This is a genomic window from uncultured Cocleimonas sp. (assembly GCF_947495625.1).
GTDB lineage: Bacteria > Pseudomonadota > Gammaproteobacteria > Thiotrichales > Thiotrichaceae > Cocleimonas.
Genome location: NZ_CANLZW010000012.1, coordinates 1 through 115,343 on the forward strand (window position 1 = coordinate 1; position 115,343 = coordinate 115,343).

General features: G+C 39.6%; 97 protein-coding genes (1 of these 97 running past the window's edge). 38 read left to right on the plus strand and 59 right to left on the minus strand.

Annotated elements, in window-relative coordinates; all coding sequences use genetic code 11:
• The 3 genes from Q1A31_RS08330 to Q1A31_RS08340 form a co-directional block, all read left to right on the plus strand.
• Positions 1–4,818: Calx-beta domain-containing protein (locus tag Q1A31_RS08330; protein WP_299875083.1), on the plus strand; the 4,818-nt coding region annotated here is incomplete at its 5' end.
• 120 nt (positions 4,819–4,938) lie between these two features.
• Positions 4,939–8,529, plus strand: coding sequence for a hypothetical protein (locus Q1A31_RS08335; protein ID WP_299875085.1), 3,591 nt, complete (start codon positions 4,939–4,941; stop codon positions 8,527–8,529).
• Between the two features lie 432 nt (positions 8,530–8,961).
• Positions 8,962–9,156 carry a hypothetical protein gene (locus Q1A31_RS08340; protein WP_299875088.1) on the plus strand — a complete coding sequence of 65 codons (195 nt, stop codon included), beginning with the start codon at positions 8,962–8,964 and terminating at the stop codon, positions 9,154–9,156.
• 139 nt (positions 9,157–9,295) lie between these two features.
• On the opposite strand, the gene Q1A31_RS08345 is transcribed toward Q1A31_RS08340, so the two are convergent.
• Entirely contained in the window at positions 9,296–9,928 is a 633-nt protein-coding gene (locus tag Q1A31_RS08345) for a hypothetical protein (RefSeq protein WP_299875091.1), read from the minus strand.
• A gap of 98 nt (positions 9,929–10,026) precedes the next feature.
• Between Q1A31_RS08345 and Q1A31_RS08350 the strand changes: the two genes are divergently transcribed.
• Entirely contained in the window at positions 10,027–11,106 is a 1,080-nt protein-coding gene (locus tag Q1A31_RS08350; protein WP_299875094.1) for an Sfum_1244 family protein, read from the plus strand.
• Entirely contained in the window at positions 11,103–11,684 is a 582-nt protein-coding gene (locus Q1A31_RS08355) for a 2OG-Fe(II) oxygenase (RefSeq protein ID WP_299875097.1), read from the plus strand. Before Q1A31_RS08350 ends, Q1A31_RS08355 begins: the two co-directional genes overlap by 4 nt.
• A gap of 31 nt (positions 11,685–11,715) precedes the next feature.
• Here Q1A31_RS08355 and Q1A31_RS08360 read toward each other — a convergent pair whose 3' ends face one another.
• The 4 genes from Q1A31_RS08360 to Q1A31_RS08375 form a co-directional block, all read right to left on the minus strand.
• Positions 11,716–13,128, minus strand: coding sequence for a sigma-54 dependent transcriptional regulator (locus Q1A31_RS08360; RefSeq protein WP_299875100.1), 1,413 nt, complete (start codon positions 13,126–13,128; stop codon positions 11,716–11,718).
• 36 nt (positions 13,129–13,164) lie between these two features.
• Complete coding sequence (locus Q1A31_RS08365) at positions 13,165–13,557, minus strand: response regulator (protein ID WP_299875103.1); 393 nt, start codon at positions 13,555–13,557, stop codon at positions 13,165–13,167.
• Between the two features lie 94 nt (positions 13,558–13,651).
• Positions 13,652–15,568 carry an ATP-binding protein gene (locus Q1A31_RS08370; protein WP_299875106.1) on the minus strand — a complete coding sequence of 639 codons (1,917 nt, stop codon included), beginning with the start codon at positions 15,566–15,568 and terminating at the stop codon, positions 13,652–13,654.
• 533 nt (positions 15,569–16,101) lie between these two features.
• The gene (locus Q1A31_RS08375) at positions 16,102–16,425 is read right to left on the minus strand and encodes a hypothetical protein (protein WP_299875109.1); all 324 of its coding nucleotides are present in this window, start codon (positions 16,423–16,425) and stop codon (positions 16,102–16,104) included.
• A gap of 87 nt (positions 16,426–16,512) precedes the next feature.
• On the opposite strand from Q1A31_RS08375, the gene Q1A31_RS08380 reads away from it, so the two are divergent.
• The gene (locus tag Q1A31_RS08380; RefSeq protein ID WP_299875112.1) at positions 16,513–17,193 is read left to right on the plus strand and encodes a Fe2+-dependent dioxygenase; all 681 of its coding nucleotides are present in this window, start codon (positions 16,513–16,515) and stop codon (positions 17,191–17,193) included.
• 144 nt (positions 17,194–17,337) lie between these two features.
• Here Q1A31_RS08380 and Q1A31_RS08385 read toward each other — a convergent pair whose 3' ends face one another.
• A complete protein-coding gene (locus Q1A31_RS08385) occupies positions 17,338–17,529 on the minus strand; it encodes a hypothetical protein (RefSeq protein ID WP_299875115.1) in 192 nt (63 codons plus the stop codon).
• A 249-nt stretch (positions 17,530–17,778) separates the two neighbouring features.
• Between Q1A31_RS08385 and Q1A31_RS08390 the strand changes: the two genes are divergently transcribed.
• Positions 17,779–18,117, plus strand: a complete 339-nt coding sequence (locus Q1A31_RS08390) for a TusE/DsrC/DsvC family sulfur relay protein (protein WP_299875118.1) — start codon at positions 17,779–17,781, stop codon at positions 18,115–18,117.
• 79 nt (positions 18,118–18,196) lie between these two features.
• On the opposite strand, the gene Q1A31_RS08395 is transcribed toward Q1A31_RS08390, so the two are convergent.
• The 9 genes from Q1A31_RS08395 to Q1A31_RS08435 form a co-directional block, all read right to left on the minus strand.
• On the minus strand, positions 18,197–19,198 hold the full coding sequence (locus Q1A31_RS08395; protein WP_299875121.1) for a response regulator: 1,002 nt from the start codon (positions 19,196–19,198) through the stop codon (positions 18,197–18,199).
• Between the two features lie 113 nt (positions 19,199–19,311).
• Complete coding sequence (locus tag Q1A31_RS08400; RefSeq protein WP_299875124.1) at positions 19,312–24,591, minus strand: Hpt domain-containing protein; 5,280 nt, start codon at positions 24,589–24,591, stop codon at positions 19,312–19,314.
• Positions 24,592–24,615: 24 nt separating this feature from the next.
• Positions 24,616–26,463 carry a methyl-accepting chemotaxis protein gene (locus Q1A31_RS08405; RefSeq protein ID WP_299875127.1) on the minus strand — a complete coding sequence of 616 codons (1,848 nt, stop codon included), beginning with the start codon at positions 26,461–26,463 and terminating at the stop codon, positions 24,616–24,618.
• Positions 26,464–26,564: 101 nt separating this feature from the next.
• Positions 26,565–27,215, minus strand: a complete 651-nt coding sequence (locus Q1A31_RS08410) for a chemotaxis protein CheW (protein ID WP_299875130.1) — start codon at positions 27,213–27,215, stop codon at positions 26,565–26,567.
• 68 nt (positions 27,216–27,283) lie between these two features.
• Positions 27,284–27,649 (minus strand): PleD family two-component system response regulator, encoded by a 366-nt coding sequence (locus Q1A31_RS08415; protein WP_299875133.1) that lies wholly within the window; start codon positions 27,647–27,649, stop codon positions 27,284–27,286.
• A 482-nt stretch (positions 27,650–28,131) separates the two neighbouring features.
• Positions 28,132–28,512: a VOC family protein gene (locus Q1A31_RS08420; RefSeq protein WP_299875136.1), complete on the minus strand. Its 381-nt coding sequence runs from the start codon at positions 28,510–28,512 to the stop codon at positions 28,132–28,134.
• 255 nt (positions 28,513–28,767) lie between these two features.
• On the minus strand, positions 28,768–29,460 hold the full coding sequence (gene cas6, locus Q1A31_RS08425; protein ID WP_299875139.1) for a type I-MYXAN CRISPR-associated protein Cas6/Cmx6: 693 nt from the start codon (positions 29,458–29,460) through the stop codon (positions 28,768–28,770).
• 43 nt (positions 29,461–29,503) lie between these two features.
• On the minus strand, positions 29,504–29,701 hold the full coding sequence (locus tag Q1A31_RS08430; protein WP_299875142.1) for a hypothetical protein: 198 nt from the start codon (positions 29,699–29,701) through the stop codon (positions 29,504–29,506).
• A 37-nt stretch (positions 29,702–29,738) separates the two neighbouring features.
• Complete coding sequence (locus tag Q1A31_RS08435; RefSeq protein WP_299875146.1) at positions 29,739–30,698, minus strand: TauD/TfdA family dioxygenase; 960 nt, start codon at positions 30,696–30,698, stop codon at positions 29,739–29,741.
• Between the two features lie 314 nt (positions 30,699–31,012).
• Between Q1A31_RS08435 and dsrA the strand changes: the two genes are divergently transcribed.
• From dsrA to ald, 13 genes are all read left to right on the plus strand, one after another.
• Complete coding sequence (gene dsrA / locus Q1A31_RS08440; protein WP_299875149.1) at positions 31,013–32,275, plus strand: dissimilatory-type sulfite reductase subunit alpha; 1,263 nt, start codon at positions 31,013–31,015, stop codon at positions 32,273–32,275.
• Positions 32,276–32,376: 101 nt separating this feature from the next.
• The gene (gene dsrB, locus Q1A31_RS08445) at positions 32,377–33,453 is read left to right on the plus strand and encodes a dissimilatory-type sulfite reductase subunit beta (RefSeq protein ID WP_299875151.1); all 1,077 of its coding nucleotides are present in this window, start codon (positions 32,377–32,379) and stop codon (positions 33,451–33,453) included.
• A gap of 47 nt (positions 33,454–33,500) precedes the next feature.
• Positions 33,501–33,893 carry a sulfurtransferase complex subunit TusD gene (gene tusD / locus Q1A31_RS08450; protein WP_299875154.1) on the plus strand — a complete coding sequence of 131 codons (393 nt, stop codon included), beginning with the start codon at positions 33,501–33,503 and terminating at the stop codon, positions 33,891–33,893.
• Between the two features lie 5 nt (positions 33,894–33,898).
• Positions 33,899–34,303: a sulfurtransferase complex subunit TusC gene (gene tusC, locus Q1A31_RS08455; RefSeq protein ID WP_299875158.1), complete on the plus strand. Its 405-nt coding sequence runs from the start codon at positions 33,899–33,901 to the stop codon at positions 34,301–34,303.
• 22 nt (positions 34,304–34,325) lie between these two features.
• Positions 34,326–34,634 carry a sulfurtransferase complex subunit TusB gene (gene tusB / locus Q1A31_RS08460; RefSeq protein ID WP_299875161.1) on the plus strand — a complete coding sequence of 103 codons (309 nt, stop codon included), beginning with the start codon at positions 34,326–34,328 and terminating at the stop codon, positions 34,632–34,634.
• A 92-nt stretch (positions 34,635–34,726) separates the two neighbouring features.
• Positions 34,727–35,059 (plus strand): TusE/DsrC/DsvC family sulfur relay protein, encoded by a 333-nt coding sequence (locus tag Q1A31_RS08465; RefSeq protein ID WP_299875164.1) that lies wholly within the window; start codon positions 34,727–34,729, stop codon positions 35,057–35,059.
• A gap of 196 nt (positions 35,060–35,255) precedes the next feature.
• Positions 35,256–36,011: a respiratory nitrate reductase subunit gamma gene (locus tag Q1A31_RS08470; RefSeq protein ID WP_299875380.1), complete on the plus strand. Its 756-nt coding sequence runs from the start codon at positions 35,256–35,258 to the stop codon at positions 36,009–36,011.
• A 60-nt stretch (positions 36,012–36,071) separates the two neighbouring features.
• Positions 36,072–37,772, plus strand: a complete 1,701-nt coding sequence (gene dsrK, locus Q1A31_RS08475) for a sulfate reduction electron transfer complex DsrMKJOP subunit DsrK (RefSeq protein WP_299875166.1) — start codon at positions 36,072–36,074, stop codon at positions 37,770–37,772.
• 107 nt (positions 37,773–37,879) lie between these two features.
• The gene (locus Q1A31_RS08480) at positions 37,880–39,847 is read left to right on the plus strand and encodes an NAD(P)-binding protein (protein WP_299875169.1); all 1,968 of its coding nucleotides are present in this window, start codon (positions 37,880–37,882) and stop codon (positions 39,845–39,847) included.
• Positions 39,848–39,918: 71 nt separating this feature from the next.
• Complete coding sequence (locus Q1A31_RS08485; RefSeq protein WP_299875172.1) at positions 39,919–40,500, plus strand: hypothetical protein; 582 nt, start codon at positions 39,919–39,921, stop codon at positions 40,498–40,500.
• Positions 40,493–41,221: a sulfate reduction electron transfer complex DsrMKJOP subunit DsrO gene (dsrO, locus tag Q1A31_RS08490; RefSeq protein ID WP_299875175.1), complete on the plus strand. Its 729-nt coding sequence runs from the start codon at positions 40,493–40,495 to the stop codon at positions 41,219–41,221. The genes Q1A31_RS08485 and dsrO overlap by 8 nt, the downstream gene beginning before the upstream one ends.
• A gap of 4 nt (positions 41,222–41,225) precedes the next feature.
• Complete coding sequence (gene nrfD, locus Q1A31_RS08495) at positions 41,226–42,443, plus strand: NrfD/PsrC family molybdoenzyme membrane anchor subunit (RefSeq protein WP_299875178.1); 1,218 nt, start codon at positions 41,226–41,228, stop codon at positions 42,441–42,443.
• 341 nt (positions 42,444–42,784) lie between these two features.
• On the plus strand, positions 42,785–43,900 hold the full coding sequence (ald, locus tag Q1A31_RS08500) for an alanine dehydrogenase (protein WP_299875181.1): 1,116 nt from the start codon (positions 42,785–42,787) through the stop codon (positions 43,898–43,900).
• A gap of 103 nt (positions 43,901–44,003) precedes the next feature.
• Here the strand turns inward: ald and Q1A31_RS08505 are convergent, their stop codons facing one another.
• From Q1A31_RS08505 to Q1A31_RS08515, 3 genes are all read right to left on the minus strand, one after another.
• Positions 44,004–45,170, minus strand: a complete 1,167-nt coding sequence (locus Q1A31_RS08505; protein WP_299875184.1) for a sodium ion-translocating decarboxylase subunit beta — start codon at positions 45,168–45,170, stop codon at positions 44,004–44,006.
• Positions 45,171–45,179: 9 nt separating this feature from the next.
• On the minus strand, positions 45,180–46,994 hold the full coding sequence (gene oadA, locus Q1A31_RS08510) for a sodium-extruding oxaloacetate decarboxylase subunit alpha (protein WP_299875187.1): 1,815 nt from the start codon (positions 46,992–46,994) through the stop codon (positions 45,180–45,182).
• A gap of 105 nt (positions 46,995–47,099) precedes the next feature.
• Positions 47,100–47,351, minus strand: coding sequence for an OadG family protein (locus tag Q1A31_RS08515; protein ID WP_299875189.1), 252 nt, complete (start codon positions 47,349–47,351; stop codon positions 47,100–47,102).
• A 304-nt stretch (positions 47,352–47,655) separates the two neighbouring features.
• Between Q1A31_RS08515 and Q1A31_RS08520 the strand changes: the two genes are divergently transcribed.
• Positions 47,656–48,183, plus strand: a complete 528-nt coding sequence (locus Q1A31_RS08520; protein WP_299875192.1) for a YgjP-like metallopeptidase domain-containing protein — start codon at positions 47,656–47,658, stop codon at positions 48,181–48,183.
• 71 nt (positions 48,184–48,254) lie between these two features.
• Here the strand turns inward: Q1A31_RS08520 and ppc are convergent, their stop codons facing one another.
• The gene (gene ppc / locus Q1A31_RS08525; protein WP_299875195.1) at positions 48,255–51,116 is read right to left on the minus strand and encodes a phosphoenolpyruvate carboxylase; all 2,862 of its coding nucleotides are present in this window, start codon (positions 51,114–51,116) and stop codon (positions 48,255–48,257) included.
• 318 nt (positions 51,117–51,434) lie between these two features.
• Between ppc and pssA the strand changes: the two genes are divergently transcribed.
• The 4 genes from pssA (at position 51,435) to rimI (ending at position 55,510) form a co-directional block, all read left to right on the plus strand.
• A complete protein-coding gene (pssA, locus tag Q1A31_RS08530; protein ID WP_299875198.1) occupies positions 51,435–52,220 on the plus strand; it encodes a CDP-diacylglycerol--serine O-phosphatidyltransferase in 786 nt (261 codons plus the stop codon).
• 355 nt (positions 52,221–52,575) lie between these two features.
• Complete coding sequence (locus Q1A31_RS08535) at positions 52,576–54,135, plus strand: 2-isopropylmalate synthase (protein ID WP_299875201.1); 1,560 nt, start codon at positions 52,576–52,578, stop codon at positions 54,133–54,135.
• A gap of 21 nt (positions 54,136–54,156) precedes the next feature.
• Positions 54,157–55,020: a uracil-DNA glycosylase family protein gene (locus Q1A31_RS08540; protein ID WP_299875204.1), complete on the plus strand. Its 864-nt coding sequence runs from the start codon at positions 54,157–54,159 to the stop codon at positions 55,018–55,020.
• Between the two features lie 10 nt (positions 55,021–55,030).
• A complete protein-coding gene (gene rimI, locus Q1A31_RS08545) occupies positions 55,031–55,510 on the plus strand; it encodes a ribosomal protein S18-alanine N-acetyltransferase (RefSeq protein WP_299875207.1) in 480 nt (159 codons plus the stop codon).
• Positions 55,511–55,542: 32 nt separating this feature from the next.
• Here the strand turns inward: rimI and Q1A31_RS08550 are convergent, their stop codons facing one another.
• The 12 genes from Q1A31_RS08550 to zapE all read right to left on the minus strand — a co-directional run bounded on the left by Q1A31_RS08550 (position 55,543) and on the right by zapE (position 68,019).
• The gene (locus tag Q1A31_RS08550; protein WP_299875211.1) at positions 55,543–56,880 is read right to left on the minus strand and encodes a c-type cytochrome; all 1,338 of its coding nucleotides are present in this window, start codon (positions 56,878–56,880) and stop codon (positions 55,543–55,545) included.
• Positions 56,881–57,054: 174 nt separating this feature from the next.
• Positions 57,055–58,317: a TlpA disulfide reductase family protein gene (locus Q1A31_RS08555; protein WP_299875213.1), complete on the minus strand. Its 1,263-nt coding sequence runs from the start codon at positions 58,315–58,317 to the stop codon at positions 57,055–57,057.
• A gap of 68 nt (positions 58,318–58,385) precedes the next feature.
• The gene (locus Q1A31_RS08560) at positions 58,386–59,585 is read right to left on the minus strand and encodes an ABC transporter permease (RefSeq protein WP_299875216.1); all 1,200 of its coding nucleotides are present in this window, start codon (positions 59,583–59,585) and stop codon (positions 58,386–58,388) included.
• Positions 59,586–59,593: 8 nt separating this feature from the next.
• Positions 59,594–60,799 (minus strand): ABC transporter permease, encoded by a 1,206-nt coding sequence (locus Q1A31_RS08565; protein ID WP_299875219.1) that lies wholly within the window; start codon positions 60,797–60,799, stop codon positions 59,594–59,596.
• A complete protein-coding gene (locus tag Q1A31_RS08570) occupies positions 60,796–61,482 on the minus strand; it encodes an ABC transporter ATP-binding protein (protein ID WP_299875222.1) in 687 nt (228 codons plus the stop codon). The genes Q1A31_RS08565 and Q1A31_RS08570 overlap by 4 nt, the downstream gene beginning before the upstream one ends.
• Positions 61,475–62,659, minus strand: coding sequence for an efflux RND transporter periplasmic adaptor subunit (locus tag Q1A31_RS08575; protein ID WP_299875225.1), 1,185 nt, complete (start codon positions 62,657–62,659; stop codon positions 61,475–61,477). The genes Q1A31_RS08570 and Q1A31_RS08575 overlap by 8 nt, the downstream gene beginning before the upstream one ends.
• A 331-nt stretch (positions 62,660–62,990) precedes the next feature.
• On the minus strand, positions 62,991–63,239 hold the full coding sequence (locus Q1A31_RS08580; protein ID WP_299875228.1) for a succinate dehydrogenase assembly factor 2: 249 nt from the start codon (positions 63,237–63,239) through the stop codon (positions 62,991–62,993).
• Positions 63,240–63,263: 24 nt separating this feature from the next.
• On the minus strand, positions 63,264–64,010 hold the full coding sequence (locus Q1A31_RS08585; RefSeq protein ID WP_299875383.1) for a succinate dehydrogenase iron-sulfur subunit: 747 nt from the start codon (positions 64,008–64,010) through the stop codon (positions 63,264–63,266).
• 47 nt (positions 64,011–64,057) lie between these two features.
• Positions 64,058–65,866 (minus strand): succinate dehydrogenase flavoprotein subunit, encoded by a 1,809-nt coding sequence (gene sdhA / locus Q1A31_RS08590; RefSeq protein WP_366942996.1) that lies wholly within the window; start codon positions 65,864–65,866, stop codon positions 64,058–64,060.
• Positions 65,867–66,256, minus strand: a complete 390-nt coding sequence (gene sdhD / locus Q1A31_RS08595; RefSeq protein ID WP_299875230.1) for a succinate dehydrogenase, hydrophobic membrane anchor protein — start codon at positions 66,254–66,256, stop codon at positions 65,867–65,869.
• 11 nt (positions 66,257–66,267) lie between these two features.
• On the minus strand, positions 66,268–66,654 hold the full coding sequence (gene sdhC / locus Q1A31_RS08600; RefSeq protein ID WP_299875233.1) for a succinate dehydrogenase, cytochrome b556 subunit: 387 nt from the start codon (positions 66,652–66,654) through the stop codon (positions 66,268–66,270).
• Between the two features lie 189 nt (positions 66,655–66,843).
• Complete coding sequence (gene zapE, locus Q1A31_RS08605) at positions 66,844–68,019, minus strand: cell division protein ZapE (RefSeq protein ID WP_299875235.1); 1,176 nt, start codon at positions 68,017–68,019, stop codon at positions 66,844–66,846.
• 119 nt (positions 68,020–68,138) lie between these two features.
• Between zapE and Q1A31_RS08610 the strand changes: the two genes are divergently transcribed.
• Together Q1A31_RS08610 and Q1A31_RS08615 are read left to right on the plus strand one after the other, a co-directional pair.
• Positions 68,139–68,576 carry a protein YgfX gene (locus tag Q1A31_RS08610; RefSeq protein WP_299875239.1) on the plus strand — a complete coding sequence of 146 codons (438 nt, stop codon included), beginning with the start codon at positions 68,139–68,141 and terminating at the stop codon, positions 68,574–68,576.
• A 108-nt stretch (positions 68,577–68,684) separates the two neighbouring features.
• The gene (locus Q1A31_RS08615; RefSeq protein WP_299875241.1) at positions 68,685–69,026 is read left to right on the plus strand and encodes a metalloregulator ArsR/SmtB family transcription factor; all 342 of its coding nucleotides are present in this window, start codon (positions 68,685–68,687) and stop codon (positions 69,024–69,026) included.
• 96 nt (positions 69,027–69,122) lie between these two features.
• Here Q1A31_RS08615 and grxD read toward each other — a convergent pair whose 3' ends face one another.
• From grxD to Q1A31_RS08645, 6 genes are all read right to left on the minus strand, one after another.
• A complete protein-coding gene (grxD, locus tag Q1A31_RS08620) occupies positions 69,123–69,452 on the minus strand; it encodes a Grx4 family monothiol glutaredoxin (protein ID WP_299875389.1) in 330 nt (109 codons plus the stop codon).
• A gap of 288 nt (positions 69,453–69,740) precedes the next feature.
• The gene (locus Q1A31_RS08625) at positions 69,741–70,238 is read right to left on the minus strand and encodes a disulfide bond formation protein B (protein WP_299875244.1); all 498 of its coding nucleotides are present in this window, start codon (positions 70,236–70,238) and stop codon (positions 69,741–69,743) included.
• 104 nt (positions 70,239–70,342) lie between these two features.
• Complete coding sequence (gene pdxA, locus Q1A31_RS08630; RefSeq protein WP_299875246.1) at positions 70,343–71,335, minus strand: 4-hydroxythreonine-4-phosphate dehydrogenase PdxA; 993 nt, start codon at positions 71,333–71,335, stop codon at positions 70,343–70,345.
• Positions 71,336–71,418: 83 nt separating this feature from the next.
• Complete coding sequence (locus Q1A31_RS08635) at positions 71,419–72,717, minus strand: peptidylprolyl isomerase (protein WP_299875248.1); 1,299 nt, start codon at positions 72,715–72,717, stop codon at positions 71,419–71,421.
• Positions 72,704–74,935: an LPS-assembly protein LptD gene (locus tag Q1A31_RS08640; protein ID WP_299875250.1), complete on the minus strand. Its 2,232-nt coding sequence runs from the start codon at positions 74,933–74,935 to the stop codon at positions 72,704–72,706. Before Q1A31_RS08640 ends, Q1A31_RS08635 begins: the two co-directional genes overlap by 14 nt.
• Before the next feature lie 97 nt (positions 74,936–75,032).
• On the minus strand, positions 75,033–75,764 hold the full coding sequence (locus tag Q1A31_RS08645; RefSeq protein WP_299875253.1) for a metallophosphoesterase: 732 nt from the start codon (positions 75,762–75,764) through the stop codon (positions 75,033–75,035).
• A 274-nt stretch (positions 75,765–76,038) separates the two neighbouring features.
• Here Q1A31_RS08645 and Q1A31_RS08650 point away from each other — a divergent pair, with 274 nt between their 5' ends.
• A complete protein-coding gene (locus Q1A31_RS08650; RefSeq protein WP_299875255.1) occupies positions 76,039–76,746 on the plus strand; it encodes an ABC transporter permease in 708 nt (235 codons plus the stop codon).
• A 51-nt stretch (positions 76,747–76,797) separates the two neighbouring features.
• Here Q1A31_RS08650 and Q1A31_RS08655 read toward each other — a convergent pair whose 3' ends face one another.
• Both Q1A31_RS08655 and Q1A31_RS08660 read right to left on the minus strand, forming a co-directional pair.
• The gene (locus tag Q1A31_RS08655) at positions 76,798–78,216 is read right to left on the minus strand and encodes an oligosaccharide flippase family protein (RefSeq protein WP_299875258.1); all 1,419 of its coding nucleotides are present in this window, start codon (positions 78,214–78,216) and stop codon (positions 76,798–76,800) included.
• 6 nt (positions 78,217–78,222) lie between these two features.
• Positions 78,223–79,428, minus strand: coding sequence for an O-antigen ligase (locus Q1A31_RS08660; RefSeq protein ID WP_299875260.1), 1,206 nt, complete (start codon positions 79,426–79,428; stop codon positions 78,223–78,225).
• 318 nt (positions 79,429–79,746) lie between these two features.
• On the opposite strand from Q1A31_RS08660, the gene Q1A31_RS08665 reads away from it, so the two are divergent.
• From Q1A31_RS08665 to recQ, 3 genes are all read left to right on the plus strand, one after another.
• The gene (locus Q1A31_RS08665; protein WP_299875263.1) at positions 79,747–81,474 is read left to right on the plus strand and encodes a sulfatase-like hydrolase/transferase; all 1,728 of its coding nucleotides are present in this window, start codon (positions 79,747–79,749) and stop codon (positions 81,472–81,474) included.
• A gap of 121 nt (positions 81,475–81,595) precedes the next feature.
• A complete protein-coding gene (locus tag Q1A31_RS08670; protein ID WP_299875266.1) occupies positions 81,596–83,299 on the plus strand; it encodes a sulfatase-like hydrolase/transferase in 1,704 nt (567 codons plus the stop codon).
• 148 nt (positions 83,300–83,447) lie between these two features.
• The gene (recQ, locus tag Q1A31_RS08675) at positions 83,448–85,577 is read left to right on the plus strand and encodes a DNA helicase RecQ (RefSeq protein ID WP_299875268.1); all 2,130 of its coding nucleotides are present in this window, start codon (positions 83,448–83,450) and stop codon (positions 85,575–85,577) included.
• Positions 85,578–85,608: 31 nt separating this feature from the next.
• Here recQ and Q1A31_RS08680 read toward each other — a convergent pair whose 3' ends face one another.
• The 4 genes from Q1A31_RS08680 to ubiE all read right to left on the minus strand — a co-directional run bounded on the left by Q1A31_RS08680 (position 85,609) and on the right by ubiE (position 89,664).
• Positions 85,609–86,304, minus strand: a complete 696-nt coding sequence (locus Q1A31_RS08680) for a Crp/Fnr family transcriptional regulator (protein ID WP_299875271.1) — start codon at positions 86,302–86,304, stop codon at positions 85,609–85,611.
• A gap of 228 nt (positions 86,305–86,532) precedes the next feature.
• A complete protein-coding gene (gene ubiB, locus Q1A31_RS08685; RefSeq protein WP_299875273.1) occupies positions 86,533–88,188 on the minus strand; it encodes a ubiquinone biosynthesis regulatory protein kinase UbiB in 1,656 nt (551 codons plus the stop codon).
• Positions 88,189–88,196: 8 nt separating this feature from the next.
• A complete protein-coding gene (locus tag Q1A31_RS08690) occupies positions 88,197–88,853 on the minus strand; it encodes an SCP2 domain-containing protein (RefSeq protein ID WP_299875276.1) in 657 nt (218 codons plus the stop codon).
• Between the two features lie 52 nt (positions 88,854–88,905).
• Positions 88,906–89,664, minus strand: coding sequence for a bifunctional demethylmenaquinone methyltransferase/2-methoxy-6-polyprenyl-1,4-benzoquinol methylase UbiE (ubiE, locus tag Q1A31_RS08695; protein WP_299875279.1), 759 nt, complete (start codon positions 89,662–89,664; stop codon positions 88,906–88,908).
• Positions 89,665–89,956: 292 nt separating this feature from the next.
• On the opposite strand from ubiE, the gene Q1A31_RS08700 reads away from it, so the two are divergent.
• The gene (locus Q1A31_RS08700) at positions 89,957–90,604 is read left to right on the plus strand and encodes a hypothetical protein (protein ID WP_299875282.1); all 648 of its coding nucleotides are present in this window, start codon (positions 89,957–89,959) and stop codon (positions 90,602–90,604) included.
• Here the strand turns inward: Q1A31_RS08700 and Q1A31_RS08705 are convergent.
• The gene (locus Q1A31_RS08705; RefSeq protein WP_299875285.1) at positions 90,601–90,978 is read right to left on the minus strand and encodes an NGG1p interacting factor NIF3; all 378 of its coding nucleotides are present in this window, start codon (positions 90,976–90,978) and stop codon (positions 90,601–90,603) included. The genes Q1A31_RS08700 and Q1A31_RS08705 overlap by 4 nt on opposite strands.
• A 117-nt stretch (positions 90,979–91,095) precedes the next feature.
• Here Q1A31_RS08705 and lipA point away from each other — a divergent pair, with 117 nt between their 5' ends.
• Positions 91,096–92,043, plus strand: coding sequence for a lipoyl synthase (gene lipA, locus Q1A31_RS08710; protein ID WP_299875287.1), 948 nt, complete (start codon positions 91,096–91,098; stop codon positions 92,041–92,043).
• A gap of 102 nt (positions 92,044–92,145) precedes the next feature.
• Here the strand turns inward: lipA and yjgA are convergent, their stop codons facing one another.
• From yjgA to Q1A31_RS08730, 4 genes are all read right to left on the minus strand, one after another.
• Positions 92,146–92,679 (minus strand): ribosome biogenesis factor YjgA, encoded by a 534-nt coding sequence (gene yjgA / locus Q1A31_RS08715; protein ID WP_299875290.1) that lies wholly within the window; start codon positions 92,677–92,679, stop codon positions 92,146–92,148.
• A complete protein-coding gene (gene murI / locus Q1A31_RS08720) occupies positions 92,672–93,601 on the minus strand; it encodes a glutamate racemase (protein ID WP_299875293.1) in 930 nt (309 codons plus the stop codon). The genes yjgA and murI overlap by 8 nt, the downstream gene beginning before the upstream one ends.
• A gap of 41 nt (positions 93,602–93,642) precedes the next feature.
• The gene (locus Q1A31_RS08725; RefSeq protein WP_299875296.1) at positions 93,643–95,322 is read right to left on the minus strand and encodes a hypothetical protein; all 1,680 of its coding nucleotides are present in this window, start codon (positions 95,320–95,322) and stop codon (positions 93,643–93,645) included.
• A gap of 343 nt (positions 95,323–95,665) precedes the next feature.
• Entirely contained in the window at positions 95,666–96,793 is a 1,128-nt protein-coding gene (locus tag Q1A31_RS08730) for a sulfite oxidase (protein WP_299875300.1), read from the minus strand.
• Between the two features lie 333 nt (positions 96,794–97,126).
• On the opposite strand from Q1A31_RS08730, the gene Q1A31_RS08735 reads away from it, so the two are divergent.
• Positions 97,127–98,164 (plus strand): zinc-binding alcohol dehydrogenase family protein, encoded by a 1,038-nt coding sequence (locus Q1A31_RS08735; protein WP_299875304.1) that lies wholly within the window; start codon positions 97,127–97,129, stop codon positions 98,162–98,164.
• Between the two features lie 112 nt (positions 98,165–98,276).
• Here Q1A31_RS08735 and Q1A31_RS08740 read toward each other — a convergent pair whose 3' ends face one another.
• The 5 genes from Q1A31_RS08740 to Q1A31_RS08760 all read right to left on the minus strand — a co-directional run bounded on the left by Q1A31_RS08740 (position 98,277) and on the right by Q1A31_RS08760 (position 102,978).
• The gene (locus tag Q1A31_RS08740; protein ID WP_299875307.1) at positions 98,277–98,969 is read right to left on the minus strand and encodes an ABC transporter ATP-binding protein; all 693 of its coding nucleotides are present in this window, start codon (positions 98,967–98,969) and stop codon (positions 98,277–98,279) included.
• On the minus strand, positions 98,969–99,754 hold the full coding sequence (locus Q1A31_RS08745) for an ABC transporter ATP-binding protein (protein WP_299875310.1): 786 nt from the start codon (positions 99,752–99,754) through the stop codon (positions 98,969–98,971). Before Q1A31_RS08745 ends, Q1A31_RS08740 begins: the two co-directional genes overlap by 1 nt.
• A complete protein-coding gene (locus Q1A31_RS08750; RefSeq protein WP_299875313.1) occupies positions 99,747–100,742 on the minus strand; it encodes a branched-chain amino acid ABC transporter permease in 996 nt (331 codons plus the stop codon). The genes Q1A31_RS08745 and Q1A31_RS08750 overlap by 8 nt, the downstream gene beginning before the upstream one ends.
• Positions 100,735–101,667 (minus strand): branched-chain amino acid ABC transporter permease, encoded by a 933-nt coding sequence (locus Q1A31_RS08755; RefSeq protein ID WP_299875316.1) that lies wholly within the window; start codon positions 101,665–101,667, stop codon positions 100,735–100,737. The genes Q1A31_RS08750 and Q1A31_RS08755 overlap by 8 nt, the downstream gene beginning before the upstream one ends.
• 141 nt (positions 101,668–101,808) lie before the next feature.
• On the minus strand, positions 101,809–102,978 hold the full coding sequence (locus Q1A31_RS08760) for an ABC transporter substrate-binding protein (RefSeq protein ID WP_299875319.1): 1,170 nt from the start codon (positions 102,976–102,978) through the stop codon (positions 101,809–101,811).
• Positions 102,979–103,201: 223 nt separating this feature from the next.
• On the opposite strand from Q1A31_RS08760, the gene Q1A31_RS08765 reads away from it, so the two are divergent.
• Both Q1A31_RS08765 and Q1A31_RS08770 read left to right on the plus strand, forming a co-directional pair.
• On the plus strand, positions 103,202–104,704 hold the full coding sequence (locus Q1A31_RS08765) for a GTPase (protein ID WP_299875322.1): 1,503 nt from the start codon (positions 103,202–103,204) through the stop codon (positions 104,702–104,704).
• Positions 104,634–106,046: a GTP-binding protein gene (locus Q1A31_RS08770; RefSeq protein WP_299875325.1), complete on the plus strand. Its 1,413-nt coding sequence runs from the start codon at positions 104,634–104,636 to the stop codon at positions 106,044–106,046. Before Q1A31_RS08765 ends, Q1A31_RS08770 begins: the two co-directional genes overlap by 71 nt.
• Before the next feature lie 62 nt (positions 106,047–106,108).
• On the opposite strand, the gene Q1A31_RS08775 is transcribed toward Q1A31_RS08770, so the two are convergent.
• Positions 106,109–106,687: a helix-turn-helix domain-containing protein gene (locus tag Q1A31_RS08775; RefSeq protein WP_299875327.1), complete on the minus strand. Its 579-nt coding sequence runs from the start codon at positions 106,685–106,687 to the stop codon at positions 106,109–106,111.
• 166 nt (positions 106,688–106,853) lie between these two features.
• Here Q1A31_RS08775 and tdh point away from each other — a divergent pair, with 166 nt between their 5' ends.
• Positions 106,854–107,885: an L-threonine 3-dehydrogenase gene (gene tdh / locus Q1A31_RS08780; protein WP_299875330.1), complete on the plus strand. Its 1,032-nt coding sequence runs from the start codon at positions 106,854–106,856 to the stop codon at positions 107,883–107,885.
• Positions 107,885–109,075: a glycine C-acetyltransferase gene (locus tag Q1A31_RS08785; protein WP_299875332.1), complete on the plus strand. Its 1,191-nt coding sequence runs from the start codon at positions 107,885–107,887 to the stop codon at positions 109,073–109,075. The genes tdh and Q1A31_RS08785 overlap by 1 nt, the downstream gene beginning before the upstream one ends.
• Before the next feature lie 89 nt (positions 109,076–109,164).
• On the opposite strand, the gene Q1A31_RS08790 is transcribed toward Q1A31_RS08785, so the two are convergent.
• From Q1A31_RS08790 to Q1A31_RS08810, 5 genes are all read right to left on the minus strand, one after another.
• On the minus strand, positions 109,165–111,372 hold the full coding sequence (locus tag Q1A31_RS08790) for a tyrosine-protein kinase family protein (protein WP_299875335.1): 2,208 nt from the start codon (positions 111,370–111,372) through the stop codon (positions 109,165–109,167).
• Positions 111,373–111,558: 186 nt separating this feature from the next.
• Entirely contained in the window at positions 111,559–112,632 is a 1,074-nt protein-coding gene (locus tag Q1A31_RS08795) for an acyltransferase (RefSeq protein ID WP_299875338.1), read from the minus strand.
• Positions 112,633–112,656: 24 nt separating this feature from the next.
• Complete coding sequence (locus Q1A31_RS08800) at positions 112,657–114,042, minus strand: undecaprenyl-phosphate glucose phosphotransferase (RefSeq protein WP_299875341.1); 1,386 nt, start codon at positions 114,040–114,042, stop codon at positions 112,657–112,659.
• A gap of 144 nt (positions 114,043–114,186) precedes the next feature.
• Complete coding sequence (locus Q1A31_RS08805) at positions 114,187–115,023, minus strand: glycosyltransferase family 2 protein (protein WP_299875344.1); 837 nt, start codon at positions 115,021–115,023, stop codon at positions 114,187–114,189.
• On the minus strand, positions 115,023–115,343 hold the 3' end of the coding sequence (locus Q1A31_RS08810) for a glycosyltransferase family 2 protein (RefSeq protein WP_299875347.1). 612 nt of this gene lie beyond the right edge of the window; the window shows 321 of its 933 coding nt (coding positions 613–933); its start codon lies off the right edge, out of view; the stop codon is at positions 115,023–115,025. The genes Q1A31_RS08805 and Q1A31_RS08810 overlap by 1 nt, the downstream gene beginning before the upstream one ends.

Consider the following 115,343-nt stretch of genomic DNA (forward strand, 5'->3'; position numbering starts at 1 on the left):
ACCGTGACCGGTACAGTCACCAGTGGCAACACCAGTAACGCAAGTGATACAGGAACGGTAACGATTACGGATAACGATATAGTATCGATTACTATCGGTGACCTTATGGTTACAGAAGATGTAGGTACAGCTAATGTGCCAGTAACTTTAAGTACACCAAGTTCAGTCGATACAGTGATTGATATAGTGACTTCAACAGGTACAGCAGGTACGGACGATTACACTGTGACTACAACTACGGTCACGATCCCAGCGGGTCAAACTACAGTAAATGTTGTTATTCCAGTGACTGACGACAGTATTGATGAGCCGAATGAGACCTTTAGTGTTAACGGGACAGTGACCAGTGGAAACACCGCGAATACCGATCCGAGTGGTACGGTAACGATCACCGATAACGATGCGGCACCAACAGTAACGATCGGTGATGTATCTACGTCAGAAGATTCAGGAACAGTAACGGTCCCTGTGAGCATTGATATTGTGAGCTCAGTTGATACCGTGATTGATATCGTGACAGCGACCGGTGCAGCGGGTAGCACAGATTACACAGAGACTACGACCACAGTGACGATCCCAGCGGGTGAAACAACAGTTGATGTAACGATCCCGGTGATTGATGACAGTATTGATGAGCCGAGTGAAGACTTTAGTGTTAACGGTACAGTGACCAGTGGCAACACCGCGAATACCGATCCGAGTGGTACGGTAACGATCACCGATAACGATGCGGCACCAACAGTAACGATCGGTGATGTATCTACGTCAGAAGATTCAGGAACAGTAACGGTCCCTGTGAACATTGATATTGTGAGCTCAGTTGATACCGTGATTGATATCACAACCTCTACCGGTACAGCGGGTACGTCAGATTACACAGAGACGACAACAACAGTGACGATCCCAGCGGGTGAAACAACAGTTGATGTAACGATCCCGGTGATTGATGACAGTATTGATGAGCCGAGTGAAGACTTTAGTGTTAACGGTACAGTGACAAGTGGCAACACCGCGAATACCGATCCGAGTGGTACGGTAACGATCACCGATAACGATGCGGCACCAACAGTAACGATCGGTGATGTATCTACGTCAGAAGATTCAGGAACAGTAACGGTCCCTGTGAGCATTGATATTGTGAGCTCAGTTGATACCGTGATTGATATCACAACCTCTACCGGTACAGCGGGTACGTCAGATTACACAGAGACGACAACAACAGTGACGATCCCAGCGGGTCAGACAACGGTTGATGTGACGATCCCGGTAACAGACGACAGCATTGATGAGCCGAGTGAAGACTTTAGTGTTAACGGTACAGTGACCAGTGGCAACACCGCGAATACCGATCCAAGCGGTACGGTAACGATCACCGATAACGATGCTGCACCGACGGTAGCGATTGGAGATGTAACGACAGCAGAGGATTCTGTCACAGTGACAGTACCTGTAAGTATTGATGTGGTTAGCTCAGTTGATACCGTGATTGATATCGTGACAGCGACCGGTACAGCGGGTAGTGCAGATTACACAGAGACTACCACTACGGTTACGATCCCAGCGGGTGAAACAACGGTTAATGTAACGATCCCGGTGATTGATGACAGTATTGATGAGCCGAATGAGACCTTTAGTGTTAACGGGACAGTGACCAGTGGAAACACCGCGAATTCCGATCCGAGTGGTACGGTAACGATCACAGATAACGATGCTGCTCTTATTGTAGCTGAAAATGTTATTGCAGTAGATCCAGTGAACGGTGTAATAGGAGGTACGATCCCAGAGAACGTTCTGACTAACGATACTTTAAATGACTCTCCTATTGATCCAACTGAGGTGACCTTAGCACCGATCACAGAAGGTCCATTAAGTGTGAATGCAGATGGTACTGTGATTGTTGCTCCAAACACACCAGCGGGTTCTTATACTGTAACGTACCAGATCTGTGAAATTCTTAATCCAACAAACTGTGATTCAGCAACTGTCACGGTAACTGTTGAAGCAGCACCTATAGAAGCGAATGATGTATTAGCAGCATCACCAGTTGATGGCGTTAATGGCGGAAACATTGCTGAGAATGTATTGGCTAACGATACATTAAATGGTGTTCCAGTCACTCCAGAAAATGTAACTATACAGCCAGTAACTACAGGCCCATTAACTGTCAATGCTGATGGTACTGTATCTGTTGCAGCTGGAACTCCAGGCGGTACTTATACAGTGGAATACACCATTTGTGAGGTACTTAACCCTGACAATTGTGATACTGCAAGTGTGACAGTCACAGTTATTGTTAACTTACCACCAGTTGCTAAAGATGACAGTGTGGAAGAACAGCCTTTAGGTCAGTCAGTTACGATTAAAACTGTAGCTAATGATAACGACCCTGAAGGTGAATTAGATGTAACATCTGTTCGTATTCAGGACCTTTCTGGTAATCCTGTAACTACATTAATTGTTCCAAATGAAGGTACATGGACAGTTGATTCTGCTACTGGAGATATTACTTTTACTCCAGAACCAGGTTATTTGGGTGATCCAAAACCTGTTCAATATACAGTGAAAGATACTACTGGTCTTGAGTCTAATATCGCTACAGTGACTATTGATTATGAAGAGCCAGCCGCTATTGCAGGTACAGTGTGGTTAGATCGAGATAAAGACAACGAGATCGATCCAGACGAAGACCGTAAAACAGGTTGGACGCTAAAGATCAAAGATAAGGATGGTAACGTTATCGCCACTACGGTAACTGATGCTCAAGGTAATTACTCTGTTACGGGGTTAATTCCTGCTGAGTATACTGTTGAGTTCTTCAATACTAATGGTACGTTGATTACAACTAAGTCAACGGGTGATCTTGAGTCAGGTGAAACTTTAGACCTGCCATTACCAGTAGATCCTAGTGGTGTGGTGTATGACAGTACTACTCGTGAAGTTTTGGCTGGAGTTACTTTGCAACTTGTAAACTCACAGGGAACTCCTGTTGATGTAAGCTGTGTCGGTGAAGGTCAGCAAAGTCAGGTTACTACAGAAGATGGTATCTATGCTTTCGATGTCTATCCTAATGCGCATTCAAGTTGTCAAAATGGTGAAACATATACGATTAAGATAGTTTCATCGCCAGCTGGTTACTACACAGACAGCACCATCATTCCACCACAAATAGGTGTGTATGACAGTGATGCGAATGAAGCTAATTGTACGGTTGATGCGATCGCTAATAGTAATAGTTGTGAAGTGCAAGCTCAGCCTGATGCTCCTCAAGGTAATCAGGATACGACCTACTTTATGGACTTCTCATTAAGTTCTGGTGATAGCAATGTTATCTTTAATCACATTCCGCTTGATTCTCAGATAGCTCGTGTAACAGAACTTGATGATGACACCGTGTTGTTGAGTAAGTCAGCGAATAAGAAGCAGCTCAGTGTGGGAGATCAGCTTTACTACACGATACGAGCAGAAAATACGACTGAAGATGAAATCGATGTTGATGTTCGTGATGACTTACCGAAAGGCTTTAAGTTTGTATCAAGTGCTGCAAAGCTTACTAGAGCTGGTGCAGATAATAGCATTGGTACTGAAGACGATATCGTTACAAGAATCAAAGCGACTGGTACTGATCCAATTACTTTTGGTTCACTGACGCTAAAAGGAAAAGAGATTGTACAAATTGGTTATATCCTCAAAGTCGGAACGGCAGCGACGCAAGGAAATGCGGTGAATACAGTACAAGTATTTGCTTCTGGCTCTGAAGATGATATTGCTAGTAACATTGCTACTGCGACTGTTACCATCGTTGCTGATAGTGTGTTGGATCAATCTACCTTAATAGGTAAAGTATTCCATGACCGTGATGGTGACGGTTACCAAGACCCTGCGAATGTTACAGGACTTACAGTCAAGAGTGATTATTTCGGTTGGAACAGTTTACATCTGGGTGGTCTTAATGGACGAGTTAGCGTACTAGATGATCCAAGTAAATATCGCCAAGTGATTCGTATGCCTTACTCTAAGAAGAATGACTTCAAGGTAACTACTCAACAAGGAACAGTAATTACGATCGATAACCGTGGCCAGTTGAAGACAAGCCATACAGGCCAGAAGAAGAAAGGTCTGACTGCTCAGGATATCCGTGTTACTACTCGTAGAATACGAGGTATTCCGACACAGACTCCAGTGAAGGCTAAGCGTATTCCTGCTAAAGACACTGATGTGCTTGAAATCACAATCACAAATTACGGTATCAATGAAGAAGGTATCCCAGGTGTTCGTCTAGCAACGGTTGACGGTCTATTAATAGAAACCGATGGATACGGACGTTATCACCTACCGGATGTTGATGGTGGACGACGTGGTTGGGGTAAGAACTTTATTCTTAAGGTAGACAAATCATCATTACCGGTAGGCGCTAGATTTACCACAGAGAATCCAAGAGTGATACGTGTTACGAGTTCTGCACTGAGTAAAATTAACTTTGGTATTAAGTTGCCTGTGCAACAGGCACCACAAACTAAGGCAACTAAACAAGCTGTTCAAAAAAGTGCCTCAAAGGTGGGGGGTGTCTCTACAAATACAGTTGAAGTGATGTTGAAAAGTAATTTCTTCGAAACAAACAGCTCCACAGTATTAAAAGGTAATCAGAAAGTACTTGATGACATTGCAACTGCCGTTAAAAAGCATGGTAGTGCGTATGTTCAAATTATGGCAGATAAGGAAAATGCCACACTATCAAAGCTTCGTGCAAACAGTGTTAGAAAAGCTTTGCATAAACGATTAGGTAACTTAATGGGTCATGTGAAAGTAGAGTCTAAATAAGACACTGATCTCAAAGAGGCTATGAACATAGCTATAAATAAAAAGAAGAATCATAAAGACAAGGATGTCTGTTAATTCGAATTAATAAAAATAAGACCAACGAACAAAACAGGTTTAAAAATGAAAAAAAGACTGCCAATTCAGAAGAATCATAATTCTGTTATGACTGCTCGAAAATCACCGCTTTTTAATAAAGCGTTAATAGGTCTAGTTATGTGTAGCGCCTGTGTGCTTGCTCAGGCAACCGATAACAACATCACTACCAGTTCCTATTCAATCAAAGTCGTTAAAAAACAGGCTAGCGATACTGATGTTGCAGAATCTCAAAATGTGTCAGAACCAGTAATAAATAAAGAACAAGTAAGTTCTACACAAAGAACGATTCGTCTTAGAGATGGTGGTGTTATATGGGTCAGTAATGATCCCTCTACGTTAACCCCAATTCTTGATGTAAAAACAAGTAAAGATATCGAAGTTTCTGGAAGTCATTTTGAATCTCCTATTTCTTTTACATTAAATACAAATTATGCAGCCTTTATTAAGAATTGGGAATTGTCTATTTATAGAGCTAGTGATGAAGATGAACGTAAACCAATAACTACATTTACAGGCTCTAAATTATTAAATGGCCAGACTGTCAAATGGAATGGTTCTGTTATGAATGGAAAGCCATTAGCAGCAGGAGATGAATTAAAGTACATTTTAACGGTTAAGGATAAAGCCGGTCATATTGACACTACGAATGCTCGTAAAATGTACTTACAAGGACCTGGTAGAAACTTTGATAATGATAACGAAGTAAGCCTAAACCTCGAAAATAACCTCGATAGACAGACAATACCAATTTATGGATCTCGGGTACGCATCTCTGGTAATGATATTGTAGAAGGCAATCAAATTTCCATTGATGGTGAAAAAATTACTGTTTCAGAACAGCGTTTCGTTCTGGAAAGATTGTTACCTGAAGGCAGTCATTCATTTGATGTCAAAATATCAGATAAAAATAAACAAGCGTATAGCAAATCGTTAGATATAGATGTAAATAGTCGATATATGTTTATGGTGGGTTTAGCCGACGTTACAGTTGGTGAAGGCAAGGTATCTGGAAATCTAGAAACACTCAGTGATGGTGACAAATACCTTGATGGTGATATCTTTGTTGATGGTCGTTTAGCCTTCTACCTAAAAGGTAAAATCAAAGGTAAATATCTTATTACTGCCCAGATGGATACGGGGACCGATGAAATTGAAAACCTGTTTGATGATATCCATAAAAAAGACGCACAAAGTCTATTCCGAAGACTAGACCCGGATAAGTACTACCCGGTTTATGGTGATGACTCGACGATTATTGATGATACTAATAGTCAGGGAAAGATGTATGTGCGTGTTGATTGGGATAAATCTCGTGCAATATGGGGTAATTTTAATACAGATATGACAGGTACAGAGTTAAGCGCTTTTAATAGAAGTTTATATGGAGCCAAGCTTAATCATAAAAGTACTAAAATAACGAGTAATGGTGATCATAAAACCGACGTCACGATGTTTGCATCTGAAGCGCAGAGTGCCTTTAGACATAATCAATTTCTGGGGACTGGCGGCAGTCTCTATTATTTGAAAGATACTGATATTGTCGTTGGTTCAGAAAAAATATGGGTAGAGATACGAGACCGAAACAGTGAAAGAGCAATCAGCACTATTGTTATGGAAGAAGGTCGTGATTATGAAATTGATGATTTTCAAGGCCGTATCATTTTACATCGCCCTCTATTGCAAATTGCTGAACAAGCAAATCCATCATTAGTAAAAGATAACCCTTTAGATGGTGATCAAGTCTACTTGATGGTCGATTATGAATATGTACCTGATAATTTTGATAGTGATAAAGCTAGTTATGGTGGGCGTGGTAAGGTCTGGTTGAATGATCATTTTGCAGTAGGTGGAAGTTACGCCCATGAAAATCGGAATGATGATGATTACGATCTCCAAGGTATTGATATCACTCTTAAAAAGTCAAAAGGAACTTACCTTGTTGCAGAATATGCAGAAAGTAAATCTTTACAAACATCAGGTAATTTTAAATCTGATGATGGTGGTTTGAATTTTAATGATTTTATTTCAAGTGATAGTTTGGCGAATAAAACAGGTACAGCTTACAGCTTAGAGGCTCGAGCCAACCTTGAAGATTTTAGTAAAAAAACGGGTGTTTTAGGTGCCTGGTATAAACATCGCGATGCTGGTTTCTCTAGCGCTCGATTAGATCAGGGAATTGAAACTATCGATGCTGGATTAGAAGCAATCGTAGAAGTTAATGATGCGCTAAAACTTTCAGCAAGATCAACAATGTTAGATAAAAAAGGCACCAGTAAGGTTACTACAGCTAGTGTTCAGGGTGATTACGAATTAAATAAAAAAGTAACTCTGAGTGCAGAAGTTCGTCATATTAAAGAAGAAGATCTTAGTGAGAATGCTAATACAGTCCAATCAATAGACGGTGAAGGCACGCTCGCTGCTTTTAAGGTTGGTTACGATGTTAATAAAGATATTAACTTGTACGTAATCGCCCAAAGCACACTTAATAAAAGTGGCGCTTATACATCAAATGATTTATTCACCATTGGAACTAAGTCCAAATTAACTGAAAAGATAGATCTGAATGCTGAGTACAGCACAGGAGAACGTGGAGAAGCCGCGACACTGGGTGCAGATTATAAGCTGAGTAAGGATCATACGATTTATACAAACTATACTTTATCGTCAGACAGTACAGAAGATAAGCAAAATCTGTTCACTGTGGGTCAAAGAAAAACTATTAGTAATCGACTCAAAGTATTTACCGAACATCAATTTACTTACGAATCAGCCCAGACAGGCATAGGCCATACATTTGGTATTGATCATGATTATAATGACGATGTGACCTTAAGTGCTTCCGTGCAGACGGCACGTCTTGATAAGGAAGAGGGTGGAATTACAGATCGTGATGCATTCTCAGTAGGTCTCACTTATGAAAAGGGTAAAAGCACAGGAAGCTCGCGAATAGAATATCGCCGCGATAAGGGTACATCTGAACTCAGCCCGGAAGAGACCGATCAATGGGTAACAACTAACAGACTAAATTATCGTTTAAGTCCTTCATTACGTTTGCAAGGTAAACTTAATTACTCTGTTACTAATGATAAAGAAGGTAATACCAAGGATGCAAAGTTTATTGAAAGTGGCCTTGGGTTTGCTTATCGTCCTGTTAATAATGATCGCCTGAATATATTAGGTCGTCTAACCTATCTTTATGATTTACAACCTATTTCGCAAAGTACTAATACAGATGAAAAATCTTTAACCGCAAGTCTCGAAGGTAGCTATCAAATCGATCAGAAATGGCAAGTAGGCGGAAAAGTCGCACATAAGTTGGGTGAGCTTCGAACAGATAGAGATGCAGGTGACTGGGAGAAAAATGATGCAACATTAGTGGCAACAAGTGTGACTTATCACCTCAGCCATAAATGGGATGCAATGGCACAATACCATTGGCTGAATTCAGACGAATCACAGGATACTCAACATGGCGCGATGATATCGGTTGATCGCCATATAGGTAAAAATATGAAGATTGGAATAGGGTATAACTTTACTTCGTTTAATGATGATTTAAGAAATACGGATGGGGATGCTAAAGGATGGTTTATCAACCTGGTTGGTAAATTTTAAGTATAAATCGTTATCTCGTAGATATGTGCCCACAGTATGTGGGCATTTTTTATGGGTGTTTAATATATTTATTAGAAATTAATACTCCTTTCTAATTAAATAATATTACCATCACTTATAATTAAAATTCATATAGACTAGATTTTCGTTTGAGTCTACCTCATAAGCAACGTCAATAAAGTTAGAGTCGCTTATCAATCTATTCGGCTCGTTATTTTTCTTAAACTAAATAGAATTTATTCAGGACTAGGTTAATTTTTTGTTATAAGGGTTTTACCCCAATAGGGATATTCAGAAACACTAATATACGGGTATACTGTTCGAATCAATTTTCGACCAAGAAGTTTTTATTGTTAATATTAACGTTTATTAATCGTTCAAAAAGACTTTTTGCTTAACCTTATTTATAAAAAGATTTAAGAGGAATATCCAATGAATCAGGAATATTACGATGCAGTTGTTGCAATGGAAAAAGCAGGTGTGGATTCTGAGTATCTACAAGGCTGGCAGGGTGGGTACCTTGTAAATCCTGAGCGTGAAGAGCAACGCGTTACTGATGCATACGAAGCTGGTTATGCTGACGGTACTGAAAAGAATATGGATGGTTACAAAGAGTGGGTTAAGTAATTTCTTATTTGTAGCTATAAAGAAGACATAAAAAAAGCAGGCTTAGCCTGCTTTTTTTATGTCTGTAATTACTACTTGTAAACCCTATAAATTAAAAACACACCCCCACACTTCAAGGGTGTTTTTCTAATAATTTTTTTTAAGCCGGTTTATCTCTCAATAATACATGTCGAGAATCTAATGCTTCTCCACCCACATCTTTGATTTCATCTTCAACTAATCCTACAGATTTCACGGTCTTCTTAAACAGGGCGTAAAATTCTGGCATAAGTACTTGCTGGATATAATCTAATGCCCATTGTCTATCATTTGGGCCGAGTACGTCAGATATATTATTGCCAAATTCACGACCCATGGAAAAACCAGGTTGGTGTTTTTCTGTATCCCATTTTGTATCTGAATAGGATTCAAAACGCGCATTGAGTTTTTCTATAAAAGGAGTTCTGTAATCACCTGGACCACTGAAATCTCGCGCATTATCTTGTACATGATCAGATACTTTTTGTGCGTACATGCTGATTAGCGCAGCTCGATCTTCATCATTAATTGTTTCATGAACAATGCGATCTAGGGCTTGGATCATAAAAGCCATGACTTCTTCGATGACTTCAATACGTTGTACTTGCGAATCTACCTGAAAATTTTCATTCTCAATTTCTAATAGGGTTTGCATGCCGATTTTCCAGCTATTAAAAGCAAGAACACTCACTGCATCTTCAACCGATACTTCGCGTTCTTCTTTGCTCCACTTTGTTTTGATACGAATTCGCATATTGATTTCCAGTTGGTATATGGCGGAATTTATATGGGAATTATAGGTATCTCTTAAGGAAAAGCGAATACCTCTTTAAAACCTTGTATTATTCATTTATGGATAAGCAGTTAAAAGATGTTATTGATACGGTGCAACACAATTGTCACATAGCTGATGCAAGGCATGCGGGAGACTATACCTTGTGTGTGTATCTACTCAAAATGCGCGAAATGTATCGTTGGGAACAAAGTATAGATTTCAAGACCATGTTGACGACAGACGATGTAGGCGACTGGTTAACCAGTAGAGAAGGTGTTTGGGATGAGCTCGAAGAGCAAGAATATAAGAATCTGGAAATCGATGAGAAAACGTTTAAACCCTTTGAGAACGAATTAATCAACAGCACACTGGACGATAAAAAACTGGTATATAACGCTGGTTTAGGCATTCGTAGTCGCCCACATTTCTTTATTGCTGAACTCGAAAAATTCATACAACACGATGACTATACTATCTTTATTTCTAATAAAGAATTTGCGCGAGATATGGCTGCTCCACCTGCGATGGCACAGGGTAAAAATATCTTTGTTAGACGCGAATCTTTAAGACGTGTTATTTGGGAAATTCTGGATGATGCCAGAGTGGCAGGTTTAGATAATCCGCTCACTCGTGCCATGAGTTTCTATGACTTCGAAACGGATCCTGAAACGGCAATCAATCAAATGACCGAAGTTGAAATTGAGTATGTGATTGAACATGAAATTGGTGAAGTCAAAGCAGGTGAGTTATTAGGAAAATTAAACGTAGCTAATGATGGTGATCAAGTCTGGAATGAAATGCTGGATACGTATTCACAGACTCATGCAGAAATTATGCTAAGAGCAATTAGAGATCATATAGCTGATTCTATAACTACTTTACCCAAGCTTTTAGAAGACGTCAGTAAGGGGGAAAATATGGCCTCATTACATTTCTATTTCGGTAATCTAACAGCGATGAGGAAGCACTTGGCTCCAAAGTTAGTGGATGCTTATCAACAATGGAATGAGACCGGTAGTTTAGATCTGATTCAACAGAGTGCTGATCTCTCTAAAAATCATTGGTTGAAGTTATCCCAACAATTAATCGAGCAATTTCTGGCAGCTAAAGATTCGTCAACAATTGAAGAAATCATAACTGAAAATAAATTGATATGAGTGAAATAGTAGAAGTTAAGCCTGGTAGTTTTCTATTTGAAATCAAAGATGCATTGCCTGATTTTTTGTGTGACGACATGGTGGCTCGTTTTGAGAAAAACCAGGCTGATCAATATCAGGGTCGTGTGGGTTCTGCGATGACGGATAATACTCAGTTGAAAAAAACCACTGACTTAGTGGCTAGTGGCAAAGAACATTGGAAGGATGTCGATAAAAATCTATTTCGTTCATTGGCGATGGCGTTAAAGAGCTTTAAAGACAAGTATCCTTATTTCGCTGATATGAGCCGTTATAAAGATATGGGTTATAATTTACAGCGCTATGAGCCGGGCGAGTATTACCACTGGCATGTAGATGCGGATAATTTAGAGCTGGCATCACGTCAGTTGGTTGCACTGTGGTATTTAAATGATGTTGAACAGGGTGGAGAGACTGATTTTATACATCAGCAGGTTTCAATTACGCCAGAAAAAGGTAAGCTGGTTTTATTTCCGCCATTCTGGACTCATGAACATAGAGCAGCAGTTGTCGAAAAAGGCACAAAATATATAGCAACTACCTGGATTACATTTCGATAGATTCACTTAAAAAAAGTAACTTTTTAGACTGTTAAGAAGTCGTCGCGGGTTCTTCTCTACGAGATAAGCGCTTATTCAAAGCCTGACGTGTAATACCGAGAATAATGGATGCTTTTTTCTGATTATTATTGCTGCGTTTTAACGCTTCATCGATCAATTTGTTTGTAGCAGTTCTGATAGTCGGTAATTCCTTCATTGACCCAAAATCACTCCATGCTTCTTTGCTTTTAGAATTGCCTACGTTTGAAGAAGTTAACTCTAAATGCTTTTTGATGTGTTCTAAACTTAACTTTGTGCCGCTAGTGTGAATCGCTGCGTCATAGAGCAGCATCTCTAATTCACGAACATTGCCCAAAAATAAATGATTATTGAATAAATCGAATAATTCTAGCGGAATTTCAGGTGTCGGTTTTCCTAATTCTTCGCACGCGCGTTTTATAAAAAACTCTGTTAAAACAGGAATATCTTCACGTCTTTCTCTTAGAGGTGGGATTTTTATAGTGTGTATCTGTAGTCGAAAATATAAATCATTACGAAAATTCCCTTCTGTAATAAGAGATTCCAGATTTTGATGAGTAGCTGTAATGATTCGCGCTGTGTTTGTCTCCAAAATATCAGAACCTAAGGGATAGTATGTATTTTCCTGGATTAAACGCAGTAATTTAATTTGGGATTGAGATTTTAAATCTCCTATTTCATCAAGGAAGATAGCGCCGAATTTTGCTTTTTTGATTAGGCCTTCGCGATTTTTTAGTGCCCCTGTAAAAGCGCCTTTTTTATGTCCGAAAAGGCTGTCAGAGAAAGCGGTATCATCTAGCCCAGCTGCATTTACAGTTACCATTTGACCATTGCTATTTGATACTTTATGTACAGCATGCGCGAACAGCTCTTTGCCGGTTCCGGTTTCTCCTAAAATAAGTACAGGTCTATTTGATTGTGCAATAGCTTCAATATAATTAAACAGTTTTTTCATCTCGGCATTTTCAGTCAGAATATTTGAAAAATATTCATTCTTGGCTAGTTTGTTATCGAGAAGGCGTTGTTGTATTTCGAGAAGCTCTTGATTGTGTTTTTGCTCTTTGATGGAGTAATCAATCACATGAATTAAACGGTTGTGATCAAGTGGCTTGGTAAAGTAGTCAGATGCTCCCAGTTTGGTACATCTAATCGCGACATCAACGGTATCATCACCAGTAATCATAATGACAATGATTTCAGGGAAATCTTTTTTAATTTTTTGTAGTAATTCCAAGCCACAAATATTGGGCATATGCACATCTAGCAAAATAACATCAGGCTTGTTTTTGATAATTTCCGAAATGACTATCCCGGTATTAGTTATTACATTTTGATCGGTAAAACCTTTAGTTTTCAAAATGGTGGATAAGCCTAGTAATGTTTTCTCATCATCATCTATCAGCATTATTGATATATTTCTATTCACTCTTTGTTCCTTGGTTTTTATATCTCTACATTTTTCTTAAGCTTGTTTTTCTTCCGATTTATTGGCAGTTTTAGTTTCTTTTATTTGGCTTAACATATTTAAAAGTCTTACGTTATCTATAGGCTTTATGAAGTAATCAAGAGCACCTAGCTTTTTACACTCTTCAATCGTTCTTCTATGATCCATTGCAGAAATGATAATGATGCTCAGATCAGGATCTATCACTAAAAGAGGCGCTATTAAGTCTTTTCCAGATAAGTGAGGGATATTTAGATCTAGCAATATCACATCAAATTTATTGGTAGAGGTTGCCTCCAGGACTTCGCGACTATCAGTTAAGGTCGATATGTCAGCAAAACCTTTTGTTTTTAAGTAGGTAGAGGTACTCCGGGTTATCATTTCCTGGTCGTCTACTATTAATATTTTCATATCTATACTCGTTAGTTTTCTTCTTTTTAATTATTGTGTTTTTCTGTTACTTGTTCGTGATTCAATTATTATTTCTTTTATTTTCCTAATATGGTTAATTAATACCAAGTTGAACTTCCATGGGTTTTACATCCGTTGGAAATTCGATTGTAAATTCTGTTCCTTCTTCAAATTCGTGATTTATTTTGATTTCTGTATGATGTTGAGTCGCAATACTTTGGGAAATGGCTAAACCTAAGCCGGTTCCTCCGGTATCAAGTTTGGTCGAATAAAAAGCATCAAATATTCTATGTTGATCTTCAACGGCAATACCTGTTCCATAGTCTCTAACGCGAACAGTTATAAAACCTTCTTTGTTATTTGATGTATGGATTATTATTTTTTCAGAAGGATCTTTTATTGCTTCCAGGGCATTAATAATGAGGTTGATAAACACTTGAGAAACCCGTCGTTTGTAACACCAGATATCCGAAGGGGAAGCTTGTAGATCTAATTCAAAATGACGACAACGTTTGTTTATCTGAGTTCTTAAGGTATGTTTCACTTCTGCAATTAATTCATTTAAACAACAGCGAGTTATATCCTGACTATTATCCTGACGAACAAAGGATTTTAGATCGTTTATGATGCTGGTTATCTGGTCACTGCCATGGTGAATATCATCAATTAATTCAGGAATAATCTTCATCAATTCACTGACAGTCAAATTATTAAATGTAGTATCAGGATTGTTGGCAGCATAAGAATGTAGCTCAGGAATTATTGCGTTTAATGTCTCTTTTAGAACAACTGAATTCTGTTTAATTATATGGTTAGGATTATTTATTTCGTGAGTTACACCGGATAACATCGTACCAATAGAGGCCATTTTATTTTTTTGAATTAGTTGTAATTCATAATCCTGTTCTTTCTTTTTTAACTCACGTTCATTGCTAATATCATTGAAAACGATTTGTATTACTTCATAGTTTTCTTCTTTTATTAACATAAACATGGCTTTTACATACTTGTTGCCATGTTTCTTTGTGTTTATTTTTATTTCGTTAATGCTAACAGGCTCGAAGATATTATCTGTTAATAGCTGTTGTAAGTTTTTAGGTATTATTTCATTCGGAAAATGATCGTGTAGATCTTTAATGAAACTGGCATCTTTTTCATATTCAAGAATATGAAAGGCTTGTTTGTTAGCGTAGATAAACTCCCAGTCTTTATTAACAATGATAATACCTTGTAAAGAGCCTTCAACTAATGCCCTATAACGTTTTTCGCTAATTTCTACCTCTTCCCAAGAGGCTTTTACTTGTCCACAAAGCGAATTGAATGATTGAGTAAAAACATCTAGCTCATCATTAGTCGTGCCTTTATTTTTTGCTCTATCAAGCGTTAGCTCTTTTCTGTCTTCGAAAAAAGAAGGTGTTTGTAAGAAATCACTAATCGTTACCAGATGTCTGGCTACAAGTTTTTGAAAAACATACAGAATAAATAAGGCGACTAAAAAGGTCTTCACAAAATTTGAGGAGAGCACAATTAATAGCCGATTTTTAAGGTTGTTGTATACAAATTGGCTGTTTTGGGTGACTTCCAAAAGCCCAATCACATGCCTTTGATTATTTGTGGGAGATAATATTTTTTGCGTAAATACGCTTGTGTTTGCATCGCCTTTTTTAAAACCTATTTGGGAGTGTTTGAATAAAGTATCAGCCTGATTATCTGCCTTAATCCTGACTTCGGTTACGGTCGGTAAAGCGGTTATACCTTCGAGCAATGCATCAATTTGTTCTGTATTAATTGCCCAAACCGCATTTTCAATACTTTTTAAATAACTCTTACTGATTTGTTGGCGAATTTCACTTATCTGGCTTATATCTTTTTTGTATTCGATATACAGTTGAATACCTGAAAGGAACAAGGTCATGACTGAGCTAAATATCAATACGCGCAGTAAAAAAGCTCTACCGATTTTGGAAGAGTTGATAATAGGCCTAAAGTAACTAGGATTAGCTACGTTCATTAGAAAGATGGTCTATTTTTTAATAAAAGCTGAATCTGTAGCATTATTCGTTAATATTTTATTTGCTTGTTAATTACTTATAAAACAAGCAACTATTGTGCCAATAGAAACAGGTGACAGAAATGCCTATCTAGTTGGCTTTAACTAATGTATTTGAGAAATATTTAAGAGATATGCTTTTAGCAAGAGGGAGATTGAGACATAAGTCTCAATATGGAGACAAAAGTTTACAAAGTTATTCAGTCGGTCCTTAGTTTATCGAATTGGGAATTATAGATTGTGGTTTTAAATTTTCTAAGTGATTAAAAAAGTACCTAGATTTGTATATTTGTTAGCAACATTAAAAAACAAAAACGATCCGAATGAAGTGTGATTACAATATTGTATTTAGCGATTATCCGTGATTGAGAGAAAAGTGAAGCAAAATAAAATAATTTTGCAAAGACTAAATTCTATTTACGCTTTCGATTAACAAATACAAAATATCATTTAAAGTAGGGGGGTGACTTGTAAGTATAGTTAGAAATCTGAAATTATCTTGTTTCTAAATCGTACAGTGTCATGTCACCTTCCGTATTAAGGTGAAGCGCATAGGCGTTGGGAACACGCGATAGAATGTATCCAGCCATGAGTGTTCCTGTTTCTTTATTATTAGTCTCTAAAGCCGTTAGAATGCGATCTCCGACGATTTGGCAGCGTTGTGTTAAGTCAGGGTTTTCAATCCACGAACGACTCATTTGATAGCCTTGGTCCATGTCTTTATCGATCATGTCGAAATACTCTCTGGCATCAGTGATTATTTCATCAGGAACGTGAATGTCCTGCTCATGTTCATCAACAAAGATTTTAAGTATCATGGAGCGGCTTCCTTTAAAAGACGGTAGAGAGTACTAGAAAATAAAGGTAAAAAAAACTCTATTTAATATAAGGTAATAAAATAAATTATGTTATTAATTATTAAAGATGTTCTTAACGAAAATCAATTAAAAGTAATTTTAATGTTACTTAATAATGCTGATTTTGTGGATGGTAAATTATCAGCGGGTAAAGAAGCGGTAAAAGTAAAAAATAACGTTGAATTAGCACAACAAAGTCCATTGCATGATCAGTTGAATCAAATGGTTATGCCTTCATTACTGCAACATCCTGAGTATCAAGCGAGTGTCTTTCCTTTAAAAGTAGCAACCCCATTCTATGCCAGATACAAAGAAGGAATGGAATATGGGTTTCATGTTGACGACCCAGTGATGGGTTCTGCCTCTGGTTCTATGCAGAGCCGCTATCGATCTGATATATCCACGACAGTTTTTTTAAATGACGATTATGAAGGTGGAGAATTATTGATTAAAACTGCCTTTGGTGAACAGAAAATAAAGCTCTCTGCGGGTGATGCCGTTGTTTATCCCTCCAGCAGTTTGCATAAGGTGACAAAAGTTACTAAAGGTGAGCGCTTAGTTGCAGTTACGTGGGCACAGAGCATGGTTAAAGATAATACCCAGCGCGAATTGCTGTATGAATTAGGTCAGGCTAGAGAAACGCTTCTTGAGAAAAATCCGAATAGTGATGAAACTGCCAAGGTGAGTAATGTTTATGCGAATCTGGTGCGTCGATGGAGTGAGTTGTGACTAGGACTCAGGACGAAATTATAAAAAAGTGCCTTAAAGTAGGGGGGTGACCTGCTATATCAATTTTAAATAGTTAAATTTGAAACAGGCACAAAAAAGCCGCTGTTAAAGCGGCTCTTTCTAAAATTAACTATTTCTGAACGATTACTTCCAGAAATTTGCTTCTTCAGAAGCAAGGTCACGAACCTGGTTTGTCAGTTCCTGATAACGCTCACGATAAGCTTTCCACTCACCAACGTAATAATCTTCGGCATCAAACTCGCCGCTTTGCTCGTATTTAATGAATTTAGCCTGCATATCAAGCATCTCTTGGATGAGTTCTGATTTGTTGCTCATGTTCCGTCTCCAGATTTATTTTGGATGAATAATTATGGTTGATAAATATACCTGTAGCGGGCTTTTAGGGGTATACCCATTTAAGGATATTAGAATTGGTTAATGTTTATTTCCTTAGTATAGGAGGGGGTGACATTCTATTTGAGCTATGACATTGTATACCTATATTAGAGAATGCTGAACTAATTTTAGCAAGTGTTCTCATCTTGGGTTTAACTGTAAATTAACTGTAAAAAGAGGAAAAATTGCATGGCACTTGAAGTTAATGGCAATTCTATAGCAACTACTGAAGCAGGTTATTTAGTTGATTTAAATGACTGGAATGAAGATGTTTGTAAAGCACTAGCAGAAGGTGAAGGTATAGAGCTTACTGACAGACATATGGATGTGGTTGAATTCTTGCGTGATGAGTATATTAATAATGGTGGCAACCAGCCAATGGAACGTGCAATTACCAAGCACATGTCTGGTGTGTGGGGTGAAAAACTTAAGGGTAAAGATCTTTATAATCTATTCCCTGGCGCACCTAGTAAGCAGGGCTTAAAGGTTGCCGGTTTACCAGCGACAACTCGAAAAGGCGGTTATTAAATTCGTTTAGTAAATGCCTATTGTTTAAAGCTAAGATTAAACGATTATAGATTTATCAATTGCTTGATAGTTACTGCTATCAAGCAATTTCAGTTTTTTTAGTCTGAGAAAAATTATCAATCCACTTGGTGACTCTGTTCAGAGTTTCCTGAAGTTTGTCACTTTTAACAGGCTTAGTCAGATAAGTCGTTGCCCCTGCGATTACACCTTGTACTTCATCCAACGGTGATGTTTTACCACTGAGCATAATTATCGGCGTCTTTTTGTATTCAGCGATTGCTCGCATTTGTTTACAGGTTTCATAACCATCTATGCCAGGCATAATAATGTCGAGGAATATTAGATCGAATTGTCCTTCTTTTATTTTTTCTAATGCATCCTCTCCTGATTCAGCAAAGTCTGATGAGATACCTGCATCGCGTAATTCTAATTCCAGTTGTTTTCTTATCGATGCGCTGTCATCAATGACTAGTGCATGATGACCTTGTTTCTCTATTTGTTCTGAAATGTCATTTTCGGATTTGTCACTAGAGATTGTTTCTACTTCTTTTGTTATTCCATCATTTGCATTTGTATGACTAGAGGAATCTAGAATAGTCATGCTGTTATCGACGATGGTATCTACATTATTTTGCCTTGTTGTTTCATCGGCTAAAGTTTCAACAGACAAAGTTAAGCGTTTTTGTTTTACAGATTCAATCGCTTCACTAAGTGTATTCATTACTTTAGTGATGAGTAGAGGACGTTGTATTTGAGCTTCTAGGATTTCAGAAGTTGGACCATCACAGACCATGAAAAAGGTTCTTTTGATTTGCGTGTTGGATTCAACAGACGAATAAATGGATGAATGAATAGACGAATAATCATTCTGATTAATAACAATCAGTTCAGCTTCTTCAATGCTTGTTGTTTTATGAGCTTTCAATCCATGCGTGATATTAAAGGCAACAACACGATCGAAGATTGCTAGTTCTCTAGTTCCTAAACCAACATAGTGAATACCAATACTTTTCTCGTTATTAGCTTCCTTTACTTCGTTGGCTTCATCGTCTTTAGTTGTCTGGTTTATATCATTAGTCATATTGTTATCCATTTTATTATTCTAATTCAGTAATAAACTATTCAATTCAACTTCTGGCAATACTTACTAAAAAGTGCCTAAAAGTAGGGGGGTGTGTTTATTTATTCTTCTAATCAGTTAGTGGCATTTTGTTTTAGCCAGGTATCAATAGATTCGAGCAAGGTATCCGTAACGACTGGTTTAGTGAGGTAATCATCAACACCGGCTTTCTCCGCCAGATTTCTGTGTTTAGCGGTCGTTCGTGAGGTAATCATCACGACTGGCGTTTCCTTTTTATCGTTCCAGGCTCGGATTGCCTGGGTGAATTCCAGACCATTCATCCGCGGCATTTCTAAATCAGTAAATACCATATCGATGTTGTTATCATTCATCACTTGAAGTGCATCGAGACCATCTACCGCTGTGAGTACTTCGTAATCGGTTTGTTCTATTATCAAACTCAATGCTTTACGATTGCTTAAAGAATCATCGACGACGAGAATTTTCTTAATGACTTGAACTTTGCTCTCAGATTCTTTCGATTTAACCTTTTTGGTCTTTTTCAAATGAGCACTTTCATTTGCATGCTTAAGCACATTGACCAGATTAATTACCGGCGCTACGCCACCATCGTTTAGGTGACAGGCGCCGGTGATACCTTTACCCGAGTTAATCCAGGGTTCTAAGCTTTTAACGACCACTTCTCGAGAATAGATAATTTCTTCTATCTGAACTGCCTGCAACCGGCCTCCATCTTTAATCAAAAGCAGGGTGTGTGATTTACTATAATCAATTTCTTCAGTAGGCCAATTTAGCAGCTCTGACAAAGAATGAATGAGGAGTTGTTCATCGTTATGGTTTACGTAATATCTTCCCTGCTTTTCAATAACAAGATCTGGTGCTAAATACAGAATCTGATCGATATTTTCAGAGGCTATTGCGACTGGATTATTTGATGCATTTACCAGTAAGGTCGTATTAGTAATCAGTGTTAGCGGAATTCTGACATTAAAGCGGGTGCCTTGATTTTTTTCACTGTTGATCTGTAATTCGCCTTTCAGCCTTTCTACAGATGAATTGACAACATCCATGCCCACGCCACGACCTGATACTTCGCTCACGTTTTCCTGGGTACTAAAACCTGGGCGCAAGATCAGTTTTAGCGTTTCACTCGGAGAAAATTCCTGATCAGGGGTGATGATTGCTTTGTCGATAGCGCGTTGATAAATGAATTCAGGATCAATGCCTGCGCCGTCGTCTTTTAGCTGCATCAATATATGATTACCTTCGCGACTGAAATCTAATTGTAAAACACCCGTTTCATTTTTGTTGTTTGCGACTCGTTGTTCGGGCGTTTCGATGCCATGGTCTATGGCATTTCGTAATAAATGTAATAGAGGGTCTACAAGGCCGTTAAGAATATCTGTATCAATATTGATTTCGTTGCCCGTCACAAGCAGTTCTGCTTTCTTACCCGTCTTGCGACAGGTTTGTCTAACGATTCTTTCTAATCTAGGAATCAAGGTATTGATTGAAACCATGCGAGAACTGAGGATTACATTACTCAATTCTTTGTTTAATTTATCCAGAGATCGAAGGTCTTCCTGTATATCACTTAACTGTCTGGATAGATTTTTTTCTATGGTTTCACTATCAAGAATACTTTCTGTGAGCAGTCCTGCAACACTATGTAATTCATTATAGGTGTCCATTTCCAGTGTATCAAAATCACTTTCCTTAAGACTGGATAGCATCTTTTGTTGATCTTTGTCCTGCTTGTAAATCGTGTCGCTCAACTCATCAAGTATTTTATGAACGCGGGTATCTTGTGCCTGGATAGCCTTATTTGTTATCCCGGTTTGTTTAAGTTGGTCAGAAACTTTTGTTGAAGTTGTTACCAGCTCACCCGCTAGATTTAATAATTTATCAATGATATCTACAGGAACGCGTATATGCGTCTCAGAAACAGACAGATTTGTATCAACCACATTTGTTGAGGCGGTTATTGTCGTGACTGATGGAGTATTTAACGGAGAGATAGAGGGAGAAAGAGATAGGGAAAGAGATGAAGAAGGAGTCTCTGCTGTTTCTTCATTGTTAGAATCAGAAGAGCTTTCAATAAAGTCAGGAAGTTCTGGTTTGGTTAATTCCCATTCGTTATTAGTAAATTCATCATTAATTAAGTTGTTATCATCGTTATTTTCTAATTGTTCTGCAAATAGACTTAATTTCTCAAGTATTGGTGATAATTCATCTGGTGCTTTTTGTTTATTCTGAATTGTTTCAAACAAGCCTTCCAGGCAATCAGAAGTTTCGGCTAAAAAGTTGGCCGTATCTTCAGGTAGTTCATTATTTACGGAATAATCCAGAATGTCTTCGAGCTTATGGGTTAAATCAACCAGTGAAGTCAATCCAACGACACCACTAGCACCTTTGATGGTGTGGGCGATACGTGATGCTTTTTTATAGTCTTCTTTGTTTGCGCTTTTATTCGAAATTTTATGAAGTAATTCAGCTAATTCAGAGACTTGATCCGGGGTTTCCTGAAAGTAGGTAGATAGTAATTCGGGGTGTATATCACTATCCCAGCTGATTACTTCTTCGTTAGTGGTGCTTGGCTCTTGTATTTCCTGTGTATCAATTTTCTCCTGTTCTGTTGTGTTTAAATTATTTACCGTTTCTCTTTTACTGACATTTTCTACTTCATATACGTCTTCTGCTTTGGGGAGCTGGTTTGCCGTAATTTTGTTATTTTCTTCAGTGTTTTCTTCTATATTTTCATCTATCGAGTCTTGCTCTATGTTCTGGTTTATATCGCTCTCATCTATGAATGTTTCTTCATTTCGTAATGCTAATAGGACGTTTTGTAATTCGTTTATATCAAACGCTTCTGTCCATTCTTCTCGTATAATTTCGGAGGTTAGCGATGCAAGATTGGCCGGATCATCTGGTTCATTTAGACAAATTCCGAGATGCTCTAACCACGCCCAACATTCACCTGAGGTGATAAATTGTTCTGCGGTTTCGGTTTGATAGTCTGTAAATTTAGCCAGATTCGCTTGGCACCACTGGCTTAATTTTGATAGTTCAGGGTATCCAGAAATTTCAGCTAAGATATCAAAGCGGTCTAATTCAGAGGTGTAGCTTTCTATATTTTGGAAAACATCTTCTGAGCCTAGGGTTATACTCGTCAAGTTCATCACTATGTCATCAATTTCAACTGAAATTTCATTGATGCAATTTTCGTTTTCACTATCTTCCAGACTATTATCGTTTACTATTTTTTCTAAAGAATTAGGGATTTCATCCGGGAGTTTTATATCTTCTAACGTTTCATGACTTGATGTAAATATTTCATAGTTATTGGTTTCATCTTGAGAAACAGAGTTTTCTTCAGCGAATGCATTTTCATTTTTCAGAATCGCTTCTTCTAGTTCCTGTTCTGAATCTTCTGCCAAGCCGCCGAAGATTTCGTGTTCAAGGGAATCATTTAATGAATTTTGAGATTGTATAAAGTCCGGTAAGGCTGAAGGTGATATTGCTTCAAGTTCTTCGTTATCACTCTCCTGATTATTTTTATTATTGTCATCTCGATAATCTTCTAGATGATCAACATAATGTGTTAATTTATTGTAGATACTCAAAAATTCTTTGGGCTCTTTTTGCTTGCTTTGAACAGCCTCAAACAGTTTTTCTAAACATTCTCCAGATTCCGGTAATAACGCTAACAGTTCTTCCGGTAATTGATTCTCTACCGAAAAATCCAGAAGTGTTTCCAGTTTATGTGCGTACTCAGAAAGGATCGTGATACCTACGACAGCACTTCCACCTTTGATGGTATGCGCCATTCTAGCCGCTGTATATTTTTCTTCGTCGCTAGTGGTATTATAAAAAATGGCTGAAAGTAGGGGGGTGAGTTTAGTTATTTGCTCTGGCGTTTCTGCCAGATAAACGGATAACAGCTCAGGATGGATATCATCATGCCAGCATGTTTCCAACCCTGACGTTTCGTAGCTGCGGTCATGACTTATTTCATTGGAATCAACTGTAACTATATCAAGGTCATCATTGCTTTCTAATTCAGGCATGTCGAAAAAGGGAGTATCTAGATTATTATTGCCTTGTTGTAGCGGCAATGTCTCAAGCTCATTCATTTCGGAGCTATTGTCTCGCTCGAAATGCGGCAAATTATCATCAGTGTCCTGCTTTATTTCTAACAGAAGTGTTTCTAAGGCTTCGTCTTCAAAATGTTCTAGCCATTCTTCTCGTTTCAATTCATTCGTTAGTGTTGCTAAATGAGCCACTTCTTCTGGATTCGACATGCAGAGGTTAAGCAATTCTATCCAGGACCAACATTCGCCAGATTTTACAAAATGTTCGATAGCCCCATTTTGATTTTCTTTGAATAATCTTAAGTTACGTTGGCACCAGTTTGATGCATTTACAATACTTTGGTAATTTGAAATATCTGCAAGCTGTGAGAGGCGTGATAACTCTTTTATGTAGGCGTCAATATCATCCAACGGCTTGGTTGACATGGAGCTAGATGCAGAGAGCGTCATGACAATATCATCGACTTCCAGTGCAAAATCTGACTGTGTATTATCTGCCCGTGCATTATCAAATAATTCGGTGCTATCTACTTCCTGTTCTTCCTTTGAAAACCCGGTACTTTCATCATGATCTTGTAAATCTGTAAGACCTGTTTTATCTATTTCAATTAAAGATACTTTAAAGTCAGGGTGTTCTTTTAGTTCCTTGAGAATAGCATCGGTGCAGTAGTTATAGTTTTTGTTGAGAATGGATAGATCTACTTCTTCAAAGACATGTTTTTGCTGAAATTCTTCTTCTGGATTATTAGATGATTTTACTTCGTTATAGTCTTGTTCATGTTGAGGAGTAGAGGCTTGTTCTTCGGTTAATGAATTTGCTGATACTGTTGTCTCATCTTCTTTATTTCTATTTAGATTATCGTCTTGAGCTGCTTTGTTTCCCTCAATCCATATGGCTATACCTTTAAGCAGGGGAGCTGATGGTTTTATGGGCCATTGAGGAGAGGTCAAACTTTGGTGTAGTTGTGGGAGTAATACAGGATCATAATTGCGTAATACTGAAGCTAAGATATCGATCCAGCTGGTAAAACTATCTTCTGCAATTAATGTGGTGATTTGAGCTTGAGTCTCATCATTTAGCTCAAGATTTAGTCCCATCCAGTGAGATATTGCTCTTAGGGCGTTTGCATTCTGTTCCAGGGAAATATTATCAATACGTGCTAAGCCTTTGTCTATCGTTTGCAATGCCTGTATCAAATTGTTTTTTTCCAGCATGGAAAAAACAAGTGCAATATCTTCGAGCTCATCAGCAATTAAACTATTTGATTCGGCAATCTCTGTATTGTTAGTGATATCGGTCATTTTCATTCGCCCCTTAACTTAACCTTATACCTTGGTGTTATGGATAGTTTTTGCTGCATCGTCATCATCAATCTTGAAGACATTTACCGACTTCACTAGCTGTTGGGCATACTCTGCCATATTACGACTTAAGCCGGTTAATGACAGTAGTTCTTGTCCTGTTGATTGTGTTGATTTCAGAATACCTTCTGCTTTATGTTTTAGGCCTTCACTGATGCTTACCTGGTCTTTAGATGCGATTGCAATCTGGTCAACCGAATGAACTAATTCCGAGGTTGTTTCAAGTACTCTCTTCATTTGTTCTGCGGCATCTTCGGCTTTTGTTGATCCGTCGATAACTTGCTCGATGGTTTGGTCCATAGTTGCAATAGTGGTATTGGTTTCTTGCTGAATGTTTCTAACCAATGTAGAAATCTGGTTGGTTGATTCACGAGAACTTTCTGCGAGTCGCTGAATTTCCTCTGCTATAACCGAGAATCCACGGCCAGCATCACCCGCGGCAACGGCCTGCATACTGGCATTCAGTGCCAATACAGTCGTTCTTTCTGCGATGGTGTTGATGATGTCAATAACATGCGAGATTTCTTGAGATCTTTCACCCAATTGTTTGATGCGTTTACCCGTTTCCTGAACCGTTTCACGAATAACCGACATACCGTTTAGGGTATCTGATACCGATTCATGTGCTTTTTTGGTTGAGGCAGATGTATTGTCAGCCATGATATTGGTAGCAGCGGCAGATTCTGCAATTGAATCTAGGCGAAGTAACATCTTATTCATTTGGTTTGTGGTTTCGATCGCACGTTCCTGCTCTTTCATTGCCAGTTTATTTACCGACATTAAGTGAGTATTTACTTTTTGTGAGGTTTCATTAACCTCGGTAGCAACGTTGCGCACTTCAAATAGTGTTGCAGATGTTTCTTCTGCCAGTAAGTTGATCGCATCTGCAACCGGACCAGTTGCATCTTCTGTGACGTTTGCGCGGATAGTTAGGTTACGTTCACTCAATTCGGCAACGGCTTGGAGAAGACTGAATACAGATTGGTTTAATTCCTTATGCTCTGAGTCAATGGTGTTGAGCGTAATGGCACGATCATCTAGCAGCGAGTTAAACGCAGTACCCAGACTAAAATACTCATCCTTACCTTGAGTGGTAACGCGTGCTTCATATTCACCAGAAGCTAGACGATGTACAACATCGGTGAGGTTTTTAGTCGGGATAGTGATTGATTGCATGATTAAATTACCGAAGATGATCATAATCAATACTCCAGTGAAAAGTGCAATCAGTACGTTATTACGTGTTTGTGCTGCTCGTTCTAATGCCGCATTGCTGATGGATGATGTTGCGGCAAATTTCTCATCAATAATGGTGTTGATCTTATCTTCTACCGATTTAGCAAGAGGGAACATCTTGGTTTCAGCATAATTGTTTAATGCTGTTTGTTCGATTTCTCCATAACCTTCGCTGAAGAATTTCTTAATTGATACATAGGCGCCAATTAACTCATCTTGTGCTTCAAATAATGCTTTAACCTCAGGGGTTCTTTTTTCCTCATCCGATAACGCACCATTGAAAGATGCAAAGCTTGACTGAATGACCTGAATACCTTTTCTGGTTTTTGATTCACCTTCTGACCATGGAATAAAGCCCATGTTGATATTCGATAAAAGTTGGCTGTAATGTTGGTTGACGGTGTAGTTGACGTCGGATGAGGCTAAAACTGTTTTAAGGTTTTCGTCACCAGTTTTTAAAGCGCGATGATCCTGATCGATGCCATTTAAGGAGATAACCCCAATCACGAAGAATATGATTACTGGCAACATGATGAATACTAACATTCTCATGCCGATGGATAGTCTATTTAACATGGTTTTTCCTTAATTTTTTGTTGTTATCAGGCGCGCACTTCACGCATTTATTATTTTATTGTTGTGTTTATCTATCTAAAGTTGTCTAAATTTATTTGAATCTAGCCTAGCGCTTTAATCTGGTTTAATAATCTTTGGTGATCTATTTCTATAATCGATGAAGTATCACTTTGCATTGTTTGTATCGTATTGAGCATCCAGTCTGGTTTGTTTTTATCGATGCTACTTTTTTTGATGTTAGTGCTCATGTCCAGTTGCCTAGGTAATCTATCTATTTTTATCACAATGGGTGAATGAGCATTGTGTTCAAGCTTTAATAGATAGCTTTCTTGCAGGTTATTTTCTTCATGACTTTTTTCTTCCTGAATTTTTGTGCAGTTATCAGTTTCTGTTGTGGCAGAGTTTGTCTGTGACTTGATAAACTCATTGATATTGATGACGGGCATAATTACCCCTCTAATACTGACAATTCCCAAAAACCATTCTGGAGTAAATGGAACGTGGTTTATTGGCATATTTTTTAATGTTTCAGCCTTTAAATCTTTTTCAATAAGAAAATTATTTGACCCGCTTGAATAATAAAATTGCTTATCATCGATATCGCTATCAATTCTTCCGTTTTCGTTTGTATTAGTGCTCAGATTAATCGCTTTTTGAAGTGTTGCTGAAAATGATTCTTCGCTATCTTTGGCGAATATTTCTGCATTATTTACTTTCTTGAACGTCGTTGCTTCTTGCTCCAAAGTTATCATCTGAAAATTCCTGAGTTAAATGGTTGGCTTATTTTTTAAGTGACTGAATGGTGTTTTTTATGAATTTTTTATATAGATTCAAGCTTTTCCAGTACTTCGGAGTTTTCGTAAGGTTTAACGATGTAATCAGCTGCGCCTAATTGTCGTGCCCATTGTTTGTCGACAGGGTTCGATTTACTCGAGACCATAATAATGGGTGTATTGTTTGTTTCTGGATTCTTCTTAATAGTGCGACAGGCTTTATAGCCATCACCATCTTCCATAACAATGTCGAGCATGATGACATCGGGGGATAACGATTGACTTAATGAGATTGCCTGATTTCCTGAATTAGCGGTAATGGTTTTATAACCCGCAGATTCTAAAATTGATTTTAAATGTAACAGTTGAGTATCAGAATCATCAGCGATTAGTACAGTGCGAATTCCTGCCATTTGTTGCCCCTATTTATTGTTTATTTTTTAGAGAAAAGTTATGAGGTGGCTTTTGTGCTGCGCCATTCACGTTTTTATTTATACACTTTAGGTTCAAGTTTGGTAGTTTTGGCTGATGGGCGGTTGGAATACAGTGTTTACGATAAGGTGGGTTTTTGGGCTTAATAATAAGTATTTATTTTTAGGCTGTTTATTCGTATTTTTTGAGGATTTACGGATATTTATAATCGTATTTAGTTGTTAGGATATTGAAGGTTTTATGCTGTTTTATACTGATTTTAAAAATTATTTTTAGTGAATTTCTATATAACAAATTGATGCTGTCAAAGTTGATATTCTAGTTTAACAGTTGAGGGTTATTGCAGTTCTAAAGAACAACTAACAGAGATAAAAAAACCGCTAAAAGTAGGGGGTGACTTTAATTTTAAACTGTCTATATCGAAAGCTTTATTGGTGACATTAAGAGTTTCTCTGCATGCATATTATTCATCCGCTGCAAAATCTACGTGAATATGGTTACCGTCTGGATCCCATATATTGATTTGTACCAGTTTGAATGCCGATAAATCCACGCGGCGATACTCTATATCCATTGCCTTGAGTTTGTCTTCAAACTCATGAAGGCCAGAAGCTGAAAAAGCAAAATGCTCAAGTTTTAAATGTGCTTCAGAACCAATGCCCTCAGGCCCATCAATGCCAATTAAATGTACCATGACGATATCATTCGCGTACATCCATGCTCCTGGAAAAGGAAAGTTAGGTCGATCTCCAACCCGCATGCCCAATACCTCTATATACCAATTGATCATATTCTCAAGCTGAATCGTTCTCAGGTTTACATGATCGAGCTTTTCAATTTGCATTTTTTAACTCCGATTTAGGGCTTAGGGGTACTAAGTAACAATTATATTAGAGGGATAGTAACGGGTGTTCAAAGCTTTAAAGATTATGACAGTTGTAATAGAGATATTAGTACATTCGGGAAAAACAGTTTTGAAAGCGTTTTTAAGTGAAGGGCTTTATGACGTAGATATGAATATTGATGTTTCACATTAAAGTGAATAAGAGCGTTTTGAAATAAAAAAACAGGCTAAAAGTAGGGGGGTGTACTTTTATATTTATTCTGTAGGCTTCAGTGTCTTAATACTCTTGTGCGGAAGAAATATACCACAACCTAATTCTCTTGAACCACCCAGACCAAGTTGTTGAATTTTAATGGAAGTATCACTGTCTAAATCAGCTATCATCAGATGTTTGGTGTAAAGATCAGCATCAGGAATGGTGATGTTATGGCTTTTGCCACACAGCATTTTCTTTACTTTGAAGCCGGTTTTAGTCTTGATTTCCTTAGCCATTTTGCTGAGAAAAGTGTTTTCATCTTCATTGGGTTCGCATAACACATAGCGTGCGAATAATACGCCGGCGTTGGTGAATACTTTCTTTTTAGCTTTGCCCACTAGTAGATCATGACCGTTGATATTTAAAGTCTGGCCTACCATTTTGCTCGCTTCGTCATATTTTTCGAGAGGAATGCGTATCGTGAGTTTGGTTCTTTTTGAGGGATATAAAACGGCACCTTCTTCGTCATCTTCGGGGCGCATCCAGCCGTTATTGCTTTCAGCAACGTGGATTTGGTGAATGCCAGCGAAATCGTAGTCCGTCAACCAGGGGAGATGCTTGATAATTTCTCTAGACAGAGGCCATGCGTGATTCAAGGGAAGTGTTTTGCTTTGAATCGCAAATACCATATCTATCACGTCATCAGGTACTTGATAGGGTAATGTTTTGTCTTCGTCTTCTTCCCAGAACATGTTTAAGTCTCTTTTCTTGCGGGTTAACTAGTCTTTTGCGTGGCTAGCGCGCTGATTCAAATGCTAAATTTAACTGATCGTGCCAATCGCTAGGGCGATCATCAAACGCAGGTGGTTCGATATCTACTTGAAAATGAAGCTCGCCTGTTTCCACGGCGGTTTTTTGTATGCAGCTTTTGAGTTCTTTAAAACTGGATACGTTGTCTCCTTCTTTTAACAGGAGTTCACTGAGTGAAAGCATGGTTGTACCTTGTGTATATTATTGATAAAAAATGGTTTTATGTGTTATTTTCTGTGACTGCTAAGGGTAATTCATCATAAAAACGACCACGAAAGAGTAAACGTTTTTTTTCTGGATTATCAGAATCCACATAAGCAGTACGGCAATGCAGTACATTTCTACAAATAAGTCCTTCTCCTGCCTTTAAGGTATGTTTGATGATGTACTTTGAATTTGAGCTAGAACTCTGGCATGAGTCATCTTCAAACAATTTTTCTAAAAATGCCACTGCTTCTAATGTGGGGGAATCTTGTTTCCATTCAATATTTCTTTTGCGGGCAGAATAACGCATGTGCAACTGACCTTGAGAATTTAGTGAGAAAACTGGTCCCGTCTGTGCGGGTCTAATCACTTTTCCATCCAGTATATTGGCAGGAATAGTCAATACATCGGCTTGCATAAGGGCTCTAATATAATCTGGATTTTCATCGCGCAACAGAATATAGGCTATTTCGTGATCCATAAATTTTGATTCGCCTCCTTCAACTGCCGCTTGAGCGCAATGTAATAGCATCGAATTTATAGTGTTCTGCGGTAAATTATAATAACCATCAGTGTGCCAACTTAATCGTTTGGTGGAATAGGGAATGTATTCATGTTGTCCAGCATGGCTGGTTTGAGTTATTGAAGTCAGGCTATCGTTTCCTGCACAAATATTTCCGTCTAATTTATTCAGCCCAAGTTTGTTAGCGAGTGACAAAATGATGCGTTTGGTTTGATCAATATCGTAGCTTTGATGATCCTTGATTTGATAGACAGAAAGACTGTAATCGTCACATTGTTTTATGATGCTATTTAATTCTTTTTTAGAAGGCGATTTACCTTCTTCAATAATGCCGTAAAAGTGGGGGGGTGACATTTTATAGGCACTATCTACCCTTGCAAGTTTTGCATCTCGCCAGCGTAAATATTCTTCTTGATGGGCTTTACTATTGGCTAAACTAAAGGGTGAAGACATAATATTTACCGTTTTTGTAGCATTCAGAATATTATAAAATTTTCTTGCTATTTAAGCATATTCGAATATTCTGTAGTTCTTTTCTAGGTGTAGTCTGTATTAACGCAAATAATACCCAAAAAAACACCTACCCCCTAAGGGATAGGATAAATATTTGATAACCTCCCATGGGTGAGATTCTTATATTAGGGCTTAACAACTAGACTATATCCATATCGCAAATATACCAATTCTAAAGACGGTGTAATGCGGCTTAAATTTAGTAACAGAATGATTTGATGTTCTGTTAAGTGATTAATTAATTGGAGGCAATAATGGCTGATATCAAGAAGTATCCTACGCCGATGTTGGACGTTTTAGAAGATGGCCCTTGGCCGAGCTTCATTACTGGCATTAAGAACATGCGTGACAATCATCCTGATGAGCGCATCAATAATGTAACTAACGGCTTGTTAGGTCAGCTTGAACATTCTTACGAAACAAAGATGGGTTACTGGAAAGGTGGCACTATCTCTGTATTCGGATACGGCGGTGGCATTATTCCTCGCTTCTCAGAAGTTGGTGACAAGTTCCCTGAATCTAGAGAGTTCCACACATTGCGTGTTCAGCCAACTCCTGGTAACTACTATACAACTGACATGATGCGTAAACTTGCAGACAGTTGGGAGAAATGGGGTTCAGGCCTTCAGACTTTCCACGGTCAGACTGGTAACATCATGTTTATCGGTGCTGATAATGCTAGCTTCCAGCATTTCTTTGACGAGATCAACGACTACGGTTGGGATCTTGGTGGTGCGGGTCCATGTGTACGTACAGCGATGTCATGTGTTGGTGCGGCGCGTTGTGAGCAATCTTGTGCAAACGAGCATGCGGTTCACCGTCATCTAGTAAATAACTTTACAGATGATGTTCATCGTCCGGCGCTTCCTTACAAGTTTAAGTTTAAAGTTTCTGGTTGTCCTAACGATTGTCAAAATGCTATCGAGCGTGCTGACTTTGCCGTTATCGGTACCTGGAGAGATCACAAGAAGATAAATCAAGATCATTGGAAAGCATTTGTTGCTGACAAAGGTGTTGAGTATGTAATGGATAACGTTATTTCACGTTGTCATTCTAAGTCTCTTTCTTTAGGCGAAGATAATTCATTGATTGCGGATGAAAGCAACTGTGTTCGTTCTATGCATTGTATGAATGTTGTGCCTAAGGCTATCAGCCCTGGTGATGATAAAGGTGTAACCATTCTTTGTGGTGGTAAGCGTACGCTGAAGATCGGTGACTTGATGGGAACAGTACTTGTTCCATTCATGAAGCTAGAGACTGCAGAAGATTATGAGCAGATCGTTGAGCTTGCTGAAGAAATCATTGATTTCTGGGCAGAGAATGGTCTAGAACATGAGCGTACAGGTGAGATGATTGAGCGTATTGGCTTAGTTAACTTCCTGGAAGGTATTGGAGTAGATCCAGATCCAAACATGATTGCGCAACCACGCAACGTATCTTATGTACGTACCGATGGTTGGGATGAAGCTGCCGAAGAGTGGTTCAACCGCAAACGTGAAGAGAAAGCTGCTAGTTAATAGCTTTAAAAGCAAACTCTAACCTTTTATAAAAATTGAATGAATAATTGGCGAGATGCAGTGTGTGTCTCGTTTAATTAACAGATTTTAGGAGCAAAACCATGTCAAAACCAGAGATGCGTGAGCCGATTGAGTCAGGTTGTCCTGACGGCTTTCAATATATGCACCCGACTATGCGTCGTAACTTCGGCATGTGGGATTACCACGAAGATACACAGCCAGGTGTAATGGTTCATATCGCTAAGAATGGCGACAAACTATATACAGTAAAAGCGGGTACTCAACGTATTCTTGATGTATTCACTCTACGCGACCTTATGGATATCGCAGACGAGTATGCAGACGGGCATGTACGTTTCACTATTCGTAGTAATATCGAATTTTATACAGATCACGAAGACAAAGTTCAGCCGCTAGTAGATGCGTTGAAAGACAAAGGCTACGCAGTTGGTGGAACACGTAACTCGGTTGCATCGATCTCTCATACACAGGGTTGGTTACATTGTGATATTCCTGGTACTGATGCATCGGGCGTAGTTAAGTCGATGATGGATGAGTTATACGATGAATTCACAAACTGGAATATGCCTAACCGTGTTCATATCACGACTTCATGTTGTCAAATCAACTGTGGTGGTCAAGGTGATATCGCGATTAACGTACAGCACACTAAGCCACCTAAGATTGATCACTCTCTTGTTGGTAACGTTTGTGAGCGTCCATCGGTTGTTGCTCGTTGTCCTGTTGCTGCGATTCGTCCTGCAATGGTTGACGGTAAGCCTTCGCTGGAAGTTGATGAGAAGAAGTGTATTTGTTGTGGTGCTTGTTATCCTCCATGTCCTCCAATGCAGATCAATGACCATGAGTTTACTCAGCTTGCAATCTGGATCGGTGGTAATCACTCGAATGCTCGTGGTAAGCCAACATTCCAGCGTTTAGTTGCTGCTGGTATTCCAAATAATCCACCACGCTGGCCTGAAGCGACTGCAGTTGTTAAGAAGATTCTTGAGAGCTACAAAGAAGGTGCACGTGACTGGGAACGTATCAATGAGTGGGTTGAACGTATCGGATGGCCACGTTTCTTTGAAGTTACAGGCTTGCCTTTCACTAAGTACCATATTGATAACTGGCGCGGAGCGCGTGCGAATTTGAATTCGTCTACGCACATTCGTTTCTAAAACGCTTCTAAATCGTTTCTAAGATAGTTATTAATTAGGATTTATAGATGAAATTTACAATTATGGTTAACGAAGGTCCTTATCAGCATCAGTCTGCTGATTCGGCACTTCAGTTCGCTCGCGCTGTTTTGGCTCAAGGGCATGAAATATTTCGTGTTTTCTTTTATCACGATGGCGTAAATAACGGAACGCGCTTAAGTGTTCCGCCAGCAGATGATCGTTTAATTCAAAAAGAATGGTCAGAGCTTTCGAAAGAACATGATCTGGATTTGGTTATCTGTATAGCTGCAGCACAACGTCGCGGTATCATGGATGAAGCTGAAGCTAAGCGTCAGGGTCTGGATGCTGACAATATCATCGAAGGTTTCCGTATTTCTGGTTTAGGTCAATTGATCGAAGGCGGGATTGAAGCTGATCGCACTGTTGTATTTGGAGATTAAACGAGATGGCTACTAAGAAATTCATGTTTGTTAATCGCAAAGCACCTTACGGTACAGCTTATGCGTTAGAATCTTTAGAAGTGGTTTTGATATCTGCAGCTTTCGAGCAAGATGTATCACTCGCTTTTATTGATGATGGTGTTTATCAGATCACTAAAGGTCAAGATACTACAGGTATTGGGCAGAAGAACTTTTCTAATACTTACAAAGCCTTAGGAGACTATGAAGTTAATAAACTTTATGTTGAGAAAGAGTCTTTGGAAGAACGTGGTTTGACTCAAGATGACCTGATGGATCTTGTTTGGGAAGACGAAGATGATGATTGGGCAGAAAAGCCATCAATCATTATGGTAAGTCGTTCTGAAATGGCTGATGTTATGGCTGAACAAGAAGTTACTTTAAGTTTCTAGCACCTTAACGGAGAATATTGAAATGGCAATGTTACATATTGTAAATAAGTCACCGTTTGAAAAGGTGTCTTTTAGAAGTTGTTTAAATCATGCGAAAGCAGGTGACTCGATTTTGATGATCGAAGATGCAGCAGTTGGTGCAATCGACGGTACATCATTTTCTGAAAAGCTTAAAGCAGCAATGGCAGATAAAACTGTTTATGTTTTAGGTGGTGATCTTGCGGCGCGTGGTTTAAGTGAAGATCGTATGATTGATGGCATTAAGTCTGTTGATTATGCAGGTTTTGTCGACTTAACCGTAGAAAATGAGACGACACAAAGCTGGCTATAACCTGTTGCGCATAAGCTCAAGCTCTTAGCTTTGGTATATGCAATACGATTTTTAGCTGTTAATTATTAGTTTTTTAAAATAGGAGAGCTCACATGGCACTCGAAATAGATGGTCAATCAATTGAATTAGATGAAGAAGGTTATTTAGTTGACCTTAGTGCATGGACGCCTGAAATTGCTAAAGCATTAGCATCAGGTGAAGATGTAGAATTAACAGATGAGCACTGGGATATCATTAATTTCCTTCGTGAATATTACGAAGAGTACCAAATTGCTCCTGCAGTTCGTGTTCTAACTAAAGCTGTTGGTAAGCGTTTAGGTAAAGATAAGGGTAACTCAAAATACCTTTACTCTTTATTCCCATACGGTCCTGGTAAGCAAGCGTGTAAGTACGCTGGTCTTCCTAAGCCAACAGGTTGTGTATAAGCCCTGAGCTTATAACGTAATCTAAAGTTTTCGGGGAGTATAAGCCCCCCGAATTCTTTTTCTAAAACTCACCATTTTTTGGCCTTTTTTAAGTTCGATGGGTACTTGTGAGTTTTAGAAAGAGAAGTAAGAAGTAAATAACTAAGAATTACAATAAGTTATAGATTAAAAGAATTTTAGGAGCTACATAGTGCAAATGACCATTGGTGTTATTTATGCAGTATTATTTTGGGCTGCGACACTTGTTCTTGTACTAGGTGTTGCAAATAAAATCCGAATATACGCAAAAGTCCCAGCACCACTAAAAATACCTACAACACCGGCCCCAGTTACGCAGGGCGGAGTAGTGCTTCGAATGATGCAAGAAGTATTCTTATTCAAGAGTCTTTTTCGTTCGGATAAATTACTGTGGGCATTAGGTTTTCTGTTTCATTACACGATGCTTTTGATCGTGATCCGTCACTTCAGATATGTACAAGAACCAGTCTGGGGCTTCGTGCAATTCATGCAGCCTTTTGGAAAGTACGCTGGGTTCTTATTTATTATCGGTCTATTAGGGCTACTAGCGCGTCGTTTGCTTATTGATCGTGTACGTTACATAACTGCACCTTCTGATATTGCGATGTTGTTATTGTTAATCATGATAGGCGTTTCTGGCTTGTTTATGTCCTTTGTGAGCCACACTGATATCGTGATGGTTAAAGCATTTTTCAGAGGTCTTTTGCTTTTTGACTGGCAGCCGCTACCTACTGATGCAATCTTGCTTCTGCATTTGGGATTAGTTGCAATTTTGATGCTTATCTTCCCAATTAGTAAATTACTACATGCTCCAGGTATTTTCTTTAGTCCAACCCGTAATCAAATAGATAACCCACGTGAGAAAAGACATCTTGCTCCTTGGGCTGCTGAGTTGGAAAAACAAAACAAAATGTTTTTGGATGAGTTGGAGTGATGCTTATGTTTAATATGCTTACGCTGAATTTATTCTTGGAAAGAAGCACGGAGAAATATTGTGGCTGATTACGATGTTCCAGAAATAAGCGGCGAAGATGGCATCGTAGATGTCCCTAATCTTCAGCCTGATGCGATGAAGTCACATGGACCTTGGGTTTCTAAACCAGAATTCCAGGAAGCAATGCACTTTCCCACTGATTTCAATATGCCTGAAGATGTTTCGGATTATGGAAATACAGATACCCTTGTTGAAAACTGGAAAGAACGTGCTTTAGATAAAATGGCTGACCTAAAAGGTCGTTATCGCTCACTTCAAGTATTTTTAGATATCTGTGTTAAGTGTGGAGCTTGTACAGATAAATGTCATTACTATTTGGGATCGACTGATCCTAAGAATATGCCCGTCGCAAGACAAGACTTATTACGTAAGGTATATCGTCGTTACTTTACCTTTGCCGGTAAATTCTTTGGCAAAATGGGTATGCCTGGATTCGTTGGTGCGGCTGAACTAGACGAAGATGTAGTTAAAGATTGGTATAACTATTATCACCAATGCTCACAATGCCGTCGCTGTTCAGTATTCTGCCCATACGGCATTGATACCGCGGAAATATCAATGGCTGCGCGTGAAATTCTAGATCATATCGGTATGGGGCAAAAATACTGTACTGAGATCATGGGTAAGCTAAACAAGATTGGTAATAATCTTGGTCTGCCAGAAGCAGCATTGGCGGATACTCTGGAAGGCTTAGAAGAAGATATTTACGATGAAACCGGCGTAGATGTTAAGTTACCTTTAGATAAAAAAGGATCTGAAATTCTTCTAATTACACCTTCTGCAGACTTTTTTGCTGAACCACACGTTGATGGTTTGATGGGTTATGCAAAAGTTTTTCATGAGCTTGGACTCGATTGGACTTTAAGTTCTTATGCTTCTGAAGGTGCCAACTTTGGTATGTTCATAGGTAGCTATGAAAATATGCGTAAGGTTTCACTACGCATTCGTAAAGCAGCGCAAGATCTTGGTGTGAAACGCATTGTATTTGGTGAGTGTGGTCATGCATGGCGTGTCGCTTACAACTTCCTAAATACATTAGCTGGTCCATTCGATTTCCTTGATCAAAATTATCCAATTCCTCAGCACGTATTAGAAATTACTGAGCCAGCTTTGGCTGCGGGTAAACTAAAGATCGATAAATCCAAGAATGATGACAAAGTTCTTACATTTCATGACTCTTGTAATATCGCACGTGGTAGTCGTATGGGTCCAAAACCCGGCGGACAGTTTGATATCCCACGAAATGTTATCAGAGCAGTCTGTAATAATTTCGTAGATATGCCGGCAGATACTATCCACGACGCTACTTTCTGTTGTGGTGGCGGTGGCGGTATATTGACTGATGATTTGATGGATATACGCATTAAAGGTGCTCAGCCAAGAATGGAAGCATTGAAACATGTTACTGATAAACACCAAGTAACTCATATGGCTGCAATCTGTGCCATTTGTAAATCACAATTTACTAAAGTCATTCCTTACTACGGATTCAGTATGGATATGATCGTAAGTGTGCACCAGTTAGTGAGTAACGCAATTTTCTTAACTGGGCAACTTACAGAAGAAGAAATTGAAGCAAAAGAAGCAGCTGAAGAAGCAGAAAGAATTGCTGCGATGGAAGCTCGCAAAAAAGCTGCAGAAGAAAAGGCCGCTAAAGAAGCAGCTGAAAAAGATACAGATAAAACAAAGAAAGACGAATAGTAACTAACGATACATAACTATCGTTTATTTAAAGTCGAATAGACAAACAACGTTTTTAGAAATTAAATTGTCTAGAATTATCTAGATAGAGTAATGGAGATATAAGCATGGCAACTTCACCTGATGATAAAAAATTGGCAAAAGCCCACACGTTCAGACGTTATGATGATGATGATTATACGTGGGATAGTATGGGAGAATATATCTTCCAGGAAGATACCTCTTACAAATGCCCTACTTACATCCAGAAAACTCCACCATGTCAGGGTAGTTGCCCTTCAGGTGAAGACATTCGTGGTTGGTTACAAATCGTTCGTGGGATAGAAAAACCAACGGGTGATATGACGATGCAGGAATATGCATTCCGTCGTTCTACTGCGGCAAACCCGTTTCCATCAATGATGGGTAGAGTTTGTCCAGCACCTTGTGAAGAAGGTTGTAACCGTAACGACGTTGATGAATTTGTTGGAATTAACTCTGTAGAGCAATACATTGGTGATCAAGCGACAGCAGCAGGATTAACGTTTGATGATTCAGCAACACCGTCTGGCAAGAAAGTAGCCATTATTGGTGGTGGTGTAGCAGGCATGGCAGCAGCTTACCAGCTTCGTAAAATGGGTCATTACTCAACAATATTTGACGATCATGCACAATTAGGTGGAATGGCTCGTTATGGTATCCCTGGTTATCGTGTGCCACGTGACAGTATGGACGCGGAAATCGCACGTATTACCAATATGGACGGTGTTGAAGTAAAACTAAATACTCGTGTAGGTAAAGACGTTGAAGTTGCTGATCTTGAAAAAGAATACGACGCTATCCTTTGGGCACTTGGCTGTAAGAATGGTCGTGGTTTATTCGTAGATAACTGGGATCAAGTTCCAAATGCAGTCACAGCAGTTCATTTCTTAGAAGCCTTTAATCTTGGCGATATGAAATATACAGCTCCTAAGGTTGTATGTGTGGGTGGTGGTGATACATCTATCGATGTGGTTTCAGTATCTCGTCGTATCGGTTCACTTGCTGATTACAATGAGCATGCTGAAGATGTTGCAACGGGCAAAGTTAAGCATGATTCAGAACCAGCAAATAAAGTACCTGCTGAAGTAACATTAACCTCATTATTCCCATTAGACCAAATGACGGCTGCCGAGCACGAAGTTCAGGATGCTCTTATTGAAGGTGTAACAATCTTAACCGAAGTTATGCCATCAGAAATCGTAGTAGATGAAAATGGCAGAGCAATCGGTCTTAAAGTCGTTGAAGCTGTCATGGAAGGTAATATGCCTAAGCCAAAAGAGGGCGGTAAAGAAACATTGATCGAAGCTGATCTTATCGTTTCTGCAATCGGTCAGTTTGGCGACCTTGAAGGTGTAGAAGAGTACGGAAATGACCGTAATGCAATCGATGCTGACAACTTCTACCAGGTTCCTGGCAAAGAAGGTCATTTTGTAGCGGGTGATATTGTTCGTCCTCACCTACTTACAACGGCTATCGGTCAAGCTTCTATAGCTGCTGAGACTATCGATCATTACCTTGTTCACAACGAAGAGAAGCTAAGCAAGCGTCCAAAAGTTGATAAGCATCATTTTGACTTATTAGACAAGCTTAAGGAATTCAATCTTAGTCCTACCTCTTATGATGAAGGAAAAGAAGAAGATCTTCGTGGTACAGATACTGATGATTATGCAGTTCACAACTTTGATGATCGTTCAGAACATGAGATTGTAGCTTCAAGCGAACTGTTTTTAGGTCATTTCGAGAAAGTTGAACGTTATAAACGCACCGAAGATGTACCAAGTGAAAACGAAGTTTTAGGTCACTTTGCTGAACGTATGAATGCGCTTGAAGAACAGCAAGTCATTGATGAGGCAGAGCGTTGTATGAGTTGTGGTATGTGTTTTGAGTGTGATAACTGTGTTATCTACTGTCCACAAGATGCGGTATTCAGAGTTAAGAAAGACCAGTCAACAACAGGACGTTATGTAGATACTGACTACAACAAGTGTATTGGTTGTCATATTTGTGCTGATGTATGTCCTACTGGCTACATTGAAATGGGCTTAGGTGGTTAATTAACTGGGCTGGTCAATCAAAGTAACGACACCAATCCTTTAATAGGATTGGTGTGTTCCTCGAGAATTATATGTTGAGAATTCAATCCATATTTACACAGTTGGTTAGATCCTTCGTTGTATTATCGTTTTTGTCTGTATCGCTTCTAGGCTTAAGTGCTTGTGATAGTGAACCACCTGCTTTAATGAAAGCATCAAAGCAGTTTGATTCAGATGAAATTCGTGACAAGCACGTAGCTCATATGCGTAAGAACCATATGGATGAGCTTATGCATAAGCGTGATGAGACTGTCTATAACGGTATTCGCACAAAAAAATACAGCCTAAATGCGTGTATTAATTGTCATGTTCCTGAGCAACATAATGGCGAAGTTCTACGCCATACCAATCCTGAGCATTTTTGTTCAACCTGTCACGGATATGTAGCGGCTAAATTAGATTGCTTTCAGTGTCATGTTGATCACCCCGTTAATCAGCAAGCGACTGCTGAATCTGAATCATTGCCTAATCAAAACTATCATGGTGCCAATGTTGCTGTAGAAGTGAGTGCAAATAACAGCGACAAAATATCATTAGTTCAGAACAACGCTATGTCAGATCAGGACAATATTGAATCTGAAAAGAATAATAAAAAGGGAGCTATCAGTGAGTAAGATAAATTCATACCGCCGTAATTTTCTCTCAGGCCTTGCTGGAACAGCGGCAGCTGTCACAGTTGCACCAGGTATTTTCTTACGTGAAGTACAAGCAAAACCAGCTGATGAGCCCATCAGCGATAAAGTGCGTTGGGGAATGTTAATTGATGTAAACAAACTCACTGATGGTGGAGATGCTTGTATCGCAGCGTGTAAAAAAGAACACGGATGGGGCGATGAGGAACATTCTAACGATCTACAAGATGCTCAATGGATCCGTAAAGTAAAAGTCACTGAAAAGATGACGGGTAAAACAGTAAGTTTACCGGTTATGTGTCAGCACTGTGAAACAGCACCCTGTGTAGATGTTTGTCCTACTGGCGCATCGATGAAGCGGGCAGATGGTATCGTTCAGGTTAATAAACACATTTGTATAGGTTGTCGTTATTGCATGATGGCTTGCCCATACAAGGCTAGAAGCTTTGTTCATGAAACTTTGGTTGATCAACGTCCCGGTACTCCACGTGGAAAAGGCACTGTTGAATCATGCAATATGTGTGTCAATCGTGTCGATGAAGGCAAAAATCCAGCCTGTGTAGATGCAGCACCACAAGCGATGTTGTTTGGTGATTTGAATGACGAAAACAGTCAAATCAGTAAAGTATTAAAGCAGTATGGTGGGACGCAGATACGTGCAGACCTAGGATTGAATACTGGCGTACGCTACTGGGGTATATAAGACAATGGCAACAAATACCGTATTTAGTGAAATTAAAAATAGTGGCCTTGGATTTTGGGCTGTTTTGGGATTTTTTGGTTTGATGACATTAGTTGGTGCTGGTGCCTTCTATTATATGCATCACCACGGTCATCATGTGACCGGGATGAATAACCAAATTGTTTGGGGTATGCCTCATGTGTTTGCGATTTTCTTAATAGTCGCAGCGTCAGGTGCAGCTAACGTTGCAACTGTAGGCACAGTTTTCGGTAAGAAAATTTATCAGCCATTAGGTCGTTTATCTGCTTTTCTTGCTGCTGCATTACTTGTAGGCGGTTTGATCGTTTTATTGCTTGATTTAGGAAGCATAGGGCACGTCATTGAAATGGCCTACGGCTATATAAATTTCAAATCTATATTTGCCTGGAACATTATTCTTTATTCAGGGTTTATAGCTATTCTCGCTGTGTACCTATGGACTATGATGGATCGCAGTAAAGTTGCTAAAAAATTCTATAAACCAACTGGAACAATAAACATGTTCTGGCGTTTCATGCTTACTATGGGTACAGGTTCTATCTTTGGGTTTCTTGTAGCAAGGCAATATTACGATGCAGCTATTTTAGCGCCGCTATTTATTGTTGCTTCTTATGTCTATGGAACTGCAATATATACCTTGGTTTTGATGGCAACTTTTAAAATGACAGGTCGCGAACTAGGTGATGCAGTGCTCAATCGCTTACGTTACACCTTAGCCATATTTATTGCTTTGGTATTATTCCTTGAGCTAGTTAGACACCTGACAAATATTTATGCGACTGAGCATCATGGCGTTGAATCTTTTATTCTTAATGGTGGTCCGTTTTCGAATCTGTTCTGGTATGGGCAAATTGTCTTCGGAAGTTTAGTTCCCATGTTTTTGGTGTGGTGTACTTTCCTCAGAAATAATCGAACTGCATTAGTAGTAGCTGCAATCCTCGCGATTATGGGTGGTTTTGCGCAGATTTATGTGATTCTGATTGGTGGCCAATCATACCCTTTAGTTTTATTCCCTAATTCAGAGACCAGTAGTACATTCTCTGATGGAGTTTACAATGCCTATTCAGCAACATTACCAGAGTACTTATTAGGTATTGGTGGAGTAGGTTTGGCTTTATGTGTCCTCATAATCGGTATGAAAATATTCAGGTTACTGCCAACGACATTAGCCGATGCAAGTGTAGATCCGCATCACTCTTCTTAAGGTCTTTATCTAATCAAAACTAAGTTCTAGTTCTGATATTTAGCTCTGTTAAAAAAGCCTCTATGGATTAATTCATAGGGGCTTTTTTGTTGTCTTACATTCGAATAAAAAATGCCTTGCTCTGCTTAAATTCCAAAACCGTTTTTAAAAGATAAAAAAGAATTGTCATTCAAAGTAGGGGGGTGGCACTTAATTATTTAAAACCTTAATTTAGATGATGTCATTGTACTTTATACGTAAGGTACTGATTAATATTGAAATCAATACTATGATTAGATTTATATAATGTTTTATTTGGAGTTTAACTTTCTAGTATATAAATAATAAAAAGGAGATTTACTGTGTTAATAGGTGTACCAAAAGAAATAAAAAATCATGAGTACCGGGTTGGTATGACTCCAGAATCTGTTTCATCTGCTGTAGCGCATGGACATTCTGTGATGGTTCAGAGTGACGCAGGAATTGGGATTGGCGCAGATGATGCTACTTATTTAAAAGCAGGGGCTGATATCATTGCAGATGCTGCTGATATTTTCGCTGCAGCAGAAATGATTGTGAAAGTAAAAGAACCACAGGCTATTGAACGCGCAATGCTTCGTAAAAATCAAATTCTCTATACTTATTTACATTTAGCTCCCGACCCAGAACAAACCAAAGATTTAATTGCTTCTGGTGCACACTGTATCGCTTATGAAACGATTACTGACAATCATGGTGCATTGCCATTATTAAAGCCAATGAGTCAGGTGGCAGGGCGTTTATCCATTCAGGCAGGCGCTTATGCCTTAGAGAAAAGTCATGGTGGTTTAGGTGTTTTACTCGGAGGTGTACCCGGTGTTGCCCCTGCTAAGGTAGTTATTCTTGGTGGTGGTGTCGTGGGCTTTAATGCAGCGCAAATGGCTGTAGGTGTTCAAGCGGATGTCACAATCCTTGATACAAACCCAATGACAATAGAAAGCTTGAGTAATCATTTTGGCAATACCGCAAAAGTCATTCATTCAAATGCAGGCATTATGCGCGATTATGTTTTAGCTGCAGATTTGGTTATAGGTGCAGTATTAGTTGCTGGCGCTGCAGCGCCTAAATTAGTAACTAAAGATATGCTTAGTCAGATGAAAGATGGCGCGGTTTTGGTTGATGTTGCCATTGATCAAGGTGGTTGTTTTGAAACATCGCATGCGACGACTCATGCAGATCCGATCTATGAAATAGATGGAGTCGTTCATTATTGTGTAGCAAATATGCCAGGCGCTGTTCCAAGAACTTCTACGTACGCATTAAACAATGCAACCTTACCTCACTTACTCGCGATTGCAGATAAAGGCTGGAAAAAAGCGTTGACGGATGATCAGAATTTAAAAAATGGATTGAATGTCAGTGGAGGGAAAGTGACTTATGAAGCGGTAGCGGAAGAGTTAGGTTACGATTTCATTTCACCTGATTCTGTGATCAGTTAAAAAAAAGTGCCTTAAAGTAGGGGGGTGACATATCAACCAGAAGCCAGTGCTTGAGACTGACTTCTGATTAATAAAAGATAGTTTAAGGTGTTCTAATGACTAACTAGCTAACCATACTAATCATCACACCGGCTGCAATAGCAGAACCGATAACACCAGCAACATTTGGCCCCATTGCGTGCATTAATAGATGGTTATGTGGATTGGCTTCGAGTCCGACTTTATTAGATACACGAGCTGCCATAGGTACAGCAGATACACCGGCAGATCCAATCAAAGGGTTGATAGGATGCTCACTAAACTTATTCATGAGTTTGGCTAATAAAATACCTGAAGCAGTTCCGATACAGAATGCTATAGCGCCTAGAGCTAGAATACCCAGCGTTTCCCAGTTAAGGAACTTGTCTGCACTCATTTTTGATCCAACGCCCAAACCAAGGAAGATGGTAACGATATTGATTAATGAGTTCTGAGCAGTATCGCTCAAACGATCAACAACACCTGCTTCACGCATTAAGTTACCGAAACAGAACATACCTAGTAATGGAGCCGCACTAGGTAGAACCATGGCAACTAGCCCAAGTAATAATAGTGGGAATACAATTTTTTCTGTTTTAGTTACATGACGTAACTGAACCATTTGAATAGCGCGTTCTTTTTCAGTGGTTAATGCACGCATTATAGGTGGCTGAATAATGGGTACTAAAGCCATGTAAGAGTAGGCTGCAACAGCCACAGGACCGAGAATATCCGGAGCTAGTTTACTGGTTACAAAGATAGCTGTAGGGCCATCAGCGCCACCGATAATACCTATCGCTGCGGCATCATTAAGTGAAAAATCAAGGATGCCAAAGTAGCTTAAGCTCACTGCGCCAATGACAGTTGCGAAGATTCCAAATTGAGCCGCAGCACCTAATAATAAGGTTTTGGGATTAGCCAGAAGTGGACCGAAGTCAGTCATCGCACCCACACCCATGAAGATAATCAACGGGAACATACCCGAGGCGATACCTACATTATAAATGTAATACATCATGCCGCCAGGGCTGGTCATATGTCCTAAAGCATCATAAACTGGTGCTGCTTCAAAACCGCCACCTGGTACATTAACCAGTAGCGTACCGATCGCGATCGGAACTAGAAGTAACGGTTCAAACCCTTTTTTGATCGCAAGGTAGAGTAATATCAACGCGACAAGCATCATTGCCGCTTGACCGAAATGTAGTTGAGCGATTCCAGAATCGCCCCATAATTTTAACAGTGTTTCCATGCGTCAGTCCTAGGCCAGTGTTACTAATATGTCGCCGAGGGCTACATCGTCGCCTTCTTTAACCGTGACGTCTACCACGGTAGCGGACTTAGGTGCGATCACCGTAATTTCCATTTTCATAGCCTCGAGGATGATCATGACGTCACCTTCTTCAACGAGATCGCCTGGGCCTACTTGAACCTTGAATACATTGCCAGCCATAGGAGCCGGGAAGCCTTCACCCTCTGAAGAGGTTGGAGTTGTAGCCCCAGCCGATGTAGCTCCTGCGATTGATGCGCCTGAAGTAGGTACAACACCTGTGATATCGCCGCCATTACCCACGGTAACTACATGATCAGTGCCATCTACAGTTACTGTGTAAATTTCCTCACCACTGGCAGATGTAACTGTTGAGCCTTCATTTCCAGTTGGAATTGGCTCAAAGGCACTAGGATTATTTCTGTTTTCAAGGAACTTCAATCCAACTTGAGGGAACAACGCATAGGTTAATACGTCATCGATCAGGCCTTCACCTTCCGTTAGTTCGATGGACTTCTCTTTTGCAATTGCTACGAGCTCATCTTTAATCTTATCTAATTCAGACTCGAGTAAATCAGCAGGTCGACAGGTAATTAATTCATCTCCAGCCAGCGCCTGCTTTTGTAACTCTTCATTAACGTTTGAAGGAGTTGCGCCATATTCACCGCGTAGTACACCCGCAGCCTCACCGGTAAGCTTTTTATAACGTTCACCTGTTAATACATTTAGAACAGCCTGTGTACCAACGATTTGAGAAGTAGGTGTAACCAATGGAATATAACCAAGGTCCTTTCGTACTTTAGGAATTTCCGCTAATACTTCATCGAGCTTATCGCCAGCGCCTTGCTCTTTGAGTTGACCTTCCATATTGGTAAGCATTCCACCCGGAACTTGAGCCAGTAATATACGTGAATCTATGCCTTGTAAAGAACCTTCCCACTTCGCATATTTTTTACGAACTTCGCGGAAGTAAGCTGCAATTTCTTCAAGTAACACTAAATCCAGACCAGTTGCACGCTCGCTTTCTTCCATAATCGCTACCACTGATTCGGTAGGTGAATGACCGTAAGTCATCGACATGGATGATATAGAAGTGTCTACGCGATCAGCGCCCGCTTCAACACATTTGAGATTAGTAGCTGTTGATAAACCAGTGGTTGCATGACAATGCATGTGTATAGGTACAGAGACGATCTTTTTAAGCTCGGAAACGAGTTCAAAGCCAGTATATGGTTTGAGTAAACCCGCCATATCTTTAATACAGATTGAGTCACAACCAATGTCTTCAAGTCGGCGTGCCATATCTAGCCAGCCCTGCAGGTCGTGGACTGGGCTTACAGTATAAGACAGTGTTGCTTGTGCATGCTTGCCTACTTCTTTAACTGCTTTTAGTGAGGTTTCCATATTACGCGTATCGTTCATCGCATCAAAAACACGGAAAACATCCACGCCGTTTACAGCGGCACGTTCTACGAATTTGTTTACAACATCGTCGGCATAGTGACGGTAACCCAGAATGTTTTGAGCACGGAATAACATTTGCTGAGGAGTATTAGGCATTGCCGCTTTAAGCTGGCGTATACGATCCCATGGATCTTCACCAAGAAAACGGATACAAGAATCAAAAGTCGCTCCACCCCATGTTTCAACAGACCAGTAACCAACACTATCCAGCTTCTCAGCGATAGGTAGCATATCTGCGAGTCGCATTCTTGTGGCAAATAATGACTGATGTCCATCACGTAAAACAACATCGGTGATGTGCAGTTTCTCGGGCTTTTTGTCGGTATTTTTTTTCTGACTCATAATGCTCTAACTCAAAGTGCTCTAATTATTGTATTAAGGTTACTGTTATCTCACATCTATAAAGAGGAGATTATCTATTATGCAGTATCGTTATTTGCCGTTACGTTAATTACCTTTACGGTGTTGATCAACAGCCGCTTGTAGTATTTTTAAGGTGGCAGGAGCAATGCTGGCTCCACTTGCTGATTTGGGTCTCTTTCTTGGTGCAGGTGGCTCAATAATTTTTTCAGGAAACCAGCGCAATATAACTTTAGACATGGCTCCCGTCGCGAAAATAAGTATCGTGAGGAAAATAAATACTGTCCCCATGCCAAACAGCATCAGGTTAAGCCCTTGTTCTATTAAAGAGTTATCCATTTATGAAGTATTCTTGAATTAATAATTAAAAACTGAAAAACTTATTTCAGGAGGTGATGTCAATTTCTTACTAGAAGAAACCGCTAGCTAGTAGAATAAATTATTCATAAGCGAAGCCAATACAAATTAGCTTCACTCATTGGTTTTGTCAATCCAGATTCAATGTATCATTAAAATGCAATCTTAATTATTGAAAATACCAATCAATACAAAAACTGCCTATAGTAGGGGGTGTCATTTTAATTTCTTTCTGCTAGATTGCCGAAGCAATCCGTATATTCTCGATATCTTCCTTAAAATACTTATGACAACTCCACCAATACCCTCTCTAATAAAAAAATACCTTGGTAGTTATCCACCAACAGTTATACAACAAGTTCAGTCATTGGTCGATAATGATAAGCTCACTGAGTTTTTATTGCAGCGACATCCAGAGACGCATTGTATTTATAACGATAATGATTTGCGTGAATATGTATTGGCTTTAAAGAATCAGCATATGAAAAAATCATCACCGTTGAGTAAGGTGATTTATGACAGTAAAATTCATGTGGTGCACAACGCTTTGGGTTTACATAGCTATATCTCGCGAAAACAGGGTAGCAAGTTAAAGTCTAAAAACGAATTGCGCGTCAGTGCTGTGTTTAAGAAGTCCTCAGAAGCTTTGTTAAATATGATAGTGGTGCATGAGTTGGCTCACCTTAAAGAGAAAGAACATAACAAAGCTTTCTATCGGCTGTGTTTGCATATGCTGCCTGATTATCACCAACTCGAATTCGAGATGCGATTAATGTTGATCCAATTGGAGCAGGGTGGCTCGATTTATGATTAATGTTGCTTAACAGCATTTTCATAAATCAAAACACACCCCCCTACTTATAGGCGTTTTTTTACAGAACTATTTTATCCTGTGTTTCGCATACCCGCTGCAATTGCATTAATCGTGAGCAATAGCTCGTCAATCCAAGGTGATTCTTCTTCAGACTTGCTGATAAATTCACGGTGTCTTCCAAGTACCGTTATCTGGATATGATTTAACGGATCTAGATACGGTTCGCGACGCTCCAGTGAATATTGCAACAACGGTGTTTCTTGCAGAAGATTATCGATTTGTGCGATTGATAATAATTCCCTGACTGTCAGATAGTATTCAGCGGCAATTTTGTCATAGATAAAGGCTGATCGTTTTTTATCTTTCCACAGATTTGAATATTCCTTTGCAATATCCATTTGTGCTTTGAACAGCGACATTTGCACATTACTGAGCAATGCTTTGAAGAATGGCCATTTCTGATACATTTCTCTTAATAACAAATCGCCATGTTCTTTACGGAATGTTTCAAGAGCTGTTCCAATACCATACCAGGCAGGTAGAGTATGCCGTGATAGTGACCAGCCAAATACCCAGGGAATTGCGCGAATAGATGATTTAGAGCGATCTGTTTTACGGTGAGAAGGGCGTGATCCGATATTCATCTGCCCAATTTCGGTAACGGGTGTATTTTCGTAGAAATAATCCTGAAAACCTTCCGTGTTATCTGTTAAGTCCCGATAACTTTCCTCACCGGATATAGCGATGTCTGCCATTGCCTGAAGGTAATTATCTGCATATTTTCCATGCTTTTTGACGATAGATTGACTGGCTTTTAACAATCCTGTGATTCCTACGCCCAATTCGTAAACTGCGGTTTCGGTATTACCGTATTTGTTTGACAACACTTCACCTTGCTCGGTGAATTTGATTTGACCATGAACGGTATCAGGCGGTTGCGAAATTATCGCTTCATGAGTTGGGCCGCCGCCACGTCCTACAGTACCACCACGACCGTGGAACATTCGGCATTTAACGCCATAGGAATCTGTTAATGCGATAACTTGTTTCTGCGCATTGTATAAGTTCCATTGCGAAGCGAGTATGCCTCCGTCTTTACAGGAATCTGAATAACCCAGCATTACTTCCTGTAAATTCCCCGATACTTTAAGTAAATCCATATACACGGGATTTTCGAATAGATTGGTTAGCACTTCACTGATGTGACGTAAATCTTCAATGGTTTCGAATAGGGGTGAGATTTGAATATTGCAGAATGGTTTGCCGCGGGCATCAGTGCCAACTATGCCAGCCAGTCTAGCCAGGAACATCACTTCTAAAACATGGCTGGCAGTATGAGTCATTGAAATGACATATGTACCAAAAATGCTATCACCTGTTTCGGCTCGCATTTCCATCATCGTATCAAATAATTCTAATGCTTCGACAGATTCTGCAGACAGTGATTCCGGATTTGGTTTTGGTAAATTTACCCGCGATATTAAATTTGCCAGAGTTTCAATACGGTGTGTTTCAGATAATGTTTCGTAATCCTGATCCGGGGTAAATTGTTTGAGTACTTCGGTAACCGTTCGTGTATGCACTGTTGATTCCTGACGAAGGTCAAGTTTGTACAGGGTGAAACCACAGGTTTCTACTAAACGGATTAAATCTTTAAGTTCTCTGTTAGCAATATACTGATCGTTGTGACTGATAAGAGAGTCGCGAATTAAATATAGCTCATTGAGAAACTCAGTAACTTCTTTGTAGGCTCCTATAAGCGCACCAGAGGATATATCAGCTTTTACTCCAGTGATATGACTTCTAACTGTTAGAAAATTTGCATTTAACCTATGCGCGATATAATCAAGTTTTTGTCTATAGGGCTCATTTTCAAATAATTCTGTTTTTCGTTGAGAAATGTATTCTTTGAGTTCTGCCTCATCTGCTTTTAATGAAGTAGTAAATTCTGCACTAGGTGTTATGAACTCTATATTGTGAGATAAAATACTACGTAGTTTCAAGATCCGACAATGATATTCGTTGAGCGCTTCTTGCATATGCAAACGAATGGCATTCCTAGTGACAGCAGGGGTGACAAAAGGATTGCCATCTCTATCACCACCAATCCAGGAGCCAAACTTTAATAAGCTGGGTATGTTAATTTTTCCAGAGCCGTACACTTTACGCGTTGCTCGTTCAAAATAACGATAAACCATGGGTATTGCTTCAAACAGACTTGCCTGAAAATAAAATAGCCCGTATCGCACTTCATCTTCTACGGTAGGTTTATTTAACCTGACTTCTTTTGTGCGCCATAATAATTGAATTTGCGATTTAAGCTGGTTTTGCAATGAGCCTCGTTCTTCTGATGTGAGTTCGTCCCTGTTGAGTTGATCAATTATAAGAAAGATACGACGCTGTAATGTCATCATCGTTCTACGTCGTGCTTCAGTAGGGTGGGCCGTAAAAACCGGGGTGTAACGTAACTCATCGATGATTCTTTGCATATCTTCTGCAGAGATTCCAGATTCTGCTATTTCATCAACCGTTCTAAGGAACGATCCTTGCCAGAGTTTCCGATCGTCTTGTTTATATAATTTACGTCGCTCACGATGCAAATAATCTTCTTCAACAATATTGGAAAGTACATAAAAGGTATTAAAAGCACGTGTCACTTGTTTAAGTGTGTGTTCGTCAAGTGTTTCGATATACGCCATGAGATCCAAGCGTTTTTGCGGATCATCTTTATGACGCAAGCTGATATAGCCTGTTCTTAAGTATTCAACCGTATCAAAAATCGCTTCACCTTCTTGTTCTTTCAAAACCTCGCCAAGAAGATTGCCTACAATACGAACCTGTTTTTGCAGTGGTTCCATATTTGTTTCTGGCACTTCTATTCCATGGGAAAGTTGTTCATTTAAAGCTTCTTCATTGGGTCTATCTTTATTCATAAGGAATTTATACACCTTTAAATTTATTATTAAATGTTCAGTTGATCATGGCGCTGAGTAATGAAAATGCCACATATTGCCAATACTCATGGATAGTTAGTATACGTTTCATCTTATTATTTAGAATAGAAAGAATAAAAAAACATAAATAAATTATTCGGTTCAGCTTTTAGACAGCTAGTGTTCTGTAATATAGACGTCGCTAACAACAAGAAATCGCTTGAGCGATCACATTCAACGGGCCTTGTGCCCGTTTTTTTTCGCCTAAATTTTGTAAGATTTCTGTGACACCCTTCAAAACTATGTAAGAATGTGCCCATGAATGAAACAACTAAACCATCTCCTCGTAAAGGTATATATTTATTACCTAATTTGGTCACTACAGCGGCTTTATTTAGCGGATTCTTCGCCATTTTAGCTGCGATGAATGGCCAATTTGAAAAGGCCTGTATTGCGGTATTTGTTGCTATGATTCTAGACGGATTAGACGGCAGAGTCGCTCGTTGGACAAATACTTCTTCTGAATTTGGTGAGCAATACGATAGCTTATCTGATCTTGTTTCTTTTGGTTTAGCACCCGCATTGGTTATGTATCAATGGTCATTAATTTTTATGCGAGACACGAGTGTATCGTGGGGCAAGCTAGGCTGGATGGCTGCGTTTATCTATGTGGCATGCGCCGCATTAAGATTAGCGCGATTTAATTCTCAAATACATGAAGTCGATAAAAGACATTTTATTGGCTTACCAAGCCCGGCTTCGGCGGCCATTGTGGTTGGAATGGTATGGATGTTACATGATTTAGAATTTGAAGGTAAAGCGTTACAGATACCAGCATTAATCATGACCATTTTTGCAGGTTTGTTGATGGTAAGTAACGTTAAATACAACAGTTTCAAGGACTTTGATCTAAAAAGTAAAGTACCGCATCTAGCCATTTTGGTAATCATTTTAATCTTTGCTTTGGTGCAGGTCGCTCCACCGATAGTGCTATTCTTTGTGTTTTTTATCTATGCATTATCAGGGCCTTTCAACTGGTTGCAAACCAGAAGAAAAGCATTAAAGCGCTTATCTGAAGTCCAGAAGAAAAACACCAGTGATTAACATTCTTAGTTAGTTCATAAGCAAATTTATAAAAAATAATTTCATTTCTTGAATTTATGAAGAAAAAGAATATATTTAAACTATGAAGCAGCAACACAACATAGCCAAAACTATCAAAGTTGCCAAGGTTAAAGCCAAGGTAGCTACGAATAATCAAAATTCGGGTTTGTTTATGTCTGCAGCTTTTTTATCACTACTGCTACTCAGCTTGTTACTCCTCCTGCCTTTGGGCAGATGATCTTGCCTTTGCGAGGCCAAACGCTAATTTATTTAATTTTTTTGTAAGCTTTCTCTAGTACCTTCTTGTCTTTATAATTGCATCAATCATGCGTGCGGAGAATGGAGTAGATACCAAATGACAGATAATAGTAATTCGAGTGATCGTTTGATCATTTTTGATACAACTTTGCGCGATGGCGAGCAAAGTCCTGGGGCTTCCATGACTTTGGAAGAAAAAGTACGTATTGGCAAAATGCTAGAACAGATGCGTGTTGATGTTATCGAAGCAGGCTTTCCAATAGCAAGCCCTGGTGATTTTGAATCAGTAAAAGCAGTTGCAACAGCCGTAAAAGACAGTACAGTTTGTGGCCTAGCCAGATCACTTGATGCCGATATCGAGCGTGCAGGCGAAGCACTAAAACCAGCCAATTCTGGGCGAATTCATACCTTTATCGCAACATCTCCGATTCATATGAAAGAAAAACTTCGTATGCAGCCTGATGAGGTTTTAGTACAAGCTATTCGAGCGGTTAAAAAAGCTCGTCAATATACTGATAATGTTGAGTTTTCAGCAGAAGATGCGGGCAGAACAGAGTTCGATTTCTTATGCCGTGTAGTAGAAGCAGCTATAGATGCCGGTGCCACTACTATCAATATCCCAGATACAGTGGGTTACAATATCCCGCATCAATTTGGTGACATGATTCGTCGTTTAATCGAAGCAGTACCAAATTCTGATAAAGCGGTTATTTCAGTGCATTGTCATAACGATTTAGGCTTGGCAGTAAGTAACTCATTGTCTTCGGTGCTAAATGGAGCACGACAGGTTGAATGCACCATCAACGGTTTAGGTGAGAGAGCTGGTAACGCGTCTCTTGAGGAAATCGTCATGGCAATTCGTACACGTCACGATGTTTTTGATTGTCATACCAATATAGATACCTCATTTATAGTTCCTGCATCTCGTTTAGTTTCTTCGGTAACAGGTTTTCCTGTTCAGCCAAATAAAGCGATTGTGGGTAAAAATGCATTTGCACATGAGTCTGGTATTCATCAGGATGGTGTTCTTAAATCACGAGAAACCTATGAAATCATGCGTGCACAGGATGTGGGCTGGTCAGATAATAAAATCGTATTAGGAAAACACTCAGGACGTAGCGCTTTAAAATCTCGTTTAGAAGAGATTGGAATTATTCTTGATAACGAAGAAGCATTGAACGCTGCATTCTCACGGTTTAAAGACGTTGCAGATCGCAAGCATGAAATTTACGATGAAGATTTAAGAGCGATTGCATCAGAATCACAGGCGGCATTAGAGCATACTCGCTATCATTTGATTTCTTCCTGGGTTTGTTCGGAAACGGGTGAAACACCAAGAGCTAAAGTCGTACTCAACGTAGATGGTGAAGAAATGACTGGCGAGGCAGAAGGTGGTGGTTCGGTAGACGCTGTATTCTCTGCAATTAAAGCCATTGTTGGAGAACAGGGTACACTTGAATTATATTCTGTGAACAATATTACTAGTGGTACTGATGCTCAAGGCGAAGTTACGGTGAGATTAGAAAAAGCAGGCCGTCAGGTTTATGGTAATGGATCTGATCCGGATATCGTTATTGCATCGGCCTATTCTTATCTAGATGCGCTGAATAAGTTGGCCAGTGACGAAAGCCGGGCTCATCCTCAGCATAGCGTATAACTAAGTACTTTATAGACATCAATGACTAGTCCTGCACAATTACAATATCTTAATGCCATGGGAATCCCTGTTTGGGTTTCCCGTGAGCTTGTGATTGATGAAGCTCTTAAAATTGATGAAACTCAGTCTGAATATGTAAATACAAGTCCTAATAGATCCACAAGAGAAAAGTCAGGAACTCATTCTACAAATACTTCTGGTGTGTCAAACGCAGTAGATAATATTTTGCAGGAGCTGCAGCAGAAGGAAGAAGAGTCAAAAGTTACTAAAAGCTCTCCAGTAAATGAGTCTCCTTCTGAAGCCATCAGAAAAATCACAGAATCATTAGACACTGAGCCGAAAGTAACTAATCGAACACAAGTTAATATTCCTAATGTCTTCGCTAAAACCGAACATCATACTGTCTATGCAGAAGGAAATTTAGATGCGGACTGGATGGTTATTGGTCAGAACCCAGAATTTATAGAACATGAACAGGGACAACCTTTCACAAGAGAAGAAGGGGTTTTGCTTGAAAACATGGTTCGTGCATTGGGAATAAAAAGGCCACGTAATGATGCTTATCTAGTAAATGTTTTGAGAAACTCTCATCGTAATGATTCCGATGCCCAGACTTCTAAAATAGAACTCAATGCCATTCTTCAAGATTGTATTAAGCAAGTACAACCAAAAATTATCGTCATTGTCGGTCAGTTAGCAGCCCAAAATGTCTTACACAGTGACGAGCCTTTAGCTCGCTTAAGAGGGAAACCCTTTACCCTGCCAGATTCAAACACATATATTGTCGTTACTTATTATCCTAGTTACCTTTTGAATAAACCGGCAGATAAGCGCAAAGCATGGGAAGATTTAAAGCTGGCAATAAGTTTAGTCGCTGAAAGCTAATACTAATTACATGAAGTCACAGTCTACTCATCTGCAATATCTTCGACCAATGCAACACGAAGATTTAACAGAAGTAATGAAAGGCGAATTAGCGTCTTATCCTTATCCATGGACGTTAGGAAACTTCCAAGACTGTATCAATAATCAGGCTTACTCCTGTTGGGTGTTTCAACAGGGTAAACAACTCAATGGTCACCTTGTTATCTCTGCTGTGGTTAAGGAAGCACATATTTTGAATATCTGTGTGTATCCAGAATTACAAGGAAAAGGCTGGGGAAGAAAGTTACTGTCGGAAGCAGAAATAATTGCAGAAAAGAGAGAGGCTGAAACTGTTTTTCTAGAAGTAAGGCCTTCAAATAAAGCTGGCATCAATCTCTATCAAAGTGAAGGCTATAATGAAATTGGTTTAAGAAAGGGGTATTACCCAGCAGATAATGGTCGTGAAGATGCGGTTGTTATGGCTAAGACACTAGTGTTTAAATCTTTGTAAAAAATTAACTAAATCTATTTTTACTTGTCTTGTTATTGCGTGGCTTTCTTTAAAAAAGAAATTAGCGCTTTTCGTTGTTTATCATCTGCTACCTTTTGCAGTGGCATTTTAGTGCCAGGTACAATTTTTGCAGGGCCTTCTACAAATAGATCATCGATGGTTTTTTCGTCCCAGATAATGGGTGAATTTTTCAAGCTATCCGAATAACTATAGCCCTCAAGTGCCCCGGCTTTACGACCAAACACTTTATGCAGTGTTGGGCCTGCGCGGTTAGCGTCATCAGCATTCAAGGTATGACAAACACTGCATTTTCGCGCGAATTGTAATTCGCCCAAAGGTACGCCAGTTTTTACCTGAAAGCGTCTGGGTTTATGATCAACCCAGAGATTTTGATCTTCTTTATCGGTAATTTCCCAGTACTTTACTTCGTCATCAAGCGAACCGTAATACAGTGACTTCCCATCATCGTTAAACGCAAGGGCCCAGACAGGGCCAAGAATTGTAATAGTTTGTCCTTTAAGCTCCCAATTATTAATATCCCAAACTCTTATCACACCATCGTTACCCCCACTGGCGATAAGATTATGTTTGGAAGAAACTGCTAAACCTAATACGGGTTTTTCATGAGGGATCAATATCTTGCTGATTTTTTCTTTATCTAGATCAAAGATTTGAACATCGCCATTGGTCGTCCCAAAGATTAGCTGCTTTTGTTCAGGCAACCAGCGCATGATATTGATTGGCCAGCCATGCGAATGCAGTACCTTAATGAACTCACCTGAATCAGCATCCCATGAACGAATCTTGCCATCATACCCTGCAGAGTAGAGTGTTTTACTATCCGCAGAAATCAAAACGTTATTTACAGGATGGTTATGAACGAGAATTTTATGAATCAATTTCTGAGTATCTAAGTCCCATAAAATAATATTTCCATCCCAACTGGATGTCGCGGCATATTTAGCATCATTCGAAATATCGATAGAAACAACTTTAGCGAGATGTCCTTCTAATTGAGCTATCTCTTTGTTCTTTAACAAATCCCAGATAAACACATTGCCTTTGTCTCCGGAAGAAATCGCTTTCTCACCGGAAGGAAAATACTTAATTGCACTTACTGCGCCTTTATGAGCTATAAATCGGTGGTTTTGTTTGGGTTTTTCAGCATTTCCAGGATCAAGGTCCCACATCATAACAGCATAATCGAGGCTGCCAGAAAGTGCTGTTTTACCATCAGGGCTTATGGCAACAGTGTTTACTGGGCCTCCGTGACCTACTAAGTTTTTGATATTTTTAACAGCATCAGCCATTAGATTGCTGTGAGTCAGCAAGCTGATTAATAATGTGAAAATGAATAGAAAACGTTTCAAATGCTGGCTCTTTTTAATTCCTTATCAAGAATATAATATATAGGATAAAACAGCGAAAAAGCCAAATTGTAAGTTTTAAAGGGTGTAAATAGTCCTTAAATTTGTATAAATTTCTGAGGTCATTTTAAACAACCAAAAAAAAAGTGGCTTAAAGTAGGGGGGTGACCTATGACTCTAATTAAGCAGTGACTCTACCACCGACTCAATCTCAGTTTCTTGCCAATCCATTGCACCTGTTGCTGCGTAACTCAATTTTCCAGTTTTATCGACAATGAAGTTACTGGGGTACACATAGACTTTCCATGCTTCTGTTATTACTGAGTCGGAGTCCTTGAGAATGGGGAAGTTGATTCCCATTGATTTGGTAAAGCTATTTATGACTTCGTTTTCTTCACGCACATTGACTGCCAGTATTTCCAGATCATTCTGGTATTTTTCTTTTAGTTTTACCAGTGATGGCATTTCTTCTATGCAGGGGCGGCACCAGCTAGCCCAGAAGCTTACGACGACGATTTTATTGTGATAGTCATTCAGGTCATGCTGTTTACCTTTAAGGTCTTTTAAAACAAGAGAAGGAGTTGCTAGTGTCACTTTTTTTAATCTATTCAAGCGTTTTTTGGCTTTAACCATTTCGTAACTGCCAAGTGGCTTTAGTGGTGCGGTTTCTGCAAATTCAAGCATGCTCAGTGCATTGTTTATTTGTTTGGGAAACGCTTTTCTTGCTTCCACATCTAAAGGGTTTAGATCTTCTTTATCTCTGGCGTGAAAACCTCCAGAAACTCCTTTTAAGACGTGTGTGTAGACCTGGCTACCACCTAGCTCGAGTGCTTTGATTAGTTGAGGCAAAGGTACATAACGAGGTGATCTTTCTGCCTGGAATACATATAAAGGAAGGTTGCTGTGTTTTGCAATTTCCTGATACTCCACACTTTTTCCTATTTCGGGTGTTTGTGTCTGCAAGTAGGGAGCTATCAGAATAATGCCAGCAATGTTATTAGTATTTTCTGTCTGAAGTTGATGCGCAGCTGTCAATGTCATGCCTGCAGCTCTTTCGCTTGCAACGATAAATAGCTTCTCATTTAGCTTGTTGAATTTATCAGTGTAGTGTTTGATTAAGGCTTTGTAGTCTTGTTTAGGAATTTTTGATAATGCTGATCGGGAAGGTTCTAGAAAATAGCTGTCATGCCAGTCGGGCATAAGAATATGTAGATCATTCTGTTTGCTAATCGCTAAAACAGTTTTTTGTAATTCACCTGAAATTCCACGTTCTGAGGTTAACCAGAGCAGATGTTTTTTGCTTTTGTCAGAACCGTATTCTTCGATATTGATTTCTTGTTCTGACGGTAGCGTAATAGATTCTGCGTAAACGTTGGAGTAGCAGATTAAACTTAAGTTGAATATGCAGAAAAGGAAAAGGGTGCGATGGTTAAATTTCATTAACTCATATTAGTCTTTTTTATGTGAAATTTAAATACACCCCCCTACTTATAGCGGCTTTTTATCATTCATTCACTGCGTAACGCATCAACGGGCTCCATTACTGCAGCTCGTCTTGCTGGAACCAGACCAGCGATCATGCCCGTTACTATCGCAATAATTTCTGCCATGATGACATAATCCCATTGAATATTAATGGGTAGGGCGGGAATCACATAGTGCAGTAACCACGCAATGCCAAAACCCGACAGCATACCGAAAATCCCACCTAGACCGGATAGGACTGCAGCTTCAAACAGAAACAGTAAAGTCACCTGTCTGCGGGAAGCGCCAAGCGCGCGGAGTAAGCCAATCTCTTTAATTCGTTCGTTTACCGCAATGCTCATGATGGTGAAGATGCCGACACCACCCACAAGCAAAGAAATACTGCCAAGCCCTGCGACAACTGCGGTCAAAATCCCTAATATAGAGCCGAGTGTGCCGATAATATCGTCTTGTGATGTGATGGTGAAATCTTCACTACCGTGTCTTTCAATCAGCCGTTGTTTGATATTATTGATGATTTGCGCTTCATCGTATCCTTCGGTATAGCGCAGGTCGATCTCCATCAGGCTATCGCGGTTATACAATGAAAGCGCTCTGTATACGGGTATGTAGACAATATCGTCCATATCCAAGCCTAATACCTGGCCTTTCTTTTTCATTACGCCGATAACCCTGTAGCGTTCTCCTCCTATGCGGAGAAATTCACCCAGTGGTTTGGTGTAAGGAAACAGTTCTCTTCTTATGGTGTCGCCAATCACTACAAAATTACGCGCTTGTTCGGCAGGTTCATTGGGTAAAAAGCGTCCTTGCCCGACTTCCATAGCCCATGTGTCAGGTACTTCGTGATTAATACCTAAGACGCTCGTCCAACGCGTTCGATTGCCACGTTCTATCGGTAAGTTTCCCTGTATTGCCGGAACTGAAGTAATGATATTGGGGAGTCGATGCAAGCTTTCTGCATCTTCAATGGTTAATGGACGGACATTGCTTAAAATGGCGCCTGAAATGCCTGCTGTGGTGGTTTTACCGGGTGCAACCGATATTATATTTGCCCCAAACTGACTGAATTGACCCATCATATAATGTTGCGCGCCACCGCCTAATGCGGTTAACAGGACAACAGCAGCAATACCAACGGCAATACCAAGAGCCGTCAAATAGGTGCGCAAACGGCTGTATTTGAGACTAGATAATGCGAGTAATGAGTAGTCTGTGATACGCATTCTATTAACTATTTATCCGAAAGGGCTAACACGGGATTCAGTTTTGCCGCTTTACTGGCGGGTATGCTGCCAAATATCAGCCCCGTAATAATGGTAACGATGAGTGAAGCTGCAATTGCCCAAAGTGGCGTTTGCACGGGAAAATTTGGAATAAAGTAGGCAATCATTTTTGCACCGGCAAGGCCAATAAATACGCCAATAATTCCTCCGGCTATGGATAGCATTAAAGCTTCACTCAGAAATAGGGTGAGTACTTGACTTGTTGGGGCTCCCAGCGCTTTAAGTAAGCCTATCTCGGATTTTCTCTGGCTCACTGAAACCAGCATGACATTCATAATCAGTATTCCGGCAACAATCAGGCTAATAGCTGCGATACCCGCCAGCGCCCAGGTGAGTGTTTGCAAAACCCCATCAAACGTTTGTAATAAGGAATCCTGTCGTAGAATGGTGATGTCCTCATCACCATCGTGGCGTTGTTTGATCGTTCTTAGAATATCTGCTTCGGCTTTATCCAGTGATTCTTTGCCGCGTGCTTTAACAATCATGCGACTGAGTGAAGCTTTATTAAAAAGAATTTCAGCGCTTGCAACAGGGATGATGGCGGTATCGCTTAAATCCATGCCAACGGATTGGCCTTTAGAACTGAGTTCGCCAATCACCCGAAAACGGCGTTCTCCAATCCTTAACCATTCACCTATGGCTTTTTTATTATCAAATAGCTCCTTTTTAAGTTTGTTTCCAATAACACAGATTGATGCCGCATTTCTTGGATCATCATCGGGTAAGAAATGTCCTGCAGCCATCGGTAAATCAAGCGCAGCTTTGAGATCGCTACTGCTACCGAAAATGACAACTTCTCGTTCTCTGGATGCGAAGGATACGGGCGCAGCGCCTAAAATAACCGGAGCGACATAGGCAATAGCACGGCTTCGTTTTAGTGATAGCGCATCATCGATAGTTAAATCTTTAGGGGACGTGCCTAAAAGGGGAGGTAGACCGCCGGTTGTTTCTCTTTTACCCGGAAGAATGAAAAGTAGCTCTGAGCCTAGGGTTTCAAATTGGGCTGAGACATATTTACGTGCACCTTCACCTAAGGAAGTCAAAATGATAACTGACGCTACGCCAATAGACATTGCAAGTAATATCAGCAGTGTACGCGTTGGGTTCGCTGTTAGTGCGATTTTACCAAAGCCTAATGTATCCAGAATTCTCATATTGGTTTTTCAGATGTCACATCTTCTATGATCTTTCCATCAAGCATTTTGATTTTGCGGGTAGCACGTTCCCCCAATTCCAGATCATGCGTGACTACGATTAAGGTAATGCCAGATGCGTTTAATTCTTCCAGTATTTTGATAACGTCATTGCCGGAGTGGGTATCAAGATTGCCAGTTGGTTCATCGGCCAATAATAAAGGGGGTTTGAGTATCATGGCGCGTGCAATTGCCACGCGTTGTTGTTGCCCGCCAGATAACTGTTTGGGTAAATGATTGGCACGATCAGCTAGTCCAATATTTGCTAATGCATCTTTTACTTTGGTGTGGCGTTCTTTCGGCGCCATGCCCATCAGCATTAGAGGGAGTTCGAGGTTACCCGCTGCAGTCAGGCGAGGTATCAGATGAAAAGATTGAAAGATAAAACCAACGTTTTCCCGTCTAAAAGTCGCTCTTTTTTCTTCGGATAAGGTCGTGAGCTCCTTACCTTCAAATTGATAACTGCCTGAGTTTGGCATGTCTAACAGGCCTAGCATATTCAGCAAGGTTGATTTGCCCGATCCGGATGCGCCCATAATGCTTATATAATCACCACGCGAGATATCCAGCGTGACTTTATCTAGCGCATGTACGGTTTCATCTCCGACCTTAAAAAAACGGCAGATATCCTGGAGTTTAATCATTCTTGCTATCTGTCTTATTGCTTTTTTTCGCTGATTTTTCGTTTACAACTTTGACCAAGACACCTTCCTTAACACCAGTTGTGCCGACAGATGTGACTAATTGATCTCCCGTTTTTAATCCTTCTGTTATTTCTGTAAAGCTCCAGTTACTGAGTCCTTTTTTAACGGTAATTTTTTCTAAAATTTTGCTCTCTGGGTTAAACAGTAATACGTGGGAATCATCAACTAATGTCTCACTAGGGATGCGCAACACGTCTTTATTGGTTTGTAGAATGATGTCTGCGTCAGCGCTATAACCGACTAATAAATCATCAAGCTGGGTTTTATCTTGAAAACTTAATTCGATTTCGACTGTTCGTGCCTGTTTCTCAGTATCTGTTACATAAGAGCCAATGCGAGAAACATTTGCCTTAAATATTTGGCCGCGCCATGCATCTAATGTAATTCGGGCAGGCAAGCCGATTTTGATTTTGGGCGCATCTACCTCATCGACGGGAACACTGACCAGAAAACAACCTGGCTCTATGAGGTCAATCACCGGCGGTGTCTGAATACCAATCGGGGAGGGTGTTACATATTCATTAAGCTCACCGTTAATTTTTGCGATAACGCCGTCAAAGGGTGCATATAAAACAGTGCGTTTTAATTGTTCCTGAGCGACAAGCAGGCTGGCTTTAACAGAATCGATATTGGCTTTAGCTGCCTTACAAGAGGCTTTATTGACTAAATATTCGGTATATTTTAGATCGTATTCTTCCTGCGAAATTGATCTGGAGCGCAGTAAGCGTAACTCACGATCTGCCGTGCGTTGCGCCATGTCTGCCTGTAAACAGGTGGCTTCAGCGGTATCTTCACTGGCGATGATATTCTTTTTGATATGCTCTACTTCAGCTTGCAAATCCAGACTCCAGATTTTCAAAAGCATAGCGTCTTTTTTAACAAAATCACCTTCGGCGTAGGGTAATTCGCTAATTTGACCGCCAGTTGAAGGGGATAATTTGGCTCTGCGGCAGGCTTTTATAGTACCTGCACGAGTATTAGCCACGGTTGCTTCGACGTCACCTTTTTCTACAGCAACAACTGAAACGGGAATAATATCAGGGTGGGTTTGCTTCCAGTACCAGCCGTAAATGCCTGCGCCGATCAATAAGGGAATAACAATGTAAGAAACTCGCATTAGAAATCCTTCCATTAAAGTATGTGAGTGATTATCACACGGCTCATTATCAGGGGAATTGATTTATAGCGTGTTTTCTAAAAGTATATTGTAAATGTAAAGAGAATTAATATGTATGTGATTAATATCACACAATAAAATTAAAGCTAGTGTATTGAGAAGTGTTTAGTGACACCCCCCTACTTATACGTGTTTTTTAATTCTAAAATAATGAAAAGCACTCCCTGAAAATGCCGTCTTTGAACTTCAATGCTGTCTTATTGTGTTCGACTATCGACTAGTAACTTTCTTTAAAAAGTGCCTAAAAGGTAGGGGGTGTCATTATTTTTTGCTATTTGAATAAATCTCTTAGTTTTAACATTATGCGATTGTGTAATTCGTTATCTGTGGTGTGATAATCCATCAGGAGTGATAACAGAATAGGGTCTTCTATATCCAGCAGTTCTCTAAATCCGCGTTGGATTTCTTCATCCGCTGTTGGATAGTGGTTTTCCAGAAATTCGCAGAAAACCACATCGAGTTCTTTAACGCCACGCCGGCAATGCCAGCGTAGCTTTGAATACTCGGGTGTATCTTTCATCAGTCGACTTTAGACTTAATAAGTCTAAGACTTACGCTTAACCATTAGGCGTTTGATTTCTGCAATTGACTTAGCAGGATTCAAGCCTTTCGGGCAAGAGTCAGTACAACTCATGATTGTGTGACAACGGTAGAGTTTGAATGTGTCTTCTAACTCATCCAGACGTTCACCGGTGTTCTCATCACGTGAATCAGCAATCCAGCGATATGAGTTCAATAGTGCAGCAGGACCTAAGTAACGGTCACTATTCCACCAGTAACTTGGGCAACTGGTTGAACAACAGGCACATAGAATACATTCGTAGAGACCATCTAGCTTTTCACGGTCTTCTTTAGATTGTAATCTTTCTCTATCGGGTGGAACCGCTGCGTCAGTACTCATCCAGGGTTTAACCGATGCGTATTGCGCGTAGAAGTTAGTCAAGTCAGAAACTAGATCTTTGATCACAGGTTGATGTGGAAGTGGGTAGATCTTCACGTCACCTTCGATATCATCGATAGCTTTGGTACACGCTAGTGTGTTTCTGCCGTCGATATTCATTGAACAAGAACCACAGATGCCTTCACGACAAGAGCGACGAAGTGCTACTGTTGAGTCCATTTCGTCTTTGATTTTTAATAAACCATCAAGAACCATTGGACCACAGTTATCCATATCTACTTCATACGTATCTGTATGGGGATTTTCGCCAGTATCTGGGTCATATCTGTAAACGATAAACTTTCTAATGTTAGTTGCACCGGCAGGAGCTTTAACTGTTTTACCAGTCATAACAATAGAATTAGCAGGTAATTTAAATTCAGCCATGTGTAAGTATCCTAGTAAACGCGTTTCTTTGGTGGAATAACATCGATGTCATCGCTAAGTGTGTACATGTGCACAGGTCTGTAATCGAATTTGACCTTGCCAGCCTCATCTACCCAGGCCAATGTATGCTTCATCCACTCGTCGTCATTACGATCAGGGAAGTCTTCACGTGCATGACCGCCACGACTTTCTTTACGATTCAATGCACCTTCGATAGTGACCATCGCTTGTGTTAAGAGGTTTTCTAATTCGAGTGTTTCGAGTAAATCAGTATTCCACTTTAAGCCACGGTCGTTGATGCCAACATCAGCGAAAGAATCGAAGATTTGCTTCATCTTCTTTGTTCCTTCTTCCATCGTCTCACCAGTACGGAAAACTGCTGCGTACTGTTGCATAGTGCGCTGCATTTCGCCGCGGATGCTTGCCGTTGAAGTTGAACCTGAAGCATTACGAGTTTTATCGAAACGAGCCAGAATATTATCGATAATACCTTCAGTCAAAGGCTGGTGAGGTTTATCTTTTTCAACAAGTTCTTTGGCGCGTAACGCCGCTGCACGACCAAATACGATGATGTCTAATAGTGAGTTAGAACCCAAACGGTTTGCACCGTGTACTGATACACAAGCTGCTTCACCGATAGCCATTAAACCTGGTACAACAGTATCGGGGTTATCGCCTTCCAGAGTAACAACTTCACCGTGATAGTTAGTTGGTATACCGCCCATATTGTAGTGAACTGTTGGAAGTACCGGAATAGGGTCTTTAGTCACATCAACACCGGCGAAGATACGTGCACTTTCTGCAATACCTGGAAGACGCTCATCGATAACTTCAGGACCTAAATGCTGAAGGTTAAGGAAGATATGATCTTTATCTGGACCTACACCACGACCTGCATTAATTTCCATCGTCATTGAACGTGATACAACATCGCGAGATGCTAAATCTTTTGCGTTTGGCGCGTAGCGCTCCATGAAACGCTCATCTTCAGAGTTAGTTAGGTATCCACCTTCACCACGAACACCTTCAGTGATTAATACACCTGCGCCATATACGCCTGTTGGGTGGAACTGAACGAACTCCATATCCTGAAGTGGTAAACCAGCACGTAACACCATGCCGCCGCCATCACCTGTACAAGTATGGGCAGATGTCGCAGAAAAGAATGCACGACCATAGCCGCCAGTTGCTAAAACAACCTGATGACCACGGAAACAGTGTAACTCACCTGTGGTTAAATCCCATGCCATTACGCCTTTACAAACACCATCTTCCATAATCAAGTCAGTAGCAAAGTACTCGATAAAGAATTCAGCTTTGTGTTTTAAAGACTGTTGGTAAAGTGTGTGAAGAATGGCGTGACCTGTACGGTCAGCTGCAGCACAAGTACGTTCTGCAACCCCTTCGCCGAAGTGAGTCGTCATTCCACCGAATGGACGTTGATAGATTTTACCTTCTGCAGTACGTGAAAATGGAACACCGTAGTGCTCAAGCTCAATTACTGCTGGAACCGCTTCACGACACATATATTCGATTGCGTCCTGGTCGCCTAACCAGTCAGAACCTTTAACTGTGTCATACATATGCCATTGCCAGCTATCTTCACCCATATTGGCAAGTGCTGCAGACATACCACCCTGAGCGGCAGTTGTGTGGCTTCTAGTAGGGAACACCTTGGTGATACATGCTGTGCTTAAACCGGCAGCTGCCATACCTAAAGTAGCACGTAAACCTGCACCACCCGCACCTACGATAACAACATCGTATTCGTGGTTAATCACTTTATAATTTGAAATATCTTTGTTATCTGGAGTTGACACTTATACACCCCCCAAGGTGATTTTAATGATCGAGTAAACACCGACGATCATTAAGAAATAGCTTAAAAATTTAACAACCAGGATGCCAGCAAGTCGCTTAGCATGATCTGATACGTAATCTTCGATGATTACCTGTATACCAAGATGAGCATGTTGCAGTGAAACAATCACTAGAGTTATCATCATGATTGCGTTAAATGGTGATCTTAACCATGTAATAACCGTTTCATAGGTTGCTTCTGGCAGAAATGCCAGGCTAATGCATAACCAGATTACTAGAGGTACAAGTGCTAAAGCGGTAAGGCGCTGTACCCAAAAGTGTTCTGTAGAACCATGTCCGTCTGCGCCAAGGCCTTTAACTTTGGCCAGAGGAGATCTTAAATCTTTCATTTATATATCCTCTATACCAATGCGGCAATTAGCCATGTGAGAAGGGTCAGCACAACGCTTGCAATAAGAACGGCAACACCTGATTTACGAGCATTTTCTAAATCAAGTCCTTTTCCGATGTCCCAAAATAAATGGCGAACACCGTTACAAGCGTGATAATAAAGGGCAAAAGTAAATCCAAAGATTATCAATTGACCAAAGAAGCCAGATAAAAAAGAATGCATGCTTGCCCAACTTTCAGGCCCAGACGCTGCAGAGGCTAGTACAGCAATCATTAGGATTAAGCCTAAAAATAGTGCTCCACCAGTGCCTCGATGTAAGATAGATAACTTAGCTGTAATAGGTAATTTATATACCTGTAAGTGTGGCGACATTGGTCGCGGATCATCCCAAGACATTTTTTTTCCTTTGGTTTAAATAATCGGTTTTTTAAATGTAATCGATCTAGTATAGAACAAATGTTTCGTTTTTATGAATTTAGCAATTGAATCCATATTATAGGTATTGCCCATACTTTAAGATTTATACTTCTTAATATCAGTTTCGTTAGTATTGATTTCAAACTGGTAATGAATAAATTATATCTCTTACAATTCTTTATCATCAGTAAGCTTACTACTATTAATGTATTTCTGAGTTTGCATTTCGTTGATTCTGCTAACGGCTCTGACAAATTCAAACTTTAGTTTTTCAGCGGTATATAATGATTCTGGCTCTTTTTCTGCTGATACAACAATATTGACTCGCATATCGTAGAAAGTATCGATCATATTGATGAAGCGTCTAGCGGCGTCATCCAGGTCATATCCCATTACGGGAATATTGGAAATCAGAATGCTCTTAAAATAAGACGCTATTTCAGTGTAATCTTCCGTTGAACGCGGTGCATTACACAGATCATCGAATTCGAACCAGACAACGTCTGGGCTGAATTTTTTGACCGGAATAAGACGACCGTTGATAATTATGTCTTTTCTGTCTTCGTATAACTCTATACCAGAAAGTTGATGGAAGTGCTTTTCGAGAACTTCTTCTGAGCCTTTTCCATTGATGAAATAATAGATGCCTATTTCTTTAAAGGCTTTCGAGCGGTAATCATAATCGCCGCCCATTTCTACCATTTTGGTATTTTCTTTGAGTAGTTCTATCGCTGGTAAGAATCTATCTCTCTGTAAGCCATTCTTGTAAAGGCTGTCAGGGTGAAAATTTGATGTGGTGATTAAAATTAAGCCTTCATCAAAAAGATATTGAAAAAATCGACCTAGAATCATTGCGTCAGTTATATCAATTACATGAAGCTCATCAAGACACAGTACTCGGGTTCTTCTGGCAAAGCTTTTTGCAACTTGCTCTAGCGGGTCAGGGATACTGTCCAAGGTTCCCATTTCATCATGCACAATCTGCATAAAGCGATGAAAATGTAAGCGCATTTTATTTTCAATAGGGAGCTGCTCATAAAAGAAATCCACTAAATGTGTTTTTCCTCTTCCTACTCCACCCCAAAGGTATAGACCTTTGATTTTATTTAGTATGGGGGTTTTCTTTGATTTAGAGAAAAAGCTGGCGAGGGTTTTCTTGGGTTTTATTGGTGCGGGTGTATTGACTAATTTATCGTAAATAATTTGAAGTTCGTGAATAACTTCTTCCTGATCTGGGTCAACTCTGATTTCGCCATCTTTGATACTTTTACGATATCCTTGCATGAGGATATTATCTTTTTCTGCTAAAGAGTATTCAGGAGCGTGTTGGCCTGATTGACTCATAATCGTTTCTCCAAGAGAGGCATGTTTCGAGTAGGGGCGGATGATATACTATCTGGGTAGTGTTTATTGGATTATAGATCAATGCTTTATATTGAAAAAACATATCAAAAGTACCTTCTATGATTAATAAAACATCTAATAGAAACCTGTCATTGGCTGTTCATGCCTCACTACAAAAGTGGTTATTAGTCTTAATTCCGCATTTATTTGCCGTTATCGTAGTTTTTAGTTTAGTCCAAGTATCTCTTTTATTATCGATTATCCTTACTTTTGCTATTGGATATTCGGCTTACTATTTCCTGCGCCTACATATTTGGCAGGGTTCTACTAAATCGGTAAAATTGATTTATCGGGATTCAAGGACTAATTGGTATTTAAGGGATTCTGCTAACAATGAAAAAAGCGTGAATTTATTGCCGGATAGTTTCAATTCAAATTACCTGGTGATTTTAAATTTTTCTGATAACCAGAAGGTTAAATATAGCGTTCTTATTACCCCTGATAGTGTCCCAGAAGATATGTTTAGGCAGCTCAAAGTGGCTCTAAGGACTCAGTAAGCTATTAATAATAAATATAATCACATATTTTTAATGTATAAACTGGTAGACAATTAAAATCCTGTATATTAAAATATCAAATTATACTAATATAGCGGAGTTAGTATTATGACAATCTATAATAATACTGGGGCTGAGCATAGCTCTGGCAAAGATTCATGCAAGTTTCTTCATGGCTTACTTGCAGGTAGTAATTTAGAGGACGCCTCTCGTTCTTTAAAAGCAATATCACATCCTTTGAGACTTAATATTCTATGTGTTTTGGGTAAAGGTGAAGTAAGTGTTCAGGATATTTTAAAGACTGTGGGTACAACGCAGAGTAATGTATCTCAGCACTTATGTTTATTGAGAGATAAAGGCATTGTGTCATCCAGAAAGGATGCTAATCGTGTTTATTACTCGATTAAAGATGAAACAGTTATGAAAATCTTAGGTAATTCTAATCAGTGATTTTCATTAGAAAATCTAGTTATAAATTTTGAATCATAAAAAAGGGAACATATTGTTCCCTTTTTTATGATTTTTGCTCAAAGCTTTCTCAGCAATTTAAGCTTCTTTAGAACCTGCTTTCGCTTCTTTGATCATGGTTTGTAATTCACCTTTCTCAAACATTTCAAGCGTAATGTCACAACCACCAATTAATTCACCTTTGATGTATACCTGAGGGAATGTTGGCCATTCAGCATAACGTGGCAGGTTTTGAAATATTTCTGGATCTGTTAGAACGTTTACATAAGCAAACTCTTCTCCACATCCCATTAAAGCCTGTGCAGTTCTGCTAGAGAATCCACATTGAGGTAATTGTGGGGTGCCTTTCATGAAAACGATAACTTCGTTTCCTTCAACAGCCTCTTTGATTCGATCCATTACATCTATTTCTTCCATTGTGTTCTCTCTAATTAGTGTGTGGTTAATGGGGTTATTATGGGGCAGTAAATTGGTTTTTCAAATAACCATTTAAACTTGATAGAATTTTTTTCATTGAGTTACATTAAAATTTGCCTCGCACGGCATAAATTCTATTTACGTATTTAAAAACAAAAAAGAGCCGGGATTTATTGAGACAAAAGCATTGCTATATAATGCTTACCCAAAGGGAAGGCTCAGCTCCATAAAAATCACTTAAAAGTAGGGGGGTGACCTAAAAAGTCTAATCAAGAGCCATTATCTACCTTTAAAAATCAACTTCAGGCTATAAATCAAAAATAAAGAAAAAACGATTAGACTAAGTTCAGGAATACTCAAACCAAACATTGTCCAGGATACTTCTGCGCATTCGCCAGAACCATGGAAGACTTTCTGTATTACATCAACGGCAGGCAGGTTATTCATCCAGAATTCTAATCCAGGCCCACATTCCGGAATTTTATCAGGAGGTAAATGTTGCAACCAGGTATGCCTTCCGGATACTCCCAGTCCTGCGATACTGACCAATGCGATTAATAATCCATAGACTCTACGCCCCCAGGCTTTCGGCCCTTGGAGAAATGCAAAAAAGAATACCACAGCCATCACAATAACTATGACTCGCTCAACGATGCATAAAGGGCAGGGGTCTAAGTCCATGTAATATTGGAAAAATAATGCAATCGCAAGCATGCCAAGGCTGATTATTAAACCAAATAACATTGATGGGCGAATTGAGTGGTGGTTAGTTTCCATTTTTATTATTAGCCTTTGAAATCTGTTTTATTTGGTGAAGTTAATATTTTAGATGAGGTTTTCTCTGACATCTTTTGATAGCTTAAGTTTAATTTGTGAAGTTATTAATTAGATGCGCTTTTTTGCGACAGTGAAATTGCAGCATTAATTGCGGCAACCATACTGCCTGAAGATGCTTTTCCTGTTCCTGCCAGATCTATAGCTGTGCCGTGATCAACTGAAGTTCTTATTATGGGTAACCCCAGAGTAATGTTAATTGCGTGTCCAAAACCGACGTGCTTTAAAACAGGTAAACCTTGATCGTGGAACATCGCCAATACTGCGTCTGCAGTATCAAGGTACTTAGGCGTAAATAAAGTGTCTGCGGGTAGTGGGCCTGAAAGATTCATTCCCTGCTCTTTTAATGTATTTATCACAGGTTCAATAGTGTCGATTTCTTCCATGCCTAAATGTCCATCTTCTCCGGCATGAGGGTTTAAACCGCATATTAGAATGTGAGGATTCGCAATGCCAAATTTATGGATGAGGTCATGATTTAAAATAGAAATGACCTTGGTTAAAGATTCTTTAGTGATAGCAGCGCTTACATCTTTTAAGGGTAAGTGAGTGGTAGCCAACGCAACTCGTAAATCATCTGCAGCCAACATCATCACAGGAAGTTCTGCATGTGTGAGTTCTGCTAAAAATTCAGTATGTCCGGTAAATGGAACACCAGATTCGTTGATGATTCCTTTGTGTAAAGGGGGAGTAACCATCGCATCAAATTCGTTAGATAAACATCCCTTAGTAGCAATTGTCAAAGTATCTAGAACGTAGGAAGCATTTTCCTTGTTTAGATTGCCAGCTGAAACGGGTGCAGCACAGGGGGTGTCAATAATCTTGATAACCCCTTTTTTATTTTCTTCTCTCGGTAAAGCAGGATCATAGTCTGTAAAAGATACAGCTATACCTAACTGGTCAGATCGTTGTTGCATCATTTTCTTATCAGCAATCACAATTAACTCTGCCGGAAAAAAAGTATCAGCAAGTTGAATAATTAGATCTGGACCAATTCCACTGGGTTCTCCAGAGGTGATTGCTAAACGAGGAATATTCATGACAATAGTTTGCTTTGGTAATTGGCTTTATATAGTTATCAATAAAAATATAGTATCGGTTGAAACTTATAACTTCATGAAAACTATAATTTTAAGCGATATTCGACAAATGCCTGGTCACGTAGACTTTTTAACCAGTTCTTAAAGCCTTCTTCCTGTTTTTTATCGCTGATAAGTGTTTGAGCTTGAGTCTTTAGTGCATCTCTTGTCTGGTCGCTCACCTTTCGCTCTAAGACCTCAATAATGTGCCAGCCGAATTTAGTTTGGATGGGCTGGCTCAATGTATTAAGGGGTAAAGAGTTGACTGCTTGTGCAAAAGGCGGAACAAAAATAGCAGGGTTTGCCATAGGCATTTCTCCGCCTTTTTCTGCACTACCTTTGTCAGCAGAGTTTTCTTTAGCTAATTTGTTAAAATTTTCGCCTGCAAGGATACGGTTACGTAATTGAATGGCTTTAAATCTTCCTTTTGGCGTATCAGCAGAAATTAATATATGGCGTACACGAGCCTGTTTGGTTTCAGTACGTTTTCCACCTTTTTGTTCAACTAGCTTTAGAATATGAAAACCTCTCTCATCTCTAAGCACTTGTGAAAGTTCGCCTTCACCAATAAGACTCAAACTGCGCATATAAGCTGGACTTAATGTATTCGATTGCTTCCAGCCAAGATCTTTACTCGTTGCACCCATTTTAGTAAGGGTAGCCTTTGGTATTGCTGCTTTTGATAGTAATTGCTTTCTGAGTTGTTGAGCACGTGTGTAATTTGCATTAAATTGCTTTACAGACTGGCCCTTTTTATTAGGGATAAATATATCAATAATATGGTATTGAACATCTTTATTTAAAGAAAAGCTTTCAGCCTGAATCAAGTCATCAACTTCAGATTCAGTAATGCTTTTATTACTACTTTGCTGTCTTTTTCTTAGAGTATTCATGTAAAGTCGGTCACGAATATCTTCACGGAAATCTTTGTAGTTAAAACCTTCATTGATTAAGGCTACTCGAAACTGCTGAAGATCGAGTTTGTTTTGTGCAGCTAAGGTTTGCATCGCTTCGTCAACAGCAGCATCATCAATCTTTATACCGACTGCCTTAGCTCTTTGAACCTGAATTTTATCCAGTATCAGTTTTTCGATTGCTTCTTTAATTAAAGCTTGTTCTGATAATTCCTGCTTACTCGAACGCTTCGCTTTTATTGCTGCTGCTCTGACTTCGCTAACCATAATGACATCGTTATTTACGATAGCTGCGATGCTATCCAGAGTCTGATCTGCTGCGAAACTAGCGTTGGCAAATAAAACACAGCCAACAACGAGTAATCTATTGAGTAAAGAATTGAGCAATAATTTATTAGATGATCTTAAAAGTTTGTTAAAAATCGTCATATCCGTATATTTTTTCCTTAATTTGGCTTGTAGCGCTTCTACCAATATTTCCTAATCCTTTAAGTTCGAATTCAAGAAAAACAGGGTTATCGTAGGTTATATTATCTGATGTAAGATAACGTTTCACTACTAGTCTGGTTTTCCAGCAACAATCTTGATATTCAACTCCCACAAGTGCTTCTAGATTTCGATTATTTTTTAAGTCTTGATCAACACTGCCTACCATCGACCATTTGTCATTAATAGGTAATGAGCCAGACATGCTTAATTGATCCAGTTCAGTATCCAGTTTACGTAAGCTGATATTTGCAATACGCTTTTTTTCGTCCTGATAGTTTAAGCGAAGATAATAACTGGAAACACTTTTATCTTCATTATTCAAACTCGCTGTAGCTGAAACTCTGAAATTGTCATTCAATCTACCACTTAATTCCAGTACTAGGTCAGAGCGTGTTCCTGTTGAAATAGTTCCCTCGGGAAGGGTAACTTTTCGATCACTAAAGTTAAATACCTGGCCAATGCTAGCTTTGAAAAGCTCCCTGCCTAAATCTCTATTCTGTATTCTGGAGGTAACGGCAAAAGTAAGCTTACTATTATCAGCAATACGGTCTTTACCGGTAAATCTGTTTTCTAGAAATAGTTGATTACTCTCAGAAAAATTAGTCAGAGCCGTATCAAAAATAGGAATATCACTTTGATCTTTGTAGGGTGTATAGGTATAGAAAACACGAGGCTCTAAAGTTTGCGTATATTTATTGTTCTTAAGATGTCGGTCAAAGAAAAGCCCTGCATCGAGAGTAACAGTGGGCAATGTACGGTCAATACTTGATTTGGTATAAGTGTCTTCATCTGAGGAAGAGACATCTAATGAATAGATTGTATGTTCGAGGCTAAGCTTAGGCTTAAAATACCAGGAATCATCTCCCCATTTTTTAGAAGCAGTAAACTTAATATCTGCTCGGGCTCCATTGGTTTCATCAGCTTTATCGAAATAGACCAGTTCTGAGTCTAACCCTACTTTTAAATCATTTGGCCCACTTTTAGGCGTATAACTAAGTTTTAATTCGGGTAATTTTGAATAGGGATCATCATCACTGTCCAAAACTTGATAGTCTTCAACAGCAACACTCGCGCTCCACGGCTTGTTTATATTTAATACTTCTAAGCGTCTTTCTAGAGCAGGGCGGGTACTGGTTTCAAGAGACGAAGAAAAATCATCGAAAAAGTCAGCGTCTGAAACACCTTCTGCCTTTAGGTTTAAACGAGTTTGTTTGTTAAATTTGGTTTGATGGTCGATCTTAAAATAATAACGCTGTTGGTCATCATATGATGCATCTTCAGGTATGAAGTCGTATTCAAGTGTTCCCTTATTCAGTTTGCTTAAATAACGAAATTCACTATCTATTTGCACCCCGGTATTATTGATGGTCGTTAGTCTTAATGTGGCATCATAATTGGGTGCCAAATTAAAATAATAGGGAAGTGATATACCTTCGTTTGATTGTAATTTAACGCTAGGTGTAAGAAAGCCTGATAGCCTCTGGTCATTCATCGGAAACCTGAGCCATGGGAAATAAAATACAGGGACTTTACCTACATTAAAGGTAACGTTTTTCGCATTTCCTATCTGGGTTTTATTATCTAAAACAATGTCTGAAGATGCTAAATGCCAACTATCTAGATTTGCTGGGCAACTAGTGAAGGTGGCATCTTGTAATTTTAGTCGATTTTCATCGATCTTTTTTATTTCAGAGCTTTTGCCTCTTAGCCCACTTTGGCCCACCGAATAAGTTGCATCTTTAATGGTGCCTGTTTTACTTTTTAGATTGTATTCAATCTCAGGGCTTTTAAGTTCGTAGTTAGAATCAGTAAGTACTACATTGCCTTTAGCAATAACTTGTTCAGTATCCCGATTAATTTTTGCCTGATCTGCTTTAAAAATAGTGGTGTTTTGTTGGATGATGATGTCGCCATCAAGCGTTGATACCCCTTGTTTTCTGATTTTTCCAGTATCAGCTTCCAGGTATATTGCATCCTTGACAGGTTTATCGGTAATACCTTGTTGAGTGGATTTTAAATCTAAAGCAATGGGGCTTGTTGAGGGCGCTACTACACACGACGCATATTCTTCTGCGATGATTTGTTTGGCATGGGTTGCCGAAAATGAGGCAATAAATCCAGTGCAGAGAATTGTTTTGAAGGAGGCAGAAAATTTCACGAGCCGATTATACGTTTGAATGTGTTTTATTTGCTACTACTTCGTAGAATATGATAAAAATTAAGCCTTTATAAATGTAAAAACTCAAACCAAATTTCTAATCGAGTGATTCTGGATATTCGAATACATTAAGCTCTGGATGTATTTGCAATAGCGTTAAATGACCCAGGTTTTCTTCTTTGACATAAGAAGCACCTGTATCTATGTAATATAAGTTACTGATTTTCATGGGTTTAGGTATAGGTGTATGCCCCATTACAACAAGGTCGATACCTTCTACGCGATCCGTCTCTCCCGTTAACTGGATGTATTTATAACGATTGCGGGACCACATCAGGTAGTCTCTAGTTTCATTATCGACATGTATATCATGAACCAGTTTTTGCCAGGATATGCCGACAGGAATATCTGCGTGGACAATGCCAATTTTACCAATGTTAGTGGCTATTTCTATAGCAACGGGTAGCTCCTTTATTCGATCCCGGATCTCAAATTGAGTATCTATATCGATATCTTGCCACCATTCACCACCATTATTTTCAATCCAGCTACGATAGGTTGTCTTTTTATGTTTTGCTTCTAACAGCATCATTTCATGGTTTCCTTTGATAGAAAAAAACCATGGCTTATCTAGAAACTCCAGAATTCGATAGGATTCTGGGCCTCTGTCTATTAGATCTCCTACAGAAAACACTCGATCAGTTTCTGGATTGAAATTAAGTTTTTCTAATTGAGACTCTAAAAGAGAAAACATTCCATGCAGATCGCCTACTACATAGTCTTTACCGTGCAGGTTTTCTCTGAAATATTTAAATGGGAAGAAAGGCATCACTTATCTTTAAAAAATAATAGGATCTAATGATAGCTATTAAATGGCTATCTTAAGACAGGTTAATATTGCAAAGGGTTATATGAAATTATACTTAAAGATGAGGAGTAGGGTAAAAATAGTGACAAAGAGTAGTTTATCGTATGTCGATATATACTAATTGTAAAATAGAGCGTATGTATGGATTAGATACGTTATTTAATAACCTTGTAAGAAAAATTAACACACCCCCCTACTTATAGGCCATTTTTTATAATTTTAGGTACGATCATAGATGACAATATCTACTATTCCTGTTTCTTCATTGTTGCTGGTATTAATACCTTTAGTTGTCGTTTTAATCATTCAATTTTCATGGTCTTTAAATTATAAAGAAGGTATCTACGCGGCATTAAGAATGCTTGGTCAATTAATTATCGTTGGCTATCTCTTGGGTTATATTTTTAATGCAGACAGTTACTGGATCATTCTATTAATTTTGTTGGGTATGATAATGCTTTCCGGCTGGATTGCATTAAGGACGGTTAAAGAGCAACGCATACAACAATACGGTTATGTCTTGATCGCTTTATTGACTGGCGGTGCTACTACCTTGGCGTTAGTCACTCAAGTGGTCTTAGAGTTTACGCCTTGGTATAAACCGCAATATATGATTCCTTTAGGCGGTATGATTTTCTCTAATTGTATCAATAGTATAAGTTTGGCTGCTGATCGTTATTCTGAAGAGAAAAATCGTGGTACAAGCAACATTGAATCAAGAAATAAAGCCTATGCAAATGCCATGATTCCAGCGACTAATTCTTTATTTGCTGTAGGGATTGTGTCTTTGCCAGGTATGATGACGGGACAGATTTTATCGGGAGTCGATCCATTGATCGCTGTACGTTATCAGATAATGGTGATGGCAATGATTTATGGTTCAGAAGGAATCTCTAGCGCGGTTTATCTGTGGCTATTGAGCCGCTCAAGAAAGTTAAGTTAAACAGCTTGGTTATTACTAATCACTTTTACAAGCTATTTAATGAGTCAATCTTTAGCTCGTCAATCTATCCTTAATCATTGATCTGATATCAAGGATATTAAACAACAGCATCATCATAAAATAGCTGATAGCTCCAATGGATAATTGAATTAATAACCATACCCAGCCATTTTTATCTTTTAACCAATACAGGCATAAACACATTACTAATGTTGCTATAACGATTTTAAACGTTTCGATAGCAGGGAAGGGTAGTGAGAAGTACTTACGACCAAAATAAGCGCTGAGGATACTGCCAACAGCAAATGATGAAATGGTGGCAATTGCTGCCCCATGAATACCCATAATTGGTATGAGCCAATAGTTTAAGCCAATATTGATAATGGCGATAGCGACAGCAATCTTCACGCTTGCTATGGTTTTATGCCCAAGCTGAAAAGCTAAATCAAAGTAGAAAACCTGCAAGCCCAGAAGAAAAATTGCCGTGGTAATCCAGGGCAAAAGGAAGATAACAGACGCTTGATAATCGGCATCTATCAATAAATGTACAAGATTAGGTCCAACAAGGTTAAGCCCAATGACCGCGGGAATGGAAACGCCTAATAACAAGATCACATAATGTCTAAAATAATCCGTTGCCGCTTTAACGCCTTCGTTATCCAATAGTTTGATAATGACAGGATAAGCGGCGATATTAATCGCAGACATAATCATCAAAATGGAGTTACCGGATAAGTCATATCCGACTGCGTAGAGCCCAGCCTGATCTTTACCTTGAATACCAGCCAACATAAAACGATCAGTTACTTTGGTGATTTCTTCAACTAAAGCAGCTGCCGCTAAAGGTATGCCGTATGTTAATAAGCGTTTTAACAACGCTTTGTTAAAATCCGCTTTTTTATATGGCAGCCACAATCTTTTAAAAACAAATAATGCTGGGATGGATGTGCCCAGCGCTATACCAAAAATGACTCCCGTAGCACCATAGCCCATGTACGAAAATAATCCGCCCAAAGTTAGCGAACAAATGGAATAGACGATGGTTAAAAAAGCATAACTAGCGGGTTCTATTTTAGCGCTGAACAAGTTTTGTGTGATGGTAAACAGAGCAAGTGCTATCAATAATGAAAACGACGCTATCACCCAAAGAGATTCAGTTTTCCCCCAGAAAAATGCAACAGCAACTAAAGCGAAAACTAAGACGAAAGATGATATTCGCAATAAACTCGTAGACAGCGTATTGATGAATTGTGATTCACTGTATTCCTGATTAGACCAATAGCGCAAAGTCCCTGAGCTAAGCCAGTTAAATACAACGTTATGGATGAAAACTGTGCCAGTAAATATCAACGTATAAACCCCGTATTCACTCGGTGTCAGCAAATGGGTATATAAACTTAAAGCAGCAAATGCCATTAAGCCCGGGATTAATTTTGCGAGTATATAAATACCGCTATGACGAAATAACATCTATTGTTAGGCTCGCTTACTTTCTAAATGAGCATGTATTGCAAGCATGGTAAGAGCAAACCATGTTTCTTTGTGAAAATGTGTGTGCTGTGTTATTTGACTCACCAGTATTATCATTAGCAAGGAAATGAGAAAAGCCTTTTCGGGTAGAGGTGTGTGCAAGGAATAGTAAATAATACTGAATATCATCATCAAATAAATACTTAAGCCGATGATCCCGTTTTCTGTAAGGATATGAATATAGGTATTATGTGCACTATCGTATTCTACATGTTTAGTACTTAGAACATAACCCAGACTTCCGATACCATTTCCAACCAAAGGAGCTTGTTTCCACTGTTCAATCGAAGCTGCCCAAATAACAGTTCGGTTGTTTAAAGTTCCGCTAGATATTGATTCTCCAGAGGAAAGGATTCGATCGATTGACATCTTAGGGGTAAAAGTAAGAACAGCTATAATTGATATTGCAAATAAAACTACAAATGTACTCTTGATCCTGAAAGAAGAATTTCGATAAGTAAAAAGCCAATATGCAATACCAATGATTGCAACAATAGAAGCTGTTCGAGTACCAGTAAGAAATACTGCGAACATAATTGTTGGTATGGCTAAAATATTGATTATTTTAAATATTTTGCTTTTAAATTGTGTTGCCAGGTAAGCTGCCATAGGCAGGGCCAACGTAAGCATTATGGATTGACCATCAATATCTAAAGTAGGTATTGCATAGCGCTGATAATATATTGACTGTATTCCATTTAAATAATTGTAAATAATAATTCCAGAGCCAACAAGGTTGCCTAAGACATAGCTTTGATACATCTGTAACATTTTGAATTTAGTATCAAGAATCAGAGTTATCAGATAGGCGATTATCAATAGCTGTGTAGTGGTAGTTAATAATTTTTTACCCCAAACTAAATCAGGCGACCACATTAGACTCAACATTAGCCATGCACCAAACAGTGCAACGAAAAGATGGAATATATTAAGTTTAGAGCGAGTACCGTGGGTGATTAGTGCTAACCCAGTAAAGCCAATCGCAACGAAACCAAAAATACGGGTTAATCCATCCCATACAGCATTGCCCCATGGAATTGAAAAAATAAAAAACATGGCAAGGAATAGAGCAGCATTGTTTATTATGCTTCTTCGGATTTCTGTTTGTCCTATAGATTCATTTGAAAATTGAACATGCTCAAAATTTTTCATTATTTTAATTTCTGATTATTTAACAATGAGTTTAGTTCCAATATCAACAAGGTGTAAATACAAAACTGATAAGAAGAGCGTGTTTTCTGAGAAAAGGTGAAACGATTAATTATCTCCATTAATCGAGAATATAAGTGCGACTATTCCTATTTGGTTGTGATACAAAATTACTCAGGCATAATTGATAGATCAGTAGCAATTAATTCTCATATTAAATTTGAATTTTTTATATATTGTTAAATATAAGATGAAGTAAAAACTAAATAAAGATGAGATAAGCTCATCGTAAAATAAAATAATTTTTATAGAAAATACTTAATGATTAATAAAATATCAAATAATAAAAACAGATGGGCAAAACAACTCAATATTAGCGTTTACATATTGTTAATACTCGCAGGTCTTTCTTTCCTTCAATCTATTAATTCTCCTTTCGATTTTATTAATGAAGCAAAATATTTATCTCAGCCCTATGATTTAAAGGGCTTTATGAAAAGTGGAATTTATATTGGTGTTTATATTGCATCTTTAATAGCAGTTGCATTGGCAATTTTTACAAGAAATAAAACGGTATTTATTTTTCTAATTTCATTGATATCGGTGGCATACGCTATCGATTTGTTTATTCAATTTGTTGGAAGTAATGAGAAAGGCTTATCAATCGCTACTTTTTCTCTAGGGATGACTGAGAAGACTAGGGCTAATGATATGTTGTTATTTAAACAACAGCTCATAGAAGCTGCCGCGGTGATTGCCGGATTTGTATTTTTTGCGATTCTTTCACGTAATGTTTTCTTTAAAAAGTTTCGGGTTAATACCTTTCTCAGTTTGGGTATTTTTATCTTTATGTCCGCAATTACTTTGTTTGTCGTGTTGAAAATTTTTTCTGTGGTTGCTCAGGCTTTTCCTGCACCAATTAAGGCGATGGCAATTGCATCTGAATACTATTTAGAAAATAAAGCTGAAGAGCCAAGGGTATTATCTGATGCAGTAATCCCTACACAGAACCCTGAGTATAAAACTATTGTCTGGATCATTGATGAATCAATTGGGGGGCAATATTTATCAGTCAATGGGTATGAGAAAGACACAACCCCCTATTTAAAAGAACTTGAGAAGAGCGCAAATAATAATTTTCAAAATTATGGCATCGTGCCTTCTATCGCAAATTGTTCAGCATCAACTAATTTGATGTTACGAATTGGCTTGAATAGTCATCAAGCAGGGGATTTTAAAGAGAATCTGAAAACACTTCCTACTATTTTTCAATATGCTAAACGTGCGGGCTACAAAACTCATTTAATTGATGCTCAAGTCGCACCTGGGCAGTTACAAAATCATCTATCGGTATATGATAAATCTGATATTGATAACTTTGTAACCTTCAGCCGTAAGCATATTCCTAACACTCGTGATCAAAAGGTTTTGGAAAGCCTTACAGGAATTTTAGATAATAAAGATAACACCGCTGCTAAACTTAATTTCATAGTGGTTGTTAAACTCGGAGCACATTGGCCTTATCCCCTGAGTTATCCGATAGATCAGGAGTTTTTTAAACCTGCAACTCGTGAAAGTTATACCGCCATGATTGGTGTAAATAAGGAGCTGATTCTGAATGCTTACTACAATAGTATTCGTTTTTCAGTAGACAAATTCCTCAAGGAACTCACTGAAAATAGAAATCTGGATGACAAAGTCATTATCTACACCGCTGATCACGGGCAAACATTGTTCTACAACGATGATCCATTAACACATTGTCATTCAGGCAGGAAAATACCTATTGATGAATTTAAAGTGCCGTTGATGGTTTTTGCTAATGGTGCACGTGAAAGTTTTAAAAAACCGATTGAAAAAATAAGTGCGCAAGAACAAATGTTCCCAACTACATTAAGGTTGATGGGATTTCCGGAAAATATCTATAACCCATATGGGCCGACTTTAGGTACAGGGGTTAACGCTGATTCAATCCAATCATTTATTATGCTTTCCGGTAAAAAAATTAACATAAAAACAGGCGGAAAGTGGGGGGGTGTCACTGAGTAATAGGTAATATAAATTATGCTTGGATCGCTATGCTTTGCGTAGTAATGCATATTTTACGGTTACATATATTTGTTAGTGACTAGTTTGAATTAATGAAAATTTTAAAAGTGAAAATAAAAAAATGATCTTAAAAATATTATTATTATTGGTGTTTATATTTTTAACTAATCAAGGTTTTAAATTTAGGCTAGATTACTTAATAGAAACCAATAATGTTACTACTATAATTGTGTTCTCTATTTTATGGGTGTTTTCCATATTTGTTTTATTGCTTGTTACCTTTCAACAAAATTTACTAATAAGGATATTTTGGGCACTAATAATTGCCGCCACAACTGCGGTTTCTTATGGTTTTTATGCAGCTGGAGGTTCGGAACTTGAGGTTTTAGATGTATTGGAACTGTGGCAAGCAAGACATGAGACCGGTAGAGCGTTTGAGCATTTTCAGCACGCGGTGATAAAAGCAGCAATAGTCGCTTTTTTCGGTTTCGTCATCATTGCTTATCCTCCACCAAAAATAGAAGGGAAATTAAAAAAACTTCTTACAGTATTCGCCTGGCTGCCCATCATTCCAGTAATGATGTTCGTTACCTTAATATTTATAAAGTCAGATAAAGCAGTTGCAGGATTACCCCAGCAATTATCACCCATTTCTATAGCAACAGCAGTCGGTTACAAATTATCAGTACAAGAGATTCCAGATAGAAAAACGGTTGATGAAAAACCAAAATATGCTGCAAAAGTTAAGCATCTTGTGTATCTGGTTGACGAGAGTATTAACCCTGATTACATCTACACCAGTCCGGGTAAGTTGTTACAAAGCTTTACCCAGAATCAGGATAAGATCGCTAATTTCGGAACTGCAGTTTCCGGTAGTAATTGTTCTGCGAGATCCAATGCAATTCTACGTTTAGGGGCAACACGAGATAACTTGATCGAATCTGTTCGAACCAGTCCCACGATTTGGCAGTATGCGAAAAAAGCAGGATTCAGGACGGTATATATAGATTCTCAGGCTTCTGAAAAAACTGTGACAAAGCCTAACGATTTTCAAAATTATATGACTTCTGAAGAAGCTAAGTTAATTGATAAATTCTATAAAGTTAAAAATATTGAAGGGCCAGACTTAGATTATCGCTTGCTTGAAATTATGGAAGAAGAACTTAAAAGTGATAAGCCCACCTTCATCTATGCGAATAAAAACGGTGCACATTTTCCGTACGATGATAACTACCCGGATTCAGCTGCAATTTATCAGCCAGTACCTTCAGGTGAAGAATCAAGAGGGCTTGATGGTTTACTAGATCTGTATGAAAGTGGCTCTATGGAGCCGGTTATAAATACTTATAAAAACTCAATTTACTGGACCGTAGATAAATTTTTCGAAAAGTTATTCAAGGAAGTAGATTTAAGCGATACAGCCATTATCTATACCTCGGATCATGGGCAATACTTTGAGCCATCAAGTACCACACATTGTACATCTGGTGAAGACGCTCCAGCTACCGAAGGTCTGGTGCCTTTGATGGTTATTACAGATAAAAAACCATTACTGCTTAAATTTGAAGAATCTGCAGTCACTAACTATAACGTTACAGACCAGTTTTCACTATTTCCTACTGTTCTCGACTTATTGGGCTATTCAGAAGATGTTCAAAATCAATACGGGCCTGATTTGTTAGATCCGCCTACGGGTAAAGTTTCGGCATTCAATACTGGAGATATTCTAGGTATCATTTCAAAAGATACTATTTGGCGAGAAGTGAGCAAAGAAGAGCGAATCAAGCTGGTACCAAATGCGCCGATTAAGCCTCTAGCAAATTAAGTAATTTTAAGCAGAGCTAATAAAAAGTGCCAGATGATCTAAAGCAGTTCAAATAACTGAGTTTAATGTTTATAAAAACGAAACGAAAAACTCACTAAAAGTAGGGGGGTGTGTTTTAATAACACTCAAATACTAAGCTTCTTTGATAATGACAAATACTCTAGAAAACGCCCAATCTATCCTTCAAAAAACCTTTGGTTACAGTGAGTTTCGGCACAATCAACAGCAAATTGTTCAGCAGCTAATTGATGGTGGTGATGCCTTTGTATTGATGCCAACAGGTGGCGGTAAGTCCTTATGTTATCAAATTCCTTCTTTGACACGCGAAGGTGTTGGTATCATCGTTTCACCATTGATTGCATTAATGCAGGATCAGGTCGATACCCTAAACCAGTTAGGTATTCGAGCCGCTTATTTGAATTCTACCTTGAGCGCAGAAGAAGCCCGAGATGTTCAACAGGCTTTGTTTAATGGCGAGTTAGATATGCTCTACGTTGCTCCTGAACGCTTACTGGGAGAACACACCTTGCAGATGCTAGAGCGATGCAAGATTTCTTTATTTGCGATAGACGAGGCGCACTGTGTATCGCAATGGGGTCATGATTTCAGACCCGAATATCAGCGTCTTTCGGTTTTACCTCAACGCTTTCCTAATGTGCCGCGAATTGCATTAACCGCTACTGCTGACAAACGTACCCGCCATGAAATCATTCAACAGCTCAATCTAGGTGATGCAGGCGTCTACACCAACAGCTTTGATCGACCGAATATTAATTACACAATTTCAGAAGCTCAAAACGGACGAGATAAATTATGGAAGTTTATCAAGGAAAATCATCCAAACGACGCAGGTATTGTGTATTGTTTGTCGCGTAAAAAAGTAGAATCTACCGCTGAATGGCTAACTAAACAAGGTGTTACTGCTTTGCCTTATCATGCTGGTTTAGGTGCAAATATCCGTGCCCATAATCAGCAACGATTCTTGCGTGAAGAAGGCATCATTATCGTTGCGACGATTGCCTTTGGAATGGGAATTGATAAACCTAATGTGCGATTTGTCGCCCACCTAAGTTTGCCCAAAAACATTGAAGCATATTATCAGGAAACCGGTCGTGCGGGACGTGATGGTGATCCTGCCAATGCCTGGATGAGTTACGGTTTGCAAGATGTGATTACCTTGCGTCAAATGATGCAAGACAGCGTTGGTAATGAAGATTATAAGCGAATAACCCAGCAAAAGCTCGATTCCATGCTGGGCCTTTGCGAGTTAGCAAGTTGTCGTCGGCAAACCATTCTTGGATACTTCGATGAAGAATTACCTGAACCTTGCGGTAATTGTGATAACTGTTTAAATCCACCTGAAACTTGGGATGCCACTGAAGATGCACAGAAAGCATTATCGACCGTTTACCGAACCGGACAACGTTTTGGTGTTTCCTATGTGACTGATATTCTGTTGGGTAAAACTGACGATCGTATTGCGCAAAATCAACACGATAAAGTTACCACCTGGGGCATTGGCGCGCACCTGAAGCAAATAGAATGGCGCAGCTTATATCGCCAATTAATTGCTCAAGGTTACTTGACGATCAATATGGAAAAATTTGGCGCGCTTGAACTAACGGAAGCGGCTCGTCCATTACTTCGTGGGGAGATAGCGTTATTCGCTCGTAAGGTTAAGAAAGCAGAGAAAGTCACCACCAAGAAAGGCAAAGCAAAAGCCGACTTACGCAGTATGGACGAGCCTTTATTCGAAGCAATGCGTGTACTTCGAACCTCACTGGCAGACGAACAGGGTGTGCCACCTTATGTGATTTTCAGTGATGCCAGTCTTATTGAGATGGCTCGTCAACGACCACAAGATGCCAATGCTTTTAAGTTTATTAGTGGTGTGGGTGAAATGAAATTAGAACGGTATGGCCAGCAGTTTATGCAGGTGATCAAAGATAATCCCTTGCCTAAAATGTTCAGAAATAATTTTTCAGATACTATCAATGAAACGCTCACACTGCATAACGATGGTTTGAGTGTTCAAGAAATATCTGAAAAACGTGATTTGAGTTCATCCACTATTTATTCGCATTTAGCGGATGTTATCGAAGCGGGAATGCTCAAGTCCTGGGATGTTCTGGAAATTGATGATGAAGATATTGCGACCATCGAACGAACCGCGGAGTTTTTAAATACCAAGGCAGAGGGCGCTTTAAAGCCCTTGTTTGAAGAGCTTGATGGCGAATGGAACTACGGTGTACTGCGTTGTGTTGTTAGCGGTATTTAATTTTAACTTAAATACAGACGCTTAATCTTTATTACCATTGCGATGGTAATCGTTTCAGAATGCTCACCTGCTTTCTTTCTACAGAAATATAGCCGCCTTCTTTAAGGTCTTTAAATATCCTGCTGATCATTTCTCGAGATGAGCCTATCATTTCAGCAAAGTCCTGATGCGTCAGTTTTTGTGTAATGAGAACGCCATCTGCATTTTCTTCAGCCTGCTTGTACAAGGTTTCAATCAATCGTCCATAGATATCTCTGGAAGTGAGTGAGCAAATGGTTTGATCCATTGTTCTGATGCGACTTGTTAGTGATTTAAACAAGGGCCAACAAGCTGTTGGATGGGTATCTATAAAGTCTTTAAACTTGACGTGGTCTAAATTGAGAACAGTTGAATCTTCAAGTGTATAAACGGTTGCAGAACGTGGAGCGTCATCAAGTAGGCTTAATTCACCGAAGAAATCACCATTGTTCAAGAAGGTAAATATAGTCTGATTGCCTTCTTCATCGGTCGCAAATACTTTTAATCGACCATAAACAATGACAAATAAACTACGGCTCAAGTCTCCTTGGTTAATGACGATAGTATTCTTTTTATACTTAATTTCTTTCATTATGCCAGCAAGCTCAGTGAGCTCTGACATATCCATTCCTTTGAAAAACTCTATATTTTCTAACTGCTTGGCGCGATTAGTTAATAATAGGTTAGTATCATTTAAGTTACTACTCATTGATTCCCTTGTATCACTTGTGCGTTTGTTTAATATATTTAGTTTTATTTATTCCAGCTATATATCTATGACCTAGCTAGATTATCCTAACTTACATTAACTATAGTGAAATTTTATTAATTATTCTTTAAATTGTGACCTTTTTAACAAAATATCATTAAATATCAAGATATAGTTAAGTGTTTGATTAATAAAACTAACTAAAAACCACCTAAAAGTAGGAGGGTGTCATTTTCTTATTATTCCTATTATAAGAAGCGTGATACCAATCAATCCAAGTCCCCAGGTGATTGGTGAAGCATTTGAGGAAACCAGCAGTAATGGTGAGCTTGACAGTACTGCACTCACTACTAATACACCGCCACTAATTGTTAGCGTAGTTCTTTGATTGGCTTTTTTGATTTCTTCACGAAGCGCTTGCAATTGGACTGATTCGGTTTCTGTGTTGCTATTTTTATCGTGAATCTGACGAATGACTTCATTAATCATCACCGGCATATGCGGTAATTGCTCAATGAATTTGGGTAAATTATCCTTAGCCCCATTGAATAATGATCGAATCCCGGATTGTTCATCCATCCAGCGCTGTATAAAAGGTTTAGCCGTTACCCATAAATCAAGATCGGGATATAACTCACGTCCCATGCCTTCAATATTTAATAATGTTTTTTGAAGTAAAACCAATTGTGGTTGTACTTCCATATTAAAACGTCGCGCAGTCTGGAACAGTCTCAGCAATAGTTTGCCGTATGAAATATCCTTGATAGGCAATTGGAAAATCGGCTCACAGACGGTGCGAATAGCTGCTTCAAATTCACTGGCTTTCGTATGAGATGGTACCCAGCCAGATTCAATATGGACTTCTGCTACACGTTTATAATCGCGGTTAAAAAAGGCGTGTAAGTTTTCTGCCAGATAACGTTGATCCTGTGCTTCCAAAGATCCCATAATGCCAAAGTCTACGCCGATAAAGGTAGGATCTTTAGGATTGCTGATATCGATGAAGATATTTCCAGGATGCATATCTGCATGGAAAAAATTATGCGTTAACGCTTGGGTAAAGAAGATATCAACAGCCCGTTCGCCGAGTACCTTCATGTCGACACCATTGGCGTGTAGTTGCTTGATATCTCCGGCAGGAACACCATAGATGCGCTCCATAACCATTACATTTTCAGTACAGTAATCCCAATACACATCAGGTACATAAAGATCTTTGGTGCCAGAATGATTACGTCTTAACTGACTGGCATTAGCGGCTTCACGACCTAAATCTAGCTCGTCAAAGATTACCTTTTCATAGTCCTGTACCACTTCCACAGTTCGTAAACGTTTGCCGACGGCACTGAATCGATTCACCATTTTTGCGATAAACAACATCAGGTCTATATCGTGACGAATGGTTTTTTCTATACCGGGTCGAACGACTTTGACAATCGCTTCCTTACCATCTTTTAATGTAGCAGTATGAACCTGTGCAATGGATGCTGAAGCGAGTGGTGTTTCATCGAATGCTTCAAACAGTTCGTTTACCGGTTTGCCTAAAGACTTTTCAATAATTTCACGGGCTAATTTGCCTGAAAAAGGTGGAACATTATCTTGAAGCTTAGCAAGCTCATCGGCCAAATCATCCGGCAACATATCGCGCCTAGTTGAGAGTACCTGTCCAAATTTGACGAATACGGGTCCAAGATCTTCTAACGCTTTTCTGATGCGTTCTCCGCGAGGAGCACGCTCTTCTTTTTTCCAGTTCCATGGAGAAATGTGATAAATAAAACGTAAAGGACGGAAGGCAGGAATCGCGTAGATTAACTCATCGAGATTGTGACGAATCAGGACACGATTAATGATAAATAGCCGATAGAGCTGAGAGAAAAGATTCATTTTTATTGTTATGCTTCTTTAGAGTTGGTTTTATTGGTTTTATTTAAATCAGATATCAGGTTTGAAATTCTCGCATCAAGTCTATCAACGCCCATTCTCAAATCATCCACCTGATCCATATAGTATTTAACCTCTGCATCAGCGGGTGATAGTTTAGCTTCTTCATTAATATATTCTGCGGTATTCATTTTCATTGCTTCGTTGGTTTCATTCAACCAGCGACTTGCTCCTCGGATAAACTGGCCTGCTTGATGGGCAACAATATCTCCGACTAGTCTGGATAAGTGTTCTTCCCAATCAATGTCAATCTCTCTGAGAACAGCGCTAAATTTTTCAGCAATGCGCATATCTCCATCTATCTCAACATCGGACTTGAGTAATGTTTCTCCAGAGTTCTCGGCAGTACTCAAACGAATCAATGCCATAGGTGAACCGTGAATCGTGGCATCGACCATTCCGCCTTCTTTTTCTTCGGGGTAATTCCCAAGAACGCTAATGCCAGAAACAGCAGGAAGGAAGTATAGATTCAGCTCGAGCCCCGTTATGTGAAAACGAATGATTTTTCCTTCTAAGGGCTTCAGTTTCTCCAAAGACTCGCCATCAAGTTTCATCCAGGTATTTATGGCTGTCTCGATGGCTGATAGAAAGGGTATGGGAAGTTTCATTGAGCGTATTCTTCAATAAGAAATAATGGTATTAGCGATGACTACAGATAACTTAAAATTTATAACCTGTATGTAACGCAACAACTCCGCCTGTCATATTGTGATATGAGGTACGTTCAAAGCCTGCTTCGTCCATCATGCCTTTTAAAGTTTCCTGATCGGGATGCATACGGATGGATTCTGCAAGGTAGCGATAACTGTCTTCATCATTCGCTACGACTTTACCAATGAGTGGTAATAATTTAAAAGAGTACTGATCGTAAATAGTACTCAGACCAGGCACGACAGGTTTTGAAAACTCGAGAATCATTAACTTTCCACCCGGTTTCAATACACGATACATAGATTTTAATGCTGCATCTTTATCCGTCACATTTCGTAAGCCAAAGGCGATGGTGATCAGGTCGTATTTATTGTCTGCAAATGGTAAACATTCAGCATTGGCCTGTACGTATTCGATATTGCCTGCAATGCCCATATTGGTTAATCGCTGACGGCCATTTTCAAGCATTGAACCGTTAATGTCCGAGAGTGTAACTAAGCCATTAGGGCCTACTATACGGGTGAATTTTGCCGTTAAGTCCCCAGTGCCTCCAGCAAGATCGAGTATGGTGTCACCTTTCTTTGCTCCGGAGTGTTCGATGGTATATCGCTTCCATAAACGATGTACACCAGCCGACATTAAATCATTCATTACGTCGTACTTATCTGCGACAGAGTGGAATACGTCAGCTACTTTGCTCGCTTTATCGGATACTGGTACTTGCTCATAGCCGAAGTGCGTAGTCTCTTGAACATCTTGTTTAGACATTATTTGATACCTGGTTTTTACGTAAAACGGTTCTTATTTCTTTCATTTATTAAAAGATATAGGGTGTTTAAATATTAATCAAAACAGTGTTTTAGTAAATAAGTTAATAAATTTGTGAGCTATGATATCAATAATATTACAGGCGTACCTTGATATTTTATTCTCAGAAGCGAGTTAATGAACTATTTAGTAGCAACTTCGCCACTAAATGTTATCAAGATTTAAAAACTTTCTAAAATGGATATTTTTGAAAGTTTAAAGCAAGTTACAAAATAGTATGGAGACTATCTCAATGAAAATTGTATCAATCAAACGATTGGTTTTATTACTAATCCTTAGTTTTGGAAGTGTTTTGACACTACCTGCGTATGCATGGCCAGATACTGACGAAATGAATATGTGCGGTGCCGCGGCTAAAAATGTACGTGCTTACGGTGGTCAATTTCGAGGTTGGGCAGCTCATGACAATTATATAGCGCAACGCGGAAAAGGGTATTACTACCGCACTAATTGTCCTGAGTCAAAAGCAACAAAGAACTACAAAGGCAAGAACTGGACGCCTGGTTCGAAGATGCGCGTTAAACCCAAAATGTATAAAAAGCGTATGCACAAAAAACATAGAATGCATAAGAAACACCACGCTCACAATCCTAATCACAAGAACCATGCAGATTGTATTCGCGTTGATGCTATGAATAATAGCGCTACTTTTATTAAAAAAGCGAATCGCGGGTTACAAGCAAATCGCTTACAAACAGTCGACGCTAACTTTTACCGTCAGGCTCAAGCTGTGTTGAATAAGACTAAAGTGAAGCGCGTGGCTAAAGTCCATAGAAAAGCGCATAACCCAAATCATAAAAATCATGCAGATTGCATTCGTGTTGATGGTATGAATGGATCAAATAGCAGTGCAGTAAGAGTTATTCGAAGAATCCGTTAAAACGTTTCTAGCTTAATTACTGAAAAAGCAGGCACCTCATAAGGGTGGCTGCTTTTTAATGTCTGAACTACTGATTTAAGGTATTCACGGGTACAAACCATTTCAACCTTAAATTCTTCTATTCTTTCAAGCGCATTAACCTCACCGATATGGGGTTTACTTCCACGCAGTGGTTTAAACTGACCTTGCCCTAACGTTTGCCATGCGCATTCCTGATAATTTCCAATATTTCCCCCACCAGCATCAAACATGGCTTGTTTGACAGTTTCGCAATTTTTAACTGGAACATAGAAGCTTATTTGAAATAAATCAGTTATTGATTGAGAAGGTCTATTAAGTCTTTCTTTATTGGAGTCTTGGTATTGTTTAGACATGGCGATATAATCCTCTATTACTTAATGGATAGCACAATTACGATTTGTAATTTGTGTAAGACTAAAATGAGCTTGTGGCTATAAGCAGCTAAAGGCTAAGAAGAGTTTAGGACGAATATGAGTGTGAAGAAAGCAGAACAGGGTGTGAAACTACGTGGTGCCGAAAAAGTAGCGCGAATCCCGATAAAAGTCATACCAAGTAAAGAAATCAAACGTAAACCTTCATGGATACGTGCCAAAGCACCTACAACGCCTGAAGTAAAACGCTTAAAAAAGATACTGCGTGAGCAGAAACTAAATACGGTTTGCGAAGAAGCAGCATGCCCTAATTTGGGTGAGTGCTTCACTAAAGGCACAGCAACTTTCATGATTATGGGTGATATCTGTACACGTCGTTGTCCGTTTTGTGATGTCGGTCATGGTCGTCCAGAACCTTTAAACGTTGATGAGCCAGCAAGTCTGGCTGAAACCATACAAGCGATGGCACTTCGTTATGTTGTTATAACCTCAGTAGATCGCGATGATTTGCGTGATGGCGGAGCACAACATTTTGTTGATTGCATAAATGCAGTTCGCGAAAGCAACCCAGACATTCAAATAGAAATCCTAACGCCTGATTTTAGAGGGCGCATGGATATTGCTCTAGAAATCATGACTAAATCTCCACCCGATGTATTCAACCATAATTTAGAAACTGTTCCTCGCCTGTATAAACAATCGCGCCCTGGTTCTGATTATCAATGGTCTCTGGATTTAATCAAAAAATTCAAAGTAATGCATCCTGGTATACCGACTAAATCAGGTCTGATGCTAGGGCTTGGTGAAGAAATTGATGAAGTCAAAGCCGTGATGCAGGATTTACGCGATCACAATTGCGACATGTTGACCCTTGGCCAATACCTGCAACCAAGTCTCGATCACTTGCCTGTAGAAAGATTCGTAACCCCAGATGAGTTTAAAGAGCTTGAAGTGGTAGGTTACGAGATGGGATTCTCGCATGTCGCAAGTGGTCCAATGGTGCGATCATCTTATTTTGCTGATGAGCAGGCAGCTGGTGTCATTTAGCTGCAAATAGAATGCAAAAAAGCCCTATAAGTAGGGGGTGTAGTTAAATGACACCCCCCTACTTATAGGGCTTTTTTTGTGCAAGAATGAAATTAAACAGAATTAATGGTTCTCTTGAAGTTCTTTCAAGTACTGGAACAATAAGCGTGACGACTTAGGCGGTTTATTCTGCTGAGCTTCTTTGCTGGCGTTTCTGACGAGTTGACGGATTTGTTGCCTATCCGCATCGATTTCAGTCACTAACTGTTCAATTAGATCATTATCACCATTAATCAATTGATCCCGCCAGCTTTCAAGCTGATGAAAGTCCTCAACTTCTTTTTGTTGCGGCAATGCTAATTGCTTTAGTTCTAGTTGAATAGTATCGACGTCTTCTTCGTGCATAATGCTGGAGATAAAACGAAAATGCCTTTGTAGGGCGGCTTTCTTCATTTTTTTACCAGAAACCACTGCATCGTACATGCGTTCTGACAGCGTTATCTCTTCCAGTTTGTTTTGTGCAAGATCCACAAGTTCGCGTCCAAGATCATGCAAGACCTTCATGTCGCGTTTTAGCTGGGTCTTATTCGGGCGAATTTTGTAAGGCTCGCCAGTATGCGGGTTTATATCTTCAAGTTGGTGTGAATTATCAGTCATGGTTGTATTCTAGCGCAGGAAGGGCTTTTATGGCTATGGGATTGATAGATTTCTGTGAACTGCGTTGCCATAAATACTTCATGCTTTTAAGGGTGATTGGGTTTGTACTGCTGTTATAAAAGCTGATTTTACCCAAATGGTTCTGTTTTTCGCCAAAAGGATCAGTCTTTCGATCTACGATTCTTTCCAGATTATACTGTTTCAAAACACGTTGTAATTGCAATGCCACCGGTTTACCTGTTTCTAGAATCATTATATTTCTATTATTGAGATTATTATTCTTGGTAATGTTGCTTTGTGGACTATGACTATCGTTAATAATGTCTCGGATGGCATCGATTAAGAAAGGGTAATGTGTACAGCCGAGAATTAAAGCATCAACACCCTCTGTAAGTAGGGGGGTGATGTAGTGTTTCAATAAAGTTTTTGTCTTATCGGACTCAAGTTCACATGCTTCTACTTGTTCTACCAAGCCTTGGCATGCTTGGGCTAGCACGCGTTTTCCCTCCGCATATTGTTCAGTTAAGCCTAACAGTCGTTCACTGTTTATTGTACGTTGAGTCGCTAGAACCCCGATAATACCATTTCTGCTTAGTTTGCTTGCAGGCTTGATAGCTGGTTCTAAACCAATCATAGGAACATCAAGTTTTTCTCTTAAAAGATCAATAGCTTCAGCCGTCGCAGTATTGCAGGCAACAACAATGGCTTTTACACCCTGATCTAAAAGGAATTCTGCAACTTCAAGAGAGCGATCTCGGACATATTCTGCACTGTTATCGCCATAAGGCGCGTGGGCGGAATCGCCAACATAGATTAGATTTTCATGGGGAAGAAGTTGGTGGATTTCCCGAAGTACGGAAAGTCCACCAAGTCCTGAATCAAAAACACCTATTGGGCAAGGATCACCCAAACTGAAAGACATTTTACTGATTATTAATCATTATAAATGATAGCTAAGCGATCTTAACGACCACGAATATAATTAATCATTGCATTATATTTTGGTGATGTAGTTCCTGCTTTTTCTAGCATTGGGAAGTAATTACGATCATCTATAGCTGCAATACCATTAAAATGCATTAGCATGCCGCCGCCAGCTCGATTCCAGGCTCTAAGGTATTTAGTGTAGGCATTACCCATCTGTGGGTTTTTATTAGCATTGGCAAATAGGCTAAAAATACGTGGATCTTTGATTCGGTGTTGACCATCAACACGCAGTAAATGCTGTCCACCTTCGTAAGCGAGCAATTGCACACCGTATTTTTTGGTAATTGCTACATTTTTAACCACACGGTCTTGTATGGCATTTTCAATTGCGCCACCTGGGTAATTATCTTTTGCGAGTCCGCCATTCATGATCTCTCTGAATAGCTGTCCCATACCTGCATTGCCTTGTGCTGCCCAGCGCTTAACCAGTGGACGATTTTCGATACGTGCAATGTAATCACCAAAATATGGTGCAACCGCATACGCATCGAATGACTTGTAGCAATTGCCACCAGCAAGAGGGCAGGTCATTAATTCTTCCGCCATTTTTGGTGCCGAACCATAAGCCGAAACAACACAAACAGCACGGTTGCCTAACACTTGCTTGAAGATACGACACATTTCACGACTACGTTTAGCGTTGTAGTTAAGTGCTAAGAATAAACGACGAGTGCCAACATTTTTGATGTCTAGCTTGCCGCGAGGCCATAATTTTAAAGCTTTGCGCGTCGCATCATGCGTCGCTGGATACATTGAATTCCATATCTCATTAGAATTTTCTACATACACTTTATGTCTACCGTTTAAGCGTGCTTTTACGGTTTGTGCAAACTTGCGATAGAAATCATCCGAGGCTAAATGTGGCATTGAAAACCAAGGGTCAGCCTGACTTTGGTTCGCTAGATCAACCATTGTTTCAACAGGCATGCCGGCATTGTGATTGTAAAATGCAGATTGTGGAGTAGCGCGTTGATGCCATTCTGCCAGCTTGGTTAACTTGGTGTTCTGCCAAGGCATGAAGCGAATAGAATTAAAGTTACGTGATGTCTTTAAGTATTCTGGGTTGAAAGTCTGACGGGTATAAATGCCCGCATACTTCTGCGGAATTACTTTGATGTTGCGAATGTAATTACGTGGATTGATACGGGTAATATGTAAACGTAGATTACGTTTAGCCGAACGTAAATTGAAGTCGATGCGGCCCGGAATTTGACGAGTTACTTCTACATCGCCATGTACTTTAATGTCTGCATCACCTTCGTAGGTCACGAAATGTCTGCCGACAGGGAAATTGTCTGGCATATCCCATATTGCATTAATCGATGTATAAACAGGGCGTTCGCCACGCGCAGGTAAACGGGTTGGCCAACCGTTTCTGTCAACAGGGACTTGATCAGACTCTTTGGTATTAAAAGATGATTTCTTTGTACAGCCAGGATCGATAGGGCGATTTTGCTGCCAGTTAAATTCACACGATGTTATCCAGCCGCGTGATATTTTGAAGATGTCGATGAAAGGGTTTGATGAAGCTAAATGATGTAAGCCACTGGTGTTATAACCAAGGCGATTACCAGGAGCAGCTTGTGTGGCGGTTGATAATGACAGAACGAGCGATGCCAAAAGTGTACTGCTAAGCAGCTTGATAGATAACTTCATATTTATTCTTTATTCCTATGATTTTCTGGCAAATAAATCAAAACTGCCTAGAGTTTTTTTGCCTTATATTCGAACTGTAAAAGCGCTCAAGCGTGATACGCTTGCTACTTCTTTGACAGACCCCTTTTGAATAGTTCAGGCGATTTTAACCTTTCCTTGAGTGGCTTGCACGAATATATGTAAGTTTATGAATTACTTCTGGTTAATCGTTAGTTTACTTTGTAAACAAGCAAAAAAGTGCCCGTAAGTGGGGAGGTGGCTTTTCTAGGCTCACCAAGAGCCAAGAAATTCCATCGTAGATCCCAGAATAAATAACGTTCTTTAATCCCCAGCAACAATAGATTTAAACATTGCTTAAATCATCTTCAACCCAGACTTCAGTGATCTGAACACAATTATTCCCAAACCCTGAATTATCCCAGGGAGGCTCAAGCGGTTGGGTGTCGCCATTGGCATCTGTGGCTCGGCACTTAAGTTGATGGTATCCCGTTTCTGCTTGCCAGTTAAATTCCCAGCGGCTCCAGGCATATTTTTCATTAGCGGGAAATAATTCAGCTTCGAACCAATCCTCGTCAATTCCAACTTCTACTTTTGTGATGGGTGTGCCAAAGCCAGACCATGCACGACCTTGCAAAAGTGTTTCGCCTGCTTCTAATAATCGTTTGCGCGTATACCAGTCTGGTTTTCCCGGCGGTACCATTAATGACTTTACTCGAATGGCTGAAACTGGTGTGCCTTTGTCATCCTTATCTTTTCGATAAACATAGGTTCCAACTTGCTGATAACCTTGAAATTCATAGTCTATGGCTTCGATGCGGTTTAACCATTTCACGCTTGCCATGCCGTACCAGCCTGGCACTACTAATCGTAATGGAAAACCGTGTTGTGGCGGCAACGGTTGGCCGTTAATTTCCCATGCCAGCATTATGTCTGGGTTATTTGCCATTTCGATACTCAGTGCGCGTGAAAAATCATGCTGTACGCCAGAGTCAACGCCTTCATCGGCGCCACTAAATACCCATTGTATTGCTTCGGTTTTAACATCTGCGGTTTTTAAAACATCGATCAGGCGTGTGCCTTTCCACTCTGCTGTGCCAACAGCTTCATACGTCCATGGCATGCTTGGCCAATGTGGCTTTAATAAGGCTCGACCATTACCTGCGCATTCCAGTGTTACTTGCTGAGTGATTTGTGGGAGTGACTTGAGGTAATCCATATCCAGCGTCATCGGATTATTGACCAATCCGCCAATTTCTAAAGACCATTGTTTTTCATCCTGAACATAAGGGATATCAAAATGACTGAGTAAATAATGCATGCCGATAGGGGTAACATCATGGCGTAAGGTTTCTAACGCGATACCTGAGTTACGATTTGCTAATAGCACTTCAAAATGATTGAAGTCTGTTTCTGAGTGTTTCTTGCTTTCCGGATTCAGAATAGGGTTAACAGTTGGATCTTTTTTTTGCATGGCTTTGGTCCGTTTTATCATCACAATCTAATTCTGCAACAATCTATTACAATAAAATTTCTTACAGCAAGAAGTATATGAATGATCTGCCGAGAAAACATATACAAAACATATATCAAACATAGATTATCAAAAATATGTTGATTATGTTTCTCTGTTAACACTCTTTATGAAAAACAATAAAATATCAATACTATACTTCTCAAATAAATTACAGAGTTGTCATTTCCCTGTGTTTGTTTAAACAAGTAAATGAAATGAGCAAACCTAACTTTACAAAGCAAAGCAAAGCAAAGCAAAGCAAAACGAAACAGCATAGCAAAGGAATAAAAAATGAAAGCAGTCGGATATTTAAAGTCGTTACCTATTGATCAAGCAGACTCATTAATGGATATCGAGATAGAAACTCCTGTAGCAACCGGTCGAGATATCTTAGTAAAAGTAGCAGCGGTTTCAGTAAACCCTGTTGATACTAAAGTAAGAATGCGAGCAGAAGCAGAAGGTGATCAACATAAGATTCTCGGTTGGGATGCAGTAGGAGAAGTCGTCGCTGTCGGTGAAGATACAGAGTTATTTAAAGTTGGTGATCAAGTTTGGTATGCGGGAGATATTACGCGCCAGGGTTCAAATTCTGAATTTCAATTGGTTGATGAGCGCATCGTCGGTACAAAACCATCATCACTGTCGAATGAAGAAGCAGCGGCAATGCCTTTAACCGCTATTACGGCTTATGAATTGTTATTTGCCCGTTTAGATTTTACGCCAGGTCAAACAGATGCAGATGCGGAGGCAGGCTCACCTAAACCAACTATCCTGATTATGGGCGCTGCAGGCGGCGTGGGTTCTATTTTAACGCAACTTGCAAAAAAGCTAACCAATGCAACAGTGATCGGTACGGCATCACGTCCAGAAAGCGAGCAATGGGTTCGTGATCTGGGAGCTGATCATGTAATCAATCATCACCAGCCTTTAGTTGCCCAATTAAATGATCTTGGTATTATTAATGTGACGCATGTTATCAGCCTTAATCATACAGAACAGCATTTTCCACAGTTGGTAGAAGCGTTGGCACCACAAGGCAAATTAGCACTTATCGATGATCCAGAAAACGGGCTTGATATAACGTTGCTTAAAGTTAAATCTTTATCTTTGCACTGGGAATTGATGTACACCCGTTCAATGTTCAACACATGGGATATGCAAAAACAGCATGATTTGTTGAATCAGATTTCTCAGTTGATTGATGACGGTGTGATCAAAACAACCTTAGGCGAGAACTATGGCACAATAAATGCAGAAAATTTGAAGCGCGCGCATGCTCATATCGAAACGAATCAAGCGGTTGGTAAAGTGGTACTTGAAGGTTTTTAAATAGGACCAAGCTTTTGACGTTTATAAAAGGGTGAATTGAGACTATCTATTCACCCTTTTTATTATTCTAAATTCAAATTTCCAAGTGATTCTTTATACGTACTAATAACTCTTAAGTACTAACTCCCAAATACCGACTACTAATATCATCAGTCAACGCTTGTGGTGCATCATTCCAGACAGATTGGCCTTTCTCCAATATGAAGCATTGATCGCATACCGGGAGTAATTCCTTAAGAGTTTTATCGACGAGTAATATCGATTGCCCGTTTTCTCTCAGTCTATGAATAGCAGCCCAGATTTCTTGCCTGACTACAGGGGCAAGTCCTTCAGTGGCTTCATCTAAAATCAATAACTTTGGATTGGTTAATAAAGCGCGGCCAATCGCGAGCATTTGTTGTTCTCCACCGGATAAAGTCGCGGCAGATTGTTTGCTGCGTTCTTCTAATCGCGGGAACAGCTGATGAATTTTCTGCATATCCCATTGGCCCTTTCTTTCTGTCGCTAACAGGTTTTCTTCGACCGTTAAATTAGCAAAACAACGGCGTCCTTCTGGGACGAGCCCGATTCCTTTTCGTGCAACGACATGCGTTGGCAACTTCGCCAGATTTTCACCGTTTAATGAAATAGTGCCTGTAAGTGGGGGGGTGAGGTTACAAATAGCGCGTATTGTGGTTGATTTACCTACGCCGTTACGCCCCATTAGAGCTACAACTTCGCCGGGATTGATCTCAAGACTGACATCAAACAATGCCTGCGATTTGCCATAGAAGACGGCTATGTGTTCGACTTTGAGCAAAGACATTAGTCATCCCCCAGATAGGCTTTTCTTACTTCTGGTGAAGCTTTGATTTGATCGGGTGAACCAGAGAAAATCAGTTTGCCATAAACCAATACAGAGATGCGATCAGAAAGCTGGAATACTGCATCCATATCGTGTTCGATAAGTAAAATAGGTATTTCTGCTTTGAGGTTTTGCAGAAAGTTGATCAAACCTTGTGTACTGGCAGGGTCCAAGCCCGCCATTGGTTCATCCAGTAATAATACTTTGGGTTGTAAGGCGAGGGCGCAGGCTACTTCTAATTCGCGGCGTTTACCGTGGGATAGTTGTGAAGCCAGCGTGTCTTTAAACTCGCTGATGTGTAATCGATCCAGAATCTTGTCGGCTTCGTCTATCAGGCTTTGGTCACTGGCTGCCGGTTTCCAGAAACGATAGCTAGAACCCTGACGCGCCTGAACCGCGAGCATCACATTGCGTTGCGCGCTTAGTTCCATGGCGAGGCAGGATACCTGAAAACTGCGGCCTAAACCTAAGCGGCTACGTTTTGCCACGTTCATATTGGTGATATTAGTGCCGTTAAGCGTGATAGAACCAGAATCTGGTTTTATCCATCCTGCGATTTGTCCAACCAGGGTAGATTTGCCCGCACCATTGGGACCGATTAAAGTATGGATTTCTCCTTGTTTAAGGTCGCAATTAATGGAGTCACTAACGGTTAAAGCCCCATAACGCTTGGTGAGGTTTTCTATTTTAAGGACAGTACTGCCCAATTTAGTACTATTTGATGTATCAACGGTGGAATTAGTCATGTTGCTTTTCTCCCACAACCATTTTCATCAAACCGCCATTGGCGTAGAGCACTACAATGAGTAACACCAGACCAAGGAATAACTTCCAGTGTTCGGTATAACCGCCGATAAAGGTTTCGAGCAATACAAACAATGTAGCACCTAAAATGGGGCCAGATAAGCGACCTACGCCACCCAGTAATATAAAGATAATGATCTCGCCTGACATCTGCCAACTGAGCATGTCAGGGCTGACAAAGCGGTTTAAATCCGCAAACAACGCGCCAGCGATGCCTGTGATCACGGCTGAAATCACAAAAGCCGTCAGTTTGATTGGATAAGGTCTGATGCCAACCGTTGCTAAACGCACATCATTCATTCTGGCAACTTGCAATGCGGTACCAAATCGCGAGCGTATGATGCGCGAACTCAGAAATACAGTTAACAGCAATACAGTAAAACAGATCAGGAAGAACACCAATTCATTATCAGTATCGTTCCCCAGAAACTGATTTCTGCTAGAAATTAATAAACCATCTTCTCCGCCATAATCGGGCCATGAAATCGCAAAGTAATACACCATTTGTGCAAAGGAGAGGGTGATCATTATGAAATAGACGCCGCTAGTACGCAGCGAAATCAAACCAATAAATAAGGCGAGAAGGGCACAAATAATAATGACAAATAGCCAGATCGTAAGCATCTGATTGGTGCTGTCTAAGCCTGCAATAAATGAAGTGTTTTCACTAAAATGCATGGCTGAAATACCAGCTATATATCCGCCAATACCGAAAAATGCGGCATGGCCAAGACTTACCATACCGCCATATCCCAATGCGAGATTAAGACCAACACCGGCAATGGCAAAAATAACAACGCGAGAGACTAAATTGACGTAATAGCCTTGATCTAGCCAATAGGTGACTAAGGCGGTAACAAAAATTAAGCCAAGGATAATCAGGTTGAGAGCCTTTTCTTTAAAGCCTTTTTGATGAGTAGAATTAAGCATTGGCTGGGAATAATCCTTGTGGACGAATAGCCAGAATCACAGCCATTAAAATATAAACCAGTACCGAGGCGAGTGATGCACTCAGCGTTGCAACCTGACTGTTGTCGATAAACAATGCCAGAATATTAGGTAAGAAAACGCGTCCTAATGTATCGACCAAACCAACTAGAATAGAAGCGACCAAAGCACCTTTGACCGAACCGATACCGCCAATAACAATCACCACCAAGGCAAGTATTAACACAGGTTCGCCCATCCCAACTTCTACTGAATAGAGTGTGCTGACCAGTGAGCCAGCCAAGCCCGCAAGTGCCGCGCCTAATGCAAAAATAAGAGAGTAAATCACACGAATGTTTACGCCTAGAGCGGCGATCATCTCACGATCGGATTCTCCAGCACGAATACGCATACCGAGCCGTGTTTTGGTAATTAATAAATAAAGTGAGTATGCAATAATCAACCCAATCGCAATGATAACCAGGCGGTAAATAGGGTAGGAACTATTGCTATCCTCCTCGAAAGAGAGGGGTATAGAGCCTGATAACCAGCTTGGAATGCTGAGATACAACGGTGATGAGCCAAATATCCAGCTAGTGCCTTCAGATATGATTAAAATTAGCGCGAAGGTGGCGAGCACTTGATCGAGATGATCGCGGTCGTAGAGTTTACGAATCACAACAACCTCGATAATCAAACCGGCAATCGCTGCACCGACAAACCCTGCCAGCAATCCAAGTAAGAAAGAGCCCGTCATAGTAGTGATTGTGGCGCAACAGAAAGCGCCAATCATATACAGTGAGCCGTGGGCGAGGTTGATCAAACCCATCACGCCAAATACCAGCGTCAAACCAGCCGACATCAGGAACAATGTCATTCCGAGTTGTAAGCCGTTTAGGAGTTGCTCAAGAAAGAGGGCAGCTGTCATGGATTTCGTATTTGAGGTTTATTGGTTAATTAGTAAATAAAAAGTCACCCCCCTACTTATGAGCACTTTTTTATAAATTGAGTTAAAAAAGTGCTCATAAGTAGGGGGGTGACTTAGTAATACAATGGAATTATAAATACTTTATTTCATCACACAATCTTTAGCGTAAGCATCCTGATGGTTTTCAAGGCCTTTGCTGATAATTTTATTGGTCAAAACATCACCTTCTTTAACCACTTCTCGAACGTAAATGTCCTGAATTGGGAAGTTGTTATTTCCAAATTTGAAATCACCACGTGGCGATGCAAAGTCAGCTGCTTTAAGCGCTTTACGGAATGCATCTTTGTCACTCACTGGAGACTTCTTCAGTGCAGATAAAATCAGATTAGCCGCATCGTAACCCTGACTTGAGTAAAGAGATGGAAGTTTGTTGTATTCTTTCTGATACGCTGCAACAAAGGTTTTATTCGCTTCGTTATCGATATCCTTATTCCATTGTGATGAGTTTTTAACACCAAGTGCTGCATCGCCAACTGCACCCAGAATACCCTGGTCGAATGAGAACGCAGGTCCCATAACCGGGATTTTTGAACCAGATTGTGAATACTGTTTCATGAATGCGATACCCATGCCACCCGGAAGGAAGAAGAATACAGAATCAGCGCCCGATGCTTTAATTTTAGAAATCTCTACCGCGTAGTCTTTTTGACCGAGTTTTGTGTAGATTTCACCCGCAACTTCGCCTTTATAGAAGCGTTTGTAACCTGTTAATGCATCTTTACCCGCTGGGTAGTTTGGCGCCAGAATAAAGGTCTTTTTAAGGTCTACACCGTTAGCGTAGTTACCCATTGCTTCGTGTAAATTATCATTCTGCCATGCGACATTGAATGAATTTTCGTGACACCCTTTGCCTGCTAATGCCGAAGGACCTGCATTTGGGCTGACGTAAAAAACGCCTTTCTTAACCGCTGAAGGAATAACAGCCATCGCCAGATTAGAGAAAATAATACCGGTAAGAATATCGACTTTATCTTTTTGAATAAACTTGTCTGCAATTTGTACCGCTTTCGCTGGTTTACGGCCATCGTCTTCAATAAGAAGCTCAATATCTTTATTGTCTGACATTTTTAGTGCTAACTTAAAACCATCTCTGACATCTTTACCAAGACTAGATCCACCACCAGAAAGCGTCGTAATCATACCGATTTTAGTGGTATCCGCTTGAGCCATAGTTGTCGCTGAAGTAAAGATGAGAGCCAGACTGGTCATGGCGATTGTTTTAGCTGAAAGTTTTTTTACCGATGAAATCATAAAATGTCCTTAAGGGTTAAAGGGATAGTGGTATGAATAGTATAGAAAAGTTTTGTCGAAAACACCTAATATGATTAGGTATTTTAAAATTGGATGAATAGATGAATAAAGGTAGTTATGATAATCATCGCTTAATGAACAGCTCATTGAAATACTATAACTCGTTGCCATATTAAGAGATAATAAGGCTATTAACGTATCTCAAGAATAGTAAAAAATTAAAATGAAGAAAACGGGTTTTAAATTTAAGCGTTTACTCGCTGTTGCAGTGGTTTTAGTGACACTGCTTTTATTGTTGTTTCTGTTTTCTGCGACTCGCAGTGCGCTTGATGTTTGGGAGCGTTTGCAAGGCTTGCCTGAACCACTGTTTTACACATACGTAGCACTTATTGCTGCGGTGATTTTATTCAGTTTATGGTTGATTTATAAATTATTAAAGCCGAGTCAGCAAAGCCCTGATTACAAAATTGAAGAAGTCACCGAAGAGAATATTTTAAAAGAATTAGACCACGCCGACACGGTAGGCATGGAAACTGCTGAAATGCGTCGCGAGATTGAGCAATTACAGGCGCGTAAAGAGACTGGCAGAATCTATGTTGCCTTATTTGGTGATGTCAGCACGGGTAAATCATCCATTGTCAAAGCGCTATTGCCCGAGGCTACTTCTGCGTCGTTGAATATTGATATCAATGTGCGTGGTGGATCAACTCAGGATATTAAGCAATACACCTGGAAAAGTACGTCGGGAGATAAATTGGTGTTAACTGACCTTCCTGGTCGCAATGAAGCCAGTGGCGAATTAGATGCAGCCGTTAGAGATGAGGCAATCAGAGCACAGATTGTGGTGTATGTGACGGATTCTGATTTGTCCCGCAGTCAATTTGACGATATCCAGCAACTCAAGAGTTTTGGTAAGCCAATGATTGTTGCCTTGAATAAAAGTGATCGTTTCACCGATGAAGAAAAGCAATTGATCAGCGAACGATTCAATACCAATTTAAATGCAGGCACGGAAGCTTCAATACAACACGTGTTTGTGCAATCTGGTGGTGAAGAAGAAGTTGTCAAAATATACCCGGATGGTCGTGAGGAGAAAGTCGTCAGAGAGCGCAAGGCTGATGTTTCTGCATTGGCACAAGCACTACAGGATGAAATCGACAAACAGAGTGGCGCATTAGAAACCTTACGTGATGCCAGTGTGTTTGTACTGGTTAAACAAAAATTAGATGTGGCGAAGGATGATTTCCGCCAGAAAAAAGCAGAAGAAATCATTAAAAGCTCTACCCGCAAAGCCGTACTGGGAGCATTGGCCTCAGTCAGCCCAGGATCGGATTTAGTGATACAGGGTGTACTTGGAACACAGCTCGTTAAAGGTTTGTGTGCTTTATACGATGTGCCTGTTAAACAATTAGATATCGATAATTTGCTGGACTTTAGTACAGGTCAAATGAAAAAAAGCGTTCCGTTAATACTGGCTGTAGCGGGAAACGGTATGAAAGCCTTCCCCGGAATAGGCACTGTAACTGGCGGGCTGACTCATGCAGTGGCTTATGGGTTGATATTTGATGCCTTAGGGCGTGCTGTAAATAAAACTTTGCAACAGCGAGGTCAATTAAAACCCGCTCCTGCAGCCATTACCTTTAAGGAGATGTTGAGTGAAGATCTGGAATCGCGCGCGAAGTTATTTGCCAAGCTGGTTTTCGACAAGCAAAAACAATCAAAATAACAACTCAAATTCCAGCTCTGAAAACAGTTTCGCTGATCTAGAAAACAATCAGCCAGATTCGGGTGATTCCAATGTCGATATGGCGAAGGAAAGTTTAAGCCAGTTACTTGAAGATACGCGTGTGCCTGACTCTGTACGTGATGTGCTGAGTGATGAGTATCAGCAACTGAGTAAAATGCTGGAAAAGCTCGAAAAAGGGCATTTGCACATAGCTGTTTTTGGTCGGGTGAGTGTGGGTAAGTCGTCGGTATTGAACGCTTTGTTGGGTAAACAGGCATTTAGTGTCAGTGTATTACACGGCGAAACTAAAACAGAAAGTAGTGAAGAGTGGCAGGAAGTGGATGCTGGCGGTATCTACCTGATTGATACGCCTGGCATCAATGAAATAGACGGAGAAGAAAGGGAGCAATTGGCTCATGAAGTTGCTAATCGTTCTGATTTACTCTTGTTTGTGGTCGATAGCGATTTAACCGAAGTTGAATTAGCGGCATTAAAGACCGTTGCGGATACTAATCGACCCATTATTCTGGTCGTGAACAAAGCAGATCAGTACAACGAAGAAGAGATCTTTGAATTACGTACCATTATTCGCAAACGTGTTAAGGGTATTATCGCGCCTGCAAATATCGTTTTCACTGCTGCATCCCCGAGTAGACAAACAGTCATCTACATCGATGATGAAGGGAATGAAAAAGAAACGGTTAGACAACGACCTGTCGATATCCTGAATCTGAAATCGCGCTTATGGGAAATTTTAGAAGCAGAAGGTAAGACCTTATCAGCGCTAAACGCATCTTTGTTTGCCGGTAACCTCAGTGAACAACTGGGGGAGAAGATTCTCGCAACCCGAAAAGAATTGGGTGAAGAAACCATACGTATGTATTGCGTGGGTAAAGGTGTTGCGGTTGCTTTAAACCCTATACCTATTGCCGATCTATTAGCGGCAGCTGCGATTGATGTGAGTATGGTGATTCATCTTTCAAGAATATACGGTTTACCAATGAGTAAATCAGAAGCAGGTGAGTTGATTAAAACCATCGCCGCTCAAATGCTGGTTTTATATGCAACGTTCTGGGCGATTCATTTTGCCTCGTCTGCATTGAAGATAGGCACTGTTGGTTTTTCAACGGTAGTTACTGGTTTGGCGCAAGGTGCGGTTGCCTGGTATAGCACTCTGGTCGTCGGTAGAGTAGCCGAAGATTATCTAGCCAAAGGCAAGTCCTGGGGTGATTCTGGGCCTAAACTAATCGTTCAGAATATATTAGATAACCTTGATCGAGACTCAGTGATGAGTGACGCTAAGGAAGAGATTACACGCTACTTAAAAGCATCTAAGAAGTAATCTCAACGGTCTGATTTGGCTTCTAAAACTATATTCCCAAAAAGGCTCTATAGCTATTGGAATTAGTTCGTATTTGATCCATTGTCAAAACTGGTAATCATATAAATTACCGCTTCCTGATCCCAATTGTTAATAATTCTATGGTCCTGGTCAGCCTGATAATACGCACTATCTCCTGTGGTTAAATGCTTAGAATCAGAACCTGAAATAACAGTGATGTCGCCACTCTGGATGGTGATCATTTCCCGAGTCCCTCGCATATGTGGATGGCTGTTTAATTCGCCTTTCACAGGAAGCTTCACCAAATAAAACTCGATATTATCGGCCGAATGGATGGGAGTCAATACCTGGATAAAGGCTGACTGATCATCCCTTAAAATAGAATTTTTATTATCTCCTTTTACGACTTCTATTAACGGCTGTGTCCATGGCTCTTCTATCAACTCGGCAATAGATATATTGAACGCTTCTGCAATCTTACAGGTGACCGCAAGAGTAGGGTTCGCTTTACCGCGTTCGATCTGACTAAGCATGGATCGACTAACGCCTGAGAGATTTGCTAAATGCTCTAATGTCCAGAGCTGCTTCTTTCTCTGCTGTTTGATTCGTGTAGATAGTGATGACAGTGTTTCGTTGCTCAATTTAAATTTCCATAAACTAATGTTTTATAAGAGAAAGAGTATATTTTCGGATATCTCTAGTAATTATATAGTAGAAAAAAATCCATTATATGAAATAAATCAGTGGATTTTTATATTCTCTTAAGTTTACTATAGTGGATATAAATACACTATAAGGAATATTGTTGTGAAAGCTTTAGTAAAATCAAAGCCAGAGATAGGGATCTGGATGGAAGATGTTCCAATGCCTGAAATTGGTATAAACGATGTGCTGGTGAAAGTTCAGCGAACCGCTATTTGTGGTACGGATATCCATATATATAACTGGGATGACTGGGCGCAGAAAACGATTCCTGTGCCTCTGGTTGTGGGTCATGAGTTTGTTGGTGAAATTGTCGATATCGGCTCTAACGTGATTGATTTCCACAAAGGCCAGATCGTTTCGGGAGAGGGTCATATTGTTTGTGGTCGTTGTAGAAACTGTATGGCAGGCAACCGACACTATTGTAATCACACCTCAGGAATTGGCGTGAATAGAACCGGTGCTTTTGCTGAATATATTGCGTTACCTATGTCGAACGTTTGGGTACACAATGACAGTATTGATAAAGATATTGCCGCTATATTTGATCCTTTCGGTAATGCCACTCACACAGCTTTGCAGTGGGATTTGCTTGGAGAAGATGTACTTATCACTGGTGCAGGGCCAATCGGTTCGATGGCGGCAGCGATTTGTAAACATGCAGGCGCGCGAAACATTGTGATTACAGATGTTAATCCTTACCGTTTGGATTTGGCCAGCAAATTGGGTGCTACCCGTGTCGTTAATGCTGCTAAAGAAAACCTGTCTGATGTGCAAAAAGAACTCAACATGAAAGAAGGATTTGATGTTGGTTTGGAGATGTCTGGAAACCCTCAAGCCTTGAACGACATGATTGCTAATATGAATCATGGCGGCAAAATATCAATGCTGGGTATTCCTGCCGAGAAAACTCAAATCGACTGGAATAAAGTTGTCTTCAATATGTTGACCATCAAAGGCATATACGGTCGTGAGATGTACGACACCTGGTACAAGATGTCGATGATGATAGAAACAGGTTTGGACTTAAATCCTATTATCACTCACCGTTTGCCTTATACAGATTTTCAACAAGGTTTTGATGCGATGCTCTCGGGAGAGTCGGGTAAAGTAATTTTAGATTGGGAAAATCACTAATGAATACAGATATAAAACAACATTTTACGCAAAAGTTAGATGCGATCAAAGATGCAGGTCTTTATAAAGAAGAGCGTATTATCGCCAGCGCGCAAAACGCCACAATTTCACTCAGCGATGGTAGAGAAGTCTTAAACTTATGCGCTAATAACTATCTGGGTCTGGCACAACACCCTGAGGTAAATGCGGCAGCTAAGGTGGGTTTGGAAAAGTATGGCTATGGTATGGCATCTGTGCGCTTTATTTGTGGTACTCAAACCATTCACAAGCAGTTAGAAAACCAGCTATCTGCTTTTCTAGAAACAGAAGATACGATTCTTTACCCATCCTGTTTTGACGCGAACGGTGGTTTATTCGAAACGATTTTGGATGATCAGGATGCCGTTATTTCTGATGCTTTAAATCATGCCAGCATCATTGATGGCGTGCGTTTATGTAAAGCGAAGCGTTATCGTTACAGCAATAATGATATGCAAGAGTTGGAAAAGTGTTTACAGCAAGCTGATGCAGATGGGGCAAGAATCAAGTTAATCACCACAGATGGTGTATTCTCAATGGATGGTTATGTGGCGAATCTACAAGCGATTTGTGATCTTGCCGATAAATATGGGGCTTTGGTTCATGTGGATGATTGTCATGCGACTGGGTTTGTTGGAGAAGGTGGTAAAGGCAGTCACGAATACTGCGGAGTTCTGGGTCGAATCGATTTGTTGACAGGAACCCTCGGCAAAGCTTTAGGCGGCGCCAGCGGAGGTTACACCAGTGGACGCACTGAAATAGTGGAGTTATTAAGGCAGCGCTCTCGTCCTTATCTGTTTTCGAATACTGTTGCGCCTTCTGTAGTTGCGGGAGCTTTAAAAGCGATCGATATTGCTGAGAACTCTAATGAATTACGTAAGTCTCTAAGAGAGAATACGCGTTACTACAGAGATGCTTTAACGGAGCAGGGTTTTGATATTTTAGAGGGTGATCATCCGATTGTGCCTATCATGTTGTATGACGCTAAAGTCGCATCTAGCTTCGCTAAAAAGATGTTAGATAAGGGTGTTTATGTCATTGCCTTTTCATTTCCGGTGGTTCCAGAGGGTAAGGCTAGAATTAGAACGCAAATATCAGCGGGTCATTGTCGATCGGATATTGATAAGGCGATAGCTGTTTTTACCGAAGTAAAGAATGAAATGGGAATCTAATAAATCATTAAATAGATTTGAGTTAGAAAAAAGTGATTAAAAGTAGGGGGGTGACTTATAACAATCACCCCATCTACTTTTAGCTTTTTTTATGCTTTTTTGGGTTGTGATGTCTTTCTGGCATAAGAATAGTATTCCTGATTGTAATCAGGATTAGCAGAACGACTGTTTCTATTTAATACAGTGCCAATCATATTTGCATTGGCGCGTTCCAAACGCTTCAAACTATCTAGTAATGCGGTTTTACTTGTTTTGCTCGCTTCTACCGTAACAATAGTTGCTTCAGTCAGATTACCCAATATTTGAGAATCTGCCAATCCTAGTACTGGTGGACCATCAATAATAATATAGTCATAGATGTCGTTAGCATTTTCAATCAGTTCCGCCATTTTACTTCCAGATAAAAGTTCTACTGGATCAGGAGGGATAGGGCCAGAGGTAATCACATTAAGATTCTTGATCATACATGCCTGAGTAACATCACCGCTTTTAGTATCAGTAGTTGCAAGGTAATTAGTTAAACCTTCTACGTTATTCAATTCAAGTAGTTGGTGAATGCTCGGGTTTCTTAAATCTGCGTCAATTAACAATACGCTACTACCCGCTTGAGCATAAGCTGTAGCAAGGTTTAAAGCGACGGTACTTTTTCCTTCGCCTGCACTTGAGCTTGTAATAAAGGTACTTTGAGGCGCACCGTGTCTGGTTGAAAAGCGAAGGCTGGTGCGTAAAGATCGAATCGCTTCAGCTAATGCGGAACGAGGTTCCAATGCAGTTTGTAATGCTAGCTTTTTGGGACCCAGATTTTTGGTTTCTGGTAGCTGAGATAAAACCGGAAGGCCGGTTGCTTGCTCTAATAACTCACTGTTTTTAACACTGTCATCTACAAATTCACGTAAGAATGCAAAGCCCATTCCCAGTAATAAACCTAAAATCAGTCCAAAACCGAGATTTGTCTTAAGACTCGGTTTGAATTTCTTTGTTGGAACAGAAGCGGTGTCAATAATAGAAATATTATTAGTGCCTACATTGCTTGCGACATTAACAGCCATTAACTGTTCTAGCTGTTTATTGTAAGCCAGTTGATTGATTTCAACTTCACGGAGTAGTCTATTGTATTTAGTACTTTTCGATTGAGTATTGAGGGCGCCAGCTTTTAGCTTATCAAGCTGAGTTCTTACCATTTTTTCTTTTTGCTGTGCTTCCATGAAACGAGATTCAAAGGAAGATTGAATAGATTTACTCTCTGAAACAATTTGTTCTTTTAAATCGTCTATTCGTTTTCTAAGTCTGTTTGCGCTTCGTGTGTTCTTTTTAGTTAAGCCCTGGTATTGCGTTTCTAAGCGCGCTGCAGCTTTCTTAAGTGAAAGAATATAAGGGTCATTGATTGCAAACGCAGGTGTTGAATCAGGATTGTTTTTAAATAATTCATAAGCAGCTTCCGCATCAATTCGCTCTTTTTCAGCATTTACTAATTCATCGATTTGTTTCTTTAGGGTAAGGCTGCTTGTTGATTCGCCATCAACATCTTGTACGATATTATTTTCACGTGCGTATTCATTTAAACGATTTTCAGCATCTTCCAGACTTTTCTTTGTTACTTCAATATTGTCAGTAACATAGGCTTTATATGATGAAGCCGTATCATATCTGCGCTCCAGATTTTGTCTTACAAAGGTTTTGGCGATTGCATTATTAATATCAGCTGCTAACTTTGGATTAGATGAGTCATAGCTAATTGATAGAAGTTGAGAATTACTAACGGGTGTAACTGTTAAGTTCTTTAAAAATATTTCTTCCATGGCTGTCGTATCTTTAGCATCTGCTGCTTTGTCGCCAGAAAATAGATTTTTAATACTTGCTACTAATCCTGTTGCTTCTGGTTTTTTATCTAAACCAAGATCAGAAATAACTCTGCTTGCGAGTGTTTTTGTCTGAATTAATTGAATTTGTGTTTCAAAGAAGTCTCTATCGCTTCTGGATGCTTCTGCATTTAGAATTTGCACATTTGGGTTCGCTGCATATCTTTCAACTTTGATCGTTGAATAAGCGCGATAAACAGGCTGCATTAACAACGTTAGTAATAGTGCAATTAGCATAGTTACAAATGCGATCGAAAGAATTAATTTCTTATGATTTTTGAGTACATTGATGAATTCTTTTAAATCAAGCCCGCCTGAATCTTCCAGTAATTCCTCAGGGTAGAAGTCTCGAGGATATGGAATAAGGTCGCTATCAGATGCATTACTTCTTGGTGAACGTGTATTCATAGGAAGTTGCTGGCCGTTTTTTGAAGTCATAATGTTCTGTTACTTTTGTCAGTAGGGAGTTTGTACTTGGCTTAGTATCTTAAATGCTTCCATTTGGTTCAAAGAAGCACAGATGAAGTTAATATAAATCTGGATGAAGTAGATACGAGGCGGCGCACATTCTAGCAAGTAGCCATTTTAGTAACAATAAATAATCGTTTACCGGTTGAAAAAGGCCTATTGCAGTTTTCTGCGTATTAATTGTCTCATCGGTGTTTCAAAATATTTATAAGACAAGATGGATAAAATAATGAGTAAAACCAGAAAGATATAAAAATGAATGGTTTCATTCAATGGGAGCCGAGGAACAATGATTTTATCATAAATCCCATGCGCCGGTTTTTGTAATATGTATAAGGAATAACTCGCTTCACCTAATAAAACAAGTTTAGGGTTACTGAAGACTCTCGATATTCCACCCTTGTGTCGAGCTAGAGTAATAATAAAGAGTAGAAAAACAGGTGCAAGTAGTCCATTGGTAAAGGCTAGTTTTAAACCGAATAGGTTTTCAAGATGAGGTCTTGCCCAAATTAAAATAAAGATAAGCATGAATGAAGCGAAAAGGAGTAAACCGTTGTTGCTCGTCTGTTTATCCTTAGTGTGTTTTAGGTATATGCCGCACAACATGCCGAGTAAGAAAGAGCTTAAGTGCATTGCCGGGTTGTAGTAAATAAAGTCGTGAAGCTGATTCTTTGGTATATAGGCGTCAGAATTCAATTGATGGGTTAGTATTAATTGAGTCAAAACCCATAACACAGTGCTAAATACAGCCAGTTGTTTAATCCCTTTTTTATAAACCCACAAAATCAAAAAAGGAAAACATAGGTAAAAGAATGCTTCTACAGACAATGACCAGCCAGGTGTGTTGAGGGTAATCGGATATCCCGGAATCCAAGATTGAACGAGAAAAATATGGGCTAGGAAAACGTCCCAGTCTTCACCCAATGTTTTATATTTTGCGGCAACAATGACTAGAAGCGCGATTAAATAGACAGGGTATATGCGTGCAAATCGAGCTACCCAGTATTTTAACTTTTTAAATTCAGCTCGGTTAGATACGTCTACTTTATAATAAGCAATAGACATAATGAAACCAGAGAGGACGTAAAAATACCCCACTGCAATTGGGCCAGCCGTTACATTCTCAAACAGGAAAGGTACGTTAGCCGGGAATACAGTCTGACCGTAATGGAAGAAAACAACGGTAAGGGCGGCGACAAAACGCGTAAAAGTGATTTGATCTAATTGCAAAATGTAGTCTTAAACGAGGTTGGATTAGTACGCGTTTTTATCTGTGAAAGCGCGGAATATGGTTAAGAATATAATCTTAAGATCGAGCCATAGGCTCCATTCGCGCATATATTCAAGATCAAACTCTACACGTTTACGCATTTTATAAACCGTATTGGTTTCTCCACGCCAGCCATTTATTTGAGCCCAGCCTGTTATCCCTGGTTTGATCATATGACGAAGCATGTAACCCGGGATGATTGATCTGTATTGCTCATTATGTGCAACAGCATGAGGGCGTGGACCGACAATAGACATTGTTCCCTGGAGTACGTTAAAAAACTGTGGAAGCTCGTCTAAAGAGGTTTTGCGCAAGAATTCGCCAATCTTGGTGTATCTCGAATCTCCGCGAGTCGCTTGTTTAACATCATCACCATCTTCACAAACGGTCATTGTTCTAAACTTCCATACCCTTATTTTGTCGCCATTTTGACCGTAGCGCGACTGTTTAAACAGCACAGGGCCTTTTGATGTTAATTTCACAGCTAATGCGATACCCAATAGAATGGGAGATATCATGGTTAGGATGATACTGCCTAATAGGATATCTTCGATTCGTTTGATAAATGCGTGATCAGCAGAGAAAGGCGAATCATAAATACAGAGAACCGGATTGTCTGCTATTTCGATAAATTTACTGTGTAACAGATTAGTCGTGAAATAATCCGGAAGTAGTCTAATGGGTGTTGCGCTGTCCGAAAGGTCATTGAGCAATTTCAACATACGTTTACGTGCTTCAACCGGCAGGGCAATATAAATTTGATCCCATTCGCCGTTTCTGGCAGCAATGATTAAGTCTTCAAAGCTACCAAGGTGTGCATAATGGTTGAGTACTTCTTTATGGACGCGATCTTTTCTATCGTCATAAAAACCAGCGACATGATAACCAAATTCTGGTCTGTTCTCGAGATCACGGGCGAAGTGCAAACCATTTTGAGTCATGCCTACAATAACAACTCTGCGGTTATTGACTCCCATTCTGCGTAAGTGAGCAAAAATCTGACGCAGTAAGAATCGGGCCAGTATTAATAAAACCGGGGTCGCAATTAACCAGGCTACGAGTACAACACGTGAAAACTGTTCAGTTGTTTTAGTAACAAAGGCAATAAAGACTAGTGAAAGAAAGGTAATCAGCCACGCCATGGTAATTCGCAGGGCTTCGTCTTTAAGAGGTCTGCCACTCCAGGAGGTATAGATATCGGTAAATCGACCGACAAGGCCAAATATAACAATCGCACTTAATCCTGCGATGATATAGCCTTCTAAATTATAAAAATTTGTATAGGGTGAACCGAGAAATAGTGTGAAAAGAATGATCAGAATATCTACGGTACGATAGATAAGTTCTGAACTAATATGTTTATCATCCACAGATTAGGTTTCCTTTCCGTTGCAAGCTATTGAGTCAGCTGGTAAATATTACAGCTTGTAATTATATAGATATTATTTACTTATTTCTGCTCTTTATCATAGAAACTAAGCTGTTTAACTAGATAAAAAACGAATAAATGTGTTTTATCTTGAAGACGTGTCTTTTTCCCATGTGTACGTGCTGAGCTTTTTAAATTGAGCATTTGCACGTACTCGAATAATCAGAGCTATTGCTATGTAGATGGAAGTGGAGAAAAAGTTCTTACTAAATAATCTTTCTTTCATGACATTGCCATAATGTTTTTCTTCGCGAACAGGGCATTTGTCTTTAGCGATTAATTCCATATTGCCTAATCGGGCTCTGGTTTTTATCTTGATTAAAGAGAAAATATCTTTAGGAGCAGTAATATAAATTTCTGCACCTTTGATATTTGCTATTTCCTTGTTTTTGAAGTGACAGCGGATATAGCCATCATCACCAATAACATCAGCAAACTTGTCAAATCGTTGCCTGCCTTCTTCACTCACAATAAAGCTGCAGGTGGCGATTACACCTTCTTTGATATAGGGAAGATTGGTCCAGACTTTATAGTAGGTCTTCACTAAAAATGATGACTTGTCAGTGTTAATGATAGGCGTAGGTGCCGAGAGCAAAACGTCACCTGTATCCATCACTTGTGAAATATGCTGGATGGCGTTTTCGCTGAGTTGAGTATCGGCATCGATATAAAAAACAGGATAACTTATGCCTAATGCCTTGGCTTTTTCTTCAGCGACATTTAGCGCATTGGTTTTTGAAGGTTTTTCAATGTCGAGGCAAGTGACGCTGGGGAATTTAGTCGTCACAATCTTAACGGTATTGTCTGTGCAACCATTGCAAGCGACGATTATATTATCGATCCCCGGTTGGTTGATAATGCTGTTCAGACAGTCTTCAATGACACTGGCTTCGTTGTGTGCAGGTACAATTACTGTCGCCATTAACGATACCCTTTGAGCCATTCATTGCGTTGTTCGTAAACGGTTTGCCACTCTTTAAGAGTTTCTAATTTATCTTTTTTGAATAGAGATAAAAGCTTCAATGAGAGTAGTTTGTTTAGAACATGTAACTGCAATAAACCTTTATGTATCGGCTTTTCCCAGGATTTAGCGTGCTTGTTGATCAGTTCAGCTTTGCCTTTTAACAGTTTTAGCATTTTGCCCGATAAATTCGTTTCGCTGACACCACCATGATGAATGATTTTAGCGTCAGGGGTAACACGTGGTTGATAGCCTTTTTTGATTGCCCGTATACAGTAATC

Bases quoted from the DNA above. Each gene is read 5' to 3' on its own strand.
- Q1A31_RS08335 (WP_299875085.1), top strand. From the start codon at position 4,939: ATGAAAAAAAGACTGCCAATTCAGAAGAATCATAATTCTGTTATGACT.
- Q1A31_RS08340 (WP_299875088.1), top strand. From the start codon at position 8,962: ATGAATCAGGAATATTACGATGCAGTTGTTGCAATGGAAAAAGCAGGT.
- Q1A31_RS08345 (WP_299875091.1), bottom strand. From the start codon at position 9,928: ATGCGAATTCGTATCAAAACAAAGTGGAGCAAAGAAGAACGCGAAGTA.
- Q1A31_RS08350 (WP_299875094.1), top strand. From the start codon at position 10,027: ATGGATAAGCAGTTAAAAGATGTTATTGATACGGTGCAACACAATTGT.
- Q1A31_RS08355 (WP_299875097.1), top strand. From the start codon at position 11,103: ATGAGTGAAATAGTAGAAGTTAAGCCTGGTAGTTTTCTATTTGAAATC.
- Q1A31_RS08365 (WP_299875103.1), bottom strand. From the start codon at position 13,557: ATGAAAATATTAATAGTAGACGACCAGGAAATGATAACCCGGAGTACC.
- Q1A31_RS08370 (WP_299875106.1), bottom strand. From the start codon at position 15,568: ATGAACGTAGCTAATCCTAGTTACTTTAGGCCTATTATCAACTCTTCC.
- Q1A31_RS08375 (WP_299875109.1), bottom strand. From the start codon at position 16,425: ATGATACTTAAAATCTTTGTTGATGAACATGAGCAGGACATTCACGTT.
- Q1A31_RS08380 (WP_299875112.1), top strand. From the start codon at position 16,513: ATGTTATTAATTATTAAAGATGTTCTTAACGAAAATCAATTAAAAGTA.
- Q1A31_RS08385 (WP_299875115.1), bottom strand. From the start codon at position 17,529: ATGAGCAACAAATCAGAACTCATCCAAGAGATGCTTGATATGCAGGCT.
- Q1A31_RS08390 (WP_299875118.1), top strand. From the start codon at position 17,779: ATGGCACTTGAAGTTAATGGCAATTCTATAGCAACTACTGAAGCAGGT.
- Q1A31_RS08395 (WP_299875121.1), bottom strand. From the start codon at position 19,198: ATGACTAATGATATAAACCAGACAACTAAAGACGATGAAGCCAACGAA.
- Q1A31_RS08400 (WP_299875124.1), bottom strand. From the start codon at position 24,591: ATGACCGATATCACTAACAATACAGAGATTGCCGAATCAAATAGTTTA.
- Q1A31_RS08405 (WP_299875127.1), bottom strand. From the start codon at position 26,463: ATGTTAAATAGACTATCCATCGGCATGAGAATGTTAGTATTCATCATG.
- Q1A31_RS08410 (WP_299875130.1), bottom strand. From the start codon at position 27,215: ATGATAACTTTGGAGCAAGAAGCAACGACGTTCAAGAAAGTAAATAAT.
- Q1A31_RS08415 (WP_299875133.1), bottom strand. From the start codon at position 27,649: ATGGCAGGAATTCGCACTGTACTAATCGCTGATGATTCTGATACTCAA.
- Q1A31_RS08420 (WP_299875136.1), bottom strand. From the start codon at position 28,512: ATGCAAATTGAAAAGCTCGATCATGTAAACCTGAGAACGATTCAGCTT.
- cas6 (WP_299875139.1), bottom strand. From the start codon at position 29,460: ATGTTCTGGGAAGAAGACGAAGACAAAACATTACCCTATCAAGTACCT.
- Q1A31_RS08430 (WP_299875142.1), bottom strand. From the start codon at position 29,701: ATGCTTTCACTCAGTGAACTCCTGTTAAAAGAAGGAGACAACGTATCC.
- Q1A31_RS08435 (WP_299875146.1), bottom strand. From the start codon at position 30,698: ATGTCTTCACCCTTTAGTTTAGCCAATAGTAAAGCCCATCAAGAAGAA.
- dsrA (WP_299875149.1), top strand. From the start codon at position 31,013: ATGGCTGATATCAAGAAGTATCCTACGCCGATGTTGGACGTTTTAGAA.
- dsrB (WP_299875151.1), top strand. From the start codon at position 32,377: ATGTCAAAACCAGAGATGCGTGAGCCGATTGAGTCAGGTTGTCCTGAC.
- tusD (WP_299875154.1), top strand. From the start codon at position 33,501: ATGAAATTTACAATTATGGTTAACGAAGGTCCTTATCAGCATCAGTCT.
- tusC (WP_299875158.1), top strand. From the start codon at position 33,899: ATGGCTACTAAGAAATTCATGTTTGTTAATCGCAAAGCACCTTACGGT.
- tusB (WP_299875161.1), top strand. From the start codon at position 34,326: ATGGCAATGTTACATATTGTAAATAAGTCACCGTTTGAAAAGGTGTCT.
- Q1A31_RS08465 (WP_299875164.1), top strand. From the start codon at position 34,727: ATGGCACTCGAAATAGATGGTCAATCAATTGAATTAGATGAAGAAGGT.
- Q1A31_RS08470 (WP_299875380.1), top strand. From the start codon at position 35,256: ATGACCATTGGTGTTATTTATGCAGTATTATTTTGGGCTGCGACACTT.
- Q1A31_RS08480 (WP_299875169.1), top strand. From the start codon at position 37,880: ATGGCAACTTCACCTGATGATAAAAAATTGGCAAAAGCCCACACGTTC.
- Q1A31_RS08485 (WP_299875172.1), top strand. From the start codon at position 39,919: ATGTTGAGAATTCAATCCATATTTACACAGTTGGTTAGATCCTTCGTT.
- nrfD (WP_299875178.1), top strand. From the start codon at position 41,226: ATGGCAACAAATACCGTATTTAGTGAAATTAAAAATAGTGGCCTTGGA.
- Q1A31_RS08505 (WP_299875184.1), bottom strand. From the start codon at position 45,170: ATGGAAACACTGTTAAAATTATGGGGCGATTCTGGAATCGCTCAACTA.
- oadA (WP_299875187.1), bottom strand. From the start codon at position 46,994: ATGAGTCAGAAAAAAAATACCGACAAAAAGCCCGAGAAACTGCACATC.
- Q1A31_RS08515 (WP_299875189.1), bottom strand. From the start codon at position 47,351: ATGGATAACTCTTTAATAGAACAAGGGCTTAACCTGATGCTGTTTGGC.
- Q1A31_RS08520 (WP_299875192.1), top strand. From the start codon at position 47,656: ATGACAACTCCACCAATACCCTCTCTAATAAAAAAATACCTTGGTAGT.
- ppc (WP_299875195.1), bottom strand. From the start codon at position 51,116: ATGAATAAAGATAGACCCAATGAAGAAGCTTTAAATGAACAACTTTCC.
- pssA (WP_299875198.1), top strand. From the start codon at position 51,435: ATGAATGAAACAACTAAACCATCTCCTCGTAAAGGTATATATTTATTA.
- Q1A31_RS08535 (WP_299875201.1), top strand. From the start codon at position 52,576: ATGACAGATAATAGTAATTCGAGTGATCGTTTGATCATTTTTGATACA.
- Q1A31_RS08540 (WP_299875204.1), top strand. From the start codon at position 54,157: ATGACTAGTCCTGCACAATTACAATATCTTAATGCCATGGGAATCCCT.
- rimI (WP_299875207.1), top strand. From the start codon at position 55,031: ATGAAGTCACAGTCTACTCATCTGCAATATCTTCGACCAATGCAACAC.
- Q1A31_RS08555 (WP_299875213.1), bottom strand. From the start codon at position 58,317: ATGAAATTTAACCATCGCACCCTTTTCCTTTTCTGCATATTCAACTTA.
- Q1A31_RS08560 (WP_299875216.1), bottom strand. From the start codon at position 59,585: ATGCGTATCACAGACTACTCATTACTCGCATTATCTAGTCTCAAATAC.
- Q1A31_RS08565 (WP_299875219.1), bottom strand. From the start codon at position 60,799: ATGAGAATTCTGGATACATTAGGCTTTGGTAAAATCGCACTAACAGCG.
- Q1A31_RS08570 (WP_299875222.1), bottom strand. From the start codon at position 61,482: ATGATTAAACTCCAGGATATCTGCCGTTTTTTTAAGGTCGGAGATGAA.
- Q1A31_RS08575 (WP_299875225.1), bottom strand. From the start codon at position 62,659: ATGCGAGTTTCTTACATTGTTATTCCCTTATTGATCGGCGCAGGCATT.
- Q1A31_RS08580 (WP_299875228.1), bottom strand. From the start codon at position 63,239: ATGAAAGATACACCCGAGTATTCAAAGCTACGCTGGCATTGCCGGCGT.
- Q1A31_RS08585 (WP_299875383.1), bottom strand. From the start codon at position 64,010: ATGACTGGTAAAACAGTTAAAGCTCCTGCCGGTGCAACTAACATTAGA.
- sdhD (WP_299875230.1), bottom strand. From the start codon at position 66,256: ATGAAAGATTTAAGATCTCCTCTGGCCAAAGTTAAAGGCCTTGGCGCA.
- sdhC (WP_299875233.1), bottom strand. From the start codon at position 66,654: ATGTCTTGGGATGATCCGCGACCAATGTCGCCACACTTACAGGTATAT.
- zapE (WP_299875235.1), bottom strand. From the start codon at position 68,019: ATGAGTCAATCAGGCCAACACGCTCCTGAATACTCTTTAGCAGAAAAA.
- Q1A31_RS08610 (WP_299875239.1), top strand. From the start codon at position 68,139: ATGATTAATAAAACATCTAATAGAAACCTGTCATTGGCTGTTCATGCC.
- Q1A31_RS08615 (WP_299875241.1), top strand. From the start codon at position 68,685: ATGACAATCTATAATAATACTGGGGCTGAGCATAGCTCTGGCAAAGAT.
- Q1A31_RS08625 (WP_299875244.1), bottom strand. From the start codon at position 70,238: ATGGAAACTAACCACCACTCAATTCGCCCATCAATGTTATTTGGTTTA.
- pdxA (WP_299875246.1), bottom strand. From the start codon at position 71,335: ATGAATATTCCTCGTTTAGCAATCACCTCTGGAGAACCCAGTGGAATT.
- Q1A31_RS08635 (WP_299875248.1), bottom strand. From the start codon at position 72,717: ATGACGATTTTTAACAAACTTTTAAGATCATCTAATAAATTATTGCTC.
- Q1A31_RS08645 (WP_299875253.1), bottom strand. From the start codon at position 75,764: ATGCCTTTCTTCCCATTTAAATATTTCAGAGAAAACCTGCACGGTAAA.
- Q1A31_RS08650 (WP_299875255.1), top strand. From the start codon at position 76,039: ATGACAATATCTACTATTCCTGTTTCTTCATTGTTGCTGGTATTAATA.
- Q1A31_RS08655 (WP_299875258.1), bottom strand. From the start codon at position 78,216: ATGTTATTTCGTCATAGCGGTATTTATATACTCGCAAAATTAATCCCG.
- Q1A31_RS08660 (WP_299875260.1), bottom strand. From the start codon at position 79,428: ATGAAAAATTTTGAGCATGTTCAATTTTCAAATGAATCTATAGGACAA.
- Q1A31_RS08665 (WP_299875263.1), top strand. From the start codon at position 79,747: ATGATTAATAAAATATCAAATAATAAAAACAGATGGGCAAAACAACTC.
- Q1A31_RS08670 (WP_299875266.1), top strand. From the start codon at position 81,596: ATGATCTTAAAAATATTATTATTATTGGTGTTTATATTTTTAACTAAT.
- recQ (WP_299875268.1), top strand. From the start codon at position 83,448: ATGACAAATACTCTAGAAAACGCCCAATCTATCCTTCAAAAAACCTTT.
- Q1A31_RS08680 (WP_299875271.1), bottom strand. From the start codon at position 86,304: ATGAGTAGTAACTTAAATGATACTAACCTATTATTAACTAATCGCGCC.
- ubiB (WP_299875273.1), bottom strand. From the start codon at position 88,188: ATGAATCTTTTCTCTCAGCTCTATCGGCTATTTATCATTAATCGTGTC.
- Q1A31_RS08690 (WP_299875276.1), bottom strand. From the start codon at position 88,853: ATGAAACTTCCCATACCCTTTCTATCAGCCATCGAGACAGCCATAAAT.
- ubiE (WP_299875279.1), bottom strand. From the start codon at position 89,664: ATGTCTAAACAAGATGTTCAAGAGACTACGCACTTCGGCTATGAGCAA.
- Q1A31_RS08700 (WP_299875282.1), top strand. From the start codon at position 89,957: ATGAAAATTGTATCAATCAAACGATTGGTTTTATTACTAATCCTTAGT.
- Q1A31_RS08705 (WP_299875285.1), bottom strand. From the start codon at position 90,978: ATGTCTAAACAATACCAAGACTCCAATAAAGAAAGACTTAATAGACCT.
- lipA (WP_299875287.1), top strand. From the start codon at position 91,096: ATGAGTGTGAAGAAAGCAGAACAGGGTGTGAAACTACGTGGTGCCGAA.
- yjgA (WP_299875290.1), bottom strand. From the start codon at position 92,679: ATGACTGATAATTCACACCAACTTGAAGATATAAACCCGCATACTGGC.
- murI (WP_299875293.1), bottom strand. From the start codon at position 93,601: ATGTCTTTCAGTTTGGGTGATCCTTGCCCAATAGGTGTTTTTGATTCA.
- Q1A31_RS08725 (WP_299875296.1), bottom strand. From the start codon at position 95,322: ATGAAGTTATCTATCAAGCTGCTTAGCAGTACACTTTTGGCATCGCTC.
- Q1A31_RS08730 (WP_299875300.1), bottom strand. From the start codon at position 96,793: ATGCAAAAAAAAGATCCAACTGTTAACCCTATTCTGAATCCGGAAAGC.
- Q1A31_RS08735 (WP_299875304.1), top strand. From the start codon at position 97,127: ATGAAAGCAGTCGGATATTTAAAGTCGTTACCTATTGATCAAGCAGAC.
- Q1A31_RS08740 (WP_299875307.1), bottom strand. From the start codon at position 98,969: ATGTCTTTGCTCAAAGTCGAACACATAGCCGTCTTCTATGGCAAATCG.
- Q1A31_RS08745 (WP_299875310.1), bottom strand. From the start codon at position 99,754: ATGACTAATTCCACCGTTGATACATCAAATAGTACTAAATTGGGCAGT.
- Q1A31_RS08750 (WP_299875313.1), bottom strand. From the start codon at position 100,742: ATGCTTAATTCTACTCATCAAAAAGGCTTTAAAGAAAAGGCTCTCAAC.
- Q1A31_RS08755 (WP_299875316.1), bottom strand. From the start codon at position 101,667: ATGACAGCTGCCCTCTTTCTTGAGCAACTCCTAAACGGCTTACAACTC.
- Q1A31_RS08760 (WP_299875319.1), bottom strand. From the start codon at position 102,978: ATGATTTCATCGGTAAAAAAACTTTCAGCTAAAACAATCGCCATGACC.
- Q1A31_RS08765 (WP_299875322.1), top strand. From the start codon at position 103,202: ATGAAGAAAACGGGTTTTAAATTTAAGCGTTTACTCGCTGTTGCAGTG.
- Q1A31_RS08785 (WP_299875332.1), top strand. From the start codon at position 107,885: ATGAATACAGATATAAAACAACATTTTACGCAAAAGTTAGATGCGATC.
- Q1A31_RS08790 (WP_299875335.1), bottom strand. From the start codon at position 111,372: ATGACTTCAAAAAACGGCCAGCAACTTCCTATGAATACACGTTCACCA.
- Q1A31_RS08805 (WP_299875344.1), bottom strand. From the start codon at position 115,023: ATGGCGACAGTAATTGTACCTGCACACAACGAAGCCAGTGTCATTGAA.